This window comes from Allobosea sp., assembly GCF_036675845.1.
Classification (GTDB): domain Bacteria; phylum Pseudomonadota; class Alphaproteobacteria; order Rhizobiales; family Beijerinckiaceae; genus Allobosea.
Window position 1 is genome coordinate 1 of the sequence record NZ_JAKFED010000145.1, and the last position, 104578, is coordinate 104578.

The window sequence follows — 104578 nt, forward strand, 5'->3', positions numbered from 1 at the left end:
CGGCTGGCCAGGCGATGCCGCCGGCGCGTCCCGCCCCGCCTCCGGCTGCGACGCCGGCCGCCGCAGCGGCTGCCGGCGCGGCTTCCGCCGCCGTTGCCCAAAGCGCCCGCGAGACGGTCGCGGCCGGCCAGGCCGAACTCGGCGACATGGCTCGCCAGCTCGAGGAGGCGCTGAAGCGCCCGTTCTCGGCTGTCCGGCCGTCGGGCGGAGCCCGCCCCGAGACGGAAGCCGTCAAGCCGCCCGCCACGCCGGTTCCCCCGGCGCCGCCGCCGGTTCCGGCCAACCAGCCCAAGCCGCCGCCGACGCTCTCCGGCGGCATCCCGGCTTCGTCGCGCCCGCCGCTCGACATGGAGGCCGAGCTCGAAATGGCGCTGGGCCTGAAGCCCGGCCCGGCCCGCCCGGCCGAGGCGCCGATGGTGGTGCCGCCCGTCTTCGCCGCGCCGGAGCGCAGGCCGCAGCCTGCTCCCGCCAGGCCTGAGCCTGCGAGGCCTGAAGCCACCAAGCCTGAACCCGCCAAGACCGAGACATCGAAGCCGGAACCGGCCAGGAGCGAGCCTGCTGGCAAGGAGCCGGAGACGGCGGCCAGGTCGCGGGAGGTTCCGGTGCCGAGCGTTGAGGCGGTGCACGGCGCCGAGCCGAAGCGGGACGAGCCCAGGTCCGGCGAGCCCAAGCCCGATGCGCCCAAGCCCGATGCGCCCAAGCCGGTCGCGCCCAAGCCGGCGGAGCCGTCCGCCGAGCCGAAAGGCTCCGAAGCAAAGCCGGAGAAGTCCAAGGCGGAGCAGCCCGGCTCCGACGAGGCCAAGCCGGCGGATGCCAAGCAAGCTGAAGCCAAGCCCGCCGAAGCCAAACCTGCCGCGCCGAAGCCGAGCGAGGCAGACCCGTTCTCGGTCGACGCGATCGAGGCCGAGTTCGCTCGCCTGCTCGGGCGCGATCCGAAGCCGAAGGGCTGAGGCAGGCGCTTTCGCCCGCCCGCCAGCCAGTCGGCAGGGGATGGCGGGGCGAAAGCGCTTCGCGGCGCCCCGCATCCTGCTCTAGCGTTTCCCCGGCCCGCGCCTTGATTCGGGCAGGGAAGGCGCATGCACGATACGCAACGCAGAAGGCCGAGAGCATGGCGGTGGGCCGTGCCGGTGGTGCTGGCCCCGGTGCTGCTCGGGCTCGGCCTGTCGGCTCCGGCGCTGGCGCAGACGCTCTCGCTCGACCTCGGCCAGGGCGGCGGCGTCACGGAGCGGGCGCTTCAGCTCATCGCGGTCATCACGGTGCTGTCGCTGGCGCCGTCGATCCTGATCATGGTGACGTCGTTCACGCGTATCGCGGTGGTGCTGTCGCTGTTGCGCTCGGCGATCGGCACGCAGACCGCGCCACCGAATGCCGTGATCATCGGGCTCGCCCTGTTCCTGACCGGCTTCGTGATGACCCCGACCCTGCGCGAGGCCTATCGCGTCGCCGGGGCGCCGCTGATCGCCGGCGAGATCCAGCCGCAGGAGGCGTTCAACCGCGGCATCGTGCCGTTCCGCGCGTTCATGCTGAAGCATGTGCGCGAGAAGGATCTGGCGCTGTTCATGGAGATGTCGCGCGAGCCGCCGCCGGAGCGGGCCGAGGACGTCCAGATCCAGGTGCTGATCCCGGCCTTCATGATCTCGGAGCTCAGGCGCGCCTTCGAGATCGGCTTCCTGCTCTTCGTGCCGTTCCTGATCATCGACCTCGTGGTCGCCTCGATCCTGATGTCGGTCGGCATGATGATGCTGCCGCCGGTGACGGTGGCGCTGCCCTTCAAGCTGATCTTCTTCGTGCTGGTCGACGGCTGGGGGCTGGTCGCGGGTTCGCTAGTCAAGAGCTATGGCAGTTGAAGGAGGCTGGGGCCCGCCCTTGCGGCGAAGTAAGCAGTCTCCGTCATTGCGAGGAGCGCAGCGACGAAGCAATCCAGGGCCGTGGAGTGAGCCCTCATGGATTGCTTCGCTTACGCTCGCAATGACGGCGAGGCGGACGGCAAGCGCTCAGCCCTGGCCGGGCTTGTCGCCCGGCGTGCCTGGCATCGCTTCCTCGGCCTTCGGCTTCTCGCGCACCGCGCTGGAATAGGCCGGGTAGCGCTTGCGGTATTCCTTCAGGAAGTCCTGCATCATATCCGAGCCGGCGGCCGAGCGCGCCACTTCGCGAATGTCGGCGGCGCTGGCGCGGCTGGCGCCGGTGACGAAGGCGAACAGGCGCGCATCGGCGCTCTGCGCCATCTTGCCGGCGAATTTGGTGCGCAGCCGGTCGAGCGAGAGCGCCTCGTCCGACATCGCATAGGCGATCGCCGCGCGCATCGCGTCGCTGCGCTCGCCGTCGCGCAGCGGAGCCTCGCCGCGCCAGCTCTCGCCGAGGATGCGCTCCAGCGCCTCGCCGGCCTCGCGCCAGCGCCGGCCGCTCCAGAGGATGTCGGCATGCAGCCGGTCGACCTCCGGCCCGCTCTCGCCTTCCAGCAGGTCGAGCGCCTGGTCGGTGCGCGAGAGGTCGGAGAGCGCCTTGGCCTCGAGCAGCAGGCGAGCCCGCTTGACGTCGCCCGGCAGCTCGGCGAGGCGGGTCGAGACGATCGCCTGCAGCGCCTCGGCCGGCCTGCCGTTCATCAGCCGGATCATGGCGAGACGGGCCGCGACGGTGGAGCGGGCGGCTCCGCTGAGCCTTTTCTCCATCTGGTAGTGCAGGATGTCGCCGCCCTGGTCGAGCAGGTCGAGCTCGACCAGCCGGTCGGCGAGCAGGCGGGTGATCTCGTCGCCGCGCCGGCCGATCGGCAGGAATTCCTTGAAGTCGTAGAACAGCGCCAGCGCCTCGAGGCGCGGCAGCTTCTCGAGATCGGGATCGCTGAACAGCGCCTCGAAACGCTGGGCGGTCTCGTCGTGCAGCAGGCGGGTCGCCGGATGGTCGGGGAAGTTCTCGTTGGCACGCCGCGCCGCCTGGAAGGCGTCGCGCCAGCGCTGCTGCTGCGCATAAATGCGCCCGAGCTCGGCCAGGGCCTCGATCTCGATCTCGCCGCCGCGCCAGATCGCCGAAACCGTCTCGAGCCGTGCCGCCGCCTCGTCGACGGGGAAATCCGGGCGCTTCTCGGTGCGGGCGAGCTTGACGGCGCGCAGCTGCGCCTCGGCGGCGACCGGCCGGCTCGCGGCCTCGAAGAGCGGGCGGTAGCCGTTGAGCGCCGCTTCCGGCCGCCCGCTGGCATCGTCGAGCATGGCGCGCAGCAGCGCGATCTCCTCGGCGGAGATCAGGTTTTCCGGCAGTTCGGCGAGGCGGGCGATCTGCTTTTCGGCGACCATCGTGTCCTGCATGGCGAGCGCCGCGCGGGCCATCGCCGGGCGGAACTGCGCCTGGAGGTAGGCCGGGTAGCCGTCGAGCACGGCTTCCGCCCGCCGGAAGCCGGCCAGCGCCGGAGCATTGCGGCCGAGCCGCTGCTCGGCCAGCGCCCGCCAGAGCCCGGCCTCGGCCTCCTCCTTGATCGGCCCGGCCTGGAAGGCCTTCAGCGCCTCGGCGTTGCGGTGCATCAGCGCCGCGATCACGCCGCGCAGGAACAGCGCCTCGCGATTGCCGCGCATCGCCGGATCGTCGGCCAGCAGGGCGTTCAGCGGGCCGGCTGCTTCTGGCAGCATCGCATTGGCGGCGAGGAAGCGGGCGAGCGTCAGGCGCGCCTCGGATTTGCGGGCACGCGAGGCGTCGGCGACATCGCGCAGCAGTTCCTGGGTCCGCTCACGCACCGCGTCTGTGCGCAGGCTCGACCAGAGCTGCGGGTCCAGCAGCGGCGCGGCGGCCGCATCGGCCGCCTTCTTCTCGGGGTCGCCCGGCCTGCCGGCGTCGAGGCTGACGACCAGCCCGCCGCTGCGGCCGATCAGGGCCTCGTCGGCACCGGCCCGCACCATGATGTCGTCGGCCAGGGCGCTGACGGCGACGCCATGGGCGGTCTGGAGCAGGCCGAACTCGACGAAGCGGTAGGGCTTGGAGACGGCCCGCGTCGGGCCGAGCGCGGTCGCGACCGCCATCGGGGCGCCGCCATCGCGGTTCTCCAGCCAGTGCACGCCGGTCATGCCCGGCACCGGGACGGCGACCACGGTCTGGCCGCGCTCGTCGGAATCGCGGCGCGGGGCCAGGGCCACGGCAGGCTTGCCGGCCTTCTCGCCGAAGGAGAGCGACCACGTCGTGCCATCGTCCGAGAGGCGCGTCAGCTGCTGCCGGCGCGTCTTCAGCCGCAGCACCGTGACCTTCGACTCGCGCATGACCGTGACGTCCTGGACGAGGCCGGGCAGCACGCCCTTGAGCTTGTCGGGGTCGAGCGTGTCGCGGGTGTCGAAGACCAGGGTGACGAGGCCGGGCTCGGCGAAGGCGGCGGCGCCGGTCGGGCGCGGAAAGCGGAAGTCGATATGGCCGCCATCGCCATCGGCGGCGGAGGTGATCCTGATCTCCTGCGGGGCGGGGTCGACCGGCGCTGCCGCCACCGCCGGGGGCGGCACGACCGGCGGCGCCACGGCTGCGGGGGCCATGGCGGCCGCGGTCTCCGCGCTGGCGGGCAGGGCCTTCGGCGCCGCGGCCGCCGGCCGGGGCGCGGCGGGTTTCTCCCCGGGTTGCGGTGCGCCGGCCTGGAGGCTGGCAAGCGTCACCGTGCCTGGTCCGCTTGCCCCGGCGAGGTCGACGGTCCAGCCGGCCTCGTCCTGGAAGCTGCGGAGCTGGCGCTCCTTCGGCACGCTGAAGACGAGCTCGGTGCCCCCGGCCTCGTTCCTGGCGCTTTCCAGGGTGAAACCGGCCGGCAGCAGCGAGCGGATGCGGCCGGGCTCGAGCTGCAAAGGCTGGTCGAAGGCGAGCGTCAGCTGCCCGTCATCGAGCCGCGGCGTCAGCCGCGCCTCGGCAGGCGTGGCGAACATCAGCCGGTCGAGCGTCGGCAGGCGGACGCTGCGGAAGCCGAGCGGCGTCGGCTCGGGCGCCGGAGCGCGGGCGACGTCCCGAGCGCGCGCCTCGGCCAGGCGCAGGCGCCTGGTCAGTTCGGCGACGACCTCCGGCGGCAGGCCGGGCAGCTGCCCGACCCAGTTCTCGGGCAGGAGGTCGACGAAGGCGCGGTCGCCCGCTTCGAGCAGATTGGCACGGTAGGTCCGGGCGAGGGCGAAGCGCAGGCCCCGGCCGTCGGGATCGACCCGCGCCAGCGAGACATAGGCCGGGAGTTCTCTCGCGATGCGGCTCGGATCGACCTTCACCGGCTGGCCGAAGGCGACGACCAGCACGCCATTGGCGACGCGGATGCGCGTCGTCACCGGCTCGTCGAAGGTGAAGGCGAGGCGGCCGAAGCCGGCCTGCATCGGCTGGCCGCGCAGCTCGGCATTGGCCGCCAGGACCGGCGCGGTGAGGCCGATGGCGAGGCTCATCGCCGCCAGGCCGATGCCGAAGCTCAGGGACCGCAGGACACGCAAGACGCAAACACTCACGCAACGACACAGGCGCCGGGCCGCAAAAGGATGCGGACCCGGACGAGGCGCAAGGTTAAGGCGTCAAGGATAACGCGGCGTTAAGGGCGCAGGCGGCCGGGCGGATCGGCCGGATTGCCGCGGAAGCGGCGTCCGTTGTTCGGCCGGCGCTCGATCACAAACGGCGCGGCTGCTTCCGACCCAACTCGGGCATGCTCAAAGTCTGCTTCCGGAAAGCTGCGAGCGAGTCGAGTATGGACACCCTTGCGGGGTACCTGGTCCGGACCGCCCTTGCGGTTGGCATGGCTACGGGCACACCGGGGCTGGTCTACCGATTTGCTAACGAACGCAGCATTCTGTTCTCGAGGTTTTAGAATTTTGCTAGCCCATTGGGACAACCCGAGCGTAATGTTGCGCTTCTAATTGGAGTCGAGGGCGGAATTTGCCGCGGCATTGATTCACTAAAGTTTTCTCAAATCATTCAACCTGGGGGGCTAGGCAATGGTTATGAAGATCACGCGGCGGCAGGCTGCGTTCGGCGGGATGAGTTTAGTCGCCGGCTCCTCGATCAGCACGGCTGGTCGAGCTGAACCGGGATCTGTTCTTGGTATCGGTGAAGGGCTTGAGGATTTCTGGCTTGCCACTGACGCATATATTTACGGATACCCGTTAGTCACCATGGAAATGACGCGACGGGTCCTCACCAACGTCGCGGCGCCGGTCGGAACGCGGGCGCCAATGGGCACGATCATCAAGTTGCGCCAATACCCCGACGCCTCCTTCAGAGACGTCACCGCCCCAAATGCCGACACGCTCTATACCACCGCCTTTTTCGACGTTGGAAAAGAGCCCTGGGTGCTCAGCATCCCCGACATGAAGGGCCGGTATTTCCTGATGCCGATGCTGGACGGCTGGACCACAGTGTTCCAGGTTCCCGGCAAGCGCACCACCGGCACTGGCGCCCAGACCTATGTGATCACCGGGCCCGGCTGGAAGGGGTCCCTCCCGGCGGGCGTCAAGGAGTACAAATCCCCAACGAGCATCGTCTGGCTGCTCGGCCGCATCTATTGCACCGGCACGCCGGAGGATTACGCCGAAGTCCATAAGCTGCAGGACGAGTTCAAACTCGTGCCGCTGAGTTCCTACGGCAAGCCCTACACGCCGCCGTCCGGCACGGTCGACCCGTCGATCGATATGAAGATGGCGGTGCGCGAGCAGGTGAACCGCATGGACGCGGTGTCGTATTTCACGTTGCTCTGCAAGCTGATGAAGGACAATCCACCGGCCGCGGCGGATGCGCCCCAGATCGCCAAGTTCGCCCAGATCGGCATCGTACCCGGACAAGACTTCGATGCGAGCAAGCTCAAGGCGGATTTTCTCAAGCGCGTGCCCGAGGTCGCCGTCGACCGGATCATGATCCAGTTCAAGATCAACAAGGACATCAAGAATGAGGGCGGCTGGGCGTTTACGACCAAGACCGGCATCTACGGCACGGATTATCTGATGCGGGCGCTCATCACCGCCATCGGCCTAGGCGCGAACCGCCCCCAAGATGCGGTCTATCCGACATCTCAGAAGGATGCGGTAGGCCGGAAGTACAACGGCGCAAACAAATATGTGATGCGCTTTCCGAAGGGCCAGTTGCCCCCAGCAAGCGGCTTCTGGTCGCTGACGATGTACGACGCAGGGTATTTCTTCGTGAACAACCCGCTGAATCGCTACTCGATCAGCGCGCGTCAAAACCTGAAATCCAATCCGGACGGGTCGACCGATCTCTACATTCAGAAGGAATCGCCCGGCAAGGACAAGGAAGCCAATTGGCTGCCATCTCCTCCGGGTGACTTCATCTTGATGATGAGACTGTACTGGCCGGCCGAGAAGAACCCCTCGATCATCAACGGGTCGTGGAAGATTCCGCCTGTTACTAAAGTGACGTAACGTGAAATGCACGCTACCCGCGGTAGCGTCTTAGGTCAGAGGAATGGCCTCCGCGATCCAAGGTGACAGGGCGGATATACGGTGCACGTCCGCACAATTGAAACTGATCCGGCCGGTCGCTCTCAGAGCGTCCGGTTCCGGGCGCCAACGCAACTTCGGCTTTCCACCCCAAGCTGCCGTTCACAGGTTCACGACCTAGCGCTGCCGTGCGGGCTCGATCGCCGGCAGCTCGTTGCCGGCCGGGCCGGCGGGGGGCGCCGCTGCCGTGCGTTCGGCGCCGCCGGGGCGCCCGCGCGAGGAGAGCGCGACGGTCAGGCGCTCGGCCGCTTCCGGCGACATCGCGGCGAGCACGTCGGACATCTTGCGCGGGTTCATCTTCTGGACGACCGGCACCAGCACGTCGAGCGCGAGGCGGTCGAAGACGCGAGCGGCGTCCTTGGGCTTCATCGTCTCGTACATGATCACCAGGTTCTTGATCGCCTGGCTCTCCTCGGTGTCCTTCTTCTTCGGCCCCTCGACCTTCTCCTCCAGCGTCTTGAGATCCTCGACGCGGCCGCCGAGCTTCTTCTCGGCGCTGTCGAGCAGCTTCTCGCGCATGTCGAGCTCGCGCATGCGCGCCTCGATCTCGTCGCGGCGCTCGCCGAGGCGCTCCAGCAAGGCGCGCTCGGCCGGAGAGATCGGCTGCGCCGTGCCGTTCATCACCGCGGCCTTGTTGTTCGGATTACTGGCGGCTGCGGCGTCGCGCCTGGCCTGCTCCTCGGCCGAGAGCTTCGGCGTCGGCGGGTCGATCGTGCCGGTGGTCTCGGGGTCGAGGAAGCTGTCGGGCGCATGGGCGCGGGCGATGACCTTGGCCAGGCCCCAGACTTCCTTCTCGGCGGCGGCCGGCTTTTGCGCGAAGGCCTGGGCGCTCGCCGGCGCCGGACCGGGAAAAGGCTCCGCCGTCCAGGCGAGCAGCTTCAGCGCCAGGAGACCCATGGCGCCGAGGATGACCGCTGGAATGAGGCGGGGCGACTGGATCACGCAGCCTGGCCCTCGAGCCGGCGCGCCGCGCGGGCGCGGATCGCGGCGGCGGCATCGGCGGCGCTGGCCATGCGCGAGACCGCCGGCTTCTCGGCTTCCTGCGGCTCGGCCCTGGGCGCGACCAGCGTGGCGGCGCCGACGATCTGGGTGATCCGGTCCATGACGCCCTGGCCGGCCTCGATCTGGGCGGCGAGGTCGGCGGCGTAGCGCTCGGCGGTGCGCAGGCGCTCGGCCAAGGTGCGATCGCAGTCGCCGAGCGTCAGCTTCAGCCCGGCGATGGCGCGCTCGGCGGTGTCGGTGGCGGCGATCAGCGCGCCGATGGTCTGGCGCATTGCGCTCTCATCGGCCTTCAACCGCTCGATCCGCTTGGCGAGGACATAGCAGGTGAGGATGGTGGCGACGAGCAGGCAGGCGACCAGCGCGTCGGCGATCAGGGTGATGGTCATGGGCGGCTGGCTCCCGGCTCAGGCTGTCGGGGTGAGATGGCTGGTGTCGAAGGCCGCCATGGTGGTCTTGGAGCGGCGCAAGGGGCTGACGACCTGGACGGCGATCTTGTCGTCGACGCGCCCGATGCGGCCCTCGCTGACGATGAACTCGCCGCAGCGCAGCGAGGCGACCGACTCGGGGCGGGCGTCGAACATCAGCGTGTCGCCGATCTCGAGGTTCATCACGCGCTTCAGCGGCATCGTGCATTCGTGCAGCACGCATTTGACCGCGACGTCCGCCTGCCAGACCTCGGTGGCGAGGTGGTTCTCCCAGATCGGGTCGCGCCCGAGCTTCTCGCCCATGAAGCTCTCGAGGAGCAGTTCGCGGATCGGCTCGATGGTGGCGTAGGGCAGAAGCACATGCAGCGAGCCGCCGCGCCCTTCCATGTCGAAGCGCAGCTCGACGCGGATCGCGGCATTGGCCGGGCGCGAGATCGAGACGAAGCGCGGATTGGATTCGATCCGGTCGACCCGGAAGGTCACCGGCGAGAGCGGGCGGAAGGCGGCCTCGGCGTCGCCGAGCACCACGGCGATCACGCGCCGCAGCAGGCTCATCTCGATCGAGGTGAAGGGCCTTCCGTCGACGCGCGCCGCCGGCTGGCCGCGCTTGCCGCCGAGCATGGTGTCGAGCACGGAATAGGTGAGGGCGGATTCGATGGTGACGAGGCCGAAATTGTCCCACTCCTCGGCCTTGAACACCGCGAGCATCGCCGGCAGCGAGATCGAGTTGATGTAGTCGCCGAAGCGAACCGAGCGGATGCCTTCGAGCGTGACCTCGACATTGTCGGTGAAGAAGTTGCGCAGGCTGGTCGAGAGCAGCCTGACCATGCGCTCGAAGATGATCTCGAGCATCGGCAGGCGTTCATAGGAGACCGAGCCGGAATCGACGATCGCCTGGATGCCGTTGCGGCCGCCCTTGCCGTCTTCCCCGGCCGAGAAGCCGAGCATGGTATCGATCTCGTCCTGCGACATCAGGCGGTCGATATGGGCTTCCGGCTCGCCCTCGTCGGGGGCGATGTCGGGCATGGCAGCCCATTCGGCCGCCATGCCTTCCGGCGTCAGCGGGACGTTTTCCTTGGCGGAGGCTTCGAGGTCGAGATCTTCGGTGGCCATGGACTGGGGTCGCTTTGCAGGGCGCTTGCGCCGGATCGGACTATTGGATCAGGAGTTCCTTGAAGAGCACGGCGTCGACCTTGGCCGGGTGCACCGTGACGTTGACGCGCCGCAGCAGCTCTTCCTTGAGCCGGTACATGCCGGCCGAACCTTCGAGGTCGGAGGGGCGCAATTCGCGCATGAAGACCTGGAAGGCGTCCTCGACGCGCGGCAGCAGCGGCTTGATCTGCTCGGACACCTTGGCGTCGGCGATCTCGAGCACGACCTTGATCTTGACGATCGGCTGGCGGTCCTGCTGGCCGCCGGCCGAGATGCCGATCATCATGTCCTTCATCTCGACGAAGGCGACGGGCTTCTTGGCGGCAGCGGCCGCCTCGGCGGCTGCGACCTGCTCGGCCGAAGGCTTCTTGAGGAAGAAGAACCAGCCACCGCCGCCGAGCGCCAGAAGTGCGACAGCGCCGCCGATCATGATCAGCTTCTTCTTGCCGGGCTTCGGGGCGCCCTCGGCGCCGGCCTCGCCCTCTTCCTCGCCCTTCTTCGGCTTCTTCGACATCGCGGCCCGCCTGCTGGAAGGTGGCGCGCCGAGCGGCCGATCCCTTCAGGGCGAACCTGACGAATTACGGTTAACGCCTCGTTAAGCCAGGCAAAATCTGCCGGGCCGTTTCTGCCGCGCAGGCGGTTTGGTTCCGGCTTCCGGCCCGGTCAAGATCCGCGGCTGTCTTAGCAATATCAACGGCTTGCCTGCGGTTAACCATGTTGGCACGGGGGTTGCTGACCTTTCGGTTGCGATGGCCGCGCTGGGGAGCGTCGAGGCGATCGCGGGAAAGATCGGGAGCAGGGGCCGTGGAAAACGCGCTTCTCGTCGGCCTGTCGCGCCAGATGGCTCTGGCGCGGGAGCTCGACGTCATCGCCAACAACGTGGCGAATGTCGGAACGAACGGATTCAAGGCGCGCTCGGCGCGCTTCAGCGAGTTCATCTCGCCGGGCGCCCGCGCCGATACCTTTCCGACGCAGGATCGCCGGCTCTCCTATGTCGTCGACAAGGGCTCGCCGATCGACCTGTCGGCGGGGGCGCTCGAACGCACCGGCAACCCGCTCGACATCGCGCTGCAGGCCGACAACTACCTCGTGGTGCAGACCCCGCAGGGCCAGCGCTATACCCGCGCCGGCTCGCTCGACATCAATGCCCGCGGCCAGCTCGTGACCCAGTCCGGCCAGCCGGTGCTCGGCGATGGCGGGCCGATCGTCTTCGGCGAGAGCGAGAGCAATCCGCGCATCGCCGCCGACGGCACCGTCTCCTCCGACCAGGGCCAGCGCGGCAAGATCCGCCAGGTTCGCTTCGACAATCCCCAGGCGCTCAAGAGCGAGGGAGACAATGTCTTCTCCTCGACCGCGCCGGCGCTGCCGTCCGGGCCGCAGGCGAAGCTCGAGACCGGCGCGTTCGAGCGCTCCAACGTCAAGGCCGTCGCCGAGATGACCCGCCTGGTCGAGGTCCAGCGCGCCTACCAGAACATGTCGGCGCTGCTCGCCAAGACCGACGAATTGCGAGCCAAGGCGATTTCCCGCCTGGCCGACCAGCAAGCCTGACGCGGAAAGGAGCAAAGCCCATGCGCGCCCTGCAGACCGCCGCCACCGGCATGATGGCCCAGGAACTCAACGTCCAGGTCATCTCCAACAACATCGCGAACGTGCGCACCACCGGCTACAAGCGCCAGCGCGTGCACTTCCAGGATATGCTCTACGAGCACTACCGCCGCGCCGGCTCGGCGACGTCGGAGCAGAACACCATGGTTCCCGCCGGCATCTCGATCGGCTCGGGCGTCAAGACGGTCTCGACCGGCCGGGTGATGACCCAGGGCAACATGACGCCGACGGAAAAGCAGTTCGACGTCGCGATCCGCGGCGAGGGCTTCTTCCGCATCCGCCTGCCGGACGGGCGCACCGCCTATTCGCGCGACGGCTCCTTCGACCTCGACGCGCAAGGCCAGCTCGTCACCCGCGACGGCTACCAGGTCGAGCCCGGGATCACGATCCCGAACAACGCGACCAGCGTCAGCATCAGCGCGCAGGGCACGGTCGAGGTGATGCTGCCGGGCCAGACCGCGCCGCAGCAGCTCGGCCAGATCCAGCTCGCCCGCTTCATCAACAAGGTCGGCCTGGAATCGATGGGCGACAACCTGTTCCTCGAGACGGCGGGTTCCGGCCCGGCGATCGACGGGGTCGGCGGCGGCGAGGGCTTCGGCAACCTGCAGCAGAACTATCTCGAGGAAGGCAACGTCCAGGCGGTGACCGAGCTGTCCTCGCTGATCGCGGCGCAGCGCGCCTATGAGATGAACTCGAAGGTGATCTCGGCGGCGGACCAGATGATGCAGTCCACCACCCAGATCATCCGCTAGAGCGAGGGATCGCCACCATGATGCGCTCCATCCTCCTGCTCGCGGCCTTCGGTCTCGGCGCCGATCCGGCGCTGGCCCAGGCCCCTGCCCAAGTCCCTGCCCAAGTCCCTGCCCAAGTCCCTGCCCAGGCCCCCGCCCAGGCGCCTGTCCAAGCCACTGCCCAAGCCACTGCCCCAGCCGCTCAGGCCGGCAGCGGCGCGCCCGCGATCGCTCGGCAGGCGGCCGCCGGCAAGCCCCGCCTCAGGCCCGACCTGACCCTGACCCGCGACATCGTCAGCTTCGGCGACCTGATCGCCGGCCTGTCGCCGCAGGACGCCGCGATGCCGGCCTTCCGCGCGCCGGCACTGGGCGAGACCGGCACGATCCAAGTCAGCCGCATCGTCGATGCCGCCCTCAAGAACGGCATCCTGCGCGAGGCGCTCGACCTCGACAGCCAGGGCCTCGCCCAGGTCGTGGTGACGCGCGCGGCACGGCGGATCACCGGGCAGGATATCGAGGCGGCGGTGAAGACGGCGCTGCTCGAGCGCTTCGGCTTCGACGGGCGCGCCTTCGCCCTGGTCTTCGACGGTGGCGCGCCCTCGGTCGCGGTCGAGCCGGAGCTTTCCGGCGATATGGTGGCGCTCGATCTGAACTACGACGCCCGGAGCCGGCGCGTGATCGGCCGCCTGGCCGTGCCCGGCAGCGCCGCGACGCGGCTGAAGCCGGTGCGCGTCTCCGGGCAGCTGGTCGAAACCGTCGATGTCGTGGTGCCGGCGCGCCCGATCGCGCGCGGCGAGACGCTGGCCGCCGGCGACGTCCTGGTCGAGCGGCGCCCGCGCGACGCCAGCGCCAACGATTTCCTCAGCGAGGCGCGCGCCGCGATCGGCAAGGTGGCGAAGCGCTCGCTCCTGGCCGGCGTGGCGCTGCGCGGCGGCGACGTGCAGCGCGAGGAGATCGTCGGCCGCGGCGAGATGGTCACCCTGGTCTACGAGGCGCGCGGCGTGCTGATCAGCATGCGTGCCCGCGCCAACGAGGCCGGCGCGATGGGCGATGTCATCACCGTCACCAATGCCCATTCGAAGCGGGTGCTGCAGGGGACCGTCAGCGGGCCCGGCCGCATCAATGTCAGCCCTCCAGGCGGCGGCCATGTCGCCGCGGCGCGCTGAACCCTGATTTCAAAGTGCGGATCGAGATCATGACCCGAAACAACCCGATCGCCTTCCCCGCCGTTCTCCCCGTCGTTCTTGGCCTCGGCCTGCTGCTCGGCGCCTGCGGCGCCGCCGACCGGCTCGCCAATGTCGGCCAGGCCCCGGCGCTCTCGCCGATCGAGGACCCGACCGCGAGCAAGGGCTACAAGCCGGTGCAGATGCCGATGCCGGCGGTGGAGCACGCCTCCTACGCGCCGAACTCGCTGTGGCGGACCGGCTCGCGCGCCTTCTTCAAGGACCAGCGCGCCCGGGTGGTGGGAGACCTCGTCACCGTCAAGGTCAAGGTCACCGACAAGGCCCAGCTCGACAACACCACCAAGCGCAGCCGCAAGAACGGCGAGGATTTCGGCGCCGGCCGGATCATGGGTTTCGAGAACAAGCTCGACAAGTTCCTGCCGAACGGTTCCAGCGCGGGCGAGTTGCTCAGTCTCGACTCGGAAGGGACGAGCGAGGGCTCGGGCTCGGTGCGCCGGGCCGAGCAGCTCGCCACCAATGTCGCCGCCGTCGTCACGCAGTCCCTGCCGAACGGCAATCTGGTGATCGAGGGCAAGCAGGAGATCAGGGTCAATTTCGAGGTCCGCGAGCTGATCGTCGCCGGCGTGATCCGGCCGGAGGACATCGAATCCGACAACACCATCGAGTCGACCAAGATCGCCCAGGCCCGCATCGCCTATGGCGGCCGCGGCCAGATCACCGATGTCCAGCAGCCGCGCTACGGCCAGCAGGTGATGGATATCCTGCTGCCGTTCTGAGGGCTGTCTCGATGGGACCGGAACCGCCGCGTCATTGCGAGGAGCGAAGCGACGAAGCAATCTAGGAGACCATAGAGCACTGCCGCCTCTGGATTGCTTCGCTGCGCTCGCAATGACGGGCCAGCTCGATCGATCCGGAGGCACTTTCCAGCTACCCGGCGCGACCAGGCGACGCTCCCCACGTCCACGCCCCGCGCCGGGTCGGCGGCTTCTCCCGAGGCCGCCTTCCTTCCCGGCCGCCAGCCACGCTCCCCAAGCTATCCGGCTGGCAGCCCGAAAGCCCCGCGCCTCCCGCGCGGGGCTTTTGCTTTGGGAGGGGTGGTGTTGGCGGTGTCGAATATCTGAGTTGGGTTGGAAGCGGAACTTAGGAAGTCTGACATAACACCAGAGTGGTCGCATGATTCCGGGTGGGTGGCATGAAGGTTCTGATCTGGATTGTCAGCGTGCCACTGCTGCTGACCTTCGGCTGGGGATGGTTCGTCCAGCCGAGCTATGAGCATCGGTTTCGAATCGCGGTGGCGATCGCAACGCCTGACGGAGTGAAAGAAGGGTCTTCCGTCTGGTCGGTCACCTGCACCGAGCCGGTGCCGATTGCGGGCGCCAGCGTGATGACGGGTGGCTGCAAGACCGTCGGCGAAGCGATCTTCGTTGATCTCGGTCAGGGCCGGAATTTGATTGCGCTGATGGCGCGCGGTCAGTTCGGCGGAGGCGTCGACGTCTATGACATCGCCGCAAGGGCGTTCGACTATGCGGGTCTGCCGAGAAGCCGCGATGGTCGCCCCATCTTCAGCCGGTGGTGGTATTCTTACGCGCCGGCTTGGCAGGGCCGCCGCGAGCTTCGCGGCAATAACATGCTGACGCTCGCTAGTTTTGCCTCTCTCGAAGAGCCCGCTTCGGGGCGCGTGGTCCAGCCAACACCGGCCGGCTTCGAGACGGTCTTGGGGGCGGGCTACCAGCTGGAGCGGATAACGTTAGAGATGGTGCCAGCCGGCATTTGGCCATTCAATATCACTGGGCTTTCGGGAACGCCGGTGAGCAAGGGAATCGAGCAAAGGATTCCCTTGCTGATTTCGCATCGCAAGCAGCTGAGAAATGTCATCAGCAATATGCCGCCGCGATATCAGGCAGAGTTCTCGCAATTCTTGCGCGGGGGTGATTTTGCTTTCTGGCCGAAGGACTTGGATGCGAGAGACAAAAGTGGTCCCTCCAATTGATGTCAGCAATGGGTCGAGGCTGACTTCTTCTTCACGCCCGGCCCTTCGCAAAAAAAGGCCCCGCAGTCGCCTGCGAGGCCTTTGGAGGAACAGCGCTACCGCCGCGTCTCAATCGTCCCTGAACACCCGCTCGTTGCGCTCGTGGCGTTCCTGGGCTTCGAGCGACAGCGTCGCGATCGGGCGGGCTTCCAGGCGCTTCAGCGAGATCGGCTCGCCGGTCTCCTCGCAATAGCCATAGGAACCGTCGTCGATGCGGGCGATCGCCGATTCGATCTTGGAGATCAGCTTGCGCTGGCGGTCGCGGGCCCGGAGCTCGATGGCGCGATCGGTCTCGGAGGAGGCGCGGTCGGCGATGTCGGGGTGGTTCTCGCTCTCGCTCTGCAGGGTGACCAGGGTCTCCTTGGCCTCCTTGAGGATCTCCTCCTTCCAGGCCAGCAGCTTGCTGCGGAAATACTCACGCTGCCGCTCGTTCATGAACGGCTCCCTCTCGGAGGGTTTGTAGTCGGGATCGAGGGTGGTCTGCTTCGACATGGGCAGGCTTTCTCAATGAACGTCTGCTCGATGATCCCCGCCGGCATTGCCGTGGGGGCCGCCGATTTGGCGCCCTTATAGCGATAGGTCCCCGTCGTAACAATCGGCTTTCGCGAGCCCGTGAATTCGGCGGCAAATTACGGGAAAATCAGCGAAAACGGTTGAGGGCGGCGGCGATGTCGGCTTCGACCACCCGCGCTATCCCCAGCCTGTAGTGGCTATGGTCGAAATAATTGTCCGGCTCGCGATTCTCCGGCCGGTCGATCCGCCAGTCGACCAAAGCGGTGCGCGGCCGGCTCGCGGCGAGCTCGGCGAAGGCGTTGCGGCAGGCCGTATCGGCGGCGGCGTCGGCGCTGCCGGGCACCGGCAGGGCGCTGACGAAGTTCGGCGGGCGCAGCAGGACGACCGGCACATCGGGGGCCTGAAGAGCGAGCAGGGCACGCAGCTTCTCGGCGGCCGGGAACGGGCCGGTGGCGTTGCCGCCGCCGGCCTCGTTCGGCGCCAGCAGCCTGGCCCGGCGGACCGGGTCGCTGTGGAAGCCCTGCATCTCGTAGCCTTCCTCGTAGTTCCAGTAGCCGTCGGGCCGCGCCCGGTCCGGCGTGCTCGCCGCCAGATAGCGCAGCCGGCGCAGCACCTCCTCCAGCACGTCGAAGCGCATCAGCCCGGCGAAGTAGGCGAGGGCTGAGCGCTCGAACAGCCAGAAGGGGAAGGGCTTCTCGATCGGCAGCGTGGCGTCGGACGTGCACCAGCGCACATCGACGCCGATCACCAGCGCCTGCGCCGGCTCGCGGCGCTGGCGCAGGAACCAGTCGAGCAGGACGAGCGCCTCGCGCGGGCCGGTCGCCGGCGCGATCAGCGAGACGAAGGGGATGCCGGTCTGCCGCTTCAGCGCCTCCGGCGAGACGAGCTGGATATGCGAATTGCCGAAGATCGCGCCGTGGAACTGCGGATCGCGGCCGCGGCTGGCGGCGGCGGTGCGCGGCCCCTGCGGGCTGACGCCGGCCTTCAGCGGCAGGGGCGAGCGGCCGGTGTCGTAAGGGTCGACCAGGAAGGCAAGCGCCAGCAGGGCCAGGACGAGCCCGGCCGCCGCCAGCACGAAGGTCACGGCGAAGCCGCGCCAGCGCGCCTTAGAACTGGAAGTAGATGAACTCATAATTGGCGTCGTCGCCGATCTTGAACAGCACCAGCACGAAGAGGATCGCGGTCGCGACGGCGAGCCAGCGGGCCGGGGGAAGCTTCCAGGCCAGGGCCCAGGCCGTCGGCCCGATGATCGCGACGGCGACGGCCGGCACCAGCGCCCGCCATTTGAATCCGGTGCCGACCGGGCCGAGGCCGATCAGCCCCTTGTAGATCGCCAGCGCCGCCTCGAACGAGGTCGCCCGGAACAGCACCCAGCAAAAGGCGACGAAGACGAAGGTCAGGAGCCAGCCGAGCGCCTTCGGCATCGGCAGCTTGGCGCGGCGCCAGAGCACGCCGACCGCCAGCGCCGCGCCATGGGCGACGCCCCAGGCGACGAAATTGAGGCCGGCGCCATGCCAGAGCCCGCCGAGCGCCATGGTGGCGAACAGCGCCCAGAGCTGAAGCGGCAGGCCATGGCGCGAGCCGCCGAGCGGAATGTAGAGATAATCGCGCAGGAAGCGCGACAGGGTCATGTGCCAGCGCCGCCAGAAATCCTGCAGGCTCACGGCGCGATAGGGCGCCTCGAAGTTCTGTGGCAACACGATGCCGAAGAGCAGCGCCAGGCCGAGCGCCATGTCGGTGTAGCCGGAGAAGTCGAAATAGATCTGGAAGGTGAAGGCGAGCGTGCCCTGCCAGGCCTCGGCGAGCGCGATCGCCTTGCCCGCTGCCGCTGCCGCGAAGACCGGATTGGCGTATTCGGCCAGCGGGTCGCCGATCAGCACCTTCTTCGCCAGGCCGATGGTGAGCAGGATCAGGCCGCGGGCGACGCGCTCGGCCGCATCGGAGCGCAGATAGGGGCGCTCCTCGAACTGGTGCATGATCTCGCGCCAGCGCACCAGCGGCCCGGCCAGGACCTGCGGGAAGAAGGCGATGTAGAGGCTGTAGCGCACCAGATCGTAGCGCGGCGCCTCGCCGCGGCGCAGATCGGTCAGGTACATCACATGGTGGAAGGTGAAGAAGGAGATGCCGAGCGGCAGCGCGATGTCGAGCTTCGGCGCCGGCAATCCCGGAATCATCCCAGCGAGATCGGCGAAGAAGTTGAAGTATTTGAACAGCGCCAGCACGGCGAGGTTGATGACGATGGCGAGGGTGATCAGGCCGCGCCGCTTCGTCTTCTGGAAGGCCTCGGCGATCAGCCAGTTGAGCAGGATCGAGAAAGCCAGCAGCGGCACGAAGCGCCAGTCCCAATAGCCGTAGAAGGCGAAGGACAGCCCCGCCAGCAGATGCAGGCGCCAGGCCGGCGCAAAGCGCTCGACCAGCCAGTGCAGGGCGAGGGCAAGCGGCAGGAAGCCGAGCAGGAAGGCGAAGGAGTTGAAGAGCATCGGGTGGGCTGAGGCGGCGGGAGAGCGCCGCCTTAGCGGATTCCGGCCCGGGAGTCATGTCGCACCGGGTCGTAGCCCGGAACGAGCCGAGCGGGCGAGCCGTTCAGACGTTGTCGCCGCGCAGCGCCGCACAGACCGCCTCGGTGACATGGCGCGTCGTGGCCTTGCCGCCGAGATCGGGCGTATGCAGCGCCGGATCGGCGGTGACGCGCTCGACGGCCCGCATCAGCCGCGCGGCGGCGGCGGTCTCGCCGAGATGGTCGAGCATCATCGAGCCGGTCCAGAAGGTCGCGACGGGGTTGGCGATGCCCTTGCCGGTGATGTCGAAGGCCGAGCCGTGGATCGGCTCGAACATCGAGGGTGTCCTGCGTTCGGGGTTGAGGTTCGCGGTCGGAGCGATGCCGAGCGAGCCCGCCAGCGCAGCGGCGAGATCGGAGAGGATGTCGGCGTGGAGGTTGGTCGCGACGATGGTGTCGAGCGTCTCCGGCTTCAACGTCATGCGCATGGTCATGGCGTCGACCAGCATCTTGTCCCAGGTCACGTCCGGGAACTCCTGCGCGACCTCGGCGGCGATCTCGTCCCACATCACCATGCCGTGGCGCTGGGCGTTCGACTTGGTGACGACGGTCAGGAGCTTGCGGGGGCGGGCCTGCGCGATGCGGAAGGCGTAGCGGATGATCCTGGTCACGCCGGCGCGGGTGAACATCGCCACATCGGTCGCGACCTCCTGCGGCAAGCCCTTGTGGACGCGGCCGCCGACGCCGGCATATTCGCCTTCGGAATTCTCGCGCACGATGACCCAGTCGAGCTCCGGGCCGGAGACATGGCGCAGCGGGCTGGTGATGCCGGGCAGGATGCGGGTCGGCCGGACATTGGCGTATTGGTCAAGCGGCTGGCAGATCGCGAGCCGCAAGCCCCAGAGCGTCAGGTGGTCGGGGATGTCGGGCGCGCCGACGGCGCCGAAATAGATCGCGTCGAAGGCGCGCAGCCGGTCGGCGCCGTCGGCCGGCATCATCACGCCATGCCGGCGGTAATAGTCCGAGCCCCAGTCGAAGGATTCGACGTCGAGCCGGAAGCCGCCGTCGCGCTCGGCGCAGACCGCCAGCGCCTGAAGCCCGGCGGCGATGACCTCGGGGCCGATTCCGTCCCCGCCGATGGCGGCGATCCTGTGCGTACGCATGTCGTTTCCGATCTTCCTTCGGCTTCTTAACGCCGGATGCTTTCAGCTGGAATCGCGCCGTCATCCTGGGCGAAGCGCAGCTTCGTCCCGGGATCCATCATCGAGCGCCGTCGATCCCTATGATGGATCCCGGAGCTGCGCCGCTTCGCGGCTTGTCCAGGATGACGCCGTGGTTCCAAGTAAAATCATCAGATTCGCGGGGCGGTGGCCGGTTCTTCCCGGCCGCCGCCCGGATTGTCATTGGACGGTCACGCCCGCGTCCCTGATGACCGGGACCCATTTGTCGATCTCGGTCCGGACGAGCTCGCCCAGCGCCGCGGGCGTCTGGCCGGCCTCGTCGGGCAGCTCGGCGCCGAGCTCGAGGAAGCGCTTGCGCGTCGGCTCGTCCTTGAGCGCGGCGCGCGCGGCGGCGTTGAGCCGGTCGACGATGGTCTTCGGCGTACCTTTGGGGGCGAACATCGCGTTCCAGCCGGTCGCCAGGAAGCGCGGCAGCCCCTGTTCGGCCGAGGTCGGCACGTCGGGTATCACCGAGAGGCGGTTAGGCACCGCGACCACCAGCCCCTTGCCCTCCTTGGCCTGGACCGTCGGCACGATCGCCACCGTCTGGTCGCAGACATAGTCGACCTGGCCGCCGAGCAGCGCGTTGAGCGCCGGGCCGGAGCCGCGGAAGGGGACATGCTGCGGCTTCACGCCAAGCAGCGCGTGCAGGAAGAGGCAGGTCAGATGCGAGGTCGAGCCGACGCCGCCGGAGCCGTAGTTCAGCTTGGCGGCGTTCTCCTTCGCATAGGCGACGAACTCCTTGAAATCCTTGACCGGCAGATCCTTCTTGGCGACCACCAGCATCGGCGTCGAAGCCGAGTTCATGATCGGCTCGAAATCGGTGCGCGGGTCATAGGCGAGCTTCGGATAGAGCCCGACGCTCGCGGCCTGGGTGCCGAGATTGCCCATCAGCAGCGTGTAGCCGTCCGGCGTCGCCTTGGCGACGCGGCTCGCCCCCGTCGTACCGCCGGCACCGGCGAGGTTCTCGACGACGATCGTCTGACCGAGCGTGCGGCTCATATGGTCGGCCATCAGCCGCGCGACGATGTCGGTGGTGCCGCCGGCCGCGAAGGGGACGACGAGCGTGATCGGCTTCTCGGGGTAGGCGGGCTGGGCCGCCGCCGGCGTCGCGGCCGCCAGTGCGAGAGCCAGCGCAAACAGCATCCGTTTCATGATTTCTCTCCCTGTCGCCGGCGCCGTCCACCGGCTTGCCGGCTGCTGCTCTTCCGCTTGTCTTCCATGGAAGTTTGCATGGTTCAGCGTCGTTGCGCGGGATCGCGATGTCAAGCTTCCATCTCACCTTGCATGGAAGATGCGCGACATGCTCAATGGCCGGCTGGAGGTGATCATGGCCGAACTCGCACCCGCCGATGTTGCCGATGCCGGCCAGCGGCGTGGCTCTCTTGTCGACGAGGCCTATGCGGCGCTGAAAGCGGCGATCCGCGACACGGTCTTTCCGCCGGGCTATCGGGGCTCGGAGCAGGAGATCGCGGTCAGGCTGGGCATGAGCCGCACGCCGGTGCACGAGGCGATCATCCGGCTGCAGGAGGACGGGCTGGTGCGGGTGCTGTCGAAGCGCGGCGTGCTGGTCTGCCCGCTGGCGCCCGACGACATCCGCGAGATCTACGACGTCGTCGTCGCGGTGGAATCGATGGCGGCCGAGTTGCTGGCCGGCCTGCCGGACAGCATCCGAACGGCGGCGGCTGACGAGCTGGATGCTGCCACCACGACGATGGAGGAGGCTCTGGCGGCCGGCGATCTGGGCCGTTGGGCCGAGGCCGACGAGCTGTTCCATCGCCTGCTGGTCGAGCGCTGCGGCAATGGCAGGCTGCGCCGCATCGCCCAGACCGTCACGGACCAGGCGCACCGGACGCGGATGCTGACCCTGAGGCTGCGACCGACGCTGGCGCCTTCCGCCGAGGCTCATCGGCTGCTGACCGCGGCATTGCGAACAGGCGATGCCGGCGAGGCGCATCGCTGCGCCCGGGCTCACCGCGTCTCGGCCCGCGACGAACTGGTGCCGCTGATCGAGAGCATCGGGCTGCGCCAGCTCTGACGGCCGGATGGTATCTCTCGCCTCCCGCTTGGAGGGTAGTCCAGCAGCTGCCAGCAATCTCTCGTCGGATACGCCCAATCGCCTGTCGGGAAGCGGCTCCATCAAAGCGAATTTCAATCAATCGATTGATTAAATCGGGAATCCGCGTAATGTCGCTGCCATGGCAGGCAAATCCATCATCAAGGACACCGAGGGCACGCGGCAGGCGTTGATCCGGGCCGGGCTCGACCTGTTCGGCCGCAACGGCTTCGACGCCACCTCGACTCGCGAGATCGCCCAGGCGGCCGGCGTCAACAGCGCCGGCATCGCCTATCATTTCGGCGGCAAGGACGGCCTGCGCCAGGCCTGCGCCGCAGCGATCGTCGCGCGCATGCAGGCCGTCATCGCCGGCGGCCAGGCGCCGGTCGGCGAGGGAGCGGCCGATCGCGAGGCCGCGCAGGCGCAATTGCTGGCGCTGGTCGAGCGGATCGTCGCCTTCCTGACCACGGTGCCGGAAAGCGAGATCATCGTCCGCTTCGTGGTTCGCGAGATGCTGACGCCGAGCCCGGCTTTCGAGGCGCTCTATGGCGGCCTGTTCGATCCGGTGCACCGCCGGCTCTGCCGGGTCTGGGCGGCCGCCACGGGCATGGAGCCGGAGGCGCCGGCGACGCGGCTCGCGGTCTTTTCGGCGATGGGCCAGGTCTTCTATTTCCGGATCGCCCGGCCGGCGATCAAGCGCCGCATGGGCTGGGACGAGATCGGCCCGGAAGAGGCCGGCGCCATCGCCGAAGCCGTTCGCGCTTCCGTCCGGGCCAGCATCCTCGCCTGTGCGGGAGAAGCATCGTGATCGTCGAATTCATCTGCTCCTTCGCCATCGCCGCCTCGCTCGGCATCTGCGCTCCGGCCGCGACCCGGATCGTCGGCTATGTCGAGGGCGAATATGTCCGGCTCGGGCCGATCGACACGGCTCGGATCGAGAGCGTCGCGGTCCGGCGCGGCGAGCGGGTGATGCCGGGCGCCGTCGTCGCCGAGCTGCAGAAGGACGACGCGCGGAACGCCGTCACCGAGAGCGAGGCGCGCCTGGTGCAGGTGCGGGCCCAGCTCGCCAATCTGCTCAGCGGCAAGCGCCCGGAGGAGATCGCGGTGATCGAGGCCAATGCGGCCTCGGCCCAGGCGCAGCATCGCGAGGCGGAGCGGGCCCTCGAACGCCGGCAGGACCTCTTCCGTCGCGGCGTCTCGACCCAGGCCGATCTCGACCAGGCCCAGACGGCGCGCGACGTCGCCGCGGCGATCGTGCGCCAGAGCGCCGCCAATCTCGCGGTGGCGCGGCTGGCGGCGCGGGAGGAGGAGATCAAGGCGGCAGAGAACCAGGTGGCGCAGGCGCAGGCGGCGCTCGACCAGGCCAAATGGCGCTTGTCGCAGCGGACGCTGACGGCGCCGGCGGCCGGCATCGTCACCGATCTGGTGCGCCATCCCGGCGAGCTCGCCGGACCGGCAGCTCCGGTACTGACCATGCTGCCCGACGGCGCGGTCAAGCTGGTGCTCTATGTGCCGGAGGCGCTGCTTTCGAGCACCGTCGTCGGAACGCGGCTCGAGGTGCGCTGCAATGGCTGCCCGCCGGGCCTTGCCGCCACCGTCTCCTATGTCGCCAACGAGCCCGAGTTCACGCCGCCGGTGATCTATTCGGCCGATACCCGGCAGAAGCTGGTCTATCTCGTCGAGGCGCGGCCGGAAGGCGGGCCGGCAGTGCGGCTGCAGCCCGGCCAGATCGTCGACGTGATGCTGCAGGCTCCGCGATGAGCACCGAGAACGTCATCGATGTCCGTGGCCTGACCAAACGGTTCGGCAAGCGCACCGTGGTCGACAATGTCGATCTCACGGTGCGTGCCGGCGAGATCGTCGGCTTCCTCGGCCCCAATGGCTCGGGCAAGACCACGACGATCCGGCTGATCTGCGGGTTGCTGACGCCCGATGCCGGGGAGGGCACCGTGCTCGGCCTCGACGTCCGCAGCCAGAGCGCACAGATCAAGCTGCAGGTCGGCTACATGACGCAGAAGTTCTCGTTCTACGAGGACCTGACGATCGAGGAGAACCTGACCTTCGTCGCCCGGCTCTACGGGCTGAAGCCGGTCGGCGAGGCGGTGGCGAAGACGCTCGACAATCTCGGCCTGACCTCGCGCAAGGACCAGCTTGCCGGCACGTTGTCGGGCGGCTGGAAGCAGCGCCTGGCGCTCGCCGCCTGCATCATGCACCAGCCGAAGTTGCTCCTGCTCGACGAGCCGACCGCCGGCGTCGACCCCAAGGCGCGCCGAGAGTTCTGGGACGAGATCCACAAGCTCGCCGGCGAGGGCCTGACCGTGCTGGTCTCGACCCATTACATGGACGAGGCCGAGCGCTGCCACCGCATCGGCTACATCGCCTATGGCCGCATGCTGGCGACCGGCACGGTCGCGGAGGTGGTCGCCGGCTCGGGCCTCTCCACCTATGTCGTCCACGGCGCGCTGAAGCCGGCCGAGATCGCCGAGCTCGCCCGGGCCGATGGCGTCGAGCAGGTCGCCCCCTTCGGCGCGACGCTGCATGTCGTCGGCACCGACAAGGGCAAGCTCGAACGGGCGCTGGCGCCGCTCGCCGACCGGCCGGGCATCCGGATCGAGCCCGGGACGACCAGCCTGGAGGATGTCTTCATCCAGTTCATGGCGCGCTCGCAGGCCGAGGGGCGGGCGGCATGAGCGGCGCTGCAACCAATGCCAGTCTTGCGGCAGGGCGGCTCGGCGCCGTCCTCGCCAAGGAGTTCGTGCAGATGCGGCGCGACCGCATCACCTTCGCGATGATGCTGGTGGTGCCGATCATCCAGCTCCTGCTGTTCGGCTACGCCATCAACAACGATCCCAAGGGCCTGCCGGCGGCGGTGCTGGCGCTGGGGCAGGACCGATACACGCGCGCGGTCGTCGCGGCCCTCGAGGTCTCGGGCTATTACCGCTTCGGCAAGCGCCCGCAGAGCGCTGCCGAGGCCGAGAGCCTGATGGCGCGCGGCGCGATCTCCTTCCTCGTCACCATTCCCAGCGATTTCGGCACCAGGGTCGAGCGCGGCGACGAGCCGCGCATCCTGGTCGAGGCCGATGCGACCGATCCGGCCGCCTCGAGCAATGCGGTCGGCGCGCTGCAGACCATCGCCGGCCGGGCGCTGACGCGGGCGCTCGGCACCGAGGAGCTCAAGCGCGAGCAGAGCGAGAGCGCGCTCTCCTTCGTCGTGCACCGGCGCTACAATCCCGAGGGCATCACCCAGTACAACATCGTGCCCGGCCTGCTCGGCGTCATCCTGCAGATGACCATGGTGATGATGACGGCGATGGCGCTGACCCGCGAGATCGAGCGCGGCACCATGGAGAACCTGCTCGCCATGCCGGCGACGCCGGGCGAGATCATGCTCGGCAAGGTGCTGCCCTATCTCGCCGTCGGCAGCGTCCAGGTCGCGGTGGTGCTCAGCGCGGCGAAGCTGCTGTTCGGCGTGCCGTTCCTCGGCAGCCTTACCCTGCTGCTCGCCTGCGTGCTGGTCTTCGTGCTGGCGCTGGTGCTGCTCGGCTACACGATCTCGACCATGGCGCGCACCCAGCTCCAGGCGATGCAGCTGACCTTCTTCTTCTTCCTCCCCTCGCTGCTGCTCTCCGGCTTCATGTTCCCCTATGCCGGGATGCCGGACTGGGCGCAGTGGCTCGGCGAGATCTTCCCGCTGACGCATTTCCTGCGCGTCGTCCGCGCGATCATGCTGAAGGGCGCCGATCTCGGCGATATCGGCCTCGAAGTGCTCTATCTAAGCCTCTTCGTGCCGCTCTATGCCGGCATCGCGCTGATGCGGTTCAGGAGCACGCTGGACTAGCGGCTGCCGCCTTCTCGCGGAAACAGCCGTCATTCCGGCCGAAGCGCCGGAATCCATCGTAGAGCGCCGGCGCCCTGTGATGGATTCCGGCGTTCCGCTTCGCTCCAGCCGGAATGACGGGGCGATTCCGGGTCGAACCGCGGTCCTACAGCGGAATATTGTCGTGCTTCCTCCAGGGTCGCTCGACGCTCTTGGTGCGCAGCATGGCGAGCGCCCGCGCGATCCGGCGGCGGGTCGAATGCGGCATGATCACCTCGTCGACATAGCCGCGCTCGGCCGCGACGAAGGGGCTCATGAAGCGGTCCTCATATTCCTTGGTCTGGCGCGCGATGGTCTCGGCGTCGCCACCACGGAAGATGATCTCGACCGCGCCCTTGGCGCCCATCACGGCGATCTGCGCCGTCGGCCAGGCATAGTTGACGTCGGCGCCGATATGCTTGGAGGCCATCACGTCATAGGCGCCGCCGAAGGCCTTGCGCGTGATGACGGTGACCAGCGGCACGGTGCATTCGCTATAGGCGAAGAGCAGCTTGGCGCCGTGCTTGATCAGCCCGCCATATTCCTGCGCCGTGCCCGGCAGGAAGCCCGGCACGTCGACGAAGGTGACGATCGGGATATCGAAGGCGTCGCAATAGCGCACGAAGCGCGCCGCCTTGCGGCTGGCGTCCGAGTCGAGCACGCCGGCCAGCACCATCGGCTGGTTGGCAATGAGCCCGACCGTGCGGCCCTCGATGCGGCCGAAGCCGGTGACGATGTTGCCGGCATAAGCCTGCTGGATCTCGAAGAAATCGCCCTCGTCGAGCGTCTTCAGGATCAGCTCCTTGATGTCGTAGGGCTTGTTCGGATTGTCCGGCACCAGCGTGTCGAGGCTCATGTCGACACGGTCCGGCACGTCGAAGCTCGGCCATTCCGGCACGCCGACCGTGTTGTTGGCCGGCAGGAAGTCGATCAGCCGGCGGACCTGCAGCAGCGCCTCGACATCGTTCTCGAAGGAGCCGTCGGCGACCGAGGACTTGCTGGTGTGGACCTTGGCGCCACCGAGTTCCTCGGAGGTCACGGTCTCGTTGGTGACGGTCTTCACCACTTCGGGGCCGGTGACGAACATGTAGCTCGTGTCGCGGACCATGAAGATGAAGTCGGTCATCGCCGGTGAATAGACGTCGCCGCCGGCGCAGGGGCCCATGATGACGGAAATCTGCGGGATGACGCCCGAGGCCGCGACATTGCGCTTGAAGACCTCGCCATAGCCGCCGAGCGCCGCGACGCCCTCCTGGATGCGGGCGCCGCCCGCGTCGAACAGGCCGACGATGGGCGCGCGCATCTTCAGCGCCATGTCCTGGATCTTGATGATCTTCTGGGCATGCGTCTCGGAGAGCGAGCCGCCGAGGACGGTGAAATCCTTGGAGAAGACGAAGACGGTGCGGCCATTGACCGTGCCCCAGCCGGTGACGACGCCGTCGCCGGGGATCTTCTCGGCCTTGTCCATGCCGAAATCGACGGCCCGGTGCTGCACGAACATGTCGAACTCCTCGAAGGAGTCGCGGTCGAGCAGCAGGTCGATGCGTTCGCGCGCCGTCAGCTTGCCGCGCTTGTGCTGCGCCTCGATGCGGCGCTCGCCGCCGCCCTGGCGCGCGCCGGCGCGGCGGTCTTCGAGCTGTTCGAGAATATCCTTCATGGAGAGCACCCCGGAGCCGACTGAAGATCTCCCACCCGCTTAAGCGGCGCGGCTTCCCGTGTCCATCGGATGCCGGTTCGGCTTTGGTGCAAGGCGGGCTGCGTTCAGGCGCTCGGCTTGCTCGGGTCGCCGAGCTCGCGATTGAGCGCCACGGCCTGGCGCACCAGTTGCGCGACGATCGCGGGACCGACGGTGTCACCCTCGCGCAGGACCATGGTGGCGAGCTCGAACTTGCCGCCGGGTTTCAGGCGCGGCTCGATCTGACGCAGCCTCTTGCCGCGCCAGAAGCCGAAGAGCACGCGCTCCGCCTCGGCCCGGATCAGCAGGACCGGACCATTCGAGAAGTAGACCAGATGCGTCCACTTGATCCGCTCTTCGAGCGGGGCAGCCGCCAGCACGGCCGCGCGCAGGGCTTCGACAATGTCCCGGCGCCAGCCGTCGAGCTGGCCGATATAGGCCTCCGGATCGCCTGCGATCGGGGCCCCGGGCTTCATCTTGCGCTCAACCCTGCTTCAGCAGCAGCACCGCCGCGTCGTATTCGCGGCGGCGATTGGCGCGGCGCTCGGCGGCCTCCTCGTCCTGGCCCCAGATGCCGATCTGGTAGTCCTCGTCGAGATGAGCCGCGTCCCAGGCGGCGTCGGCGTCGATCAGCCCCTCGGCCAGCGCCAGCATCAGGATGGTCGAGCCGGTCAGCGTCATGACGTTGTGGGCGCCGGCGAGGGCGACCGGGGCCGGGATGGCGTCGACACGGCGCGCGATCGCCGCGAGCACTTCCGCCGGCTGCCCGGCGAAGACGACGCCCTGCGCCATGACGAAGCGCCCGCCGATACGGGCCTCGAGCGCGGCGATGATCGGATTCCAGATCTCGTCCTGGCGCGCGACCAGCGCCTCCGGCTCGCCGGCGCGGTAGCAGAGCGCGTCGCTGCCGGCGTATCTGACGATCTCGGCCCGCACCGCCTCGTGCTGGTCGGCGACGCCGTCGAGCGCCGAATTGACCAGCCGGGTCAGCGGCATGCGGGCCGGGTCGATCCGGGCTTCCTGCGCCTGCCATTCGGCGGCGAGCGCCTCGGCGACGGCGCGCGAGGCGACGGCGAGCGGATTGCGCGCCGGGGTTCGCGCCGTCCTGCCGTCGAGCGCGACATGGAACAGGCCGTCGCGCTCCAGGGCGTGCGCCTGCTCGTAGAAGCGCTTGGGCAAGGCGTTGCGCATCGCCTGCTGGGCGGCGGCGACGGGATCGGGCTGGCGCTGGCCGGAGGCGCCGAAGCGGGCGAGGAAATCATCGGTCGACATCAGGGCGCTATAAGCCGCCGGCCGCCGCTGCGAAAGGGCGAAGGCCCGGGCGGCCCGGCGATCGTCGCCGCGGCTTGCGCTCAGCCGCCGAATCTGTCGCGCCAGGCCGGCTTCGCCCCCGGGAAGGGCAGGGCGGTGGCGGAATAGACGGCGCGGGCCACCGCGCGGGCCAGCACGTCGGCGGCGCTGGCGCAGAGCTCGGTCAGCGCGAAGGCGTCCGAGGGCGCGCCGCTATGGCCGGTGGCGACGGCGAAGACGACGTCGCCGTCGAGCGGGGCGTGGACCGGCCGCAAGGCGCGGGCGAGCCCGTCATGGGCGGCGAGCGCCATGCGCCGGGCCTGGGCCTTGGTCAGCACCGCGTCGGTCGCGACCAGGGCAATCGTGGTGTTGGCGCCGGGGCCGCCCTTGAAGCGCAAGGCGAGATCCTGCGGGGACATCGCCGTCGGCCAGCCGCGCCCGCCGAATTCGAGACCGTGCTCATAGGGCGCGGCCCAGAAATGCGGGCCGTCGCCGATCGTCGCGGTGCCGACCGCGTTGACCGCGACCAGCGCGCCGACGACCTGGCCGGTCGCGGCCCTGATGCTGGCCGAGCCGAGCCCGCCTTTCAGGTTCTGCGTCGTCGCGCCAAAGCCCGCGCCGGCGCTGCCGAGCGCGAACTCCGCAGCGGCCCCGGCGGCGGCCACGCTGGCGAGGTGGCGATGCGGCGCTTCGCCCTCGCCGCGCGCCCAGGGCTTGTCGCCGCCATTGGCAAGGTCGAACAGGATCGCCTGCGGCACGATCGGCACGCGATAGCCGCCGACCGGAAAGCCGCGCCCCTCCCTCGCCAGCCAGCCCATCGCGCCGTCGGCGGCGCCGAGACCCCAGGCCGAACCGCCCGACAGCACCACGGCGTCGATGTGCTCGACCGACATTCCGGGCTCGAGCAGCGCCGTGTCGCGCGTGCCGGGCGCGCCGCCGAGCACGGCGACCGAGGCGATGCTCGGCCGCTCGAACAGCGCCACCGTGACCCCCGTCGCCGCCGCGGTGTCTTCGGCATTGCCCACGACAATGCCGCGAACATCGGTGATGAGGTTCCGCATGGACCCTGCTCGATTTGCTGGAACTTCGCGCTGGCTGGCGCGTCCTCTCGACATTACGATCTTTTCATCGCGGCGCCATCGCCGGGTGAGGCGCCGCGGCCCAGGCTGCACCATCGCCGGCCGGCTTCGAGACCCGAGACAGCGAACCGTATTCCGCGAACCGCAACGGAGAGCTTCTTCATGAAACGCATCGCCCTCATCGCCGCCTCCGGCGCCGCTGCGCTCGCCGCCACGCTGGCGGTCGCGCAGCCGCAGCCGGCCCCGCCCGCTCCGGGAAGCCAGCAGACGCAGGAGCGGGCCGGCTCCGACGGCGAACGTGCCGAGCGTGGCGATCGCGGCGACCGCCGCGAGGAATGGCGGCAGCGCCGGGCGGAGCGCGCCGCCGCGCGGCTGAACGAGCGCCTCGCCAAGCTGCGCACCGACCTGAAGCTTAGTCCCGAGCAGGTCTCCGCCTTCGAGAAGGTCGAGGCGCTGATCAAGCGCAATGCCGAGCAGCGCCGCGAACGCTGGGCGGCGCAGCGCGAGCAGCGCGAGACCTATCGCGACGCCGATATCATGGAGCGGCTCGACATGAGGGCCAACCGCCAGATGGAGCGCGGGACGCGTTCGAAGGAGCTCGCCGATGCGGTGCGGCCGCTCTGGACGACGCTCTCCGACGAGCAGAAGACCGTCGCCCGGCGCGCCGTGCGCGAGGCGATGGCCGATGGCCACGACCGGATGATGGAGATGCGCCAGCGTTGGCACGACTGGCGCGGCCATGACGACGACCGCCGCGACGATGATCGCGGTCCGCGCCGCTGGCGCGATCGCGACGGCGGCTACGACCGCGACCGCGGCTACGACCGCGACCGCTTCTGAGACCGGGGCGCCGGCCCGCGCTCCGGCAGATGATTTTTGCTTCCTTGCCCCGCCGGTTCTCGCCGGCGGGGTTTCTTCATGCCGGCCGGGCGCGTCGCCGACGAATCCGGCGCCGCCCCTGTACCTCCCGCCGCGATTTATGGAAAAGGGAAGAGTGGCATCGCAAACGAAAAGGGCGGCTCTTGCGAGCCGCCCTTTCCTGATTCCGGCCAGAGGCTTGCGGCCCCCGGCTGAGATATCGGATCAGCGCGAGTAGAACTCGATGACCAGGTTCGGTTCCATCTGCACCGCATAGGGCACGTCCGTCAGGGTCGGCGTGCGGGTGAAGGTGGCGGTCGACTTGTTGTGGTCGGCGTCGATGTAGTCCGGCACATCGCGCTCGGCCAGCGCGGCCGACTCGATGACGATGGCGAGCTGGCGCGAGCTCTCCTTGACCGCGATCACGTCACCCGGCTTGACCTGGTAGGACGAGATGTTGACGCGCTTGCCGTTCACGGTGACGTGGCCGTGGTTGACGAACTGGCGGGCGGCGAAGACGGTCGGCACGAACTTGGCGCGATAGATCACCGCGTCGAGACGGCGCTCGAGCAGGCCGACCAGGTTCTCGCCCGAATCGCCCTTCAGGCGGATCGCCTCGGCGTAATAGCGGCGGAACTGCTTCTCGGAGATCGAGCCGTAATAGCCCTTGAGCTTCTGCTTGGCGCGCAGCTGCGTGCCGAAATCGGACGGCTTGCCCTTGCGGCGCTGGCCGTGCTGGCCGGGGCCGTATTCGCGGCGGTTGACCGGGCTCTTCGGACGGCCCCAGATGTTCTGGCCGAGCCGGCGGTCGATCTTGTACTTCGCCTCGTGGCGCTTCGACATGTCGCGTGTCCTCTTGGTTCGCGATTTGAGGACCGCGCCCTCCTCCTCCCCGTTTCCGGGGCGACAGATCCGTCTCGAGAAGACGAGCGGATCACGGGTGCGGAAAAAGCCACGCGGCCCCGTGAGGAGCCGCGCGACGCCGGCTTACAAGCACCGATGGCGCGGTTTGTCAAACTTTAAGCGGCATCGGCTCGATCTCGACCTGCGCCAGCCCGAAGCCGGCGAGGGCGATCCTGGCCGGGCCGCTGAGCCGCGCGCCCGCCGTGAAGACGGCGACCGCCGCGCCGGCATCGGGATGCTTCCTGGCCGGGCCGAGCAATTGCGTGACGCGGCGCGCAACCGCGGCGGCAGGGTCGATCCATTCGACCGGCCAGGGCGCGAGGCGCCGCAGCCGCGCCAGCAGCAGGGGATAATGGGTGCAGGCGAGCGTCACGACATCGGTGCGCCGGCCGTCGCGACTGACGAAGCAGGGCGCGATCTCGGCCTCGATCGCCTCGTCCGGGACGCTCTCGCCCTTCAGCGCCGCCTCGGCGAGGCCGGCGAGCAGGGTCGAGCCGACCAGCGTGACCGCGCAGCCGCTCGCATAGCTCTCGATCAGGCCGCGGGTATAGTCGCGGGCCACGGTGCCCGGCGTCGCCAGCACCGAGACGAGGCCGCTCCTGGTGCGCTCGGCCGCCGGCTTGATCGCCGGGACGGTGCCGACGAAGGGAATCGGGAAACGGGCCCGCAATGCCGGCAGCACCAGCGTCGAGGCGGTGTTGCAGGCGATGACGACGAGATCGGGGTGGTAGCGCGCGACCAGCCGTTCCATCACCGCAAGCACGCGCGCGACGAGTGCGGTCTCGCTCAGCCTGCCATAGGGAAAGGCGGCGTCATCGGCGACATAGACCATGTCGGCATCGGGGCAGGCACGCGCGACCTCGCTCAGCACGGTGAGGCCGCCAAGGCCGGAATCGAACAGTAGCAGGACCGGCCTGCGCTGCGGCAGCACCGGCGCGCGATGGCCGGTTCCGGCCAGAAGATCGACTTGCATGACGTTCGCACCAACAGGGGCCGACAAACCCCGATTGGGCCGCGCCGCCGTTAAGAGAGGGTGAAAAAGGCACGAGGAGGGCAGGGATAATTTAGTTGACTCTGTCCATTAATTGGCTTTTCTCAACGCGAGGAGGAGCCATGCCCGTCGTCGATCCGCCCGCCATCGCCGCGATCCGCCGTTTCAACCGCTTCCACACGCGCTGGGTCGGGGCGCTCGGCGGCGACCTGCACGGCTCCGGCTTCGGCCTGACCGAGGCGCGCGTACTCTACGAGCTGGCGCAGCGCGACGGCTGGCGCGCCGGCGAACTCGCCCGGGAACTCGGTCTCGATCCGGCCTATCTGTCGCGCCTGCTCCGGCGCTTCGTCGGGCTCGGCTGGCTGGAGCGCGGCAGGGCGCCGGGCGACGGCCGGGCGCTGGAACTCCAGCTGACGCCGGCGGGGCATGAGGCCTTCGCGCCGCTGGACGAGGCTTCCCGCCGGCAGGCGGACGCGATCCTGACCCGGCTTGGCGAGGCCGAGCGCGCCGCCCTGGTGGCTTCGCTCGACCGGGCGCAGGCACTGCTTTCGGGGGCGTCGCAGGCGCGGCCGTCGCCGACCATCCGCGAGCATCGACCCGGCGATATCGGCTGGGTCGTCTCCGCCCATGCCCGGCTCTACGCGCAGGAATATGGCTGGGACATCAGCTTCGAGGCGCTGGTCGCCGAGATCGCGGCAAAGTTCCTGCGCGAGTTCCAGCCGGGCAAGGAGCGCTGCTTCATCGCCGAGCTCGAAGGGACGCCGGCCGGCTCGGCCTTCGTCGTGCAGGAGAGCGCCGAGGTCGCCAAGCTCCGGCTGGTTCTGGTCGAGAGGCGGGCCCAGGGCCTCGGCCTTGGCAAGCGGCTGGTGCGCGAGGCGGTCGGCTTTGCCCGCGCCGCCGGCTATCGCCGCATGGTGCTGTGGACCAACGACATCCTGCATGCGGCGCGGGCGATCTATGTCGCCGAGGGCTTCAGGCTGGTGGCCGAGGAACAGCACCATTCCTTCGGCCAGGATCTGGTGGGGCAGAACTGGGAGCTGGAGCTGTAGCAGCCGCAGTGCCGCAAGAGGGCTCGCTTCAGACCTTGAGGCGCGTCACCGCCGCCGCAGCGCTGCGGCCGGCGAGCGTCGCGCCGCCGGCGGTCATCGCGCCGCCGCCGGCGGTCGCCTCGCCGGCGAGCCAGAGGCGCCCGCCGATCGGCTCCGCAAGGACATCGCGGGCATCCGCATGGCCCGGCAGGCAGACCGAATAAGAACCGCGCGCGAACGGGTCGGTCCACCAGGCGGGGAAGGAGACCGGGCCGGCGGCCTTGCGGAACTCAGGCCCGATCATGGTGGCGAGGAGATCGACGATGTGCGCGCGGGCGGCTTCCGGGCCGGCCTGCGACAGTTCGCGGGCATAGTCGCCGCCGCAATAGCCGATGACGATGTCCTGGTCGCCGGGGAACAGGTCGAAGTTCATCAGCCGGCCATTGGCGCCGGCCTCGAAATAGCTCGCGCCGGGCGCGATGCCGAAGCGCCCGCCCTCGACCTTGAGCGCGATCTTGGTCAGCGCGCCCATGCCGATGCCGGCCAGCGCCCCTTGCGTCCGGGCCGGCAATTCCGGCGTGAAGCGGATCGAGCCGGCCTTGAGCACGCCGACCGGGACGGTGACGATGCAGGCGCGGGCTTGAAGCGTGCCCGAGGCGGTGGTGATGGCAACGCCCGGGCCGTCCCAGCTTATGGCGGTGACCGTCTGGTTCAGGCGGATGTCGAGCCCGGCAGCGTAGCGTGCCACCAGATTGCCGTAGCCGCTGGGCACGACATAGTCCTCGCCGGCCCAGAGGCGCTGATAGTCGCGGGCCGAGATCCGGGCCGCTTCCTCGCCGATCGAGAGCAGCAGGCTGGAGGAGGCGACGGGGACGAGATCCGGGCCGAGAGCGCCGAGCAATTCGGCGATCGACTTGTCGCTGGCCTGGAGATCGGCACTCTCCAGCAGGCGGTCGATCTGGCCGAAGGCGCCGCGCCGGCGCTGGCGGTCGCCCTGCGCCATGGGCTTGCCGTTCTGGAACAGCTGGAAGCCGCCGCCCCAGCTCTCATTGGGCGTGGGAACGCCGAGCTCCCGGGCGATCGCGGTCCAGGGATTGCGCTCGGCCCAGTGGATGAACATTGCCCCGGCATCGTAGGACGGACCGAGCGAGGAATCGGTGAAGGTTCGTCCGCCGAGGCGGTTGCGGCCCTCGAGCACGATCACCGAGCGCCCGGCCGCCTGCAGCTGTCGCGCCGCGGCGATTCCCGCCGCGCCGGCGCCGATGACCACGACGTCGTGCCCGGCGGCCAGGCTCCGGCCGGAGCTGGCCGAGGCCGCGGCGAGGGTCGCCGAACCGATCAGCAATCTCCGGCGGTCGAGCATGGCGCGCACTTCCTCCGCATCCTGCCTGCGCATCTTGCACTGCATCATGCCACCCGGTCCGTACCCCGCAAGACACAAACGGGTGCGGCGTGGCGGGCGGCGATCACGAGATGGGGAGGAGGGGTGGGGCGCGCAAGGTAGATTGGAATTGGAATAAATAAGTAATATTCGACAGTAAAGGGAATCAATTGACAGTCAAATGTCATTTTAATAATCGCTGATGCTGAAATTAAGGCGATGGCTTTAGTTTAAAACGATTACAAATGCCGAGTGACTTCATTCTGAACGTTGTCGGCAAGTATGGGGCTGGGGCGATGGGCGAATATTTGGGTGGGCTGCGGCAGGGCGTCGCGCTTGGGACTTTGGTGCTGGCGATGGCGGCCCCTGCCGTCGCGCAACAGCAACTGCCGCAGCGCACGACCGGCGAGCCGGCGCTGACGCTCGATGCGATCGTCGTGCAGGGCGAGGCCCAGGCGCCGGCGCCGCTGCTCGTGGGGCCGACCACGACCACCGTCACCCGGCAGGAACTCGACCGGGCGCAGGTCCAGAGCATCACCGACCTCTCGAACCGCCTCGAGGCCGGCATCAGCTTCAACCGCAACACCAACAGCATCAACATCCGCGGCCTCGACGGCCCGCGCGTACTGACGACGATCGACGGCATCAGGTTGCCGTTCCTGACCGATACGCGCATCGACAGGAGCTCGACCAACGCCTTCGATTTCGATTCGCTCTCGACGCTCGACCTGCTGCGCGGCGGCAGTGGCGCGGCCGTGCTCGGTTCGGGCGCGCTCGGCGGCGTGCTCGCCGTGCGCACGCTCGATCCGGAGGACCTGATCAAGCCCGGCCGGCAGTTCGGCGTGCTCGCGAAGTCCGGCTATGACAGCACCGACCGGGCCTGGTTCGGCAGCGCTGCGGCGGCGGCCCGGATGAACAACACCTGGTTCATGCTGCAGGGCGGCTTCCGTGACGGTCACGAGACCGACAACAGGGGCAATGTGAACACGTTCGGCGCGACCCGTACGGAGCCGAACCCGTCCGATTTCACGCAGTACAATGTCCTCGGCAAGGTGCATCATTATGTCGACGAGGTGCACCGCTTCGGGATCACCGGCGAGCTCTTCAAGCGCGACGAGCGGATCCAGACACGCACTGCGACCGTTTCGCCGACGGGCAACTTCCGGCCGGGCGCCCATGTCCAGGGCGAGGATGTCGAGCGCAAGCGCGTCTCGCTGAGCTACGACTACAAGTTTCCGGGCGGCTTCCTCGACGAGGCGCATGCGCAGCTCTACTGGCAGAGCATCAAGCGCAACATGCTGACCTCGGCCTATCGGTTCAACAGCGTCGTCGGCCTCTATGGTCGCGACAACGAAACCGAGCAGGACGCTTTCGGCTTCAACGGCCACGTCATCAAGAACTTCCAGACCGGCCTCGCCAGCCACCGCCTGATGCTCGGCACGGAACTGCGGGCGACGACGCTGACGCAGTATTCGGCCGGCGTCGACAATTGCCGGCGGCCCTATACCGGCATCTATACCGCCTGCAACAATCTTCACACCAACCAGTCGGACCAGCCGGACGTCGACGGCCGCGCCGTCGGCATCTACCTGCATGACGAGATCGGCCTGCTCGACAACCGGCTGCGCGTCACGCCCGGCGTCCGCTTCGACTGGTACGAGGAGAAGCCGCAGGAGACGGCGACCTATTCCAGCAGCGCCGCCTATCCGGGCATGCTGCCGAATTCCTCGAGCGATTCCGCCTGGTCGCCGCGCGTCCGGCTCGAATACGACATCCTGAAAAACGCGCCGGTGGTGAAGGACGTGACCCTCTTCGCCCAGTGGGCCAAGGGCTTCCGCGCCCCGACCGCCAGCGAGCTTTATGGCCGCTTCGGCGCGGTCGGCACCTATCTGCGCGTCGGCGACCCCAATCTGCGGCCCGAGACCAGCAACGGCATCGATGTCGGCGTGCGCTTCGGCGACAAGGCCTTCGGCGGTTCGCTGACCTATTTCAACACGCGCTACCGCAACTTCATCGAGACGGTGCAGATCGCGCCGCCGGGCGGGCTCTACCCGCAGGGCGGCATCCAGGGGCCGCGGAACATCGCGCGGGCCGAGATCTCGGGCGTCGAGGCGAACATGCAGTATGCCTTCGCCGAGAACTGGCTGGTGCGCGGCTCCTTCTCCTATATCCGCGGCCGCAACGAGACCGACCACACCTATCTGAACTCGATCCCGCCGATGCAGGGCATCGTCGCCATCGCCTATGGCACCGATGTCTGGGGGGCCGAGGTCTCGACCAAGCTCGCCAGCCGGCGCGACCATGTCGCGGCGACGACCGGCACGAATACCGGCTTCCAGGCGCCGGGCTACGCGATCTTCAATGCGATGGCGTGGTGGCGGCCGATCCCGCAGATCGCCGATCTCGAGCTGCAGGTCGGCGTCTACAACATCTTCGACCGCAAGTACTGGGACGCGGTCACCGTGCCGACCGGCGTGCTCGCCCAGCCGCGCGACTACTACAGCGAGCCGGGCCGTACCGTGAAGGCGACGCTGAAGTACCAGTTCTGAGCGGCGGCACCGCCTGAACCGAAAAGAGGCCGGCGTTCCGACGCCGGCCTCGAGGCGTTTCGGCGGAAGCGCAATAATCCGGGGCTAGCCGCGGATCGGCTTCAGCGCGCCCGCCCATTTTTCCAGCTCGGTCAGCAGGCCGGCCGCGCTCTTCCGGTGCAGGTCGTTGGCGGCGAATTTGCCGTCCTTGATAAGCTGGCTCACCATCGGGACGGTCACGGCCTCGACGATCGGCATCATCTTCAGGGCGGTGACGGTCTGCTTGGTCACCTGGACGGCGCGCAGCCCGCCGGAGACGCCGCCATAGCTGACGAAGGCGCAGGGCTTGTAGGTCCATTCGGTGTAGACATAGTTCAGGGCGTTCAGCAGGGCCGGGGTCGGGCCGAAATTGTATTCCGGCGTCACGAAGACATAGGCATCGGCGGCCTCGACGCTGGCGCTCCAGCGACGGGTGTGCTCATGGGCATAGTCGCGCATGACGGGATGCTTCGGCTCGTCATAGACGGGCAGGTCGAAGGTCGCGAGGTCGACGAGATGGGCGTCGAAGCCGGGATGGGCCTGCGCGATCTCGTGGAACCAGTTGGCGACTGTCGGGCCAACGCGGCCGGGCCGGGTGCTGGCGATGATGGTGTGAAGCCGAAGCGTCATGCGTTTCTCCTGAGGCTGGCCGGCGAAAGCTGCCGGGCCGGGAGCCAGCTTAGCCGCCTCGCGCGCCGGCGCCAGCTTACGCCGCCGGCTCCTCGGGCCGCCGCCGGCGCGGGCCTTCGGTCAGGGACTTGAAGACGCCGCGGAGCGTGCGGGCCTCCTGCTCGGTCATCGCCAGGCGGTGCAGGATGTCGCGCAGATTGGCGCTCATGATCGCCTGCTTGCCGGGCGGGAAGAAGCCGCATTGGGCGAGCTCGCCTTCGAGATAGTCGAACATGGAGAGCACGGTCGCGCGCGTCGCCGGCGGCGAGAGGTTGCTCTCGCGGAAGGTCGGCTCGCCGCCGGTCGCCTTGAACCATTCATAGCCGCAGAGCAGCACCGCCTGGGCGAGGTTGAGCGAGGCGAAGGCGGGATTGACCGGGAAGGTCAGGATCGCGTCGGAAAAGCTGATCTCCTCATTGGTCAGCCCGATGCGCTCGCGCCCGAACAGGATGCCGACGCGCTCGTCGGCGGCGATCCGTTCGCCGAGGCCGGGCATCGCCTCGGCCGGCGTCACCACGCGCTTCATCTGGCCGCGCTCGCGCGCCGTCGTCGCCAGGACATGGTTGAGGTCGGCGATGGCCGAGGCCGTGTCGGGATAGAGCCTGGCATTGTCGAGGATGTGGGTGGCGCCCGAGGCGGCCGAGGTCGCGCCCTTCTTCAGACCGCCGCCGGAGGGCCAGCCGTCGCGCGGCGCGACGAGCCGCATCTCGGAGAGGCCGAAATTGGCCATGGCGCGGGCGCACATGCCGATATTCTCGGCGAGCTGGGGCTCGACCAGGATGACGATCGGAGCCCGGCCTGAGACGGGTGGGCGGGTGCGGTCGGTACCGGAGCCGGGCATGGGCAGAGTTTCCTGAAGCGGGCGCAGCTTTGCGCCGGCCGGCCGCGGCCCGTCAACCGCGCCGGTGGCATCGGGGCGCCGGAAAATGCCGGCGTTTCCCTGCCTTCTGCCGGCTCGCGCCGCCCTGGCCGGCTCAGCCGGCCGCCTTCTCCACCGCCTGCATCACCCGCAGCATATTGCCGCCGGCGAGCTTGGCGAGGTTCTCATCCGACCAGCCGCGGCGCATCAGCTCGGCGATCACGGAAGGGAAGGTCGAGACGTCCTCGAGCCCCTCGGGCACGGCGCCGCCGAAGAAGTCCGAGCCGATGCCGACATGGTCGTGGCCGATGCGCTGCGCCAGATAGTCGAGATGGTCGCAATACTGGGCGAGCGTCGCCTTCGGCCGCGGCCCGGCCTTGCGGGCGATGTCGGCTTCCGCCTTCTTGTAGTCGAGCCCGTCCGGCGTCTTGCCGTAGCGGTCCTTGGCCGGCCGGTGCCAGTCGCGCGAGGCCTGGCTGATGAAGTCCGGCACGAAGGTCGCCATGACGACGCCGCCATTGCCGACGACGCGGTCGAGCACGTCGTCGGGCACGTTGCGCGGGTGATCGCAGAGCGAGAACGCGTTGGAATGCGACCAGACCACCGGCGCCGTGCTGACATCGAGCACGTCATGCATCGCCTTGGGTGCGACATGGGCGAGATCGACGACCATGCCGAGCCGGTTCATCCGGCCGATCACCTGCTTGCCGAAGGCCGAGAGGCCGTCATGGCGCGGTGCGTCGGTGGCCGAATCGCACCAGTCATGCGTGCCGTTGTGGCAGAGCGTCATCAGCCGCACGCCGAGCCCGTAATAGGCGTCGAGCGTGTCGAGCTCGCCGTCGAGGGCCGAGCCGTTCTCGATCGTCATGAACAGCGCGATCTTGCCCTCCGCCTTGGCGGCGGCGACGTCGGCGGCGTCGAGCCCCGGCCGAAAGACGTCGGCATGGCGCGCCGTGACCGCGCGCATCAGCGCGATCTGCGCCAGGGCGAAGCCGGCGGGGTTCTTCTGGTTCGGCGGCACATAGGCCGCGAAGAACTGCCCCGCGAGCCGGCCGGCGCGCATGCGGGGGATGTCGGTGTCGGTTTCCGGATGGATCCGGGCGAGATCGTAGGCGGCGACATCGCCCTTCGCCGCGGCGTCAAGCCGCAGGACATAGGGCATGTCGTTATGGCCATCGATCAGGGGGACGCGCTCCAGCAAGGCGAGGGCCCGCTCCTGCGCGGCGTCGGCGAGAGGGGGGGAGGCGAGGGCCATGGCATACCTTCGAAAGCGGGAATCGCGAGGCTGTGATGGTGGCAGGGCGAGCCGGCTCGCGCGAGTGCCAAAACCGCCGGTGTCCTGCCGATTTGGGATATTTTCACGCGTTATGCGTTCGCCAACGCCTCGTATGCCCCAACCATGGTCGTATTTTGCGTTACGGGGCGCGCAATTATCTTGCGGAGAAATCTCGCGAGGCGGCAATTTCGCCTCGCATTTGCATAGGCAAAGCGGCGCAGATTGCTTTTGACAGAAATGTGGTCCGGGTGGATTGTCGGCGCGGCAGGCCGTTGCTAGCTCTGCGTGGCAATCCTATCCCGCATGCGTCGGCGTCATGCCGACTCACAAGAACGGGCAGATGGTTCGAGGGGACAAGCGTCGTCAATGGAAGTCTTTGTCCAGCAGCTCATCAACGGGCTGACCCTGGGGTCGATCTACGGCCTCATCGCCATCGGCTACACGATGGTCTTCGGCATCATCGGCATGGTGAATTTCGCCCATGGCGACGTCTTCATGCTGTCGGCCTTCATCGCGCTGATCTTCTTCATGCTGATTTCCGCCTGGTTCGGAGTCGGGCTGATCGTGCTGGCGCTGATCTTCGTCCTGATCCTGGCGATGTTCTTCACCTCGCTGTGGAACTGGACGATCGAGCGGGTCGCCTATCGCCCGCTGCGCGGCTCGTTCCGGCTCGCGCCGCTGATCTCGGCGATCGGCATGTCGATCTTCCTGATGAACTTCGTCCAGGTCGTGCAGGGGCCGCGCAACAAGCCGATTCCGCCGATGCTGAACAAGTCGATCCTGCTGATCGACAGCGCGACCTATCCGGTCTCGATCTCCTACAAGCAGATCGTCATCATCACCGCCACGATCGTGCTGCTCGCAGCCTTCTGGTTCATCGTGCAGAAGACCTCGCTCGGCCGGGCCCAGCGCGCCTGCGAGCAGGACCGCAAGATGGCCTCGCTGCTCGGCATCGATGTCGACCGCACGATCTCGATCACCTTCATCATGGGCGCGGCGCTCGCCGCGGTCGCCGGCGTGATGTACCTCGTGCTCTACGGCGTGGTGAATTTCGCCGACGGCTTCGTGCCCGGCGTGAAGGCCTTCACCGCGGCCGTGCTCGGCGGCATCGGCTCGCTGCCGGGCGCGGTGCTCGGCGGGCTGCTGATCGGGCTGATCGAGGTGATGTGGTCGGCCTATTTCACCATCGACTACAAGGACGTCGCGGCCTTCTGCATCCTGGCGGTCGTTCTCGTGTTCATGCCATCCGGCATCCTCGGCCGGCCCGAAGTCGAGAAGGTCTGACGCCATGGCCATGGACGCAGCGACGCCGGCCAAGCGCCAGGCCGACATGATGGCGGCGCTGAAGGAGGCGGGCTTCGCGGCGCTCGTCACCTTCGGCCTGTGCATCCCGATCATCGCCTGGGGCACGCGCCAGAACATCGAGAACCAGCTCGTCCTCGACCCGCGCTGGGACGCGGTCGCCTGGGCGGTCGCGATCGTCTTCGTCGGGCGCTTCCTGCTGGCGCTGCGCCAGCAGACGCGGCAGGAAGGCAAACCGGCCCTGCGCCTGCTGCCGCATGGCACGATCGCCTTCTTCCAGCGGCATTCCGGCCTGTTCTCGCTGTTCGGCCTCGGGTTCCTGATCGTCTTCCCGATCATCGCGATCACGCTCGCCGGCTGGGGCGGGGCGCTGAAATGGATCGACAATTTCGGCGTGCAGATCCTGATCTACGTCATGCTCGGCTGGGGGCTGAACATCGTCGTCGGCCTCGCCGGCCTGCTCGATCTCGGCTATGTCGCCTTCTATGCGGTCGGCGCCTATTCCTATGCGCTGCTGGCGAAGAATTTCGGCCTGTCGTTCTGGATCCTGCTGCCGATGTCGGGCATCCTGGCGGCCTTCTGGGGCATGCTGCTCGGCTTTCCCGTGCTGCGGCTGCGCGGCGACTATCTCGCCATCGTCACGCTCGCCTTCGGCGAGATCATCCGGCTCGTCCTGATCAACTGGGTGGACTTCTCGGGCGGCTATGCCGGGATCTCGGGCATTCCGCGGCCGACCTTCTTCGGCATGCCGTTCACGGCGGCCGATAACGGTTTTGCGGCGGTGTTCGGGATCGAGTTCTCGCCGCTCCACCGGACCATCTTCCTCTATTACGTCATCCTCGGCCTGGCGCTGCTCACCGCCTTTGTCAGCCTGAGATTGCGGCGGCTGCCGGTCGGGCGCGCCTGGGAGGCGCTGCGCGAAGACGAGATCGCCTGCCGCTCGCTCGGCATCAACACCACCAACACCAAGCTGACGGCGTTCTCGCTCGGTGCGATGTTCGGCGGCTTCGCCGGCTCGTTCTTCGCGGCGCGGCAGGGCTTCATCTCACCTGAATCCTTCGTCTTCATGGAATCGGCGATCATCCTCGCCATCGTCGTGCTCGGCGGCATGGGCTCGCTCTGGGGCTGCGCCATCGCGGCGATCGCGATGATCGGCGGCACCGAGCTGCTGCGGGAGCTGGATTGGCTCAAGGCGATCTTCGGCGCCGATTTCGACCCGACCAAATACCGCATGCTGATCTTCGGCTTCGCGATGGTGGCGATCATGATCTGGAAGCCGCGCGGGCTGATCTCGACGCGCGAACCGACAGCCTTCCTCAAGGAGAAGAAGGCGATCTCGGCCGATATGGTCCAGGAAGGGCACGGCTGATGAGCGCGGCGATCACCCTGCTCAAGGTCGAGCACCTGACCATGCGCTTCGGCGGCCTGACCGCCGTCAACGACCTCTCCTTCGAGGCGCGCACCGGCGAGATCACCGCCCTGATCGGCCCCAACGGCGCCGGCAAGACCACGGTGTTCAACTGCATCACCGGCTTCTACAAGCCGACCGAGGGGCGGATGGCGCTGATCCATCCATTGCCCGATACCGACGATCTGGTGGCGGCGACGACCCAGCGCGGCGTCGGCTCGATCAAGCTGCCTTCCGTGCACCTGCTCGAGCGGATGCCGGATTTCCGCATCGCCTGGGAAGCCAAGATCGCCCGCACCTTCCAGAACATCCGCCTGTTCAGCGGCATGACGGTGCTGGAGAACCTGCTGGTCGCCCAGCACAACCCGCTGATGATCGCCTCGGGCTTCACGTTTCTCGGGGTGCTCGGCATCGGCGGCTACAAGGCGCGCGAGAAGCAGGCGATCGAGAAGGCCAAGTTCTGGCTCGAGAAGATCAACCTGATCCACCGGGCGGACGATCCTGCCGGCGACCTGCCCTATGGCGACCAGCGCCGGCTCGAGATCGCCCGGGCCATGTGCACCGATCCGGTGCTGCTCTGCCTCGACGAGCCGGCCGCCGGCCTCAACCCGCGCGAAAGCCTCGACCTCAACAACCTGCTGCTGTCGATCCGCAAGGACATCGGCACGGCGCTGCTCCTGATCGAACACGACATGTCGGTGGTGATGGAAATCTCGGACCATGTCGTGGTGCTCGACTACGGCACCAAGATCGCCGACGGCTCGCCGAAGGAAATCCAGGAGGATGCCAGGGTCATCGCCGCCTATCTCGGGGTCGATGACGAAGAGGTCGCGGCGGTGGAAGCGGAGGTCGGCCTATGAGCGAGGCTCAACCGCTCCTGCGCGTTCGCGGCGTCAAGACCTATTACGGCAAGATCATCGCGCTGAAGGGCGTCGACATCGACGTCAACCAGGGCGAGATCGTCACGATGATCGGCGCCAACGGCGCCGGCAAGTCGACGCTGATGATGACGATCTTCGGCAATCCGCAGGCGCGCGAAGGCACCGTCACCTATGACGGGCGCGACATCACCAGGATGCCGAGCCACGAGATCGCCCGCCTCGGCATCGCCCAGTCGCCGGAAGGGCGGCGGATCTTCCCGCGCATGACCGTGCTCGAGAACCTGCAGATGGGCGCCGCCGTCCGCGGCCTCGAGCATTTCGAGGAAGACCTCGAGAAGATGTGCCAGCTCTTCCCGCGGGTGAAGGAGCGCCTGCAGCAGCGTGGCGGCACGCTCTCGGGCGGCGAGCAGCAGATGGTCGCCATCGCCCGCGCGCTGATGGCGCGGCCGAAGCTGCTGCTGCTCGACGAGCCCTCGCTCGGCCTCGCCCCGCTGATCGTCAAGCAGATCTTCTCCGCCATCGGCGAGCTCAACCGAACGCAGGGGCTCACCGTCTTCCTGGTCGAGCAGAACGCCTTCCACGCGCTCAAGCTCGCCCATCGTGGCTATGTCATGGTCAACGGCGTCATCACCATGAGCGGCGCCGGCAAGGAACTTCTGGCCAATCCGCAGGTGCGTGCCGCCTATCTCGAAGGCGGGCGGCATTGAATGGCGCGGGCTTGAACGGAGCGCGATGATGCAGGGCATCCTCTACGAAGAACCGACGATCTGGCTGTTCCTTCTCGTCACGGTGGTGATGGGCGGCTGGGCCGCGTGGATGACCGGCCGGGCGGTGGCGATCACCTGGCGGCCGTTCCTGCAACTCGTGGCCTATACGCTGGTGCTGGGCCTGTTCATCCGCTTCATCCATTTCGCCCTGTTCGAGGCGACCTTGCTGTCGCTCCACTATTACCTGGTCGATTCGCTGGTGCTCTTCGCGTTCTGCTTCGCCGGCTGGCGCTATAACCGGACGCGGCAGATGACGACCCAGTATCGCTGGCTCTACGAGCGCACCGGGCCCTTCAGCTGGAAGCTGCGGGAAGGCGCCTGAACAGCGCGAAAACACCACGAAAGTTCACGGGCTTGCCGCGTGACAGCATTGTGAAAAAGCGCAAGACTGCGCCTCACGGTGGCACCACGCGCCGAGACGGGCCGGCCTGGCCGACCCGTTCAATAGTTAGACAGGGGAGTCACAACACATGAAGAAGCTGCTCTTGGGCGGAATCGCTCTTGGCGCTGTCCTCGCCTTTTCCGGCGTGGCGAATGCCCAGATCAAGCTCGGCGTCGGCGGCCCGCTGACGGGACCGAACGCGGCCTTCGGCGCGCAGCTGAAGAACGGCGCCGAGCAGGCGGTGGAGGACATCAACGCGGCCGGCGGCGTGCTCGGCCAGAAGATCACGATCTCGCTCGGCGACGACGTCTCCGATCCGAAGCAGGGCGTCTCCGTCGCCAACAAGTTCGTCGGCGACGGCGTGAAATGGGTGCTCGGCCACTTCAACTCCGGCGTCACCATGCCGGCGTCCGAGGTCTATGCCGAAAACGGCATCCTGATGATCAGCCCGTCGGCGACCAATCCCAAGGTCACCGAGCGCGGCCTCTGGAACACCTTCCGCGTCTGCGGCCGGGATGACCAGCAGGGCGGCGTGGCGGCGGAATACATCGCCAAGACGCTGAAGGGCAAGAAGATCGCCATCGTCCACGACAAGACGACCTATGGCCAGGGCCTCGCCGACGAGACCCGCAAGGGTCTGGTCAAGGCCGGTGTCAAGGACGTGCTCTATGAAGGCGTCAACGCCGGCGAGAAGGACTTCTCGGCGCTGATCTCGAAGCTGAAGTCGACGGGCGCCGACTACCTCTACTGGGGTGGCCTGCACACCGAGGGCGGCCTGATCGTGCGCCAGATGCGCGACCAGGGCCTGAAGACCGTGCTGATCTCCGGCGACGGCATCACCACCGACGAGTTCGCCACGATCGGCGGCCCCGGCGTCGAGGGCACGCTGATGACCTTCCCGCCGGATCCGCAGAAGCGTCCGGAGGCGGCCGCCATCCTGAAGAAGTTCGAGGCGCGCAAGTTCAAGCCGGAAGCCTACACCCTGTACAGCTATGCGGCTGTCCAGATCATGGCCGAAGGCGCCAAGCGCGCGAACTCGGTCGATCCGAAGAAGGTCGCCGCGGCGCTGCACGGCGGCCAGCCGGTCGACACCGTCATCGGCAAGATCGCCTTCGACAAGAAGGGCGACATCACCCGCCCGGACTACACCATCTACACCTGGAAGAAGGGCGCCGACGGCAAGATCACCTATGTTGAGAATTGATCTCGGCGGCTGATAGTCCGCAGGCGTGAGACGAGCCCGCCCCGGAGCGATCCGGGGCGGGTTTTTTCTTGGCTTTCGGGCTCCTGCCTGTTGCCGGCCGGCGCGGTTCTTTCCGGTTGCAATCCATTTCGGTTAAATCACTATGGTTGCAATGACGTCAGGGGGAGCCGGCGTGCATGGCGACGGAAAAGAAGATCATCCTGTTCTCGGATGGTACGGGAAACAGTGCCGCGGCGCTGTTCAAGACCAATGTCTTCCGGCTCTACCAGGCGCTCGATCTGGCGAGCCCGGACCAGATCGCCTTCTATGACGACGGTGTCGGCACCTCCTCCTTCCGGCCGCTGGCGATGCTAGGCGGCGCCTTCGGCTTCGGCCTGAAGCGCAATGTGCTCGATCTCTATCTCCAGCTCAGCCGGACCTATGAAGACGGCGACAAAATCTATCTGTTCGGCTTCAGCCGCGGCGCCTTCACCGTGCGCATCCTCGCCGGGCTCGTGCTCCGGGAGGGGTTGCTGCGAAAGGGCTCGGATGCGCAGATGGCGCTGGACGCACATGCCGCGTTTCGTGCCTATCGCCGCCGGTTCGAGCCGCGGGTCATCGTCTTCGACCAGATCCTGGCGGTATCGCGCTGGCTCCGCGATACCGCGCTGCGTGGGCTCGACAGGCTGCTCGGCCGGACGCGCCGCGACACGCTCAAGGATCCGGCTCGCAAGATCGCCTTCGTCGGCATCTGGGACACGGTCTCGGCCTATGGCCTGCCGATCGACGAACTCACCCGGGCCTGGAACGTCTTCTTCCCGCTCTCGGTGCCGGATCGCAACCTGCACGAGAATGTCGAGCGGGCCTGCCACGCGCTGGCGCTCGACGACGAGCGGAACACCTTCCATCCGGTGCTCTGGAACGAGGCGGCGCGGCAGCACCAGCGCAATCCAAAGGCGGCGCCGCCCAGCCATATCGACCAGGAGCGCTTCACCCAGGTCTGGTTCGCCGGAATGCACTCCAATGTCGGCGGCGGCTATCCGCTCGACGGGCTGGCCCATATCACGCTCGACTGGATGATGACCCAGGTCGGGACGCAGGGGCCGCTCGGGAGCCGCGGCCTGCGTTTCAAGGCCGGCGAGCACGCCAAGGTCGCACTGCTCGCCGACCACGACGCCCCGATCGCCGATTCGCGGCGGGGGCTGGGCGGCTCCTATCGCTATCAGCCGCGCAAGCTCGCTTTGCTCGCGCATGACAGTTTTGGCGCCCGCGGCGTCAGGGGCATCGGCAGGAACTTCGTCAAGATCGACCGCATCAAGATCCATGAGAGCGTCATGCGCCGGATCGCCAGCTGCGCGACGGGCTATGCGCCGATCGTCCTGCCCGCGCGCTACGCCGTGGTCGACCGCAGCGGCTCGATCCGCGATCTGCCGCTCCCGGGGCAGAAGCCGATCCCTCTCCCATACCCGATCGAGGACAGCGACCAGGCAAGCCGGCGGGCGCAGGCGCAGGAATGGGTCTGGAACGATGTCTGGTGGCGCAGGGTGTTCTATTTCTCGAGCATCTTCGCGCTGCTCGTCATCGCCGCGATGCCGCTGACGATGCCCGCGGCGGAAACCTGCATCGGCCCGGCCTGCTTCCTGGCGCCGGCGATCGAGGGGGTCGGCTCGTTCCTGCCCGGCTTCCTGCAGCCCTGGCTGGCCGCGTGGCGCACCCATCCGGCCAGCTTCGCCGTCCCGCTGCTGATCTTCAGCGGCCTGCTTTTCGTCGGCGGTGTCCGCCAGACCGCGATCGGCGACGCGATGCGGCTGAAATGGCGCAGCCTGACCAAGTCGTCCGAACTGCCGCGGCAGAAGGCCGAGGGCGATGTCAAAGGCAACTGGCTGTACCGGCTGCGGACGACGAAGACCTATCAGACGGCCATGTCCATCCTGAAGCGGAACGTGATGCCGACGCTGGCCGGGCTCGTCGCGCTGTTTGTGCTGGCCGCGGCGATCAGCAGGGCCGGCGTCACCGCGACCTCGACGCTGGGCCATTATTGCGAGGCCACCGAGCCCAAGCCGGCTATTACCGAACAGCCGGTGACGAGATCGGATTTCAGATCGAGCTCAGTCTGCTGGGCGAGCGGAATCACGCTTGAAAAGGGCCGCCGCTATGCGATCACCATCGAAGTGCCGCAGGACTGGCGTGACGGTCCCCCGAAGGAGGCTGCTTCGAAGCCTGCCGGCTCGAACGCCGACACGCCCGAGCCCGATCCGATGAAGGCGGATGTGCTCGGCTTCGGGAGCGAGAGGTTCCCCTGGTACCTGCGGCCGTTCGCCCTGTTCAGGAGGCATCTCGGCCAGTTCTGGTTCATGCCGATCGCCCGCATCGGCGCGTTCGGGTCGGACGAGTATCCGCTCTATCCCAATGACTGGAGCCGGCCGGGTCCATGGCGGGGCAAGATGACGGCGGAGATCACCGCCAAGCGGACCGGCGAGCTCTTTCTTTTCGTCAACGACGCGATCCTGCCGCTCAATCTCGCCCAGCCCTTCTACGCCAACAACCGGGGCACGGCGACGGTGACCGTCAGGCCGATGCGATAGGGCTGAGGCTCCGCATGAAGCCGGCGAAGCGCAGCAGCCCGTCCGGCCAGGGGCCATGGCCGGATTCGGTGTTGAGATGGCCGCTGTCGCCGGCATCGACGAATTCGGCGCCCCAGGCCTCGGCCAGCGCGCGGGCCTCGTCCGGCGTGCAATAGGAATCGTTGGCGCTGGCGATCAGCACCGAGGGGAAGGGCAGGGGCTGGCGCGGCAGCGGAATGAAATCGGACGCCATGCCGGGGATGGCGCGCTTGGCCCGCTCGGAGGCCGGCGCGACCAGGAAGCCGCCCGCCACCTCGCCGGGCTTCAGCTGCCCGGCGGCATGGACGACGGCGCTGACGCCGGCCGAATGGGCGACGAGCACGACCGGCTTCGTCGCGGCGCGCACCGCGGCGACGATCCGGTTCGCCCAGGCGTCGCGCTCCGGCTTGTACCAGTCCTCCTGCTCGACGACGCGGGCGGTCGAGAGCTTGGCGACCCAGCGGCTCTGCCAATGATCGGGCCCGGAACCGGACCAGCCGGGGATGATGAGGATGTCGGCGTCGGAGGATTTCATCAGATCGGCCTGGATTATGATGATTCAGATCGAACTATGCCGTCATCCTGGGCGAAGCGCAGCTTCGTCCCGGGATCCATCATCGAGCGTCGTCGATCCCTATGATGGATCCCGGAGCTGCGCCGCTTCGCGGCTTGTCCAGGATGACGCCGTGTTCCCACGCAAAATCATCCTACTCTAGCGTGCAGGATGTCGTTTGCTGTCGGCAGGGACCTGCGGACGATCGGCGGTCTGAGCCTGCTCGAAGCGCGCGATGAGCTTGCCGCGACGAACGATACGAACCGTCTCGCCAGCTTCGACGCGATCGAGGATTTCGCTCCAGCGCTTTCGCGCTTCGGTGACCGATAGTTGCATGGTGAACAGCGTAGTCCGCCGTCTCGCCAAGCTCAATGATCAAGCCTCGCCGAACACCCGCCTGAAGATCGTGTCGACATGCTTGAAGTGATAGCCCTCGTCGAACATCGCCTCGAGCTCGGCGGCTGACAGCCGGGCGGTCACGTCCTTGTCGGCCTTGAGATTGGTAAGGAAGTCCTCGCCGTGCTCCCAGGTCCGCATGGCGTTGCGCTGGACCAGGCTGTAGCTCTCCTCGCGGCTCGCCCCGGCCTGGGTCAGGGCCAGCAGCACGCGCTGCGAATTGTGCAGCCCGCCGAGCCGGTCGAGATTCTTCCTCATGTTCTGCGGATAGATCAGCAGCTTGTCGACGACGCCGGTGAGGCGGGCGAGGGCGAAGTCGAGCGTCACTGTCGCGTCGGGGCCTATCATGCGCTCGACGCTGGAATGCGAGATGTCGCGCTCATGCCAGAGGGCGACGTTCTCCAGCGCCGGCGTGACCATGCCGCGCACCAGGCGGGCGAGGCCGGTCAGGTTCTCGGTCAGGACGGGGTTGCGCTTGTGCGGCATCGCCGAGGAGCCCTTCTGGCCGGGCGAGAAGAACTCCTCCGCCTCGTAGACCTCGGTGCGCTGCAGATGCCGGATCTCGGTCGCCAGCCGCTCGACGCAGGAAGCGACGACGCCGAGCGTGGCGAAGAACATGGCGTGGCGGTCGCGCGGGATGACTTGGGTCGAGACCGGCTCGACGGTCAGTCCCATCTTGGCGGCGACATGCTCCTCCACGCTCGGGTCGATATTGGCGAAGGTGCCGACGGCGCCCGAGATGGCGCAGGTCGCGATCTCGGCGCGGGCGGCAACGAGCCGCGCGCGGCAGCGGTCGAACTCGGCATAGGCCTGGGCCAGCTTCAGCCCGAAGGTGACCGGCTCGGCATGAATGCCGTGCGAGCGGCCGATGGTCGGGGTCAGTTTGTGCTCGAAGGCGCGGCGACGGATCGCGGCGAGCAGCGCGTCGACATCGGCGATCAGGATGTCGCTGGCGCGGGCGAGTTGCACGGCGAGCGTCGTGTCGAGCACGTCCGAGGAGGTCATGCCCTGATGGACGAAGCGGGCCTCGGGGCCGACGATCTCGGCGAGGTGGGTCAGGAAGGCGATGACGTCATGCTTGGTGACGCGCTCGATCTCGTCGATGCGGGCGACGTCGAAGACCGCGTCCTTGGCCTTGGCCCAGATCGTCGCGGCGGCCTCCTTCGGCACGACGCCGAGCTCGGCGAGCTTGTCGGTGGCGTGCGCCTCGATCTCGAACCAGATGCGGAAGCGCGCCTGCGGCTCCCAGAGCGCGACCATTTCGGGGCGGGAATAGCGGGGGATCATCGAGGGCCTCGCGGCTGGACGGAGTTTCAGCGCGCTCGCTAGCACGGTCGACCGCGTGACGGAATGCCAGCGATGCGGAATGCCTTGCTGACAGCTTTCGACCCGCACCATGATTAGCGTTCGCGCGGGCCGTCGCCTCACGTTCGCCTTTTGACAGGCCCAGTCTCAAGCATCTCATCGCCACGAGGGAGAACGCCAATGTCCTATGTCGATGGTTTCGTCGCCGCCGTGCCGGCAGCCAATCGCAAGGCCTACGAGGAGCATGCCCGCAAGGCCGCGCCGCTGTTCAAGGAATATGGCGCGACGCGCGTCGCCGAATACTGGGGCGACGATGTCCCGCGCGGCAAGCAGACCGATTTCTACCGCGCCGTCGAGGCGACGGAGGATGAGGTCGTGGTCTTCTCCTGGATCGAATGGCCGAGCAAGCAGGCCCGCGATGCCGGCTGGGAGAAGCTGATGGCCGATCCGCGCATGCAGCCCGACGCCAACCCGATGCCCTTCGACGGCAAGCGCCTGATCTATGGCGGCTTCGCGCCGATCGATCTGGCGGCTTGAGCGACCGCCGTCCTAAATCAACCTCGTCATTCCGGCTGAAGCGAAGCGGAACGCCGGAATCCATCGTAGAGCGCTGTGCCCTACGATGGATTCCGGAGCTGCGCGGCTGAAGCCGCTTGTCCGGAATGACGGAGATCGGTTGGCCGGCGGCCCTCAGACCCACTCACCGCGGGCGGCTTCCGCCGCCTTGCGGATCGCGGCGATGTTGCCGGCATAGGCCGAGGGCCCGCCCTTGAACACGGCCGAGCCGGCGACCAGCACGTTGGCGCCGGCCTTCGCCGCCAGCGGCGCGGTTTCGGGCGTCGCGCCGCCATCGATCTCGAGCGCGATCGGCCGGTCGCCGATCAGGGCGCGGATGCGCGCGATCTTGTCGACGACCGAATGGATGAAGCTCTGGCCGCCGAAGCCGGGATTGACCGTCATCAGCAGGATCAGGTCGAGATCCTCGATCAGCGGCTCGACGGCGCTGGCCGGCGTGCCGGGGTTGAGCACGATGCCGGCCTGCTTGCCCTGAGCCTTGATCGCCTGGATCGTGCGGTGCGGGTGCGGCCCGGCCTCGACATGGAAGGAGATCAGATCGGCACCGGCCTTGGCGAAGGCCTCGATGTAAGGGTCGACCGGGGCGATCATCAGATGCACGTCGAAGAGCTTCTTCGTATGCGGCCGGATCGCCTTCAGCACGTCGGGGCCGAAGGTGATGTTGGGCACGAAATGCCCGTCCATCACATCGCAATGGATCCAGTCGGCGCCGGCTTCGTCGATGGCGCGGACTTCCTCGCCGAGCTTGGCGAAATCGGCGGAGAGGATCGAGGGGGCGATGCGGATCGGGCTTGTCATGGGCGAAGCGTTTAGAGCAGGAAGCGAAAAAGTGGAAACCGGTTTTTCGGCCATCCGGCTCCCGCTCGTCAGCGTCGCTTCACCGGATAGGACAGCCGCCTGTCGGCCTCGGTCACCTCGGCGGCGGCGATGGCAAAGGCCGGCCGGCTGCTCAACCGCTCGAACCAGCCCGCCAGCTCCTTGTAGCCGTCGAGAGAAGGCCCGCCCAGCCGCAGTGCCCAGAAGACGGTCATGAACATGGCGATATCGGCCGCCGACAGCGCCTCGCCGAAGAAGTCGCGGCCGGTCAGGCGGTCGTTGAGCCCGGCATAATGCCGCTCGAGGGCGGCCTCGGCGATCAGCGCATCCGCCTCCTGGGCCGCGCGCTTGTCGCGGTCCATGGCGGGCGGCTCGTTGCGGTGCATCAGCGGCCGCAGGGCCATGAACAGGATCTCGTCGGCGAAGAGCTCGTCGAGGCGGCAGCGCGCCCGCTCCGCCGGGCTCTGCGGGTAGAGCGGCGGCTGCGGATAGGCCTCGTCGAGATATTCCAGGATGACGGTGGAATCGTAGACGATCAGCCCTTCGTCATTGACGATCGGCACCTGCCGCCTGGGGTTCAGCGCCAGTACTTCCGGATGCCTCGGATCATAGCCGCTGGTCTGGTTGAACGGCACCATGATGCGCTCGAAGGGCAGCTCCTTCTCGCGCAATGCAATCTCGACCTTGCGCGAAAACAGGCTCAGCGGCCCCGAATAGAGGGTGATCATGATCGTCTCTCCAGTCTTTCTTGGAGCGACTTTCGCATTACTGCCGGTCAGGCGGAGTCAGCAGACTCCTCGCGCCGCCGGATCCGCGCCGCGACGCCGCGCAGCAGCCAGGGCAGCAGGTAGATCGGGAACTGGGCGAGAGCGAAGAACAGATAGGTCGTCGGCGGCACGCCGGCGCCGAGCGCCGCGACGAGCAGGCCCATATTGCGCTGCCCGGTGCCGTAGCCGATCATGAAGCGTTCCGACACCGGGAAACGCCAGAGCAGCAGGCAGGCGCTGGCCAGCCCGATGGCCGAGATCAGGAAGGCGACCGCTCCGAACAGGGCGACCTGGCCCGGCCGGGCGAGGGCCGCATCGGTGACGCCGTCCATCGCGGCGATGGCGAAGATGAAGTACATCAGCACGCCGAAGCCATCGAGGTTGGGCTTCATCTCGCGGATGCGCGCGGCGCCGAGCCAGCGGCGCAGCGCGACCGCCACCGCGATGCCGCCGCCGATGAAGATCAGCAGCCGCAGGGTTAGTTGCCAACGGTCGAGCGGCACGGCCGCCCCCGCCAGCCATTCGACGAAGACCGGCGCCACGAGCGGGCTCACCACGGTGGTGACAATGACGCTGGCGATGATCAGCGAGGGCTCGAAACCGTAGAGGATCGCGACCGCCGGCGAGGACATGATCGGCGGCGCGGCGCCGAGCATGGCGATGCCGAGCAGCAGCCCGGGGTCGAGCGCCTCGCGCCCGATGACCAGGAAGACGGCGCCGAGCAGGAGGGCGGGCGCCGCCATCAGCCAGAGGCAGGCGGCGATCAGCTTGGCCGGCCGGCGCACCAGCCCGGAGATGACGCCGAGATCGGCCCGCATGAAGACGACCGTGGTGAAGCAGAAGATCGTCACCGGCAGCAGCGGACGGGCGGCCGCGGAGAACTGCGGCAGCGCCAGGCCCAGGAAGATCGACAATGCGAAGCCTTGCGTGCCGTAGCGGCCGAGGAGGGCAAGGGCGGAAGCGAAGGGCGCGAGCATCGAAAGCCGGGTCAGCGAAACGGGGCGCCACACTGGCCGAAGCGCGCGCCGCCGTCACCTTGTCCTGGCGCAGGACGGCCCAGCCGTCATTGCGAGGCGCGAAGCGACGAAGCAGTCCAAAGGCGGCCGAGCAATGCCGCCTGTGGATTGCTTCGCTTCGCTCGCCATGACGGCCGGCTGGTAGCGGCAGGAAGTTGCAGTCTTCCTGACAAGCTGCCGGATCTGATGGCCCAGTAATTCCCACTGTCGCAGAAACTGCGAAACTTCTCTGGAGTCGGCGCAATATTCGGCGCGTGGGCTGACAGCGCGGCCGCGGGCGCTATTCTTGCCAGCGGGGAAGGCTGGCGGAGAAAGCGCGATGCGCACGGATACGATCGTTCTTGGGGCGGGAATCGTCGGGATTTCGGTCGCGCTGCACCTGCAGAAGGCGGGCCGCTCGGTGCTGCTGGTCGATCGCGGCCAGCCCGGCGGCGAAACCAGCTATGGCAATGCCGGGCTGATCCAGCGCGAGGGCGTCTATCCTTACGGCTTCCCGCATGATTTCGGCGCGCTCATCCGCTACGCGATGAACAATACGATCGACGCGCATTACCACTGGAACGCGATTCCCAAGCTCGCGCCCTTCCTGTGGACCTACTGGATGCATTCGCGCGCCTCGCAGCACGAGGCCATCGCCCACAAATACGCGACCCTGATCGAGCATTGCGTGACCGAGCACGACGCGCTGGCCGAAGAAGCGGGCGCGACCGACCTGCTGCGCCGCAAGGGCTGGATGAAGGTCTTCCGCACGCCCTTCGAGCAGGAGACGCGGCTGGCGGAGGCGGCGCGCTGGCAGCGCGATTTCGGGCTGAACCATCGGGTGCTCGATGCGGCGGAGTTGCGGGCCGACGAGCCGCACCTCGACCAGAGCCTGATCGGCGGCCTGCACTGGACCGATCCGGTGACGGTGATCGACCCGCTCGGCCTGTCCAAGGCCTATGTCGCGTTGTTCGAGAAGCTTGGCGGGCGTGTCGCGCAGGGCGATGCCGCTACGCTGTCGCAGGATGGCGAACGTTGGAGCGTGACGCTGGCCGACGGCAGCAAGGCGGTGGCGAGCGACGCGGTGGTGGCGCTAGGGCCCTGGGCCGACGTGCTCACCCGCCGGCTCGGCTACCATCTGCCGCTCGCGGTCAAGCGCGGCTATCACATGCACTACAAGCCGCTCGGCAACGCCGTGCTCAACCATCCGGTGCTCGATACCGAGCGCGGCTATTTCCTGGCGCCGATGCGCCAGGGCGTCAGGCTGACGACCGGCGCCGAGTTCGCCAACCGCGACGCGCCCAAGACGCCGGTGCAGCTTGCCCGGGCCGAGCCGATCGCCAAGACGCTGTTCCCGCTCGGCGAGCGGCTCGATGCCGAGCCGTGGATGGGCAACCGGCCCTGCACCCCCGACATGATGCCGATCATCGGCCCGGCGCCGAAGCACAAGAACCTGTGGTTCTCCTTCGGCCACGCCCATCACGGGCTGACGCTCGCCGCCGTCACCGGCCGCATGGTCGCCGAGATGGTGACGGGGCAGAAGGTCTTCGTCGATCCGACGCCATTCGCGCCGGCGCGGTTCGGGCGATAACAATTCTCGTGGGCTTCCCGTATCGAGCGCCGATCTACGCTGGCGCCGCCCCCTCTCCATCTCTCCCCCGTTCCGGGAGAGAGAGGCGCCTCGGCCAGCAACGTGATCGCGGCAGGCAAGGGCGCAGGAGCCCTCTCCCGGAATGGGGGAGGGTTGGGAGGGGCGGCGGTCGATCGCCCAAATAGGATGAAGCACATTCAGTGAGACATGACGCGAAGCGTCAGGCGCTGCTCGCCACGCGCCGCCGGCGAAGCAGGAACAGGGCGAACAGCGACGCCGTCACATACATCACCAGGCTGTAGATGCCCGGCACGACGGCGGCGGCCGGGTTCTTCAGCACGTTGAGGGCGATGTAGATCGCCAGCGCGGCATTGTGGATGCCGATCTCCATGGCGATCGCGATGGCCTGGCCGCGCGGCAGGCGCAGGGCGAGCGGGGCGAGATAGCCGGTCAGCATGCTGACGAGGTTGAAGGCGAGGCAGGCACCGCCGACGGCGACGAAGCTGGGCCACAGCGCGGCGCGCTCCATGTAGATCGCGATGGCGATCAGCACCGCCAGCACCAGGATCGAGAACAGCTTGATCGGCTTCTCGGCGCGGATGGCGAGGCCCTCGGCGCGGGCGCGCACCAGCATGCCGAGCGTGACCGGCACCAGGATGATGGCGCCGACCTCGATCACCTTGCGATGCGGCGGCGGCACGTACTGGCCGGCGCCGAGGAAGAAATCGAGCGATAGGTCGAGCACGATCGGCAGGGTCAGCAGGCAGAGCAGGCTGTTGACCGCGGTCAGGGTGATGTTGAGCGCGACGTCGCCGCGGGCGAGATGGCTGTAGATATTGGCGGTGGCGCCACCCGGCGCGGCGGCGAGCAGCATCAGCCCGACCGCATGGTCGGGCGACAGCTTCAGCGCGACGGCGATGACGAGTGCCGCCAGCGGAAGCAGCAGGGCCTGCAGGAACAGGCCGGAGCCGACCGCGAGGGGATAGCGTGCGACACGGCGGAAATCGTCCAGCGTCAGGCTCAGGCCAAGGCCGAACATGATGATGCCGATTGCGAGCGGCAAAAGCAGGTCGGTCAGGATCGAGGCCTGCATAATACCTTCCCCCCTTATCGGCGTTACCGCCTTGGGGTCACGCTACTATGCAAAATCCGAGATACGCCACTGATCAATTGAGCCGCTTCAGTCAAACTACACGGCAGGGGGCGCCCGATGCAGGTTTGAGGCGGTCGCAATCCTCAATTCCTGTCCGCCAGCTGGAAGCCATGGGCCAGCGGGTCGCGGTCGTCGATGAAGATGGTGTTGTAGCCGGTCATCCGGGCCCAGCCCTCGATCGAGGGGATGATCGCGTCATGGGCGCCGACCCTGGCCGCCGCCTCGACCCGGCCGCGGAACAGCGTGCCGATGATGCTCTCATGCACGAAATCGTCGCCGACCTTGAGCTTTCCCTGCGCCGCCCATTGCGCCATGCGCGAGGAGGTGCCGGTGCCGCAGGGCGAGCGGTCGAGCGCCTTGTCGCCGTAGAACACGGCGTTGCGGGCATGCGCTTCCGGCTTCGTCGGCGCGCCGGTCCAGAGGATGTGGGAGAGGCCGTTGATCGCCGGGTTCTCCGGGTGGACGAACTGGTACTTTGCGTTGAGGGCGGCGCGCAGCTTCGGGCTCCAGCGCAGCAGGTCGGACGGGTCGACCTCGGCGATGTCGGAGATCGCTGCCTGCGGATCGACGATCGCGTAGAAATTGCCGCCATAGGCGACATCGACCGTGATCTCGCCCAAGCCTTCGACCGAGGCCGTCAGCCCGGTCGCGTGCAGATAGGAGGCGATGTTGGTGATGCGGACGCTGTCGACATAGGGGCCGTTCTGGACATAGGTCGCGGTGACCAGCCCGGCCGGGGTGTCGATCTTGAGCACGCCCGGGGTCTTCGGCGTCACCAGCCCGCGCTCCAACGCCATGGTGACGGTGCCGATGGTGCCGTGGCCGCACATCGGCAGGCAGCCCGAGGTCTCGATGAACAGGAAGGCGATGTCGGCGTCGGGCCGTGTCGGCGGATAGAGGATCGCACCCGACATCATGTCGTGGCCGCGCGGCTCGAACATCAGCCCGGTGCGGATCCAGTCGAACTCGCTGAGGAAATGCGCCCGCTTCGCGACCATGTCGGCGCCTTCGAGCCGCGGGCCGCCGCCGGCGACGAGACGCACCGGATTGCCGCAGGTGTGGCCGTCGACGCAGAAGAAGGTGTGGGTCGCCATGGCGGGGATCTCCGATATTCGGACTGTTTGCTTGTAACAGTGAGGCGCCGTCATTCCGCCCGTAGCGAAGCGGAGCGCCGGAATCCATCGTAGAGTTCCGGAGCCCTACGATGGATTCCGGAGCTGCGCCGCTGGCGCGGCTTGTCCGGAATGACGGAGCCTTTCGTCAAAGCCGCTTCCATCAAATCAGAACGAAACGCAGGCCGGCCGCAGGATGGTGCCGACCGATTGCTGGTGGAAGCGGGACTTGTAGGCTTCAGCGATGGCTGCGAGCTTGGCGCGGCCCTCCGCCTCGTCCTTCAGGGCGATGAGCAGAAGCTTGCTCGGCTCGCGGATCAGGGCACCGCGGCCAGCGTCGCGATATTGTCCGCGAGCGTCGAGGATGGTCAGCCCGCCCGGAAAGCGCGGCGTCACCTCGTCGTCGACGAAGCGGCGGAAAGCGGCTTCGCTGACGTCGACGCGGTCGCCGATCTTGCGGCCGAAGAGCAATTCGGCGGTGAGCATCGCCTCCTGGCCGGGGCCGCAGGTCAAGGGCTGGAGGCTGGCGCAGCCGGCGAGCGTGCCGGCAAGCAGCCCGGCGAAAGCGAATCGGATCATGGCCTTGGCTCGCCCGGCTGAGGCGCCGATTCAGGCGGTTGAAGTTCCGATTCAAGCAGCTCGCGGCAGAACCGGGCCAGGAGCGCTGCGGCCTCGGCCGGCGCAAGCGCGCCGACATCGAGCTCGACCAGCGGCAGGCCCGGCGCCTTCAGCAGGCGGTGCCTGGCGCGCAGCGAGGCGAGCACCGCCGGGTCGGTCAGCTTGCGCCGCTCCGCCCGCCCGGCCGCGACGAGCCGCTCCGCGTTGATCTCAGGCGCGCAGTCGAGGACGACCGCGACCAGCCTCGCCCCTCGGTTCTTCGCCAGTTCGCGATAGTCCTCGAACAGCGCACTGTCGAAGGCATCGTCCGAAAGCGCATCGGTGAGGATCAGCACTCCCGGCTTCATCTGCGCGGCATGGGCGAGGATCGTCATGCGCAGCGCCTTGCGCAGCGAACGGTAGAGCGGGTCGCGGCGCTCGAACAACGCCTCGGCCGGGTTGATGATGGTGTGGTTGTCGAGCAGGCGCGCATCGAGGAGCCGGGCGAGCTCGCGCGCGATGGCGAGCTTGCCGACGCCCGGCCAGCCATTGATGTGGATGATCAGGTCACCCTGCGCCATTGCCGATCAGAAGCGTTGCGGGCTGAAATGGCCGAGGTCGATGGCCGGCCTGCGCTCGGCGATCAGATCGGCGATCAGCCCGGCCGTCGCCGTCGACTGGGTCATGCCGTAATGGCCGTGGCCGAAGGCGTAGAGCACGTTGGGGTTGCGGCTGGCCCTGCCGATGACGGGCAGCGAATCCGGCAGCGAAGGCCGAAAACCCATCCAGAGGTTGCCGCTGTCGAAGGCGGGCAGTCCCTCGACCAGCGTCGCCGCCTTGTCGTAGAGCGCCTTGGTGCGGGCATGGTTCGGCGGTGCATGAAGGCCGCCGAACTCGACGGCGCCACCGATCCGCAGGCCGCTTTCGAGCGGGGTCATGATGAAGCCGTCATCCTTGAAGCCGACCGGGCGGCTGGTCAGCCCGGTCACGCCCGGAAAGCTGACATTGTAGCCGCGTTCGGTGTCGAGCGGGACCTTGTCGCCCATGGCGGCAGCCAGCGGCTTCGACCAGGCGCCGGCGGCGACCACGACGCGGTCGACGACGCGCTGCCAGCCATCGGGGCCGATCAGGGCAGGGCGCTCGCCCATCGAGATGTTGTCGACCTTCGCCTTCTCGAACTCGGCACCGCGCGCGAGCGCGGTCTCGAAGAGCGCCATGGTGAGGCTAAGCGGGTCGCTGATATGGGCGGCTTCGGGGTGGAAGGCGGCGCCGGCGAAGCGGTCCTTCAGCGCCGGCTCCATCTGGCGCAGCTCCTGCGGCTGGAGCATGTCGATGGCGATGCCGGCCGCGCGCTGGCGCTCGGCGAGCTTTTCGAGACCGGCCGTGTCGTTCGCATCGCGATAGGCGTAGAGCACCCCGCGCCGGTGGATATGCCCCATGAGCCCGGCCTTTTCGGCGCGCGCCAGCCAGGCTGGCAGCGCCAGTTGCTGCAGGGCGATGATGCCGGCGATCGAGCGCTCGTAATCGGCGGGGCGCGCCGCGAGCAGGAAGCGTGTCAGCCAGGGCAGCAATTGCGGCAGGTAGCCGAGGCGGATCGCCAGCGGCCCCAGCGGGTCGAGCAGGAAACCCGGCACCTTGCGCAGGATGTTGGGGCTGGCGAGCGGCAGCACGTCGGTATGGGCGATGATGCCGGCATTGCCGCGCGAGGGACCGAAGGCCGGGCCCTCCTTGTCGAGGATCAGGACCTCATGGCCCTCGTCGAGCAGGGCGTGGGCTGTGGCGACGCCGACGATGCCGGCTCCGATGATCGCGATCTTCATGACCCGGCGAGCTGCTTCAGTGCCGCGGGCTGCTTGACCTCGATCTCGACGAAGGCGATCGGGTGGGGCGAGCCGTTCATGACGTCGTGCTCGATGCCGGCCGGGCGCATATAGGCCTGGCCCTGGGCCAGCGGCACATCGCTCGCCTGCTGCCCGTCATGGATGCGCAGGGTGCCGTCGACCAGCATGACGACGAAATACGGCCAGCCATGGCTGTGCCAGCCGGTCACCGCGCCGGGCTCGAAATCCCAGCGCGTGATCCGGATCGTCTCGTCATCCTGCTGCACCGTGGCGACGGCAGGGATCGTGCAGGTGAAAGCCATGACCTCTCCGGTTCAGATGCGGGCTGCGCCATCCGGGCCGAACGCCGCCCCTTCGCCCAGCTCGAAGTTCTGGACCAGCCGCGCGGAGTCGTCGAGGTCCGGCAACGCAACCGGGCCGGCAGGACGCCGCTCCGTCGGCCCATGCTGCGATCCTCCTTGCGTGCCGGCGGGTTTCGGAAGCAGATAGCCAACATGATCGTTTTCGACCTGATTTTGGATATTGATATATCAATGAGGCGAACAGCGTCAAACCTCGGTTTTCCGCGAAGTGGAGCGCTGGCGTGAGCCGTTCCGGCGCCGTGGAAATGGATGGCGGCGAGGCGGCGGAGCGCTCCGGCTCGGCCAGCCTCGCCGATCTGGCCTATCGCCGGCTGGAGGAAGCGATCGTGACGCTGTCGCTGCGGCCGGGCGCGATCCTGACCGAGGCCCAGTTGATCGATCTCGTCGGCGTCGGGCGCACGCCGGTGCGCGAGGCGCTGATCCGGCTGGCCCAGCAGGGGCTGGTCGGGATCCTGCCGCGCAAGGGGGTCGCGGTCACCGACATCAACGCCATCGACGTGATGGCGGCGCTCGATGCGCGCGAGGTCCTCGAGCGGTTGATCGCGACGGAGGCCGCCAGGCGGGCCGGGCCGGAGGAGCGCATCGCCATCCTCGACAAGGCACGGGCGATGCGGCAGGCAGCGGTGGCCGGCGACGTCAATGCCTATATGCGGCTCGACAAGGAGCTCGACGCGATCGTCGCCATGGCGGCGCGCAGCCCCTATGCGACGCGCGCCGCCGAGCCGCTGCAGGCGCTGATCCGCCGGGCCTGGTACTTCTTCGAGCGACAGGACGATCTCGTCCCGGCGGCGGGGCATCATGTCGCCTTCGCGCAGGCGGTCGCGTCCGGCCTGCCCGAGGCGGCGGTGCAGGCCAGCGATGCGCTGATGCGCCATCTCCGCGCCGGGCTGCTGGCCACGCTGGGGCGGGAGTGAGGCGGGGCGGCGGTGCGCCTCCTGCCCGAGATTGATATATCTAATCGCGCCCGCGAGATTGCCGCCCTGCCTGCGGCGATCTGGCCATGACGCGGCAAAGTCCGTAAATGAGCGGCATGAACGCTCCTTCCCCAGAAACGGGCCGATGATCAAAATCCTGGAGGCGGCGACGTCCGCTGCCCTGCCCGAAGCAGCGGCCTTCCGCGATGCGATGGCCGAGGTCGCCAGCGCTGCCCATCTCGTGACGACCACCAGCCCGGGCGGGCGGGCGGGGCTGACGGCGACGGCGGTCGCCTCGGTGTCGGATGCGCCGCCGACCCTGCTCGTCTGCATCGAGGCGGGCAGCCGCACGCTCGCGGCGATCGAGGCGATGGGCTTCTTCTGCGTCAACACGCTGTCGGCAGAGGACCACGAGCTCGCGGAAGCGTTCTCCGGCCGCGGCGGCCTCGTCGGCGAGGCGCGCTTCACCAAGGGGAGCTGGACGCGGCTTTCGACCGGCGCCCCGGTGCTGAGGAGTGCGCTCGTCGCCTTCGACTGCCGGCTGGTGGCGGCCCATGCGGTCGCGACCCACAAGGTCCTGATCGGCGAGGTCGTGGCGCTCGGCGGCGGTGGCGGCACCGGCGAGAGCCTGGTCTATCGCCGGCGGCGCTTCGGCGGCTTCTGACGCCGGCTCCGCTTCAGCCCTTCGCCGCCTCCGCCTCGATCTCGGCGAAGACGCTGGCGGCCTCCTTGAAGGCGTGGTTGGCGGCCGGCACGCCGGCATAGACCCCCGCCTGGATCAGCAACTCCTTGATGTCGCCTTGGGTCAGGCCGTTGTTGAGGGCGGCGCGGACATGCAGGCGGAACTCGCCCCAGGCGCCGAGCGCGACGGTGATCGAGAGCACGATGAGCGAGCGCTCGCGGCGGGTCAGGCCGGGGCGGTTCCAGATGTCGTTCCAGGCGGTGCGGGTGATGAATTCCTGGAAGTCGCGGCTGAACTCGGTGATGCCAGCGGTCGCCTTGTCGACATGGGCGTCGCCGAGGACGGCGCGGCGGGTCTTCAGGCCGTTCTCGTAACGGGTCTTGTCGTCCATGGTTTCAGCCCTTCAGGAAGTCGGTCACGGCCTTCTCGAAGCCGGCCGGCTGCTCGAGATTGGAAAGATGGGCGGCGTCGAGCTCGACGCGCCGCGCGCCCGGAATGGCGTCGGCGATCTCGTGGCCGGCCGCCGGCGGCGTCGCCGGGTCGCGGCCGCCGATCACCACCAGCACCGGACTGGCGATGGCGCGGATCGACTCGCGCTGGTCCATGTCGCGGATGGCGGCGCAGCAATTGGCGTAGCCGACGGCGGGTGTGGTCGCGAGCATCTCGCTGACCTTGGCGACCGTTTCCTTGGCGCTTTCACGGAATTCCGGGGTGAACCAGCGTTCCAGCGTTGGCTGCACCAGCACGCCCATGCCCTGTGTGCGGACAGTACGGATGCGGCCGTCCCAGAGCTCCGGCGGCCCCATATGGGCGGCGGTGTTGGCGAGCACGACGCGGCCGAGGCGCTCGCCATGATGCGTCGCCAGCCATTGCCCGACCATGCCGCCCTTGGAAAGCCCGCACCAATGCGCCTTCTCGATGCCGAGCGCATCGAGGATGGCGAGCGCGTCGTCGGCCAGCATGGCGATGGAATAGGGCTTGTCCTGTGCCGGCGAGCGGCCATGGCCGCGGCTGTCATAGCGCACGACGCGGAAATGCTGCGACCAGGCCGGGATCTGCGGGTCCCACATCGAAAGATTGGTGCCGAGCGAATTAGAGAGCAGCAGCACGGGTGCGCCTTCCGCTCCGTCGATCCGGATATGGAACTCCTCGCCCCTGACGTTCAGCATCGGCATCGGCGTCGTTCTCCTAGGCAGTTGCGGTGCGGATCGCACCATCGATTGCAATCGAAAGCCGCTGGCCGGCGAGCCCGGCCTGGGCCTTCGCGGAAAGTTTCAGGGCAGGGGGCGTCTTCCAGCCCATCTCGCGGGCGACGACCAGGCCGAGCAGCAGGATCGCGTCCGGCTCGGCGACCAGGATCGCGGCCGGCGCCCGGCCGGTATGGACGAGCTCGAGCAGCACGGCCGAGGCCGAGGAGGAGCCGATGGTGCCGGGCAGCCCCAGAACCGTGCCGGCGACATTGCGGCCGCGCTGCGGGTGGCGCGCATCGATGATCTCGCCGCTGCGCGGATCGACGCCGCCCCAGAAGCTGATCGGCGCGGAGAGCGCCAGGCAGGTCGCCTCGACCGCCTGGCCCGGCAGCAGGATCTCGGCCTTCAGGACCATGTCCGCGGCTCCCTGACCAGCCGCCCGGCGACCGCGCTCTCGACGCATTCGGCGAGCGAGCCATAGGTCACGGCATAGCCGGTATTGCCCGGGGCGTAATGGGCGAACTTGCCGGAATTGGTCATCAGCACGCCGCCCTTCAGTTCGGGCAGGATCGGCGTCACCACCACACAGGTGTCGACGACGAAGACGATGCCGGCCTGCTCGAGGGTGCGGCGCCGGCCCTGTTCCTCCAACGGCTTCAGGACATGGCGGCCGGTATTGGCGTAGAGGGGCGTGCTGAGCCTGCGGCCGGCGAGGCGTTTCTCGAGCGCGTCGATCTCGGCGAGCGAGAGATGCGGCGAGCCGATCGCGACCGCATCGACCCGCGCGGTCGCGCCCGCCGTCGAAAGCCGAGCCAGCTCGTCAGCGATACGCTCCGGCGTGACGCGCAGCGTCCGGGCCGGGGGGCGCCGGCCGAGCGCGGTCGCCAGATCCGGCGCTTCCGGCGTCACGCCCGCGACATGGAAGAGCCCGACGCCGCCGGCCGAGGCGGCCGAGGCGCCGAGCGCCTTGAGCCTGTCCTCGTCGGCATGGCCCTGCAGGCCGTCGATCACCGCGACTTCGGAGCCGGCCTCGCGGCCGAGCAGGGCGCCGAGCACCGGATAGAAGACGTCGGCGTCGCGCAGGGCCTGCGACAGGCCGGAGACGTCGAGCACGAACGTCGCGATGCGGTTCTCCGGCCGGTGCAGGCCGTAATCGGGGGCGCGGCCGGCGATGGCGCAGGCGATGTCGAGGAAATCGCCATAGCGGTTGGTGCGGGCGCCGAGCACCGAATTGCAGAAGACGACGGCATTGGATTCGCCCCAGGCGACGTCGCTGCCCTGTTTCGGGCGGTGCCCCGCCTGATAGGGCGCGCAGGTCCAGCTCGGCTCGCAACCCATCGCCTCATAGGCCCGCATCATCCGCGCCGCCATGGCGTGCTGGGCGGTGGGAAGGCGCGTTGCGATGCAGCCATGCGGGGTGAGGGCGCCGACATTCAGCGTCGCGCGCACGGCGACCTTCGCGCCGCCTTCGACCAGCTTCTCGGCGAAGAGCGTGCCGGAATCGCCATGATAGAGCGCGCCGTCGATATGGGCGGAGGCGACCGGGATCAGCCTTGGCGCGCCCATCAGCCGGGCGGCCTCGGCGACGATGCGCATCGCCATGGCGGCGCCTTCGCCGCGGCCGCCGCCGGCGATCGCGCGCTCGTCGGCGGACAGTTCAGTCATCGTCGGTCATGTATTCCCGCTCCTCCTCGTAGAGGGCGAGGATCCGGTCGATGATCGCGTCGGTCGCGCCGCGATAGCTGACAGGGTCGAAGAGGGCGTCGAGCTCTGCGTCGTCGAGGCTGCCAGCCAGCGCCGGGTCATCCGCCAGCACGTCCCGCAGGTGGCGCCCGCTGGCGAGGCAGGTCTTGCTGGCCGCCTCCAGGAGATGATGCGCCTCGCCCCGGCCGAGCGTCGCGGCCAGCGCCAGCGAGACGCGTTCGGCCATGACCAGCCCATTGGTCAGCTCGAGATTGCGGCGCATGCGCTCGGGAAAGACCTGGAGCCCCTCGGCCAGCGTCACGGCCTGGCCCAGCGCCGTGCCGGCGAGGGTGAACAGCTCGGCCATGGTGCGCCATTCGGCGTGCCAGCCGCCCATGGCCCGCTCATGCTCCTGCGGCATCGCCAGGAGCATGGTCGAGACCAGGCCGGGCGCGCGCCTGGCCGCGGCGAGGATCAGCGTGCAGAGCACCGGATTGCGCTTGTGCGGCATGGCCGAGGAGCCGCCCTTGCCGGGCGCTTCCGGCTCGGCGAGCTCCCCGATCTCGGTCTGCGCCATCAGGGCGACATCGAGAGCGAGCTTGCCGAGATGGCCGCAGAGCAGGCCGAGCTGGGTCGCGATCGAAGCCGGCCGGCGCCGGTTGCTGTGCGAGGGTACCAGTACCGCGCCGATCGACGGCATGGTCCGGTTGAACTCCTGGAGCACCGCCTCGGCCTGCTCGCCGAGCGAAGCGAGCGTGCCGGCCGCGCCGCCGAGCTGATGTGCGGGCTGGCCATGAACCATGAACGCATCATGGAACGAGACCAGCGGATCGAGCCATTGCGCCGCCTTCAGGCCGAAGCTGATCGGCACCGCATGCTGCAGGAAGGTGCGGCCGATCATCGGCGTGTCGCGATGAGCGCGGGCGAGGCCGGCGAGGGCATGGGTCAGCTTCGCGCTGCGCTTCAGGATCAGCGCCCAGGCGGCGCGATATTGCTGGGCGTGGCCGGAATCGATGACGTCCTGGCTGGTCGCGCCGTAATGCACCCATTTCGCCGCCTCGGGGTCATGGGCCGCGACCCAAGCGGTCAGCGCCTTGACCAGGGGAATCGCCGGATTGCCGGCGAGCGTCGCCGCCTTGCCGATCGCGGCGATGTCGTAGAGCCCGGCCTCGCAGGCGGCGGCGATGGCCTCGGCGGCGGTCGCGGGGATTACGCCGACATTCGCCTGCGCCCGGGCGAGCGCCGCCTCGAAGTCGAGCATGCCCTGCAGGCTTGCCCGGTCGTCGAACAGGGCAGCGAATTCGTGGTCGGCGAAGAGCTCGCCATGAAGCCCGGCGATGTCAGCCATGACGGGCCGCGGGGTTCTGGAACCGGCAGTTCAGGACATGCTTGGCAGCGTACAACCTGGCCTCCCTCGATCGTCCCGGCCTTGGCGAATGCCGGCGTTCCGGTAAAGGAAGAAGCCGCAGTTTCTGGATAGACCCGAGGCGAGGGCGGCCGCAACCTGCGGCGGCATCGGTCGGGCCATGAGGAATGGGAGTGACGCCATGGCGATGACCATGAACGGGGAGGTGACCTTGCCGGCCGCCAAGGCGATCGTCTGGGAGAAGCTGAACGACCCGGAGGTGCTGAAGGCCTGCATTCCCGGCTGCGAGCAACTCGCCAAGGACGACGACACGCATTTCTCGGCGGTGGTCAAGGTCAAGCTCGGCCCGGTGAAAGCGACCTTCAAGGGCAAGGTCGAATTGCAGGACCTCGATCCGCCGAACGGCTATCGCATCGTCGGCGAGGGCGAGGGCGGCATCGCCGGCTTCGCCAAGGGCGGCGCCAAGGTCATGCTCGAGGATGCGGAGGGCGGGCAGACCTTGCTGCGCTACGACGTCGAGGCGCAGGTCGGCGGCAAGCTGATGCAGCTCGGCTCGCGCCTGATCGATTCGGTCTCGAAGAAGCTGGCGGACGAGTTCTTCGCCAATTTCGCCAAGGCGGTCAGCGAAGGCTGAAGGCGGCCTTCTGCACCGACGCACCGTCATTCCGGACAAGGCGCGATAGCGGCGCAGTTCCGGAATCCATCGAAGAGCGCTGCGCTTTACGATGGATTCCGGCGCTCCGGCCGGAATGACGGAGCCGTTTTCGGCGAGCCGCCAAGCGCCTCAGGAGGCCTTGCGCAGGGCCTCGAGCGCCTCGCCGACCGTCGCCTCGGCGGCGCCGACCTGCAGCGCGATGTCGGCGGCGGCGGCATTGGCGCGGCCGAGCGCCTTCTCCGTCGTCTCCAGGCTGTCATTGACCAGGTTGGCGCTGCCGATCGCCTCGTCGGAGCTGCTCGCGACCTCGGCGGCGTCGCGCGAGATGCTGGTGGTGACATGGCTCTGCTGCGCGACGGCGTCGGAGATCGCTTCCGAATCCGCCTTGATCTCGCCGATCGTCATGCCGATCGAGGCCGCCCGCTCGCTGCAGGCCTCGGCGCTGGCGGCGAGCTGGGCGATCTGGCTGGAGATGTCCTGCGTCGCGCTCGCCGTCTGGGTCGCCAGGGTCTTCACCTCGGCCGCGACCACCGCGAAGCCGCGGCCGGATTCGCCGGCGCGGGCCGCCTCGATGGTGGCGTTCAGGGCGAGCAGATTGGTCTGGGCAGCGATGTCGGCGATCATGCCGACGACGGTGCCGATGCTGCCGGTGACCTCGCGCAGCTTGGCGATCGCCTCGTTCATCGCACTGGCATCGGCGACGGCCCGGTTGGCGATGTCGAGGCTCTGGCGGGCGCGCTGGCCGATCTCGGCAATGTTGGCCGACATCTCCTCGGTCGCGGCGGCGGTCTGCATCGCCTTCTCGCGCACCAGCGCCGAGGTACGGGCGACCGAGCCGACCTGATCCTTGATGAAGGCGCTGGCCTCGGCGGTTTCGCTGGCTGTGGCGACGAACTGCTCGACGGCGCCGCTGATCTTGGTGTCGAGCTGGCCGATCCGCGAGGTCAGCGTGGCGGCGACCTCGTCGAGCGTCGCGCCGCGACGCTGCGCTTCGGCCGCCGCGAATTCACGGTCGAGCGACATTGCCGTGTTGACGTCATAGGTCAGGACCCGCTCGATGATGAAGAGGTCGCGCGGGATGTCGTGCCGCGAGAAGATCAGCCGCGTCCGGCTCTCCTCCAGACAGATCCGGAACAGGGTGAAGGCGATCGAGGCGCGGGCGCGGGCGCCGACGCTGGCGCGGCGTTCGAGCAAGGTGAGCCGTTCGAGCGAATCGCAATAGCGCTGGTCGAAATCGCCATCGAAGAGCAGGCGGAAATGATCGCCTTCGGCGGCGTAGAGTTCAACGGCGAGGGGATCGACGCCGTCCCGCAGGCGCGGATGGATCGAAAAGGCGCGGGCGAAATCGTCCTCGACGACCTTGGCGATGCAGCGCTCGAGGATGTCGCGATAGCGGCGCAGGCGCAGGCGCTGGGCCTCGTCATAGCCGATCGCGGCGAGCCGGCGCTGGACATGTTCGAGAAGCGTGGCCAATCGCGCCATCCATGATCGCGACGATCACGGATCGTCGTTTGACGGTGCATCCTGCGCAGGCAGCGTTAAGAATCTGCAAAAGCGGCGGCATTTGCCGGTTGCTCGCCGGCAGAACCGCCGATTGCCGCAAACGGCGCGAAAAGACCGCGAAACTGGGCCTCCCAAGACGGCGCTCGCCGCTTGACCGCGGAAAATCCCGGGTCCACACTCATTTTGAAGTTGTTCCAAGGAAAAACCGTCTTCGGCGCGAGCGCGTCGAAATGCGAATGGCCCGGCGGCCGAGCTGTCTTCCGCCGGACTGCGAAAACAGGCTTCCGGAGGGAGTGCCCCATGGCCAATGTGACCATGACGGTGAACGGCAAGGCCGTCGCCGCGAATGTCGATCCGCGCACCCTCCTGGTGCAGTTCCTGCGCGAAAATCTGAGGCTCACCGGCACCCATGTCGGCTGCGACACCAGCCAGTGCGGCGCCTGCGTCGTGCATCTCGACGGCAAGGCGGTGAAGTCCTGCACCACGCTCGCTGTCGCCTGCGAGGGCGCTTCGGTGACGACGATCGAGGGTCTCGCCGATGGCGGCACGCTGCATCCGATGCAGGAGGCCTTCCGCGAGCATCACGGCCTGCAATGCGGCTTCTGCACGCCGGGCATGATCATGGCGGCCGTCGACATGGTGAACCGCCGCGGCAATACACTCGACGAGAAGACGATCCGCGAGGATCTCGACGGCAATATCTGCCGCTGCACCGGCTACCACAACATCGTCAAGGCGGTCGCCGCCGGCGCCGAGGCGATGGGCAAGGGAGCCGCCCCGGTCCGCCAGGCCGCCGAGTAGCGCTTTTCCTAAAGGCCGCGCCCGCCACGACCGGCGGGTGCAGCCTTCGTTCGATGCGATCCCCGCCAGACACGCTGCCAACGCCCGCCAAGAGGCGTCACGCCAGGAGGAATCCATGTCCGCCACCGGAATCGGCGCTTCCGTCCGCCGCAAGGAAGACCATCGCTTCATCACCGGCCAGGGCCGCTATACCGACGACATCAACCGGCCGGGCCAGGCCCATGCCTATTTCCTGCGCTCGCCGCATGCGCATGCCACGCTGAACAAGATCGACGCCAAGGCGGCGCTTGCCATGCCGGGCGTGCTCGGCATCTTCACCGGCGACGACCTCGCCGCCGACAAGATCGGCGGGCTGATCTGCGGCTGGATGATCCACAACAAGGACGGCACGCCGATGAAGGCGGGGCCGCATCCGGCGCTGGCGCAGGGCAAGGTCCGCTATGTCGGCGATCATGTCGCGGTCGTCGTCGCCGAGACTTTGGCCCAGGCCCGCGACGCGGCCGAGGCGATCAGCGTCAATTACGGCGTGCTGCCGGCGGTGGTCGACACCGCGACGGCGGCGCAGGCGAAGACCCAGCTTCATGCCGAGGCGCCGGGCAATACGGTGTTCAACTGGCATCTTGGCGACAAGGACGCGACCGAGAAGGCGTTCAAGGCCGCCAGGCACGTGACGAAGCTCGACCTCGTCAACAACCGGCTGGTGCCGAACCCGATGGAGCCGCGCGCCGCGGTCGGCGATTACGACCAGGGCGAGGGCGCCTTCACGCTCTACACCACCAGCCAGAACCCGCATGTCGCGCGGCTCGTGCTCTCCGCCTTCATCGGCATCGCGCCGGAGAACAAGCTGCGGGTGATCGCGCCCGATGTCGGCGGCGGCTTCGGCTCGAAGATCTTCATCTATGCCGAGGAGACGGTCTGCGTCTGGGCGGCGAAGAAGGTCGGCCGGCCGGTGAAATGGACCTCGGACCGCACCGAGGCCTTCCTCTCCGACGCGCATGGCCGCGACCATGTCACCCATGCCGAGCTCGCGACCGACGCCGAGGGCAAGATCCTCGGGATGCGGGTCAAGACCACCGCCAATCTCGGCGCCTATCTCTCGACCTTCTCCTCCTCGGTGCCGACCTATCTCTACGCGCCGCTGCTGTCGGGCCAGTACGACATCCCGGCGATCTATTGCGAGGTCGACGCGGTCTACACCAACACCGCCCCGGTCGACGCCTATCGCGGCGCGGGGCGGCCCGAGGCGACCTTCGTGGTCGAACGCCTGATCGAGGTCACGGCGCGCCAGCTCGGCAAGGACCCGGCCAAGTTCCGGATGCAGAACTACATCAAGAAGTTCCCGCACCAGACGCCGGTGATCATGATGTACGACACCGGCAATTACGGCGCCTCGATGAAGAAGGCGCTGGAGATCATCGACTACAAGGGATTTGCCCGCCGCAAGCGCGATTCCGGCCGCAACGGCAAGCTGCGCGGCATCGGCTTCTCCTCCTATATCGAGGCCTGCGGCATCGCGCCCTCGGCGGCGGTCGGCTCGCTTGGCGCCGGCGTCGGCCTGTGGGAATCGGCTGAGGTCCGGGTCAACCCGATCGGCACCGTCGAGGTGCTGACCGGCTCGCACAGCCATGGCCAGGGCCATGAGACGACCTTCGCGCAACTGGTCTGCGAGCGGCTCGGCGTGCCGCTCGAAAACGTCTCCATCGTCCATGGCGACACCGACAAGGTGCAGATGGGCATGGGCACCTATGGCTCGCGCTCCGGCGCGGTCGGCATGTCGGCGATCGCCAAGGCGCTCGACAAGGTCATCGCCAAGGGCAAGAAGGTCGCGGCCTATGTGCTGGAGGCCGACGAGGCCGATATCGACTTCAAGGACGGCAACTTCCTGGTCAAGGGCACCGACCGGAAGCTCGATTTCGGCTCCTGCGCGCTGCAGGCCTATGTCGCGCACAAGTTCAACGGCCAGGACCTCGAGCCGGGGCTGAAGGAGGGGGCGTTCTACGACCCGACCAACTTCACCTTCCCGGCCGGCGTCCATATCTGCGAGCTCGAGATCGATCCCGATACCGGGATCACGAAGATCGAGCGCTGGGCGGCGGTCGACGATTTCGGCAATGTCATCAATCCGATGATCGTCGAGGGCCAGGTCCATGGCGGCATCGCCCAGGGCGTCGGTCAGGCGCTGCTCGAAGGGGCGCGCTACAATGCCGACGGCCAGCTCGTGACCGCGAGCTTCATGGATTACTGCATGCCGCGCGCCGATGACCTGCCGTCCTTCCAGGTCGGCATGACGGTGACGCCGTGCCCGTCCAACCCGCTCGGCATCAAGGGCTGCGGCGAGGCCGGGGCCATCGCCTCGCCGCCGGCCGTGATCAACGCCATCACCGACGCGCTCGGCCATGAGGACATCGCCATGCCGGCGACGCCCCAGGCGGTCTGGCGCGCGGCGCAGAAGACGATCAGCCGGATGGCGGCGGAATAGACAAAGCGTCATGGCCGGGCCTGGCCCGGCCATCTCTCTCAGGTGAGGCGCCTCAAGCGCGCCCTGGAAGAGATGCTCGGGGCAAGCCCGAGCATGACGCTCACGGAACCCGAGCGGAGAACGATCATGTACGCTTTCACCTATCACCGCCCGACCAGCGCCCGGCAGGCCGCCGGCCTTCTCGCCAAGAAGGAGGACGCCAAGCTGCTCGCCGGCGGGCACACCTTGCTGCCGACGATGAAGCAGCGCCTGGCCGCTCCGTCCGCGCTGGTCGATCTCTCCGCCTGCGCCGACCTCAAGGGCATCGTCCGCAAGGGCCGCAACCTCGTCATCGGCGCGATGAGCACGCATGCCGAGGTCGCAGCTTCCCCCGAGGTGCAGGAAGCGATCCCGGCACTGGCCTTTCTCGCCAGCCATATCGGCGATCCGCATGTGCGCCATCGCGGCACGATCGGTGGCTCCGTCGCCAACAACGATCCGGCGGCTGATTATCCGGCGGCGCTGCTGGCGCTCGGCGCCACGGTCGTCACCAATCAGCGCAAGCTGACGGCAGCCGAGTTCTTCACCGGGCTCTACGAGACGGCGCTGGAGGAGGGCGAGGTCATCACCAGGGTTTCCTTCCCGGTTGCCTCCAAGGCGGGCTACGCCAAGTTCCGCAATCCGGCCTCGCGCTATGCGCTGGTCGGCGTCTTCGTCGCCAAGCGCGGCAGCGAGATCGCGGTCGCGGTGACGGGGGCGGGCGAGGGCGGCGTCTTCCGCTGGCCGGAAGCGGAAGCTGCGCTGAAGACGCGCTTCACGGCGAAATCGCTCGATGGGCTGAAGGCCACGGCCAAGGGCATCAATGCCGACATGCATGCCGACGCCGAATACCGCGCCCATCTGATCGGCGTGATGGCGAAGCAGGCGGTGGCGCAGGCGACGGGGAAGGGCGCGTAGCAGGCCGATGCTACGTCATGCTCGGGCTTGACCCGAGCATCTCACGCCGGAGAGAGCTCCGATGGGCGCATTTCCTCATGAGATTCCCGGGTCTGCGCTCCGCTTCGCCCGGGAATGACGGGCACTCCTCAGTAAAAGAAGCGCTCCTCGACGATCTTGTCGCCCTTGACGGTGTAGAGCCCGATCTCGTGCATCTTGCGGCGCTCGCCGGTCTCCTTGACCGTGACGTCGAAATAGAAGTGCACGGCGAACTGCTCGCCGTTGAGATAGGGACCTTCGGTGCTGAATTCGTGGACCTCGTGATTGGCGACCCACCATTCGCCCTTCTGCTTCACCGCCTCCCTGCCACGGCAGACCGCCATCGGCCCGGGCATGTTCTCGTGGCTGACGATGTCTTCGGCATTGTAGGCATTGGCGGCTTCCTCGTGCTTGCCCTCCTTGAGCATGGCGACGAAGTCCGTTGCGAGATCGGCTGTGCTGGTCATGATCTGTCCTCCCACCGCATGCTGGAGGAGCCTCCAGCGAGATTGCGTCAGCAGGGTGATGCTGCGTGATGCTTTCAGTGCAGATCCCGCGTGTAGACGAATTTCGGCATGCTCCAGTTGAAGCGCAGCGCCAGCAGCCGCAGCATCAGCCCGACCGTCATGGCCAGCACCGTGACGAAATCGTGCGGAAGCTCGACATGCCGGCCGCCGAGATAGATGAGCCCGGTGACGACCGAGACGGTCGCATAGAGCTCGCTGCGGAAGAGCAGGGGAATGTCGGCGCAGAGCATGTCGCGCAGCACGCCGCCGACGCAGCCGGTGATCAGGCCGGCGGTGATCACGATGATGAAGGGCAGCTGCATCTCCAGCGCGACATTGCAGCCGATCACCGTGAAGAGCACGAGGCCGACGGCATCGAGCAGCAGGAAGATCTTGCGCAGCTTGTGCATGAAGCGGGCAAGCGCGATGGTGAACAGGGCCGCCGCGGCGGTGATCAGCAGGAAATGCGGGTTCTTGACCCAGATCAGCGGGTAGTGGCCGAGCAGCATGTCGCGGACCGAGCCGCCGCCGAGCGCGGTGATGCTGCCGAGCATGCAGACGCCGACCCAGTCCATGCTGCGGCGGCCGGCCGCCAATGCAGCCGACATGGCTTCGACGACGATCGCGACGATGTACAGTGCACCGAGCACGCCCGCTCCTCCGCTCGCTATCTCTGCGACCTGTTAGGGACTAAGGATCGTGACAGGTCAAACCGGCCTTGCGAGGCTGGCGCCGCTTCGACAATTGCCAAGACCGGGACCTCATGAAGCCTTCTCTGCCGACCTCGATCGACGCCACGCTCTCGCTGCTGCAATCGCAGGGCTATGTCGCCGACCGGGCGCTCGCCACCGTGCTCTTCCTGGCGCTCAGGATGAAGCGGCCGCTGCTGCTCGAGGGCGAGGCCGGCACCGGCAAGACCGAGATCGCCAAGGTGCTGGCGGCGGGGCTCGGCCGCCGGCTGATCCGGCTGCAATGCTATGAGGGGCTCGACCTCGCTTCGGCCGTCTATGAATGGAACTATGCCGGGCAGATGATGGCGATCCGCCTGGCCGAGGCGAGCGGCGGCGCGAACGACCGCGAGCGGCTGGAGGCCGACCTGTTCTCCGAGCGCTATCTCGTCAAGCGGCCTTTGCTGCAGGCGCTGGAGCCGCAGGAGGGCGGGGCGCCGATCCTGCTGATCGACGAGCTCGACCGCACCGACGAGGCCTTCGAGGCCTTCCTGCTCGAAGTGCTCGCCGATGCGCAGGTGACGATCCCCGAGCTCGGCACGATCAGGGCGGCCGAACCGCCGATCGTGATCCTGACCTCGAACCGCACCCGCGAGATCCATGACGCACTGAAGCGGCGCTGCCTCTATCACTGGGTCGGCTATCCCGATGCGCCGCGCGAGCTCGCGATCCTGAAGGCGAAGGCGCCCGAGGCGCCGGCCAAGCTCGCAAAGCAGGTCGTCGCCTTCGTCCAGGCGATCCGCAGGGAGGAGCTGTTCAAGGCGCCGGGCGTCGCCGAGACGCTGGACTGGGCGAGCGCCCTGGTCGAGCTCGACGCGGTGGCGCTCGACCCGGCACTTGTGTCCGACACGCTGGGCGCCCTGCTGAAATACCAGGACGACATCCAGGCGATGCAGGGCTCCAAGGTCGGCGAGCTGCTCGACCAGGCGAAGCTGGCGGCGCGGGGGTGAGGTGTCATTCTCGGGCGAAGCGTAGCGGAGACCCGAGAATCTCATGACGAAAAGGCACTGGTTTCCGAGATGGTCGGCTCAAGGCCGACCATGACGTGCAGCGGGAGGGGATCATGAACGACGACATCAAGGCGATCGAGGCTGCGACCCGGACCTATCTCGACGGGCTCTATGAGGGCGATGTCGACAAGCTCGGCGCTGTCTTCCATCCGACCAGCGCGCTGACGCAGTCGCTCGACGGCGAGCTGAAGATCGTGCCGCGCGAGCAGTGGTTCGAAGCGGTCCGCGGCCGGCAGTCGCCGAAGCAGGCGGGGCTCGCCCGCGGCGATCATGTGCTGGCGATCGACCTGGTCGGGCCGTCCATGGCGCTGGTCAAGGTCAAGTGCCAGATGCCGCCGCGCTACTTCACCGACCTGCTGTCGTTCCTGAAGGTCGACGGCAAATGGGTCGTGGCGCAGAAGGTGTTCATGACCGAGACGGGTCAGTGACGAAACGCCTCCCCGTCATGGTCGGGCTTGTCCCGACCATCCACGTCTTCGTTCGTCAAGGACGGTGTTCAAGGCGTGGATGCTCGCCACAAGGGCGAGCATGACGGTGGAGAGATGACCGGCAAACTCCCCGAGAACGTCGCCTATTTCGCCCGCGCCCTGCGGATCGCCGGGCTGCGCGTCGGGCCGGGTGCGGTCGTCGAGGCGGTCGAGGCGCTGGCCGACGGCGCGCTCGGCGGGCGCGACGACGTCTACTGGGCGCTGCATGCGATCTTCGTGAAGAAGCATGAGGACAGCGCCGTCTACGACCAGGCGTTCAGGCTGTTCTGGCGCCGGCGCGGGCTGATCGAGAAGCTGATGGCGCAGATGTCGCCGGTGACGCCGCGGGTCGACGCCCCGCCGCAGAAGCCCGAGGCCGGGGCGCTGCGCGTCGCCGAGGCCTTCGCGCCGCCGCCGCGCGAGGAGGAGCCGCCGCCGAAGGAGCTGACCGAGCTCTCGGCGCGGCTGACCGTCTCGGAACGCGAGATCCTGAAAGCGCGCGACTTCGCCCAGATGAGCGCGGCCGAGATCGCCAGGGCCCGCCAGCTCATCGCCGAGCTGCGGCTGCCGGACGACAGCGTGCCGACGCGGCGCTTCCAGATGGCGCATCAGGGCGCGCGCATCGATCCGCGCCGCACCTTCCGGCGCTCGCTCCGGAGCGGCGGCGCGACGATCGACCTTGCCTTTCGCGAGCGGGCGCAGGTGCATCCGCCGCTGGTGGCGCTGGTCGATATCTCCGGCTCGATGGCCGAGTATTCCCGGATCTTCCTGCATTTCCTGCACGCGATCACCGAGCAGCGTCGTCGCGTCCACTCCTTCGTCTTCGGCACGCGCCTGACCAATGTCACCCGCAGCCTGCGCGCCCGCGACCCGGACGAGGCGCTGGCGCTGGCAGGCCGAGCGGCGCCGGACTGGGAGGGCGGCACGCGCATCGCCTCGGCCCTGCACGCCTTCAACCGGGTCTGGTCGCGCCGGGTGCTCGCCGGCGGGGCAGTGGTGCTGCTGTTCACCGACGGGCTCGAGCGCCATCTCGACGACGAGCTCGGCTTCGAGATGGACCGGCTGCAGCGCTCCTGCCGGAAACTGGTCTGGCTCAATCCGCTCCTGCGCTACGACGCTTTCGAGGCGCGGGCCAGCGGCATCCGGGCGATGCTGCCGCATGTCGATTCCTTCCGGCCGATCCACAATCTCGCGGCGATGGCCGATCTCTGCGCCGCGCTTTCGCCCGACGCACGGCAGGCCGGCGATCCGCGCCAGTGGTTGAAGAAGGCCGGGTGAGGCATGATGTTTTGTGCTGAGGCTCTATCGTCATTGCGAGGAGCGAAGCGACGCAGCAATCCAATGTCGCGGAGCGAAGCCTCCTGGATTGCTTCGCTTACGCTCGCAATGACGAAGGCGGCCGTCCGCTCGTCTCACGAGGTCTTCCCATGATCAGCACCGACACGGATATCCTTGCCACCGCCGAGGCCTGGGCCAAGGCCGGGCGCAGCGTCGCGCTTGCCACCGTGATCGAGACCTGGGGCTCGGCCCCGCGCCCGGTCGGCTCGCATCTCGTCGTCGACGGCGACGGCAATTTCCTCGGCTCGGTCTCCGGCGGCTGCGTCGAGGGCGCGGTCGTCGAGGAGGCGAGCGAGGTGATCGCCGAGGGCAGGCCGCGGACGCTGGAGTTCGGCGTCGCCGACGAGACGGCCTGGAAGGTCGGGCTGTCCTGCGGCGGCCGCATCAAGGTCTTCGTGGAAAAGGTGAACTGATGGCCTCCTGGGAAACCCTTCTCGCCTTCGCGACGCTGACCCTGCTCGTCGCCTATTTCCCCGGGCCGGCGCTGCTCTATACGGCGGCGCAGACCATCGCCCATGGCAAGAAGGCCGGGCTGATGGCGATGCTCGGCATCCATCTCGGCTGCTATCTGCACGTCTTTGCCGCCGCTTTCGGCCTCTCGGCGGTGTTCAAGCATGTGCCCGAGCTCTATCTCGCGGTGAAGCTCGCCGGTGCGTTCTATCTAGTCTGGCTCGGCATCGGCATGATCCGCTCCCGAATCGGGGCGCCTGAGCAGACGGCGCGGCCGGCCAAGACGGTACGGCGGGCGCTGGTCGATTCCTTCATCGTCGAGGTGCTGAACCCGAAGGTGGCGCTGTTCTTCATCGCGCTCCTGCCGCAGTTCGTCGATCCGGCCGGCTCGCTGCCGGTCTGGGCCCAACTCCTGATCCTCGGCGTCATCGTCAATTTCGCCTTCTCCTCGGCCGACCTCGTCACCGTGTTCGGGGCGACAGTGGTGATGAAGACGATGAAGGCGAGCCGGGCCGGCTTCGCCTTCGGACGCTGGCTCGGCGGCTCGCTGATGATCGGGCTCGGCGTCAAGCTCGCCGTCGACAAGGGCTGAGGCGGTGGAACTCGCGCTGCTCTCGACGCTCAATGCCGAGCGTGCCGCCCGCCGCGCGGCCGTCCTGGTCACCGATACGGATTCGGGTGCGCAGCGGCTGGTGAAGGCCGCCGATCTCGACCGCGACCCCCTGGCCGAGGCGCTCGACAAGCAGCTGCGCAGCGGCAAGAGCGGCTCGGTCGAGGTCGAAGGCAGCCATTATTTCCTGACCGTGCAGGCGCCGCCGCCGCGCCTGGTCGTCACCGGCGCCGTCCATATCTCGCAGGCGATGGCACCGATGGCGAAGCTGCTCGATCTCGACATCGCCGTCATCGACCCGCGCGCCGCCTTCGCGACGCCCGAGCGCTTTCCGGAAGTGACGCTGCTGGCGGAATGGCCGGACGAGGCGCTGAAGCGGCAGCCGCTCGACGCCTACACCGCCTTCGTGGCGCTGACGCATGATCCGAAGATCGACGATCCCGGCCTGGAGGCGGCGCTGCGCTCGGACTGCTTCTATATCGGCGCGCTCGGCAGCCGGAAGACGCATGGCAAGCGGCTGGAGCGGCTCGCGGCGGCCGGCTTCGGGGAGGCGCAGACCGCGCGCATCCATGCCCCGATCGGGCTCGACATCGGCGCCGTCTCGCCGGCCGAGATCGCGCTGGCGATCCTGGGCGAGATCGTCACCAGTTTGCGCGGCCCGCGCCGCAAGCCGGCATGAGTACCAGCCCATGAAGTTCGGCCCCATTCCCATCGGCGAGGCCGCCGGCAGCGTTGCCGCCCATACGGTGCGCGCCGGCGAGACCATCGTCCGCAAGGGCGCTACGATCACCGCGCAGGATGTCGAGCGGCTGGCGGCGGGCGGGCTCAGCGAGATCGTCGCCGTCCGGCTCGAGGCCGGCGACATCGACGAGAACAGTGCCGCCGAGCAACTGGCGCGGGCCATCGCCGGGCGGGCGGTGGTGACGGAGGCGCCCTTCACCGGCCGGGTCAACCTGTTCGCCGCGGCGGCCGGCGTGCTGACGATCGATACCGCGCTGATCGACGCGCTGAACGGCATCGACGAGGCGATCACGGTGGCGACGCTGCCGGCGCTGAAGGCGGTCGTCGCCGGCGAGATGGTCGGCACGGTGAAGATCATTCCCTATGCGGTGCAGGAGCGGCAGATCGCCGATGCGCTCGCGCGGCTCGGCACCGGCAAGCCGATCGCCGTCACCGAATACAAGCTGAAATCCGTGGCGGTGGTCTCGACCCTGTTGCCCGGGCTGAAGCCCTCGGTCGTCGACAAGACCCTGCGGGTGATGGCCGAGCGCCTGGCGCCGGCGGGCGGCACGATCGTGCTCGAGCAGCGCGTGCCGCATGAGAGCCCGCCGCTGGCGCAGGCGATCCGCGAGGCGGCGGCCGGGCCGGCCGAACTCGTCATCGTCTTCGGCGCCTCGGCGATCACCGACCGGCGCGATGTCGTGCCGCAGGCGCTGACCCTGGCCGGCGGACGCATCGAGCATCTCGGCATGCCGGTCGATCCCGGCAATCTGATGCTGATCGGCGAGCTTGACGGCAAGCCGGTGGTCGGCGCGCCCGGCTGCGCGCGCTCGCCCAAGGAGAACGGCTTCGACTGGGTGCTGCAGCGCTGCCTCGCCGGAATGCCGGTGACGCGCGCCGAGATCCAGGCCATGGGGGTCGGCGGGCTCCTGATGGAGATCATCTCGCGGCCGCAGCCGCGCGCGCCCGGCCACGCCGCGGTCGCGCCCGTCGCCGGGCTGGTGCTCGCGGCCGGGCGCTCGACCCGGATGGGGGAGGGCAACAAGCTGCTCCAGCCAGTGCGCGGCGAACCGCTCGTTCGCCATGCCGTCAAGGCGCAGCTCGCCTCGCGGGCCAGGCCGGTCCTCGTCGTCGTCGGCCACCAGGAGGCGGAGGTCCGGGCCGCGCTGACGGGGCTCGATGTCACCTTTGTGCGCAACCCCGCTTTCGCGGAGGGGCTCGCCGGCTCGCTCAAGGCGGGCGTCGCGGCGCTGCCGGCTGAGGCGGAGGGCGTGGTCGTCTCGCTCGGCGACATGCCGAACGTCACCGCCGGGGTCATCGACCGCCTGGCCCAGGCCTTCGCCGACCGGCCCGAAGCGCTCGCCGTGGCGCCGACCCTGCTCGGCCAGCGCGGCAATCCGGTGCTGCTGGCCAAGGCGCTTTTCGCCCAGGTGGCGGGGCTGGCCGGCGACGAGGGCGCAAGGCGGCTGCTCGCCGGGGCGGGCGATGCAGTCGAGGAGGTTCCGCTCGACGATCCCGCGATCGCGCTCGACGTCGACACGCCGGAGGCGCTGAAGGCGCTGACCGGGGCAGGGCCACGACCTTAGGGTCTGCTGCGTTTCCTCTGAACCGGGCGGTCCGGGAACACGACGCTTCCCGTCATTGCGAGGAGCGTCAGCGACGAAGCAATCCAGGGGCGGCAGAGCTCGACGATACTGGATTGCTTCGCTGCGCTCGCAATGACGGCGTGCCTCTTCGGGCAGGTCGTGGCGGGCTCAGGCCTGCCCCGGAATGACGGCGTGGTTCCGATAAAGCGCAGCGCAGTTCAGCGCTGCCAATAGACGCCGAGTGTCGCATAGGCTCCGCTCGGCGCGTCGCTGGTGCGCTGCGCGCCGGCGGCGATGCGCCAGCTCAGGCCGAACAGCCGCAGCCCGGTGAGATGCAGGCCGAGCCGGAGCTTGTGGTAGGCCTGCTGGCGGTAGGCCTCGATTTCGGGACCGAGATAGAGCCCCGGCGACAGCCGCCAGCCGGGCGAGAGCCGGAGCCAGAAGCGCTGGTCGAGCGTAGCGGCATAGGCATTGGCCTGGAGCAGCAGGTTGTCGAAGGGCGTCGCCCAGAGATCGGCCTGGAGCCGGGCGCCCAGGCGCTGATCGAACGTCGCGCGGTTTCCGGTCTCGCTGAAGACCGCCTCCAGCTCGGGGCCGGCCGACAGCGCGAAAAAGACGTCGCCGATGCGCCATTCATAGCCGATCATGGCATGGGCCTCGGTCTTGACCAGCCGGCCGCGCGCGGGCCGCCTTTCCGCGGGCTCGAAGCTCTCGCCCCATTTCAGGCCGAGCCGAAAACCGCTGGCCTCGAGCCCGCCCGGCCCGAAGGCACGCTTGAAGCCGACGGCGCCATGGCTCTTGCTGCGGTCGGTCTCGAGCGAAGCGAAGATCACCATCGAGAGCGGGCTGCGCTCGTGCAGGGTGCTGTCGGCAAATGCCGGAGCGGAGCCGAGGGCAGCCGCCGCACCGGCGACGGACCCGACAAATATCCTCGCCCGTTCGGCGACGCCCCACGCCACGCCAACGCCCCTTCGGCCGGGAAAGCGACCGATCGCCCCTGGCGCGAATGTGACAGCTGATGAAATTCCTGCAAGTTTTTGTTAACCTTGGCGGCGCAACCTGACGGCATCGGCCGGCGTTCTTCTCGCAGAGGAGGGTTTCGCGTCATGGTGTCCCAAGATTTCACCCGACAGCTCGCCGGCTACGGCCTGACCACCGCGACCATCCTGTATCGCCTGCCGGATCATCCGAGCTTCCTGCAGAGCTATATCTGGCAGGAATACGATCTGGCGCCGCGCTTCCCCGAGCTCCGCGCCTTCCTCGAATTCTGGCGGCGCGAGCTCGAGGGGCCGCTCCATTCGGTGACCGTGGCGCATTCGCGCCTGATCCGCCCGGCCGAGATCGTCAGCGTCAACGGTGTACTGACCTTGCATTGACGCCGCGCGCCGGCCGGGCTTGTTGGGCCGGCGCCGGCCATGCTACGGCGCAGGCCCAGCCCCCGGCCCGGCGATATCGTTTGTCATCCCCCTTACGCACCTCCGGTCTCCTGCTCGCGCTCGCCGGCCTTCCCGGCCCGCGCATCGCCGTCGGCGACATCGTCGCGGCGCTTCGCGACCGGGCCTATGCGCTGCTCGTCGTGCTGCTCGGCCTGCCGAACTGCCTGCCGATGCCGCCGCCGATCCCGCTGGTCTGCGGGCTCGTCCTCGCCTTCGTCGCGGCGCAGATGCTGATGGGGCGCGCCACGCCCTGGCTGCCGAAGAGGCTGCTCCGGCGCAGCATCGGCCAGGCCGATCTCGCCCGGGCGGTCCACCGGGCGCTGCCGCCGCTGATCCGGCTGGAACGCTTCTCGCGGCCGCGCCTGACCATGCTGGGGGGGCGCTTCGCGCTTCCGGTGCTGGGCGGGCTGCTGCTCATCCTGGCGCTCGGGCTGATCGTCGCGGCGCCGTTCATCGGCCAGATCCCGCTCGGCCTCGCCGTCTGCCTGGTCGGCCTCGGCCTGGTCGAGCGCGACGGCGTGGTGATCATCGCCGGGGCGGTGGTCGGCGCGGTCGGCCTCGCGCTCTCGGCCGGCTTCGCCTATGCGCTGGTGAGCTGGATCGCGAGCTTCTACTAGAGGCGGCCTAGTATTTTTTGTGCAGCCCTCATCCTGAGGAGCCATTCCGTGAGGAATGGCGTCTCGAAGGATGGTTCAGGAGGCTCTTGAATCATCTGGAGCATCCTTCGAGACGCGATCTGCGATCGCTCCTCAGGATGAGGGCTCGATTTTCGAGCGCACCCAAGGAAGCGGCTCAGGCCGCCAGCTCCTTCTCGAAGGGCTGGTCGAGCGCGAGCAGGCGGTCGATCTCCCGCGGCGGCACGCCCTTGGAGAACAGGAAGCCCTGCAGTTCGTGGCAGCCGACCGCCTGCAGGAAGCGGTGCTGCTCGGCGGTCTCGACGCCTTCGGCGCAGACGCGCAGGCCCAGCGCCCGGCCGAGATGCACGACCGAGTGCACGAGGATGGCGGATTCGCCGGTCGTCTCCATGTATTCGAGGAAGGAGCGGTCGATCTTGATCTTGTCGAAGGCGAAGCGGCGCAGATAGATCAGGCTCGAATAGCCGGTGCCGAAATCGTCGAGCGCGAGGCCGATGCCATGGGCGCGCAGGTCCATCATCGCGTTCTCGGCGGCGTCGGCATCCTCGACCACCACGCCTTCGGTCAGCTCCAGCTCGAGCCGGGCGGGGTCGAAGCCGGTCTCCTCGAGGATGCGGATGACGCTGGCGACGAAGTCCTTGTGACGGAACTGGATCGGCGAGACGTTGACGGCGAGCTTGATGCCCGGCCAGTTGAGGGCCTCCTCGCAGGCGCGGCGCAGCACCCATTCGCTCAGTGGCATGATCAGGCCGCGCTCCTCGGCGATGCCGATGAACTCCGAGGGGGGGATCATGCCGTGGACGGGGTGCGGCCAGCGCACCAGCGCCTCGACGCCGATGATGGTGGAGCCGTCGATCGAGACCTGGGGCTGGTAGTGCAGCAAGAGCTCGTCGCGGTTGATCGCATTGCGCAGGTCCTCCTCGACCATGCGCTTGAGCTGGAGCGCCCGGTTCATCTGCGGCTCGAAGAAGGAATAGCGGTTCCTGCCCTCGTTCTTGGCCTGGTAGAGGGCCGTGTCGGCGAGGCGCATCAGCGTGCCGCGGTCGCCGCCGTCCTGCGGGGCATGGGCGATGCCGATCGAGCAGCCGATGGTGACGGCAACCCCGCCGATCTCGAACGGTTCGGTCAGGGAATCGAGGATGCGCTCGCCGAGCACGGCGCTGGCGCCGGCTTCGTTCATATTGGTCTGGATGATGCCGAACTCGTCGCCGCCGAGGCGGGCGACGGTGTCGCCGACGCGCAGGATCGTCGTCAGCCGCTTCGCGACGTGGCGGATCAGCTCGTCACCGGCATTATGGCCGTAGGTGTCGTTGACCGCCTTGAAGCGGTCGAGGTCGAGCAGGAGGACGCCAAGTCCATTCTTGGTGCGGCCGAGCTGGGCGAGTTCCTGGTCGAGCCGCAGGTCGAAGGTGCGCCGGTTCGGCAAATTCGAGAGCTCGTCCTGGCCTGCCAGACGCTGGATCCGCTGTTCGCGCAGGGTGATCTGCACCGCAGCGTTGCGCAGGCGGTAGAAGACATAGGCGAAGATCGCGATGAAGATCAGGCCGACCCCGGCCAGGGCCCAGAAGAACTGCCGCATCATCATGTCGCCGGGCCGGTCGGGCGTCCAGGTCAACCAGGCCCTGACGGCGCCGTCGGGCGAGGGGATGTCGCGGCGGACCAGCGCATCGGTCGGCTGCCGGCTGGCGATCCGGACATTATTGAGCCGGTAGCGCTGCGCCAGCTGGTCGAGCAGGGCCTGGGTGGTGCGGCGATAGCCGACGATGAAGGCGGCGCCGTCCTGCGGGCGGGCATCCTCGCCGGCTGCCTGACGCGGCCTCAGGTCGGCCACGATCAGGCCGATCGTCTCCTGGCCGTCATGCCTGAGCACGGCGCGAAGCGGCCCCGTGGCCGCGATCGGGCCTGGGCCGGGCTCGGCATTCGGCGCGCCCGGCAAGTCGCGCGCGAAATGGCGCAGGCCTTCATAGCCGGCCTGGCCTGCCGGCTCGCCGCCCTCGACACCGGCCAGGACCTGCCCCGATGCGGTGACCAGATAGGCGCCGTCGAAGTCGAGGAAGCGGTTGGTGAGCCGGGAGAAGGCCCATTGCAGCGCCGGGCGCGGCAGGCTCCCATTGAGGATCGGCTGCAGCAGGCCGGCGGCGGTGATATTGTCCAGGCGCTGCCGGCGCAGGCGGACCTGGTTCTCGATCGCCGCCTCGATCCGGTCGCGCTGCCGCGCCGCCTCGACGCGGTTGGCGTCGATCATGATCGCGAGGATGACGCTGACAGCCGCCACCGTGACGAGCGCGAAGGCGCAGGCCAGGGTCACCACCGTGCTCGCCAGCATGCGCGCCGACGATTCCATGTTAGGCGTTCTAGCGAGAAGCGGCAAAATGCTCCACCTGGGGTCCGGGCGCGCGCAGAAGAGCCCACCCTGGCAGGCGAATCTTGCCATCCGGTTTCCGGCGCCGTTGCGAAATCGCCGGATTTCTTCATCTCGGCACGGGGAGAGAGCCGCGCCGAAAGGGCAGCCTGATCGCCCGGTCAGGCCTGCTCGGAATCTCGGAATCAGAAGTAATTCCGATAACGGATTGATATTGCTGTTTATATCGCTTTCATCGCAAGGATGGAGCGGAGCCCGGAACCGGCTCAGTTCGCCGGCGGCTGGTAAGGCGGGCGCGGAATCGCCATATGCGCGGCGCGCAGTGCGGCCGACCAGCGCTCGCGCAGATCGTGGAAATAGGGATCGCCAGCCTCGATCCGGAGGTTGAGCTCGGGCTCGGCCGCGTCGCGACGCAGGACGATCAGGTCGATCGGCAGTCCGACGCCGAGATTGGAGCGCATGGTCGAATCCATCGAGATCAGCCCGACCTTCAGCGCATCGTAGAGATCGGTCCTGAAGGTCACGGCGCGGTCGAGGATCGGCTTGCCGTATTTGTGCTCGCCGATCTGCAGGAAGGGCGCGTCCATGCCGCATTCGATGAAGTTGCCGGCCGAGTAGACCATGAAAAGCCGCATCGGCTGGCCCTCGATCTGGCCGCCGAACAGCATCGACACCTCGAATTTCAAGCCGGCTTCGCGCAGGGCGCCGCCGTCGGTTTCGCGCACCGCCCGGATGGCGCGGCCGACGAGCTGGGCGGCGCGGAACATCGAGGGGGCGTTCTGCAGCGTCTCGGCCTCGCCTGTCTCCGGATTCGGCACGCCCTCGTGCAGCAGGCTGACCACGGACTGGGAGACCGAGAGGTTGCCGGCGGTCGCGAGCGCCAGGGTGCGCTCGCCGGGCCAGGAGAAGATGTGCAGCTTGCGGAAGGTCGAGATGTCGTCGAGCCCGGCATTGGTGCGCGTGTCGGCGATCATCACGAGCCCGTCCTGGACGAGAAGGCCGGCGCAATAGGTCACGTTCGGGTCTCCGGAGGGCGGCAGGTCGGCGGCGCCAATCGGCAGCGAGCATGCGCCTCCTGCTGGTATCAGGCCAGCGTGGCAGCGACAATGCGCGCCCGCTAGAGCCGGATGATGTCAGATGGAATCATGGAATGATCCCATCTGACATCTGAATCCGTCTCTCACCAAAGAGTTAGAGCAGGATTCTTGCGAAAAACCGGTTTCCACTTTTTCGCATCCTGCTCATTGCCCCTGCTGGCGCGGCCGGGCGGCCTGGGCGCGGACCTCGATCAGCAGGCTCTCGCCATTGCCGCCGGTGCGGGCGCCGCGGACCGGGGCTGCGTCGGCATAGTCGAGCCCGGCGGCGACACGGACATGGGTGTCGATCGGGCACAGGCCATTGGCGCAGTCGAAGCCGATCCAGCCATAATCGTGCAGATAGGCCTCGGCCCAGGCATGGGCGCCGTCGGCATGGGGAAGCGTCTCCGATTCGGCGACATAGCCGGAGACATAGCGCGCCGGCGCGCCGAGCGCCCGGGCACAGGTCATGAAGACATGGGCGACATCCTGCGGGATGCCCTCGCGCGCCGCCAGGCAGGCGGCGGCGCCGATGCCGACGCGCTCTCCGGTCGGGACGCAGTCGACATGCTCGTGCACAGCATCCATCAGCGCGTGCAGGCGGGAAAGCTCGCTGCCGCCCTGGCCGGCGACCGCGCGCGCGAAGCTCCGCAGCGCTTCGTTCGGCTCGGTCAGCCGGGTGTCGCGCATGAAGACCTCGGGCGGCGTCTTTTCGACCACGCCGCGGACCACGCCGGCGAGGTCGACGGTATCGACCACGCCGCTGACCGCGATGACGTAGTTCTCGATCGGCCCCTCGGCCGAGAAGTCGTGGACGAGATTGCCGAACGGGTCCTGGCCGGTGTGCAGCCTGCCGTCGATGGTCGGCTCGATCCGCCAGGACATGACATGCTGGCCGTCATGGTCGCGGGGCGTCAGCCGCAGCACCTGCCGGAGCTGGCGCACCGGCTCGACGTATGTATAGGCGATGCTGTGCGAGATCCGGATTCGCATGGCGGCGGCTGGAGATCCTCGGTTCCGTCGGCGGCGGAAAGTCCTATTGCAGATACTGGTCGACGATGACCGCGCCAAGGCGGTTGTTCTCGGTGATGAAGTCCTCGATGAACTCGTGCAGGCCGCGCTGGAAGACCGCGTCGATCGGCATGCTCGACAGGCTCGTCAGCGTTTTCCTGGCCTGGCGCTGCGCCGGGCCGTGCCGGTCATAGGCGTCGGCGAGCGCGTCGAGGAAGCGCGAGATGTTCTCGTAGCAGCTCGCGAGCGAACGCGGCATGCGCTTGTTGAGGATCAGCAGATCGGCGATCAGCATCGGCTTGACCGCCTGGCGATAGACCCAGTGATAGGCCGTCAGCGCCGAGACTTCGCGCAGCATCGTGGTCCACTGGAAGTAGTCGAGCGAGCCGCCGACCTGCTCGGTCTCCGGCAGCAGCAGATGGTATTTCACGTCGAGGATGCGGGCCGTGTTGTCGGCCCGCTCGACATTGACGCCGAGCCGCGAGAACCAGTAGCCGTCGTCGCGCAGCATGGTGCGGTAGGCCGAGCCGTCGAAGACCAGCGAGACGTTCTTCACCCAGTCGAGGAAGCGGGCGAACTCCTCGCGATCCATGCGCTGGCGCTCGAAGCGCTGCAGTTCGAGCCAGGCGCCGTTGAGCGCGTCCCACATTTCCGAGGTCAGGGCGGTGCGTACCGCACGCGCGTTCGAGCGGGCGAGCGCGAAGCAGTTGCGGATCGAGGTCGGGTTGTCCGGGTTGAAGCTGAGGAAGTCGCAGACATTGCGCTCGTTCGCCTCGCCATAGGCCATGGCGAAGGTCTCCTCGCAGCCGGCGGTGGCGACCGCGCTCTGCCATTCGGTGCCGGCCCCGCCATAGGCGGAAGGCAGGTTGGTCAGGCGCGTGGTGGCGTCGAGGATGCGGGCGAGATACTCTGCCCGTTCGACATAGCGCGAGACCCAGTAGAGGCTGTCGGCGGTGCGCGAAAGCATGATCAGGTCCGGTCTGCTGGCGTGATGCGGCGTGCGCGGGCGCATGGTTGGCGGGGCAGGGACGAGGGAAGCGGCGCGCCGGTCGTCATGCATCGAGAACCCAGGTGTCCTTGGTGCCGCCGCCCTGGCTGGAATTGACCACGAGCGAGCCCTCCTGCAGGGCGACGCGGGTGAGCCCGCCCGGCACGCAGGAGATGCCGTTGGCGCCGGAGAGCACATAGGGTCGCAGGTCGACATGGCGCGGCGCGACGCCGGAGGCGACGAAGGTCGGGCAGGTCGAGAGCGCCAGCGTCGGCTGGGCGATGAAGCCCTCGGGCTGGGCCCTGAGCTTCTGGCGGAAGATCTCGATCTGCGCCTTGCTGGCATGGGGGCCGACCAGCATGCCGTAGCCGCCGGAGCCGTTGACCTCCTTCACCACCAGCTTCTCGAGATTGTCGAGCACATAGGCGTTGGCCTCGGGCTCCCGGCAGCGATGGGTCGGGACGTTCTTCAGGATCGGCTCCTCGCCGGTGAAGAACTTCACGATCTCGGGCATGTAGCTGTAGACCGCCTTGTCGTCGGCGACGCCGGTGCCGACCGCGTTGGCCAGCGTGACATTGCCGGCCTTGTAGGCGCCGATGATGCCGGGCACGCCCAGCACCGAGTCGCCGCGGAAGACCAGCGGGTCGATAAAATCGTCGTCGATGCGCCGGTAGATCACGTCGACGCGCTTCGGCCCCTGCGTGGTCCGCATGTAGACGACGTCTTCCTTGACCAGCAGGTCGGAGCCCTCGACCAGCTCGACGCCGAGCTTGTCGGCCAGGAAGGAGTGCTCGTAGAAGGCCGAGTTGTACTGGCCTGGCGTCAGGAGGCAGATCGTCGGATCGGAGGAGGCGCGGCGCGGCGCGACCGAGCGCAGGGTCGCGAGCAGCTGGTCCGGGTAGTTGTCGACCGGCGCGACGCGATGGGTGGCGAAGAGCTCGGGAAAGAGCCGCAGCATCACCTCGCGGTTCTCCATCATGTAGGAGACGCCGGAAGGGGTGCGGGCATTGTCCTCCAGCACATAGAAGGTGTCGGCGTCGACACGGACGATGTCGATGCCGGCGATATGGCAATAGATGCCGTGCGGTACCTGGAAATCGACCATCTGCAGCTGGTAGCAGGCATTGCGATAGACCAGATCGGCCGGGACGATGCCGGCCTTGAGGCATTCCTTCGGGCCGTAGACATCGGCGAGGAACATGTTCAGCGCCGTGACGCGCTGGCGCAGCCCCTTCTCCAGCTTCGTCCATTCCGGCTTGGTCAGCACCCGCGGGATGATGTCGAAGGGGATCAGCCGCTCGGTCGATTCCTCGTCGCCATAGACCGCGAAGGTGATGCCGATGCGGCGGAAGAACAGCTCGGCCTGCGAGCGGCGCAGCGCCAGCATCTCCGGCGGCGCCTCCTTCAGCCAGCGGTCGAGCTCGGTATAGGCGGAGCGCAATCCGCCTTCTCCCCCGGTCATCTCGTCGAACGCGACCATGCAGGCCTCTTCCCCCGTTTCGGGTAGCCTATGCTCAATCGAAGCGGTTCGGAAAGGGGCCTGCCGCCAAGCACTTCGGCGGAGCTGCCCAATTGCTGGGCAGGGCGGGTGGAGGCTCGCCGCGGCGGCGTTCCGCTCAGATCAGCCCGAGCCCCTTGAAGCTGGCATGGCCGTCGCGGCCGACGATGATATGGTCGTGGATCGCGAGGCCGAGCGGCCTGGCGATATCGACGAGTTCCTTCGTCATCCTGACATCGGCGCCGGACGGCGTCGGGTCGCCGGAAGGATGGTTGTGGACCAGGATCAGGGCGGTGGCGGAGAGCTCCAGCGCCCGGCGCATCACCTCGCGCGGATAGACCGGCGTGTGGTCGACGGTGCCGGTCTGCTGCACCTCGTCGGCGATCAGGGCGTTCTTCTTGTCGAGGAAGAGGATGCGGAACTGCTCGCGTTCGGCGAAGGCCATCGCCATCCGGCAATAATCGATCACCGAGGACCAGGAGGACAGCACCGGCTTCTTGGCGACCGCGCCCTTGGCCATGCGCCGCAGCGCCGCCTCGACGACCTTCAGGTCGACGGCGACGCTCTCGCCGACGCCCTTGACCTCGGTCAGCCGCGAGGCCGGGGCGCCGAGCACCTCGGCGAAGGAGCCGAAATGCTGGATCAGCTGCTTGGCGAGCGGCTTGACGTCGCGCTGCGGGATCGAGCGGAAGAGCAGCAGCTCGAGCAGCTCGTAATCGGGCAGGGCGCTGTCGCCGCCTTCGAGGAAGCGCTGGCGCAGGCGCTCGCGATGGCCGAGATGATGCGGGGCTGCGCTATCGGGAGCGGCAAGGGGAACGGATCTGCCCTTGCCGCCCTCGTTCATCTGGGCGCGAGCGGGTTGTCCCGGCCGGCGGGCGAGAGCGTGAAAATCTCGCAGCCGGTGTCGGTGACGCCGACCGTGTGCTCGAACTGGGCCGAGAGCGAGCGATCGCGCGTCACGGCGGTCCAGCCATCGGAAAGCACCTTCACGCTCGCCTTGCCGAGATTGATCATCGGCTCGATGGTGAAGAGCATGCCGGGCTTCAGTTCGGCGCCTTCGCCGGGGCTGCCATAGTGCAGGATGTTCGGCGCGTCGTGGAAGACCTGGCCGAGGCCGTGGCCGCAGAAATCGCGAACCACCGAGCAACGCTCGCTCTCGGCATAGCGCTGGATGGCAAAGCCGATATCGCCGGTGGTCGCGCCCGGACGCACCGCATTGATGCCGCGCAACAGGCTCTCATAGGTGATCTCGATCAGCCGCTCGGCCTTGCGCGGAATCTCGCCGACGCCGAACATCCGGCTGGAATCGCCATGCCAGCCGTCGAGGATCAGGGTGTAGTCGATATTGACGATGTCGCCCTCGCGCAGCGGCTTGTCGTCGGGGATGCCGTGGCAGACGACATGGTTGATCGAGGTGCAGATCGACTTGGTGTAGCCGCGGTAGAACAGCGTCGCCAGATAGGCGCCGTTGTCCATGGCGAACTGGAACGCGAGGTCGTCGAGCCGCTGCGTGGTCACGCCCGGCCGAATCTCGTCGGCGAGCATGTCGAGCCCCTGCGCCGTCAGGCGCCCGGCTTTGCGCATGCCGTGGAAGGCCTCGGCACCGTGCAGCTTGATGTTGGGCTCGCGTCTCACGCGGCCGATCGATTCGTCGAGGGTCATTTCAACAGGCTGCTCCTTGCTCCCCTTATCTATTGGGTTTGGGCCGCCGCGCAAGGCGGAGGCGCTGCGATGGAGCGCCGGCCCGGGCCGGTTTCGGCCCTTGCCCTTCGCTGAAGCAGGCCATCAGGGGCACCGGAATCTGCACCGGCGACATAATTACCGCGTGTTTCACCCTAGAATAATCTCGATAATCATTGCGAGATTAGAAATAATAGCCTGAATTTTATCTATAACAATTAAAATCTAAAAGTATTGACTTCGTTCTGGCTACATTGTTAGGCCGCGCCATCGCTTTCTTTCGAAGGTTGCGCGCTGTGAATATTCGCCTTGCCCTGTTGGGTTCGTCTGCTTTTCTTCTCGCCCCGGCTGTGGCCTTTGCGCAAGCCGAGAGCGGCAGGCAAATCCAGCTCGAGACGATCGTGGTGGAGGGGCAGGGCGGCGGCGTGCCGGGCGTCTTCACGGCGGACGGCTTTGTCGCGACCTCCGGGCGAAGCGCCACCAAGACCGATACGCCGCTGCTCGAGACGCCGCTGTCGATCTCGACGGTGACGCAGACGCAGCTCGAACAGCGCAAGCCGCAGACCCTGCTCGAGGCGCTGGCCTACACGCCCGGCGCCCGCGTCGGCACCTATGGCTTCGATCCGCGCTACGACGCCTTCACCATCCGCGGCATCGACGTGACGCACAATGCCGTGTTCCGCGACGGCCTGCGCCAGATCGGCAGCCCGAACGGGCTGATGCGGCTCGAGCCTTATGGGCTGGAGGCGATCTCGATCCTGCGCGGTCCGGCCTCGGCGATCTACGGCGCCAGCACCAGCGCCGGCATCGTCGACCTGATCTCGAAGCGGCCGACCGAGACCCCGTTCCGCGAGATCGAAATCCAGGGCGGCTCCTTCGGCCGCAAGCAGTTCGCCTTCGACCTGTCCGGCCCGGCCAACCCGGAAGCTACGCTGCTCTACCGGCTGACCGGTCTCGTCCGCGACGCGAAGACCGATATCAGCGCGATCAGGGACGGCCGCGTCTTCATCGCGCCGGCGCTGACCTGGAAGCCGAACGAGGCGACGAAGCTCACCGTGCTGGGCGAATACATGGATTCGACCACGGGCGGCACGGCGGCCTATCTCAACCGATACGGGCCTTACATCGACCGCCAGGGCAATGTGCTCTTCAAGACCATGGGCGCGACCAGGGCCTATGTCGGCGACAAGCGCTACAACGACTTCCGCCAGCAGCAGGCGCGCATCGGCTACGAGTTCGAGCACAAGTTCGACGAGGTCTTCACGCTGCGCCAGCGGGCCCGCTTCTCGAAGCTCGGCAACAACCAGCAATATGTCTATGGCGAGCCGGGGCTGACCCGCGAGAACACCGAAGGCTTTTCGGCCGACACCTCGCTCGAGGCGAAGTTCCGGACCGGGCCGGTCGACCATACCGTGCTGGCCGGCGTCGATTTCAGCCAACTCCACTACAAGAGCAAGGAAGCCTTCGGTGGCGTGCCGCTCGGCTACAACCCGGCGTTCCTGTGGCGGACCGAGCAGACGCTGACGACGACCGGCGTTTACCTGCAGGACCAGGTCAGATGGCAGAACTGGCGCCTCACCGCCGGCCTTCGTCATGACTGGGTCGACAGCACGTTCGAGGCGGGCGCGGCCGGCGCGGTGCCGGCCGAGAGCAAGCGCAGCGACGGCAAGTTCACCGGCCGCGCCGCGCTGTCCTACGTCACCGATTTCGGCCTCGCGCCCTATGTCAGCTACGGCACCTCCTTCGTGCCCAATCCCGGCACGGTGCTGAATGGCGGCATCGCCCAGCCGACGAGCGGCGAACAGGCGGAACTCGGCGTGAAATACGACCTGCCGGGCCAGAACGCCTCGCTGCGGGCGGCAGTGTTCAACATCCGCCAGGACAATGGCGTGGTCTACGAGGTGGTCGAGGGCCTCAACCGGCAGGTCCAGCTCGATCTGCGCTCGAGCGGCTTCGAGATCGAGGGCGTCGCCTCGCTGGCGAACGGGCTCAGCCTGCAGGCGTCCTATTCCTACAACGATGCGCGCATCAAGAAGCTGACGCCCGAGACGGTCGGCAACCGCCTGACCAGCGTGCCCTATCACATGGCCTCGCTCTGGCTCGACTACACGGTCCAGCAGGGCGCGGCGAAGGGCCTCGGCTTCGGCGGCGGCGTGCGCTATGTCGGCTCCAGCCTCGGCGACAACCTCAATCGGCCGGTGATCGACAACAAGGCCCGCACCTTCGTCGACGCCTCGATCCGCTACGATCTGGAAAACCTCAACCCGCAGCTCAAGGGCATGCGGCTGCAGGTCAACGCCACCAATCTGCTCGACGAGGTCAGCCAGACCTGCACTGCCGGCTACTGCTATTTCGACGAGGGTCGCAAGGTCGTCGCCAGCCTGCGTTACCGCTGGTGAGCGCCGCCGGGCCAGTGGCCCCGGCCGGGCGCGGCCTGGCTTCGCCCGCCGGCATCGTGCTCGCCATCGGCGGGCTCTATGTCGGCCAGAGCATCATCGGCGGGCTGACCTTCATCGCCCTGCCGAGCGTGCTGCGCGAGCGCGGCCTGCCGCTCGACCAGATCGGCCTGACCTATCTCGCCGTCCTGCCCTGGGCGCTGAAATTCCTCTGGGCCCCGGCTATCGAGCGCTACCGGCTGCCGCCCGTCGGGGCGAGCCGCTCGCGCCGGATCGTCGTCGCCACGGCCGCGCTCTCGGCGCTCGGGCTCGCTCTTGCCGCCCTGATCGGCCCGACCAGCCTCGTCCCGCTCATCGCCGTCTTCGTCCTGATCGCCTTCGCCGCCGCGACCGGCGACATCGCCTGCGACGGCCACGCGGTCGAGACCCTGTCGGAGCGTCATCACGGCTGGGGCAATGCGGCGCAGGTCGGCGGCGCCTATCTCGGCTCGGCGCTCGGCTCCGGCCTGTTCCTTGTCCTCGTCGCCCGCTCCGGCTGGGCATGGGCGACGCTGGCCATGGCGGCGCTGCTGATCGGCCTCGCCTTGCCCTTCCTCCTGTCGCCGGCGCCGCCCTCGCCGGGTCTGCGCACGCACCAGCCTTCGCTGCGCGAGGCGCTGGCGCGCAGCGAGATGCGGGCCGGCCTGGTTCTGGCCGCCGTCTTCGTCACGGCGCAGAAATGGGGCGTTGCGATGCTCGGGCCGTTCCTGGTCGATTCCGGGCTCGATCTCGTCTCGCTGGGTATCGTCAATGGCCTCGGCGGGCTGGCGGTCGGCTTCGCCTGCGCGCTTCTCGGCGGGGCGCTGGTGCGCCTCTGGGGCGCGCGAACCGTCATGGTGCTGGCGCTCGTCCTGCAGGCAGCCTCGCTCGCCGGCATTGCCTTCGCGGCCTGGCGCGGCCTGCCGCAGCCGGTGCTGCTGATGCTGGCCTTGACCAGCTCGTCCGGCGTGATGGCGCTGGGCTTCGTCGCGCTCTACGCCCGTTTCATGGCCTTGTCGGACCCGCGCCAGGCCGGCGTCGATTTCACGCTGCTGCAGTGCATGGACGGGCTGGTCAGCATGGCGGGCGGCATCGGCGCCGGCTGGATCGCCCAGCATCTCGGCTATGGCGCCTGCTTTGCGCTCGCCGCCGCCGCTGCGCTGCTGGCGGCGCCGGTGGTCGCGATCCTGGCGCGCCGCGCCGCCAGCTTCCGGCGCGGCCAAAGCGGGCAGCCCGCCATGGCCGCCGGAGTCTAGGCCGCCGATGCTGCCGGTGCTGGCCCAGTGCCTCCCCGAGGCTCTCGCCTGGTATCGCGACAAGCTCGCGCTGCCCGGCGCGCATGCCGGCACCATCCCCGGCACGGATCTGCTCGACGGAGCCGTCACCGAGCGGCTGATGACGCGTTTTTCGAAAAGCCATCCCGGCGGCGATCGCCGGGCACTGGTCTCGATGTGGACGCAATGGCATTTCGGCATGCTGATCATCCCGGCCACGGCGGCGATCGTGGTGCTCGATCGCGATCTGCCGGTCGGGCTCGACCGGATCGGCGTCGCGCCGCATGAGGAAGGCCGCACCGCGGCGCTCGTCCTCGCCGACGAAGGCGAGAAGCGTGCGCCCCGGGCGGCCCGCTTCTCGCGCCTCTTCGACGGGCATGTCGCGCCGCTGATCGCGCATTTCGCCAGCCATTTCGAGGTCTCGCCGCGGCTGCTCTGGAGCAATGCGACGGCGATCTTCGAGTGGACGCTGCAAGAGTTCGCCGCTGCCGGCACGGCCCAGCCGGAGGCGCTCGGCGAGGGCTTCGCGCTGCTGCAGAGCCAGTCCGGCCCCGACGGGCGGCGCAATCCGATGTTCGGCGCGGTCCGCTATCCGCTGTGCGACGGCGAGCCGACGCGACAGCGGAAGGTCTGCTGCCTGCGCTATCTGCTGCCGGGCGTCGCCTGCTGCGGCAGCCTTTGCCCCTTGCCGGAAGCGCGCGGCTGAGATCAACCGGCTGGCGTAAGGCGCGCTCGGGGTGTATCAGCCGGCCAATGGCACTGAACGACATGCAGATGGGCGAGGAACAGCCCTACGGGACCTTCGCGCCGCAAGGGCTCGTGGCCCGGATCATCGGCCGGACGCGCCGCGCGTCCGGCTCCTTCCTCGGGCGCAAGTTCGCCTTCGCGCTGCGCCGGCTCGGGCTCAAGGCGCTGAAGGGGCGCCCGGTCGATATCGAGGCGCTCGGCGCCCAGATGCGGCTCTACCCGGACGGCAATGTCTGCGAGAAGCGCGTGCTGTTCACGCCGCAGTATTTCGATGCCCGCGAGCGCGAACTGCTCGCAGGCCGGATCGGCGAAGGCTTCTGCTTCATCGATATCGGCGCCAATATCGGAGCCTATTCGCTGTTCGTCGCCGCCAGGGCCGGACGGCGGGCGCGCATCCTCGCCGTCGAGCCGCAGCCGGAGGTCTTCGCCCGGCTGACCTACAACATCGCCCGCAATCCGTTCGGCACGATCAAGGCCATCGCCTGCGCGCTGGCCGACAAGCCGGGCGAGCTGACGCTCTTCCTCGACCCCGCCAACCGGGGCGAGTCGAGCGTGCGCCTGCTGCGCTCCAGCAACTCGACCTCGGTGCGCGTGCCGGCGACCACCCTGCTCGCGCTGATGCAGAGCGAGGGCTATGAGCGGCTCGACGCGATCAAGCTCGATGTCGAGGGCGCCGAGGACCTGATCCTGGAGCCCTTCCTGCGCGACGCGCCCGAAGCCCTCTGGCCCGGCTTCGTCATCATCGAGGATTCGCGGTCGCGCTGGCAGGTCGATCTGCCGGCCCTGCTGGAGGCCAGGGGCTATCGCCTGCTGGCCCAGACCCGGCTCAACCTCGTCTATGAGCGCAAGGCTTCCTGATCCGCCCTGCCACGCATGACGGCTCCGCCGTGGGCGGCGCTTGAGCGGCCGGCCGCGAGGCGCTTAGCTCGCGCCAGAGCCGGTTGAAGTCATCCGGCTCGAGTCCGCGGCGCCCGTCACCTCGACAACCCAGGAACCTGCCCATGACCGCGCCGTCGAACAAGGCCTTCGAGCCGCCGGTGACCGCCGCGATCCTGGTGATCGGCGACGAGATCCTGTCGGGGCGGACCAAGGACAGGAATATCGGCTACATCGCCGAGTTCCTCACCAATATCGGCATCGAGCTGCGCGAGGTCCGGATCGTGCCGGACCTGACGGACGAGATCGTCTCGGCGCTGAATGCGATCCGCTCCCGCTACACCTATGTCTTCACCACCGGCGGCATCGGCCCGACCCATGACGACATCACCGCGGATGCGGTCGCCTGCGCCTTCGGCGTCGCGATCGATTACGATCCGCGTGCCGTCGCCATGCTGGCCGAGCGCTTTCCGGCCGACCAGCTCAACGAGGCCCGCATGCGGATGACGCGCATTCCCGCCGGGGCCGAGCTGATCGCCAATTCGGTCTCCAAGGCGCCGGGCTTCCGGATCGGCAACGTCCATGTCATGGCCGGCGTCCCGGCGATCATGCAGGCCATGCTCGACGTCGTGGCGCCGACCCTGAAGACCGGCGTCAAGATCCTTTCCGAAACGGTACGCGCCGGCCTGCGCGAGGGCGATATCGGCACGCCGCTCGCCGCGGTCGCCAAGGCGCATCCCGGCTGTGCCATCGGCTCCTATCCGTTCTGGTCGGAGACCGGCCCCGATACCAACGTCGTCGTGCGCTCGCGCGAGCCGGAGAAGCTGATGGCCGCCGTCGCCGCGGTCGAGGCGATGCTCGAGGCGGAGCGGGCCCGGCTTCAGGGCTGAGCAGGGCCGCACCTGCCGGCGACCGGAAAACATCTGCGCAATCTGCGGTCGCAGATGAGCCGACGGCGCCGTCGAGCCTGCGGGCCGTTCTGGGGTGTCTTTGCGACGCGCCGCCGAAGTTATTTGAAATGACTCCAGTCTTGAATTTTTCCTGGGCCCTCATCGTCTTGATGAAGACCATGTAAGATCGTTGACGGGATTTTATTGCCTTTGGTAAGGTGGATTCGCTATGAAGATGTATTCTTGATTTATCTACTTTCTGAATTTAATAATCATAAGAAAAATTTGCATTTTTGCTAGTGATTATTGGCTCTCTTAGCTGTCTGTAAACCATCTTAATCCATGCTGGTCTCTGCTGACGACGTCCGCGGCACGGAATGCAAGGGGGATGGGCATGCGGCTGAATCCGTTTACGGGTGGCGCTTCGCGTCGCGAGCTCGAAGGTGAGATGGCGGCGCTCAGCCGCTCGATGGCGGTGATCACATTCAAGCTCGACGGAACCATTCTCGACGCGAACGAGAACTTCCTGAAGGCGGTCGGCTATACGCTGGAGCAGGTGCGCGGGCGCCATCACAGCCTGTTCGTGACGAAGGAAGAAGCGGCGAGCGCCGAATACCGGGAGTTCTGGGCGCGGCTGGGGCGGGGCGAATACGACGCCCGCCAGTTCCTGCGGGTCGCCGCCGATGGCAGCGAGTTCTGGATCGAGGCGAGCTACAACCCGGTCCTCGGCGCCGGCGGCAAGCCGGTGAAGGTGATCAAGTTCGCGACCGTGGTCACGGCGCAGAAGAACCACGAAGCCGACATGGCCGGGCAGGTCGCGGCGATCCGCAAGGCGATGGCGGTGATCGAGTTCTCGCTCGACGGGATCATCCTCGACGCCAACGAGAACTTCCTCGCCGTCACCGGCTACACGCTGGCCGAGATCAAGGGCCAGCATCACGGCATGTTCTGCGAGCCGGGCTATCGCAACTCGCCCGAATACCGCTCCTTCTGGCAGAAGCTCGGCCGCGGCGAATACGATTCCGGCCAGTATCTCCGCGTCGGCAAGGGCGGCAAGGAAATCTGGATCCAGGCGAGCTACAACCCGATCATGGACGCCAAGGGCCGGCCGATGAAGGTGGTGAAATACGCCATCGACATCAGCGAGCAGAAGGCGGCGCGCCAACTCGCCCAGGCGGTCGCGGAAGCGCAGGGGGTGATCGGCCGGGCCAAGAGCCGCGACCTGACCCAGCGCATCCCGATGGCCGGCAAGGAGGGCGAGGTCGCCGATCTCTGCGCCGGCATCAACGAGCTGATCGACAACATGGCCGAGGTGATCGGCGCGGTCGGCGGGATTTCCGGCAAGGTCGGCGCCGCCGCCGACCGGATCGCGAGCGACAGCGTCAACCTCGCCGAACGCACCGAGGCGCAGGCCTCGAGCCTGCAGCAGACGGCGGCGACGACCGAGGAGCTCGCCGCCTCGATCAAGACCAGCGCCGGCAATTCGCGCCAGGCGGCGACGCTCGGCGACGAGGCCAAGACGGTGGCCTCGCGCGGCGGCGCCATCGTCGCCGACGCGGTCTCGGCGATGGGGCGCATCGAGCAGGCCTCGGCCTCGATCGCCGACATCATCTCGATGATCGACGAGATCTCGTTCCAGACCAATCTGCTGGCTCTCAACGCCGCGGTCGAGGCGGCCCGTGCCGGCGATGCCGGCCGGGGCTTCGCCGTCGTCGCCTCGGAAGTCAGGGCGCTGGCCAAGCGCTCGAGCGAATCGGCCAACGGCATCAAGGAGCTGATCGGCAATTCCAGCGAGCAGGTGCGCTCCGGCGTGCAACTGGTCAAGGAGGCGGGCAAGACGCTCGAGGAGATCGTCAGCGCCGCCAGCCGGGTGGCGAGCACCATCGCCGATATCTCGAGCGCCGCGGTGGAGCAGGCCAATGGCGTCGACGAGATGGCCAGGACCGTCGCCCATATGGACGAGATGACCCAGCAGAACTCGCTGATGGCGGATGCCAGCTCGAAGCTCTCGCGCGAGCTGCAGGGCGAGACGCAGACGCTGGCGGCGCTGGTCGGCGCCTTCCGGCTCGGCGCCGGCGACGCTTCCGACTCGGCCGGGGAGATGGCGGCGAATCTGCGCGCCATGCTGCCGCCGGCGAAGCCCGCGGCCGCCCCGGCAGCGAGGGCGCCGGCCCGTCCGGCGAGGCGCGTCGCGAATGGGGGCGCGGACGGCTGGTCCGAGTTCTAAGCGATCAGCTCGCGGCCGAAGCGGCGAGCAGCGCCACGGTGAGGGTTGCGAAGACGGCGCGGACGGCATGGCCGCGTTCCCAGCGATCGCGCAGCGTCGTCCAGTCGGCGCCGGCATCCTCGTCGGCGCCGAGTGCGAAAAAGCCCTCGCTCGCGGTGTCGATCCGGCTTTCCTTCAGCCAGAACCGGTTCACCGGATGGACCAGCAGCCAGTAGAGCGCGTGCACGGCAACTGCGCTCGCGCAGGCGGCCAAGGCGAGCCGGCCCGCGGTGCTGCCCGCCGGCAGCATCAGCGCCAGCGCCGCGCTGGCGACGATCGAGCCGATCTCGCCGATGCCGCCGCCGATGGTGAAGCCGGGATAGTAGATCGGCTGGATCGCGAGATAGTGCTCCCTCGCCAGGCGCAGCTTGCCCGGCATTTCGAGCGCATGGCCGAGAGCGGTCGTCATCGAGACGGCCGCCAGCAGGATCGCGAGAATCTGAACGGCGAAGAGCATGGCGTCGGCTCCGTTGCTGCCCGGTCGTTCCAGCAACGGCGGGCAGGGGCGATCGTTCCCTGCGCGGGCCTGCGCCGGGGATAGCGCGATCCACCCTCTTGCCAGCGCGGCCCGGATGCGCTTTGCGGAACGGCCAGCCCACCGCTTTTCCGCAGGACCGCCCGCCATGGCCGAACCGACCGCCAACAAGGCCTTCCCCGTTTCCTGGGACCAGTTCCACCGCGATGCCCGGGCGCTCGCCTGGCGCCTGGCCGATGCCGGCCCGTTCGAGGCGATGGTCTGCATCACGCGCGGCGGGCTGGTGCCGGCGGCGATCATCTGCCGCGAGCTCGGCCTGCGGCTGATCGAGACGGTCTGCGTCGCGAGCTATCACGACTACAAGAACCAGTCGGAGCTCAAGGTGATGAAGGAGGTCGCGCCCTCGATCCGCGCCATCGGCGACGGCAAGGGCAAGGGCGTGCTGGTGGTCGACGACCTGACCGACACCGGCAAGACCGCCCGCATCGTGCGCGAGATGCTGCCGAACGCGCATTTCGCCGCGGTCTACGCCAAGCCGGCGGGCGTGCCGACCATCGACACCTTCGTCACCGAGGTCAGCCAGGACACCTGGATCTACTTCCCCTGGGATATGGGGCTCGCCTATGTCGAGCCGATCGCCAAGGACCATAAGGGCTGATCAGGCGGCGCTCGGCGCCCTGAGCGCCACGACCATGCCGGTGACGGCAAGGCCCATCCCGGCGATCTCCTGCAGCGAGGCGTGCTCGCCGATCAGGACGGCGCTGGCGACCGCGGTGACGACCGGCACCAGCGGCAGGAACAGCGCGGCGCGGGCGGCGCCCAGGGTGGCGACGGACTGGGTGTAGAGGAACAGCGCCAGGGCGCCGACCAGCACGCCCTGATAGAACGCCTGCAGCGCGATCGCCGGAAGCGGCAACTGCGCCAGGTTGATCGGCTGGACCAGGGCGAGCAGCGGCAGGAAGGGCAGGGCGAGCAGGCAGGTCGCCATGGTGACCTCGACCGCGTCCGCCCCCCAGCGCCGGCAGAGCACGCCGAACACCGACCAGATCACCGCGATCAGCACGAAGAGCAGATCGCCGATCCAGGCGCCTTCGCGCGTCGGCGTGTTGGCCAGCGCCTCATAGGAAAAGACCGCGATGCCGAGCACGAGCAGGCCGAGGCCGGCGAGCCTGGCCCTGCCGGCGCGCTCGCCGAGCACGAGGAAGGCGAGCAGGGCGGTGCAGACCGGGATCAACCCCGGCGAGATCACAGAGGAATGCAGCGCCGGGGCGAAATGGGCGCCGCCGACCAGGATCAGGCTGTAGGTCGGGCCGACCAGCGCGGTCAGGACCAGCGCTCGTTTCCAGCCGAGCCTCCCGACCGGGAAGGGCTTCAGGCGCCGCAGCGCAAAGGGCAGCAGCACCAGCGAAGCCGCGATGAAGCGCAGGATGGTGACGTCGCCGGCCGAGAATCCGTCGGCGACGGACTGGCGCGAGACCACGGCCTGCACGCCCCAGATCAGGGCGCAGAGCAGGCCGCAGGCAAGGCCGATCGTGGAGCGGGAGGCGAGGGCGGAGGCTTGGTTCACGCGGCGGCTTTCGGGCGAAGCGAGCCGGCTCTATGCGCGGGGCCCGGGCGGGCGGCAAGGGCGGGCGGGCGAGGCCGCTCCCCGCTGGGCGCATAAGCGGATGAACCGCGGGGAACCCTCTCCTGGAAGGAGAGGGCAGGGTGAGGTGCAGGCCGCCGGGCCAGTTCCACGAGCGCTCACCGCGCGGCCGGGTTCAAGCTCACGATTTCCCTCCCGAACACCTCACCCCTGCCCCTGTCCTTCCAGGAGAGGGGTTCCCCGGTTCCCGAGCCTGTCCGGCTACGCCACCGCCGCGACCAGGCGCTCGCAAAAACCCTCGCTCGCGCTCTTGTCGATCCAGCGGAGGACGGCGACGAGATCGTGCTCCGGATCGATCCAGATCACATTGCTGCCGGCGCCCATGGCGCTGAAGGCGCTCGCCGGCAGCTTCGGGTTCGCGGCCGGCCCGCGGTTCAGCCACCAGAGGAAGCCGTAATTCGCCAGCGTCGGTGAGGGGGTCAGCATCTGCCCGAACCAGCCCTGCGGGATCAGCTGCCGCCCCTCCCAGGCGCCCTCGCGCGCGATCAGCAGGCCGAAGCGGGCATGGTCCTTCGCGCCGATGAAGAGCCCGCCGCCCCAATGCCCGCCGCCGGGCACCGATTGGATGCGCCTTCCGTCGATTTCGACGAAGGAGTTCTCGTAGCCCTCCCAGCGCCAGCCATCCGAGGCGCCGATCGGGTCCATGATGCGCTCGCGCAGCACGTCGGGCAGCGGCCGGCGGAAGCGCCGCAGCAGGGCGTAGGACAGCGCGTTCACCCGCACATCATTGTATTCGTAGAAGCTGCCGGGCTCGCGCAATTCGCGGCGCTGGCCTTTTCGGCTGTTGTCGGCGCCGGGGCCGATCTGGCGGTTATGATCGACCTGGTCGGATTTTTCGAAGATCTCGCCCTGCCATTCACTGTTCTGATGCAGGAGATGGCGCCAGGTTATCTTCGCATTATGCGGGCTCGCAAAATGCGGCCCGTCGACCGTTTTGCCCACGGGCTCGTCGAGATCGGCGATCAGCCCGTCGCCGACGGCCAGCCCGGCCAGCGCCGAGAGATAGCTCTTGGCGATCGAGAAGGTCATGTCGGGGCGCTCCGTATCACCCCATTCTGCGACCACGGCGCCGCCCTTCAGCACGATGCCGGCCGGCCCGCCGCGCTCGGCGACAGGTCCGACGATCTGCGTCCACGGCCCGCTCTCGTTCCACTCGACATTCCCGACATAGGAGCCGTCGGGATAGAGCATGCTGCGCGGCCAGGGGGATTCGTGCGCGATGGCGAAGTCGATGGCGGCCTGGAGGCGGGTGGGGGAGAGGCCCGCGGCGGCCGGGGCGAGGGTGGGGAAGGCGGAGGTCAAGGGCAGGTCCTCGAAGGCTGGCGAAGCAGGCAGAGGCGGAAGGCTAGCATGGCGATCGGGGCCGGTCGCCATTGGCCGGCGCAGGGGCCTGTTCGTCGTCAGGCATGGCTGGAACGGGCGCGAGCGGCATGCCGCTAGAGCATGATGATTTCAGCTGGAACCACGCCGTCATCCTGGGCGAAGCGGAGCTTCGTCCCGGGATCCATCATGGGGCGCCGTCGATCCCTGTGATGGATCCCGGAGCTGCGCCGCTTCGCGGCTTGTCCAGGATGACGCCGTGGTTCCAAGCAAAAGCATCAGACTCTAGTCCGGGCGCCGCAGCGGACCTTATCCATGCAGTGGTTGCCGCTGCTGCGCCCTTCACGTCGCTGCTCCCTGTCGGCCGGAACCCCGTTGACGTAACGTCCCGTTTGCTCAGAATGGGCTCCGATCGGCTGATCCGCGCCGGCGCCCGGAGCCCACAGGGAGCGCGATCAGGCATTGGCCATGAGTCCTTTCGCAATCGGCGGCATCGCGTTCCTTTTTATTTTCGGCGCGGCCCTGCTCGGAATGTTCCTGCGCTCGCGTCTGCCGGGAGACCATCTGAGCGCCGAGTCCAGAGACGCGATCAAGCTTGCGACGGCCATCATCGGCACGCTCTCGGCGCTCGCCCTCGGGCTTTTGATCGCCTCGGCAAAACGGTCCTTCGACGATGCCGGGGCAGAGACCAGGACCTGGGCGGCGCGCGTGCTGCTGCTCGACAGGGTCATGGCGCATTATGGAGCAGAGACCGCGGAGATGCGGGCGTCGCTTCGCGAACTGGTCGAGACGAGGTTGAGCGAGGTCAACGATACCTCCGGCAGCAAGAAACCGCCGGGCGGTGGTTTCGACGTCGAACCGGTTCAGGACGGGCTCCGGAGCCTGTCGCCGCAAACCGAGGCCCAGCGCTGGCTCCAGTCGCGGGCGCTTCAGCTCAGCGGGCAGATCGCCGAAGCGCGGTGGCTGCGAACCGACACGGAAGCCGGCGGATTCCCTGGAATGTTCCTGGTCATTCTCGTCTTCTGGCTTGCCCTGCTCTTTGCGTCGTTCGGCCTGCTGGCGCCCGGCAACGCAACCGTCGTGGCGACCTTGTTCGTTTGCGCCCTGTCCGTGACAGCCGCGCTGGTGCTGATCATCGACATGGATCATCCCTATCTCGGGCTGATCCGTGTTTCGGACGCGCCCTTGCGGCTGGCTCTCGAGCGCGTCGATCGGCCCTGACACGCCGGACAGGATCGCGCCGGGCACAGGGGAACGCTCACATCGAGGTTCGAGCGCATGCCGGCCCCGGCTCGCTTCCACGCGACCAGCAGCTGAATTCTCGCCGGCTTCCGCCGCGAGGGTTTGCGTTTGAAAAGCTCATCCGAGGGGATGCGCGGGGTCGGGCGGCGTCGCAGTCGACGGCTGCGTGCCGAATGTCGATGTCGAAATGTCGAGGCAGCGTCACTGGCCGCCACCCGATGGGCATCATCCGATC

General features: G+C 68.1%; 97 protein-coding genes and 3 pseudogenes. 49 read left to right on the forward strand and 51 right to left on the reverse strand.

Annotated features, from left to right (window positions below):
- Together V6M56_RS15145 and fliP are read left to right on the forward strand one after the other, a co-directional pair.
- A pseudogene (locus V6M56_RS15145) lies at positions 1-950 on the forward strand (hypothetical protein); the annotation flags it as partial.
- A gap of 126 nt (positions 951-1076) precedes the next feature.
- Positions 1077-1847, forward strand: coding sequence for a flagellar type III secretion system pore protein FliP (gene fliP / locus V6M56_RS15150; protein WP_332684957.1), 771 nt, complete (start codon positions 1077-1079; stop codon positions 1845-1847).
- 147 nt (positions 1848-1994) lie between these two features.
- Here the strand turns inward: fliP and V6M56_RS15155 are convergent, their stop codons facing one another.
- The gene (locus tag V6M56_RS15155; protein WP_332684958.1) at positions 1995-5420 is read right to left on the reverse strand and encodes a hypothetical protein; all 3426 of its coding nucleotides are present in this window, start codon (positions 5418-5420) and stop codon (positions 1995-1997) included.
- 501 nt (positions 5421-5921) lie between these two features.
- On the opposite strand from V6M56_RS15155, the gene V6M56_RS15160 reads away from it, so the two are divergent.
- Complete coding sequence (locus V6M56_RS15160) at positions 5922-7352, forward strand: DUF1254 domain-containing protein (RefSeq protein WP_332684959.1); 1431 nt, start codon at positions 5922-5924, stop codon at positions 7350-7352.
- Between the two features lie 195 nt (positions 7353-7547).
- Here V6M56_RS15160 and V6M56_RS15165 read toward each other — a convergent pair whose 3' ends face one another.
- From V6M56_RS15165 to fliL, 4 genes are read right to left on the reverse strand one after another with little or no spacing between them, the layout of a single operon-like run.
- On the reverse strand, positions 7548-8372 hold the full coding sequence (locus V6M56_RS15165; protein WP_332684960.1) for a MotE family protein: 825 nt from the start codon (positions 8370-8372) through the stop codon (positions 7548-7550).
- A complete protein-coding gene (locus V6M56_RS15170; RefSeq protein ID WP_332684961.1) occupies positions 8369-8818 on the reverse strand; it encodes a DUF6468 domain-containing protein in 450 nt (149 codons plus the stop codon). The genes V6M56_RS15165 and V6M56_RS15170 overlap by 4 nt, the downstream gene beginning before the upstream one ends.
- An 18-nt stretch (positions 8819-8836) precedes the next feature.
- Positions 8837-9970 carry a flagellar motor switch protein FliM gene (gene fliM, locus V6M56_RS15175; RefSeq protein ID WP_332684962.1) on the reverse strand — a complete coding sequence of 378 codons (1134 nt, stop codon included), beginning with the start codon at positions 9968-9970 and terminating at the stop codon, positions 8837-8839.
- 40 nt (positions 9971-10010) lie between these two features.
- Positions 10011-10523: a flagellar basal body-associated protein FliL gene (gene fliL, locus V6M56_RS15180; protein ID WP_332684964.1), complete on the reverse strand. Its 513-nt coding sequence runs from the start codon at positions 10521-10523 to the stop codon at positions 10011-10013.
- A 290-nt stretch (positions 10524-10813) separates the two neighbouring features.
- Here fliL and flgF point away from each other — a divergent pair, with 290 nt between their 5' ends.
- The 5 genes from flgF (at position 10814) to V6M56_RS15205 (ending at position 15519) form a co-directional block, all read left to right on the forward strand.
- Positions 10814-11557 (forward strand): flagellar basal-body rod protein FlgF, encoded by a 744-nt coding sequence (gene flgF / locus V6M56_RS15185; protein WP_332684965.1) that lies wholly within the window; start codon positions 10814-10816, stop codon positions 11555-11557.
- Between the two features lie 20 nt (positions 11558-11577).
- Positions 11578-12366, forward strand: a complete 789-nt coding sequence (gene flgG, locus V6M56_RS15190; RefSeq protein WP_332684966.1) for a flagellar basal-body rod protein FlgG — start codon at positions 11578-11580, stop codon at positions 12364-12366.
- Positions 12367-12383: 17 nt separating this feature from the next.
- A complete protein-coding gene (gene flgA, locus V6M56_RS15195) occupies positions 12384-13511 on the forward strand; it encodes a flagellar basal body P-ring formation chaperone FlgA (protein WP_332684967.1) in 1128 nt (375 codons plus the stop codon).
- 29 nt (positions 13512-13540) lie between these two features.
- Positions 13541-14305 carry a flagellar basal body L-ring protein FlgH gene (gene flgH / locus V6M56_RS15200; protein ID WP_332684968.1) on the forward strand — a complete coding sequence of 255 codons (765 nt, stop codon included), beginning with the start codon at positions 13541-13543 and terminating at the stop codon, positions 14303-14305.
- Positions 14306-14721: 416 nt separating this feature from the next.
- Positions 14722-15519, forward strand: coding sequence for a hypothetical protein (locus tag V6M56_RS15205; RefSeq protein ID WP_332684970.1), 798 nt, complete (start codon positions 14722-14724; stop codon positions 15517-15519).
- 108 nt (positions 15520-15627) lie between these two features.
- Here the strand turns inward: V6M56_RS15205 and dksA are convergent, their stop codons facing one another.
- From dksA to V6M56_RS15230, 5 genes are all read right to left on the reverse strand, one after another.
- Positions 15628-16050, reverse strand: coding sequence for an RNA polymerase-binding protein DksA (dksA, locus tag V6M56_RS15210; RefSeq protein WP_332684971.1), 423 nt, complete (start codon positions 16048-16050; stop codon positions 15628-15630).
- A 148-nt stretch (positions 16051-16198) separates the two neighbouring features.
- Complete coding sequence (locus V6M56_RS15215) at positions 16199-17203, reverse strand: hypothetical protein (RefSeq protein ID WP_332684972.1); 1005 nt, start codon at positions 17201-17203, stop codon at positions 16199-16201.
- A complete protein-coding gene (locus tag V6M56_RS15220; protein ID WP_332684973.1) occupies positions 17178-18551 on the reverse strand; it encodes an MBOAT family O-acyltransferase in 1374 nt (457 codons plus the stop codon). Before V6M56_RS15220 ends, V6M56_RS15215 begins: the two co-directional genes overlap by 26 nt.
- 103 nt (positions 18552-18654) lie before the next feature.
- The gene (locus V6M56_RS15225) at positions 18655-19731 is read right to left on the reverse strand and encodes a tartrate dehydrogenase (RefSeq protein WP_332684974.1); all 1077 of its coding nucleotides are present in this window, start codon (positions 19729-19731) and stop codon (positions 18655-18657) included.
- A 237-nt stretch (positions 19732-19968) separates the two neighbouring features.
- The gene (locus tag V6M56_RS15230) at positions 19969-20943 is read right to left on the reverse strand and encodes a tripartite tricarboxylate transporter substrate-binding protein (RefSeq protein ID WP_332684975.1); all 975 of its coding nucleotides are present in this window, start codon (positions 20941-20943) and stop codon (positions 19969-19971) included.
- Between the two features lie 175 nt (positions 20944-21118).
- Between V6M56_RS15230 and V6M56_RS15235 the strand changes: the two genes are divergently transcribed.
- From V6M56_RS15235 to V6M56_RS15255, 5 genes are all read left to right on the forward strand, one after another.
- The gene (locus tag V6M56_RS15235) at positions 21119-21826 is read left to right on the forward strand and encodes a GntR family transcriptional regulator (protein ID WP_332685067.1); all 708 of its coding nucleotides are present in this window, start codon (positions 21119-21121) and stop codon (positions 21824-21826) included.
- Between the two features lie 160 nt (positions 21827-21986).
- A complete protein-coding gene (locus V6M56_RS15240; protein ID WP_332684976.1) occupies positions 21987-22652 on the forward strand; it encodes a CerR family C-terminal domain-containing protein in 666 nt (221 codons plus the stop codon).
- Positions 22649-23605, forward strand: coding sequence for an HlyD family secretion protein (locus V6M56_RS15245; protein WP_332684977.1), 957 nt, complete (start codon positions 22649-22651; stop codon positions 23603-23605). Before V6M56_RS15240 ends, V6M56_RS15245 begins: the two co-directional genes overlap by 4 nt.
- On the forward strand, positions 23602-24534 hold the full coding sequence (locus V6M56_RS15250) for an ABC transporter ATP-binding protein (RefSeq protein WP_332684978.1): 933 nt from the start codon (positions 23602-23604) through the stop codon (positions 24532-24534). The genes V6M56_RS15245 and V6M56_RS15250 overlap by 4 nt, the downstream gene beginning before the upstream one ends.
- Positions 24531-25682 (forward strand): ABC transporter permease, encoded by a 1152-nt coding sequence (locus V6M56_RS15255; protein ID WP_332684979.1) that lies wholly within the window; start codon positions 24531-24533, stop codon positions 25680-25682. Before V6M56_RS15250 ends, V6M56_RS15255 begins: the two co-directional genes overlap by 4 nt.
- A 145-nt stretch (positions 25683-25827) precedes the next feature.
- On the opposite strand, the gene V6M56_RS15260 is transcribed toward V6M56_RS15255, so the two are convergent.
- The 4 genes from V6M56_RS15260 to V6M56_RS15275 form a co-directional block, all read right to left on the reverse strand.
- Positions 25828-27357, reverse strand: a complete 1530-nt coding sequence (locus V6M56_RS15260) for an acyl-CoA carboxylase subunit beta (protein WP_332684980.1) — start codon at positions 27355-27357, stop codon at positions 25828-25830.
- A gap of 104 nt (positions 27358-27461) precedes the next feature.
- Positions 27462-27851, reverse strand: a complete 390-nt coding sequence (locus V6M56_RS15265; protein WP_332684981.1) for a DUF1801 domain-containing protein — start codon at positions 27849-27851, stop codon at positions 27462-27464.
- Positions 27852-27858: 7 nt separating this feature from the next.
- Positions 27859-28647 carry an ATP12 family chaperone protein gene (locus V6M56_RS15270; RefSeq protein ID WP_332684982.1) on the reverse strand — a complete coding sequence of 263 codons (789 nt, stop codon included), beginning with the start codon at positions 28645-28647 and terminating at the stop codon, positions 27859-27861.
- Between the two features lie 80 nt (positions 28648-28727).
- Positions 28728-29726 carry a P1 family peptidase gene (locus V6M56_RS15275; RefSeq protein ID WP_332684983.1) on the reverse strand — a complete coding sequence of 333 codons (999 nt, stop codon included), beginning with the start codon at positions 29724-29726 and terminating at the stop codon, positions 28728-28730.
- 180 nt (positions 29727-29906) lie between these two features.
- On the opposite strand from V6M56_RS15275, the gene V6M56_RS15280 reads away from it, so the two are divergent.
- Positions 29907-30584, forward strand: a complete 678-nt coding sequence (locus V6M56_RS15280) for a Spy/CpxP family protein refolding chaperone (protein ID WP_332684984.1) — start codon at positions 29907-29909, stop codon at positions 30582-30584.
- 243 nt (positions 30585-30827) lie between these two features.
- On the opposite strand, the gene rpsD is transcribed toward V6M56_RS15280, so the two are convergent.
- On the reverse strand, positions 30828-31445 hold the full coding sequence (gene rpsD, locus V6M56_RS15285) for a 30S ribosomal protein S4 (protein WP_332684985.1): 618 nt from the start codon (positions 31443-31445) through the stop codon (positions 30828-30830).
- 169 nt (positions 31446-31614) lie between these two features.
- Complete coding sequence (gene murI / locus V6M56_RS15290; RefSeq protein WP_332684986.1) at positions 31615-32478, reverse strand: glutamate racemase; 864 nt, start codon at positions 32476-32478, stop codon at positions 31615-31617.
- Positions 32479-32618: 140 nt separating this feature from the next.
- Here murI and V6M56_RS15295 point away from each other — a divergent pair, with 140 nt between their 5' ends.
- Entirely contained in the window at positions 32619-33545 is a 927-nt protein-coding gene (locus V6M56_RS15295; RefSeq protein ID WP_332684987.1) for a bifunctional helix-turn-helix transcriptional regulator/GNAT family N-acetyltransferase, read from the forward strand.
- A gap of 28 nt (positions 33546-33573) precedes the next feature.
- On the opposite strand, the gene V6M56_RS15300 is transcribed toward V6M56_RS15295, so the two are convergent.
- Complete coding sequence (locus V6M56_RS15300; protein ID WP_332684988.1) at positions 33574-34935, reverse strand: flavin monoamine oxidase family protein; 1362 nt, start codon at positions 34933-34935, stop codon at positions 33574-33576.
- 266 nt (positions 34936-35201) lie between these two features.
- On the opposite strand from V6M56_RS15300, the gene V6M56_RS15305 reads away from it, so the two are divergent.
- Positions 35202-37454: a TonB-dependent hemoglobin/transferrin/lactoferrin family receptor gene (locus V6M56_RS15305; RefSeq protein ID WP_332684989.1), complete on the forward strand. Its 2253-nt coding sequence runs from the start codon at positions 35202-35204 to the stop codon at positions 37452-37454.
- 84 nt (positions 37455-37538) lie between these two features.
- On the opposite strand, the gene V6M56_RS15310 is transcribed toward V6M56_RS15305, so the two are convergent.
- The 3 genes from V6M56_RS15310 to V6M56_RS15320 all read right to left on the reverse strand — a co-directional run bounded on the left by V6M56_RS15310 (position 37539) and on the right by V6M56_RS15320 (position 40255).
- The gene (locus tag V6M56_RS15310; protein ID WP_332684990.1) at positions 37539-38102 is read right to left on the reverse strand and encodes an NADPH-dependent FMN reductase; all 564 of its coding nucleotides are present in this window, start codon (positions 38100-38102) and stop codon (positions 37539-37541) included.
- A gap of 76 nt (positions 38103-38178) precedes the next feature.
- Positions 38179-38982 (reverse strand): RNA methyltransferase, encoded by an 804-nt coding sequence (locus tag V6M56_RS15315; RefSeq protein ID WP_332684991.1) that lies wholly within the window; start codon positions 38980-38982, stop codon positions 38179-38181.
- Between the two features lie 133 nt (positions 38983-39115).
- Positions 39116-40255 (reverse strand): dipeptidase, encoded by a 1140-nt coding sequence (locus V6M56_RS15320; protein ID WP_332684993.1) that lies wholly within the window; start codon positions 40253-40255, stop codon positions 39116-39118.
- Positions 40256-40642: 387 nt separating this feature from the next.
- On the opposite strand from V6M56_RS15320, the gene V6M56_RS15325 reads away from it, so the two are divergent.
- From V6M56_RS15325 to V6M56_RS15355, 8 genes and pseudogenes are all read left to right on the forward strand, one after another.
- Complete coding sequence (locus V6M56_RS15325; RefSeq protein ID WP_332684994.1) at positions 40643-41560, forward strand: ABC transporter permease subunit; 918 nt, start codon at positions 40643-40645, stop codon at positions 41558-41560.
- 10 nt (positions 41561-41570) lie between these two features.
- Entirely contained in the window at positions 41571-42947 is a 1377-nt protein-coding gene (livM, locus tag V6M56_RS15330; RefSeq protein WP_442881172.1) for a high-affinity branched-chain amino acid ABC transporter permease LivM, read from the forward strand.
- A pseudogene (locus tag V6M56_RS22655) lies at positions 42947-43133 on the forward strand (ATP-binding cassette domain-containing protein); the annotation flags it as partial. The gene livM and the pseudogene V6M56_RS22655, both read left to right, overlap by 1 nt.
- Before the next feature lie 92 nt (positions 43134-43225).
- Positions 43226-43819 (forward strand): annotated as a pseudogene (locus V6M56_RS15335) (ABC transporter ATP-binding protein); the annotation flags it as partial.
- Positions 43820-43842: 23 nt separating this feature from the next.
- Positions 43843-44574 carry an ABC transporter ATP-binding protein gene (locus V6M56_RS15340; RefSeq protein WP_332684996.1) on the forward strand — a complete coding sequence of 244 codons (732 nt, stop codon included), beginning with the start codon at positions 43843-43845 and terminating at the stop codon, positions 44572-44574.
- A 28-nt stretch (positions 44575-44602) separates the two neighbouring features.
- Positions 44603-44956: a DUF6867 family protein gene (locus V6M56_RS15345; RefSeq protein WP_332685068.1), complete on the forward strand. Its 354-nt coding sequence runs from the start codon at positions 44603-44605 to the stop codon at positions 44954-44956.
- A gap of 148 nt (positions 44957-45104) precedes the next feature.
- Positions 45105-46220 (forward strand): branched-chain amino acid ABC transporter substrate-binding protein, encoded by a 1116-nt coding sequence (locus V6M56_RS15350; protein WP_332684997.1) that lies wholly within the window; start codon positions 45105-45107, stop codon positions 46218-46220.
- 176 nt (positions 46221-46396) lie between these two features.
- Positions 46397-48784: a DUF2235 domain-containing protein gene (locus V6M56_RS15355; RefSeq protein WP_332684998.1), complete on the forward strand. Its 2388-nt coding sequence runs from the start codon at positions 46397-46399 to the stop codon at positions 48782-48784.
- Here V6M56_RS15355 and V6M56_RS15360 read toward each other — a convergent pair.
- From V6M56_RS15360 to purB, 3 genes are all read right to left on the reverse strand, one after another.
- Positions 48768-49337 carry an RBBP9/YdeN family alpha/beta hydrolase gene (locus V6M56_RS15360; protein ID WP_332685000.1) on the reverse strand — a complete coding sequence of 190 codons (570 nt, stop codon included), beginning with the start codon at positions 49335-49337 and terminating at the stop codon, positions 48768-48770. The genes V6M56_RS15355 and V6M56_RS15360 overlap by 17 nt on opposite strands.
- A gap of 177 nt (positions 49338-49514) precedes the next feature.
- Entirely contained in the window at positions 49515-49691 is a 177-nt protein-coding gene (locus tag V6M56_RS15365) for a type II toxin-antitoxin system Phd/YefM family antitoxin (RefSeq protein WP_332685001.1), read from the reverse strand.
- Between the two features lie 39 nt (positions 49692-49730).
- Positions 49731-51038 carry an adenylosuccinate lyase gene (gene purB / locus V6M56_RS15370; RefSeq protein WP_332685002.1) on the reverse strand — a complete coding sequence of 436 codons (1308 nt, stop codon included), beginning with the start codon at positions 51036-51038 and terminating at the stop codon, positions 49731-49733.
- 198 nt (positions 51039-51236) lie between these two features.
- Here purB and V6M56_RS15375 point away from each other — a divergent pair, with 198 nt between their 5' ends.
- Positions 51237-51593 carry a DUF1428 domain-containing protein gene (locus V6M56_RS15375; protein ID WP_332685003.1) on the forward strand — a complete coding sequence of 119 codons (357 nt, stop codon included), beginning with the start codon at positions 51237-51239 and terminating at the stop codon, positions 51591-51593.
- Between the two features lie 153 nt (positions 51594-51746).
- On the opposite strand, the gene rpe is transcribed toward V6M56_RS15375, so the two are convergent.
- The 3 genes from rpe to V6M56_RS15390 form a co-directional block, all read right to left on the reverse strand.
- A complete protein-coding gene (rpe, locus tag V6M56_RS15380; RefSeq protein ID WP_332685005.1) occupies positions 51747-52430 on the reverse strand; it encodes a ribulose-phosphate 3-epimerase in 684 nt (227 codons plus the stop codon).
- A gap of 68 nt (positions 52431-52498) precedes the next feature.
- Positions 52499-53176 (reverse strand): glutathione S-transferase family protein, encoded by a 678-nt coding sequence (locus V6M56_RS15385; protein ID WP_332685006.1) that lies wholly within the window; start codon positions 53174-53176, stop codon positions 52499-52501.
- A gap of 47 nt (positions 53177-53223) precedes the next feature.
- Entirely contained in the window at positions 53224-54192 is a 969-nt protein-coding gene (locus tag V6M56_RS15390) for a hypothetical protein (RefSeq protein WP_332685007.1), read from the reverse strand.
- A gap of 358 nt (positions 54193-54550) precedes the next feature.
- On the opposite strand from V6M56_RS15390, the gene V6M56_RS15395 reads away from it, so the two are divergent.
- On the forward strand, positions 54551-55801 hold the full coding sequence (locus V6M56_RS15395) for an NAD(P)/FAD-dependent oxidoreductase (RefSeq protein WP_332685009.1): 1251 nt from the start codon (positions 54551-54553) through the stop codon (positions 55799-55801).
- Positions 55802-56021: 220 nt separating this feature from the next.
- Here the strand turns inward: V6M56_RS15395 and V6M56_RS15400 are convergent, their stop codons facing one another.
- From V6M56_RS15400 to V6M56_RS15425, 6 genes are all read right to left on the reverse strand, one after another.
- Positions 56022-56894: a bile acid:sodium symporter family protein gene (locus tag V6M56_RS15400; protein WP_332685010.1), complete on the reverse strand. Its 873-nt coding sequence runs from the start codon at positions 56892-56894 to the stop codon at positions 56022-56024.
- A gap of 143 nt (positions 56895-57037) precedes the next feature.
- Positions 57038-58048 carry a 4-hydroxyproline epimerase gene (locus tag V6M56_RS15405; RefSeq protein WP_332685011.1) on the reverse strand — a complete coding sequence of 337 codons (1011 nt, stop codon included), beginning with the start codon at positions 58046-58048 and terminating at the stop codon, positions 57038-57040.
- Positions 58049-58234: 186 nt separating this feature from the next.
- The gene (locus tag V6M56_RS15410; protein WP_332685012.1) at positions 58235-58645 is read right to left on the reverse strand and encodes a DUF3574 domain-containing protein; all 411 of its coding nucleotides are present in this window, start codon (positions 58643-58645) and stop codon (positions 58235-58237) included.
- Positions 58642-59244 (reverse strand): AAA family ATPase, encoded by a 603-nt coding sequence (locus V6M56_RS15415; RefSeq protein WP_332685013.1) that lies wholly within the window; start codon positions 59242-59244, stop codon positions 58642-58644. The genes V6M56_RS15410 and V6M56_RS15415 overlap by 4 nt, the downstream gene beginning before the upstream one ends.
- Positions 59245-59250: 6 nt before the next feature.
- Positions 59251-60483 carry an NAD(P)/FAD-dependent oxidoreductase gene (locus V6M56_RS15420; RefSeq protein ID WP_332685014.1) on the reverse strand — a complete coding sequence of 411 codons (1233 nt, stop codon included), beginning with the start codon at positions 60481-60483 and terminating at the stop codon, positions 59251-59253.
- A complete protein-coding gene (locus tag V6M56_RS15425; RefSeq protein WP_332685015.1) occupies positions 60480-60806 on the reverse strand; it encodes a cupin domain-containing protein in 327 nt (108 codons plus the stop codon). Before V6M56_RS15425 ends, V6M56_RS15420 begins: the two co-directional genes overlap by 4 nt.
- Before the next feature lie 281 nt (positions 60807-61087).
- Between V6M56_RS15425 and V6M56_RS15430 the strand changes: the two genes are divergently transcribed.
- Both V6M56_RS15430 and V6M56_RS15435 read left to right on the forward strand, forming a co-directional pair.
- Positions 61088-61780 carry a GntR family transcriptional regulator gene (locus tag V6M56_RS15430; RefSeq protein WP_332685016.1) on the forward strand — a complete coding sequence of 231 codons (693 nt, stop codon included), beginning with the start codon at positions 61088-61090 and terminating at the stop codon, positions 61778-61780.
- A gap of 145 nt (positions 61781-61925) precedes the next feature.
- Complete coding sequence (locus V6M56_RS15435) at positions 61926-62444, forward strand: flavin reductase (protein WP_332685018.1); 519 nt, start codon at positions 61926-61928, stop codon at positions 62442-62444.
- A 13-nt stretch (positions 62445-62457) separates the two neighbouring features.
- Here V6M56_RS15435 and pcaC read toward each other — a convergent pair whose 3' ends face one another.
- Genes pcaC through pcaB form a run of 5 tightly spaced genes read right to left on the reverse strand, consistent with a single transcriptional unit; the run spans position 62458 to position 66683 of the window.
- The gene (gene pcaC, locus V6M56_RS15440) at positions 62458-62853 is read right to left on the reverse strand and encodes a 4-carboxymuconolactone decarboxylase (protein WP_332685019.1); all 396 of its coding nucleotides are present in this window, start codon (positions 62851-62853) and stop codon (positions 62458-62460) included.
- A 4-nt stretch (positions 62854-62857) separates the two neighbouring features.
- A complete protein-coding gene (gene pcaD, locus V6M56_RS15445) occupies positions 62858-63637 on the reverse strand; it encodes a 3-oxoadipate enol-lactonase (RefSeq protein WP_332685020.1) in 780 nt (259 codons plus the stop codon).
- A 13-nt stretch (positions 63638-63650) separates the two neighbouring features.
- Positions 63651-64067 carry an aconitase X swivel domain-containing protein gene (locus tag V6M56_RS15450; RefSeq protein WP_332685021.1) on the reverse strand — a complete coding sequence of 139 codons (417 nt, stop codon included), beginning with the start codon at positions 64065-64067 and terminating at the stop codon, positions 63651-63653.
- Positions 64058-65317 carry an aconitase X catalytic domain-containing protein gene (locus V6M56_RS15455; RefSeq protein WP_332685022.1) on the reverse strand — a complete coding sequence of 420 codons (1260 nt, stop codon included), beginning with the start codon at positions 65315-65317 and terminating at the stop codon, positions 64058-64060. Before V6M56_RS15455 ends, V6M56_RS15450 begins: the two co-directional genes overlap by 10 nt.
- Positions 65310-66683 (reverse strand): 3-carboxy-cis,cis-muconate cycloisomerase, encoded by a 1374-nt coding sequence (gene pcaB / locus V6M56_RS15460; RefSeq protein ID WP_332685023.1) that lies wholly within the window; start codon positions 66681-66683, stop codon positions 65310-65312. The genes V6M56_RS15455 and pcaB overlap by 8 nt, the downstream gene beginning before the upstream one ends.
- Positions 66684-66882: 199 nt before the next feature.
- Between pcaB and V6M56_RS15465 the strand changes: the two genes are divergently transcribed.
- Positions 66883-67335, forward strand: a complete 453-nt coding sequence (locus tag V6M56_RS15465; RefSeq protein WP_332685024.1) for a CoxG family protein — start codon at positions 66883-66885, stop codon at positions 67333-67335.
- A 150-nt stretch (positions 67336-67485) separates the two neighbouring features.
- Here V6M56_RS15465 and V6M56_RS15470 read toward each other — a convergent pair whose 3' ends face one another.
- Positions 67486-68829 (reverse strand): methyl-accepting chemotaxis protein, encoded by a 1344-nt coding sequence (locus tag V6M56_RS15470; RefSeq protein ID WP_332685025.1) that lies wholly within the window; start codon positions 68827-68829, stop codon positions 67486-67488.
- Between the two features lie 330 nt (positions 68830-69159).
- Between V6M56_RS15470 and V6M56_RS15475 the strand changes: the two genes are divergently transcribed.
- The 3 genes from V6M56_RS15475 (at position 69160) to V6M56_RS15485 (ending at position 73075) form a co-directional block, all read left to right on the forward strand.
- Positions 69160-69660, forward strand: a complete 501-nt coding sequence (locus V6M56_RS15475) for a (2Fe-2S)-binding protein (protein ID WP_332685027.1) — start codon at positions 69160-69162, stop codon at positions 69658-69660.
- 115 nt (positions 69661-69775) lie between these two features.
- Positions 69776-72139 carry a xanthine dehydrogenase family protein molybdopterin-binding subunit gene (locus V6M56_RS15480; RefSeq protein WP_332685028.1) on the forward strand — a complete coding sequence of 788 codons (2364 nt, stop codon included), beginning with the start codon at positions 69776-69778 and terminating at the stop codon, positions 72137-72139.
- 126 nt (positions 72140-72265) lie between these two features.
- Entirely contained in the window at positions 72266-73075 is an 810-nt protein-coding gene (locus V6M56_RS15485) for an FAD binding domain-containing protein (protein ID WP_332685029.1), read from the forward strand.
- A 128-nt stretch (positions 73076-73203) separates the two neighbouring features.
- On the opposite strand, the gene V6M56_RS15490 is transcribed toward V6M56_RS15485, so the two are convergent.
- Positions 73204-73560 carry a nuclear transport factor 2 family protein gene (locus tag V6M56_RS15490; RefSeq protein ID WP_332685031.1) on the reverse strand — a complete coding sequence of 119 codons (357 nt, stop codon included), beginning with the start codon at positions 73558-73560 and terminating at the stop codon, positions 73204-73206.
- Positions 73561-73634: 74 nt separating this feature from the next.
- Positions 73635-74249 (reverse strand): trimeric intracellular cation channel family protein, encoded by a 615-nt coding sequence (locus tag V6M56_RS15495; protein ID WP_332685032.1) that lies wholly within the window; start codon positions 74247-74249, stop codon positions 73635-73637.
- Positions 74250-74362: 113 nt separating this feature from the next.
- On the opposite strand from V6M56_RS15495, the gene V6M56_RS15500 reads away from it, so the two are divergent.
- From V6M56_RS15500 to V6M56_RS15530, 7 genes are all read left to right on the forward strand, one after another.
- Positions 74363-75277, forward strand: coding sequence for an AAA family ATPase (locus tag V6M56_RS15500; RefSeq protein ID WP_332685034.1), 915 nt, complete (start codon positions 74363-74365; stop codon positions 75275-75277).
- A gap of 113 nt (positions 75278-75390) precedes the next feature.
- Entirely contained in the window at positions 75391-75765 is a 375-nt protein-coding gene (locus V6M56_RS15505) for a nuclear transport factor 2 family protein (protein WP_332685035.1), read from the forward strand.
- 114 nt (positions 75766-75879) lie between these two features.
- Positions 75880-77082 carry a vWA domain-containing protein gene (locus V6M56_RS15510; protein WP_332685037.1) on the forward strand — a complete coding sequence of 401 codons (1203 nt, stop codon included), beginning with the start codon at positions 75880-75882 and terminating at the stop codon, positions 77080-77082.
- Between the two features lie 149 nt (positions 77083-77231).
- Complete coding sequence (locus tag V6M56_RS15515; protein WP_332685039.1) at positions 77232-77555, forward strand: XdhC family protein; 324 nt, start codon at positions 77232-77234, stop codon at positions 77553-77555.
- Positions 77555-78184, forward strand: coding sequence for a LysE family translocator (locus V6M56_RS15520; protein WP_332685040.1), 630 nt, complete (start codon positions 77555-77557; stop codon positions 78182-78184). Before V6M56_RS15515 ends, V6M56_RS15520 begins: the two co-directional genes overlap by 1 nt.
- 4 nt (positions 78185-78188) lie before the next feature.
- A complete protein-coding gene (locus V6M56_RS15525; RefSeq protein WP_332685041.1) occupies positions 78189-78881 on the forward strand; it encodes an XdhC family protein in 693 nt (230 codons plus the stop codon).
- 10 nt (positions 78882-78891) lie between these two features.
- Positions 78892-80508, forward strand: coding sequence for a molybdopterin-binding/glycosyltransferase family 2 protein (locus tag V6M56_RS15530; protein WP_332685042.1), 1617 nt, complete (start codon positions 78892-78894; stop codon positions 80506-80508).
- A 218-nt stretch (positions 80509-80726) separates the two neighbouring features.
- Here V6M56_RS15530 and bcsS read toward each other — a convergent pair whose 3' ends face one another.
- Complete coding sequence (gene bcsS, locus V6M56_RS15535) at positions 80727-81467, reverse strand: cellulose biosynthesis protein BcsS (protein WP_332685044.1); 741 nt, start codon at positions 81465-81467, stop codon at positions 80727-80729.
- Between the two features lie 147 nt (positions 81468-81614).
- Here bcsS and V6M56_RS15540 point away from each other — a divergent pair, with 147 nt between their 5' ends.
- Both V6M56_RS15540 and V6M56_RS15545 read left to right on the forward strand, forming a co-directional pair.
- Positions 81615-81884, forward strand: a complete 270-nt coding sequence (locus V6M56_RS15540) for an usg protein (protein WP_332685045.1) — start codon at positions 81615-81617, stop codon at positions 81882-81884.
- 80 nt (positions 81885-81964) lie between these two features.
- Complete coding sequence (locus V6M56_RS15545) at positions 81965-82561, forward strand: exopolysaccharide biosynthesis protein (protein WP_332685047.1); 597 nt, start codon at positions 81965-81967, stop codon at positions 82559-82561.
- A gap of 175 nt (positions 82562-82736) precedes the next feature.
- Here V6M56_RS15545 and V6M56_RS15550 read toward each other — a convergent pair whose 3' ends face one another.
- The 7 genes from V6M56_RS15550 to map form a co-directional block, all read right to left on the reverse strand.
- A complete protein-coding gene (locus V6M56_RS15550) occupies positions 82737-84923 on the reverse strand; it encodes a putative bifunctional diguanylate cyclase/phosphodiesterase (protein WP_332685048.1) in 2187 nt (728 codons plus the stop codon).
- 284 nt (positions 84924-85207) lie between these two features.
- The gene (locus V6M56_RS15555; protein WP_332685049.1) at positions 85208-85957 is read right to left on the reverse strand and encodes a proteasome-type protease; all 750 of its coding nucleotides are present in this window, start codon (positions 85955-85957) and stop codon (positions 85208-85210) included.
- A 225-nt stretch (positions 85958-86182) separates the two neighbouring features.
- Positions 86183-87010 (reverse strand): transglutaminase family protein, encoded by an 828-nt coding sequence (locus V6M56_RS15560; protein ID WP_332685050.1) that lies wholly within the window; start codon positions 87008-87010, stop codon positions 86183-86185.
- Positions 87011-87053: 43 nt separating this feature from the next.
- Positions 87054-87995: an alpha-E domain-containing protein gene (locus tag V6M56_RS15565; protein WP_332685051.1), complete on the reverse strand. Its 942-nt coding sequence runs from the start codon at positions 87993-87995 to the stop codon at positions 87054-87056.
- Between the two features lie 85 nt (positions 87996-88080).
- On the reverse strand, positions 88081-89496 hold the full coding sequence (locus V6M56_RS15570; protein ID WP_332685052.1) for a circularly permuted type 2 ATP-grasp protein: 1416 nt from the start codon (positions 89494-89496) through the stop codon (positions 88081-88083).
- A 136-nt stretch (positions 89497-89632) separates the two neighbouring features.
- On the reverse strand, positions 89633-90358 hold the full coding sequence (gene radC, locus V6M56_RS15575; RefSeq protein ID WP_332685053.1) for a RadC family protein: 726 nt from the start codon (positions 90356-90358) through the stop codon (positions 89633-89635).
- Complete coding sequence (gene map, locus V6M56_RS15580; RefSeq protein ID WP_332685054.1) at positions 90355-91176, reverse strand: type I methionyl aminopeptidase; 822 nt, start codon at positions 91174-91176, stop codon at positions 90355-90357. The genes radC and map overlap by 4 nt, the downstream gene beginning before the upstream one ends.
- A 272-nt stretch (positions 91177-91448) precedes the next feature.
- Between map and V6M56_RS15585 the strand changes: the two genes are divergently transcribed.
- From V6M56_RS15585 to V6M56_RS15610, 6 genes are all read left to right on the forward strand, one after another.
- A complete protein-coding gene (locus V6M56_RS15585) occupies positions 91449-93593 on the forward strand; it encodes a TonB-dependent siderophore receptor (protein ID WP_442881171.1) in 2145 nt (714 codons plus the stop codon).
- Positions 93590-94864: an MFS transporter gene (locus tag V6M56_RS15590; protein ID WP_332685057.1), complete on the forward strand. Its 1275-nt coding sequence runs from the start codon at positions 93590-93592 to the stop codon at positions 94862-94864. Before V6M56_RS15585 ends, V6M56_RS15590 begins: the two co-directional genes overlap by 4 nt.
- Positions 94865-94871: 7 nt before the next feature.
- Positions 94872-95588, forward strand: coding sequence for a siderophore-iron reductase FhuF (fhuF, locus tag V6M56_RS15595; RefSeq protein ID WP_332685058.1), 717 nt, complete (start codon positions 94872-94874; stop codon positions 95586-95588).
- Positions 95589-95635: 47 nt separating this feature from the next.
- Complete coding sequence (locus tag V6M56_RS15600) at positions 95636-96487, forward strand: FkbM family methyltransferase (RefSeq protein ID WP_332685059.1); 852 nt, start codon at positions 95636-95638, stop codon at positions 96485-96487.
- Positions 96488-96630: 143 nt separating this feature from the next.
- Positions 96631-97395, forward strand: coding sequence for a competence/damage-inducible protein A (locus tag V6M56_RS15605; RefSeq protein WP_332685060.1), 765 nt, complete (start codon positions 96631-96633; stop codon positions 97393-97395).
- 448 nt (positions 97396-97843) lie between these two features.
- Positions 97844-99622 carry a methyl-accepting chemotaxis protein gene (locus V6M56_RS15610; protein WP_332685061.1) on the forward strand — a complete coding sequence of 593 codons (1779 nt, stop codon included), beginning with the start codon at positions 97844-97846 and terminating at the stop codon, positions 99620-99622.
- 4 nt (positions 99623-99626) lie between these two features.
- Here V6M56_RS15610 and V6M56_RS15615 read toward each other — a convergent pair whose 3' ends face one another.
- Entirely contained in the window at positions 99627-100118 is a 492-nt protein-coding gene (locus V6M56_RS15615; protein WP_332685062.1) for an anthrone oxygenase family protein, read from the reverse strand.
- A 166-nt stretch (positions 100119-100284) separates the two neighbouring features.
- Between V6M56_RS15615 and gpt the strand changes: the two genes are divergently transcribed.
- Complete coding sequence (gene gpt / locus V6M56_RS15620; protein ID WP_332685063.1) at positions 100285-100794, forward strand: xanthine phosphoribosyltransferase; 510 nt, start codon at positions 100285-100287, stop codon at positions 100792-100794.
- Here gpt and V6M56_RS15625 read toward each other — a convergent pair whose 3' ends face one another.
- The gene (locus tag V6M56_RS15625; RefSeq protein ID WP_332685064.1) at positions 100795-101703 is read right to left on the reverse strand and encodes a DMT family transporter; all 909 of its coding nucleotides are present in this window, start codon (positions 101701-101703) and stop codon (positions 100795-100797) included. It lies immediately after the preceding gene.
- Between the two features lie 279 nt (positions 101704-101982).
- Positions 101983-103083: a serine hydrolase domain-containing protein gene (locus tag V6M56_RS15630; RefSeq protein ID WP_332685065.1), complete on the reverse strand. Its 1101-nt coding sequence runs from the start codon at positions 103081-103083 to the stop codon at positions 101983-101985.
- A gap of 486 nt (positions 103084-103569) precedes the next feature.
- On the opposite strand from V6M56_RS15630, the gene V6M56_RS15635 reads away from it, so the two are divergent.
- A complete protein-coding gene (locus V6M56_RS15635; protein WP_332685066.1) occupies positions 103570-104322 on the forward strand; it encodes a bestrophin-like domain in 753 nt (250 codons plus the stop codon).
- Positions 104323-104578: the final 256 nt, after the last annotated feature.

Coding starts and splice junctions, on each gene's coding strand:
- V6M56_RS15400 (WP_332685010.1), bottom strand. CDS start 56,894: ATGCAGGCCTCGATCCTGACCGACCTGCTTTTGCCGCTCGCAATCGGC.
- flgA (WP_332684967.1), top strand. CDS start 12,384: ATGATGCGCTCCATCCTCCTGCTCGCGGCCTTCGGTCTCGGCGCCGAT.
- V6M56_RS15160 (WP_332684959.1), top strand. CDS start 5,922: ATGAAGATCACGCGGCGGCAGGCTGCGTTCGGCGGGATGAGTTTAGTC.
- pcaB (WP_332685023.1), bottom strand. CDS start 66,683: ATGGCTGACATCGCCGGGCTTCATGGCGAGCTCTTCGCCGACCACGAA.
- V6M56_RS15435 (WP_332685018.1), top strand. CDS start 61,926: ATGATCAAAATCCTGGAGGCGGCGACGTCCGCTGCCCTGCCCGAAGCA.
- rpe (WP_332685005.1), bottom strand. CDS start 52,430: ATGACAAGCCCGATCCGCATCGCCCCCTCGATCCTCTCCGCCGATTTC.
- V6M56_RS15225 (WP_332684974.1), bottom strand. CDS start 19,731: ATGCGTACGCACAGGATCGCCGCCATCGGCGGGGACGGAATCGGCCCC.
- rpsD (WP_332684985.1), bottom strand. CDS start 31,445: ATGTCGAAGCGCCACGAGGCGAAGTACAAGATCGACCGCCGGCTCGGC.
- V6M56_RS15205 (WP_332684970.1), top strand. CDS start 14,722: ATGAAGGTTCTGATCTGGATTGTCAGCGTGCCACTGCTGCTGACCTTC.
- flgG (WP_332684966.1), top strand. CDS start 11,578: ATGCGCGCCCTGCAGACCGCCGCCACCGGCATGATGGCCCAGGAACTC.
- radC (WP_332685053.1), bottom strand. CDS start 90,358: ATGAACGAGGGCGGCAAGGGCAGATCCGTTCCCCTTGCCGCTCCCGAT.
- V6M56_RS15465 (WP_332685024.1), top strand. CDS start 66,883: ATGGCGATGACCATGAACGGGGAGGTGACCTTGCCGGCCGCCAAGGCG.
- V6M56_RS15355 (WP_332684998.1), top strand. CDS start 46,397: ATGGCGACGGAAAAGAAGATCATCCTGTTCTCGGATGGTACGGGAAAC.
- V6M56_RS15410 (WP_332685012.1), bottom strand. CDS start 58,645: ATGATCCGATTCGCTTTCGCCGGGCTGCTTGCCGGCACGCTCGCCGGC.
- V6M56_RS15250 (WP_332684978.1), top strand. CDS start 23,602: ATGAGCACCGAGAACGTCATCGATGTCCGTGGCCTGACCAAACGGTTC.
- fhuF (WP_332685058.1), top strand. CDS start 94,872: ATGCTGCCGGTGCTGGCCCAGTGCCTCCCCGAGGCTCTCGCCTGGTAT.
- V6M56_RS15550 (WP_332685048.1), bottom strand. CDS start 84,923: ATGGAATCGTCGGCGCGCATGCTGGCGAGCACGGTGGTGACCCTGGCC.
- V6M56_RS15240 (WP_332684976.1), top strand. CDS start 21,987: ATGGCAGGCAAATCCATCATCAAGGACACCGAGGGCACGCGGCAGGCG.
- V6M56_RS15420 (WP_332685014.1), bottom strand. CDS start 60,483: ATGAAGATCGCGATCATCGGAGCCGGCATCGTCGGCGTCGCCACAGCC.
- V6M56_RS15295 (WP_332684987.1), top strand. CDS start 32,619: ATGCCCGTCGTCGATCCGCCCGCCATCGCCGCGATCCGCCGTTTCAAC.
- V6M56_RS15375 (WP_332685003.1), top strand. CDS start 51,237: ATGTCCTATGTCGATGGTTTCGTCGCCGCCGTGCCGGCAGCCAATCGC.
- V6M56_RS15605 (WP_332685060.1), top strand. CDS start 96,631: ATGACCGCGCCGTCGAACAAGGCCTTCGAGCCGCCGGTGACCGCCGCG.
- V6M56_RS15255 (WP_332684979.1), top strand. CDS start 24,531: ATGAGCGGCGCTGCAACCAATGCCAGTCTTGCGGCAGGGCGGCTCGGC.
- V6M56_RS15520 (WP_332685040.1), top strand. CDS start 77,555: ATGGCCTCCTGGGAAACCCTTCTCGCCTTCGCGACGCTGACCCTGCTC.
- V6M56_RS15480 (WP_332685028.1), top strand. CDS start 69,776: ATGTCCGCCACCGGAATCGGCGCTTCCGTCCGCCGCAAGGAAGACCAT.
- V6M56_RS15530 (WP_332685042.1), top strand. CDS start 78,892: ATGAAGTTCGGCCCCATTCCCATCGGCGAGGCCGCCGGCAGCGTTGCC.
- V6M56_RS15570 (WP_332685052.1), bottom strand. CDS start 89,496: ATGGTCGCGTTCGACGAGATGACCGGGGGAGAAGGCGGATTGCGCTCC.
- V6M56_RS15325 (WP_332684994.1), top strand. CDS start 40,643: ATGGAAGTCTTTGTCCAGCAGCTCATCAACGGGCTGACCCTGGGGTCG.
- V6M56_RS15345 (WP_332685068.1), top strand. CDS start 44,603: ATGCAGGGCATCCTCTACGAAGAACCGACGATCTGGCTGTTCCTTCTC.
- V6M56_RS15405 (WP_332685011.1), bottom strand. CDS start 58,048: ATGGCGACCCACACCTTCTTCTGCGTCGACGGCCACACCTGCGGCAAT.
- V6M56_RS15340 (WP_332684996.1), top strand. CDS start 43,843: ATGAGCGAGGCTCAACCGCTCCTGCGCGTTCGCGGCGTCAAGACCTAT.
- V6M56_RS15505 (WP_332685035.1), top strand. CDS start 75,391: ATGAACGACGACATCAAGGCGATCGAGGCTGCGACCCGGACCTATCTC.
- murI (WP_332684986.1), bottom strand. CDS start 32,478: ATGCAAGTCGATCTTCTGGCCGGAACCGGCCATCGCGCGCCGGTGCTG.
- purB (WP_332685002.1), bottom strand. CDS start 51,038: ATGATCCCCCGCTATTCCCGCCCCGAAATGGTCGCGCTCTGGGAGCCG.
- V6M56_RS15350 (WP_332684997.1), top strand. CDS start 45,105: ATGAAGAAGCTGCTCTTGGGCGGAATCGCTCTTGGCGCTGTCCTCGCC.
- V6M56_RS15235 (WP_332685067.1), top strand. CDS start 21,119: ATGGCCGAACTCGCACCCGCCGATGTTGCCGATGCCGGCCAGCGGCGT.
- fliP (WP_332684957.1), top strand. CDS start 1,077: ATGCACGATACGCAACGCAGAAGGCCGAGAGCATGGCGGTGGGCCGTG.
- V6M56_RS15600 (WP_332685059.1), top strand. CDS start 95,636: ATGGCACTGAACGACATGCAGATGGGCGAGGAACAGCCCTACGGGACC.
- V6M56_RS15455 (WP_332685022.1), bottom strand. CDS start 65,317: ATGACTGAACTGTCCGCCGACGAGCGCGCGATCGCCGGCGGCGGCCGC.
- V6M56_RS15315 (WP_332684991.1), bottom strand. CDS start 38,982: ATGCCCGGCTCCGGTACCGACCGCACCCGCCCACCCGTCTCAGGCCGG.
- flgH (WP_332684968.1), top strand. CDS start 13,541: ATGACCCGAAACAACCCGATCGCCTTCCCCGCCGTTCTCCCCGTCGTT.
- V6M56_RS15310 (WP_332684990.1), bottom strand. CDS start 38,102: ATGACGCTTCGGCTTCACACCATCATCGCCAGCACCCGGCCCGGCCGC.
- V6M56_RS15615 (WP_332685062.1), bottom strand. CDS start 100,118: ATGCTCTTCGCCGTTCAGATTCTCGCGATCCTGCTGGCGGCCGTCTCG.
- gpt (WP_332685063.1), top strand. CDS start 100,285: ATGGCCGAACCGACCGCCAACAAGGCCTTCCCCGTTTCCTGGGACCAG.
- V6M56_RS15540 (WP_332685045.1), top strand. CDS start 81,615: ATGGTGTCCCAAGATTTCACCCGACAGCTCGCCGGCTACGGCCTGACC.
- V6M56_RS15610 (WP_332685061.1), top strand. CDS start 97,844: ATGGCGGCGCTCAGCCGCTCGATGGCGGTGATCACATTCAAGCTCGAC.
- V6M56_RS15360 (WP_332685000.1), bottom strand. CDS start 49,337: ATGAAATCCTCCGACGCCGACATCCTCATCATCCCCGGCTGGTCCGGT.
- V6M56_RS15390 (WP_332685007.1), bottom strand. CDS start 54,192: ATGCTCGCGCCCTTCGCTTCCGCCCTTGCCCTCCTCGGCCGCTACGGC.
- V6M56_RS15220 (WP_332684973.1), bottom strand. CDS start 18,551: ATGCTCTTCAACTCCTTCGCCTTCCTGCTCGGCTTCCTGCCGCTTGCC.
- V6M56_RS15230 (WP_332684975.1), bottom strand. CDS start 20,943: ATGAAACGGATGCTGTTTGCGCTGGCTCTCGCACTGGCGGCCGCGACG.
- V6M56_RS15385 (WP_332685006.1), bottom strand. CDS start 53,176: ATGATCACCCTCTATTCGGGGCCGCTGAGCCTGTTTTCGCGCAAGGTC.
- V6M56_RS15320 (WP_332684993.1), bottom strand. CDS start 40,255: ATGGCCCTCGCCTCCCCCCCTCTCGCCGACGCCGCGCAGGAGCGGGCC.
- V6M56_RS15500 (WP_332685034.1), top strand. CDS start 74,363: ATGAAGCCTTCTCTGCCGACCTCGATCGACGCCACGCTCTCGCTGCTG.
- V6M56_RS15635 (WP_332685066.1), top strand. CDS start 103,570: ATGAGTCCTTTCGCAATCGGCGGCATCGCGTTCCTTTTTATTTTCGGC.
- V6M56_RS15450 (WP_332685021.1), bottom strand. CDS start 64,067: ATGGTCCTGAAGGCCGAGATCCTGCTGCCGGGCCAGGCGGTCGAGGCG.
- V6M56_RS15515 (WP_332685039.1), top strand. CDS start 77,232: ATGATCAGCACCGACACGGATATCCTTGCCACCGCCGAGGCCTGGGCC.
- V6M56_RS15475 (WP_332685027.1), top strand. CDS start 69,160: ATGGCCAATGTGACCATGACGGTGAACGGCAAGGCCGTCGCCGCGAAT.
- V6M56_RS15415 (WP_332685013.1), bottom strand. CDS start 59,244: ATGGCGCAGGGTGACCTGATCATCCACATCAATGGCTGGCCGGGCGTC.
- V6M56_RS15510 (WP_332685037.1), top strand. CDS start 75,880: ATGACCGGCAAACTCCCCGAGAACGTCGCCTATTTCGCCCGCGCCCTG.
- V6M56_RS15300 (WP_332684988.1), bottom strand. CDS start 34,935: ATGATGCAGTGCAAGATGCGCAGGCAGGATGCGGAGGAAGTGCGCGCC.
- V6M56_RS15215 (WP_332684972.1), bottom strand. CDS start 17,203: ATGAGTTCATCTACTTCCAGTTCTAAGGCGCGCTGGCGCGGCTTCGCC.
- V6M56_RS15565 (WP_332685051.1), bottom strand. CDS start 87,995: ATGCTTTCGCGCACCGCCGACAGCCTCTACTGGGTCTCGCGCTATGTC.
- V6M56_RS15280 (WP_332684984.1), top strand. CDS start 29,907: ATGAAACGCATCGCCCTCATCGCCGCCTCCGGCGCCGCTGCGCTCGCC.
- V6M56_RS15260 (WP_332684980.1), bottom strand. CDS start 27,357: ATGAAGGATATTCTCGAACAGCTCGAAGACCGCCGCGCCGGCGCGCGC.
- livM (WP_442881172.1), top strand. CDS start 41,571: ATGGACGCAGCGACGCCGGCCAAGCGCCAGGCCGACATGATGGCGGCG.
- V6M56_RS15485 (WP_332685029.1), top strand. CDS start 72,266: ATGTACGCTTTCACCTATCACCGCCCGACCAGCGCCCGGCAGGCCGCC.
- V6M56_RS15275 (WP_332684983.1), bottom strand. CDS start 29,726: ATGCGGAACCTCATCACCGATGTTCGCGGCATTGTCGTGGGCAATGCC.
- pcaC (WP_332685019.1), bottom strand. CDS start 62,853: ATGGACGACAAGACCCGTTACGAGAACGGCCTGAAGACCCGCCGCGCC.
- pcaD (WP_332685020.1), bottom strand. CDS start 63,637: ATGCCGATGCTGAACGTCAGGGGCGAGGAGTTCCATATCCGGATCGAC.
- map (WP_332685054.1), bottom strand. CDS start 91,176: ATGACCCTCGACGAATCGATCGGCCGCGTGAGACGCGAGCCCAACATC.
- fliL (WP_332684964.1), bottom strand. CDS start 10,523: ATGTCGAAGAAGCCGAAGAAGGGCGAGGAAGAGGGCGAGGCCGGCGCC.
- dksA (WP_332684971.1), bottom strand. CDS start 16,050: ATGTCGAAGCAGACCACCCTCGATCCCGACTACAAACCCTCCGAGAGG.
- V6M56_RS15170 (WP_332684961.1), bottom strand. CDS start 8,818: ATGACCATCACCCTGATCGCCGACGCGCTGGTCGCCTGCCTGCTCGTC.
- V6M56_RS15305 (WP_332684989.1), top strand. CDS start 35,202: ATGGGCGAATATTTGGGTGGGCTGCGGCAGGGCGTCGCGCTTGGGACT.
- fliM (WP_332684962.1), bottom strand. CDS start 9,970: ATGGCCACCGAAGATCTCGACCTCGAAGCCTCCGCCAAGGAAAACGTC.
- V6M56_RS15560 (WP_332685050.1), bottom strand. CDS start 87,010: ATGCGAATCCGGATCTCGCACAGCATCGCCTATACATACGTCGAGCCG.
- V6M56_RS15425 (WP_332685015.1), bottom strand. CDS start 60,806: ATGGCTTTCACCTGCACGATCCCTGCCGTCGCCACGGTGCAGCAGGAT.
- V6M56_RS15490 (WP_332685031.1), bottom strand. CDS start 73,560: ATGACCAGCACAGCCGATCTCGCAACGGACTTCGTCGCCATGCTCAAG.
- V6M56_RS15395 (WP_332685009.1), top strand. CDS start 54,551: ATGCGCACGGATACGATCGTTCTTGGGGCGGGAATCGTCGGGATTTCG.
- V6M56_RS15265 (WP_332684981.1), bottom strand. CDS start 27,851: ATGAAGCCCGGGGCCCCGATCGCAGGCGATCCGGAGGCCTATATCGGC.
- V6M56_RS15365 (WP_332685001.1), bottom strand. CDS start 49,691: ATGCAACTATCGGTCACCGAAGCGCGAAAGCGCTGGAGCGAAATCCTC.
- V6M56_RS15270 (WP_332684982.1), bottom strand. CDS start 28,647: ATGTCGACCGATGATTTCCTCGCCCGCTTCGGCGCCTCCGGCCAGCGC.